Here is a 113,754-nt window from a genome sequence, read left to right as displayed (position 1 = left end):
CTCGGCCCCTTCCAGACCGCCGCCCGGGGTGAACCACCAGTCGTCCGCCGGGTTTCCCGGCTCGAAGCCGTGCAGCAGCAGGATCCGGTCCTCGGGGTCCAGCAGGATCACCCGCGCCACCTTCCGCGGCCCGCCCGAGCCGCCCGGCCCGTCCGCGCCTCCCGGCACCCCCGAGCCGTCCGCAGCCGCCCCGGCGCCGGGCTCCGCCGTCGCGTCAGCGGACATCGGCCCGCTCCCGCCTCCGCCCGCGCCCGAGGACCCGTACGACCGGCCCGTACGCGGCTCCGAGCACCACCAGGGCGGCTCCGGCCACCACCGCGGCCACCTGGAGCAGCAGCGGCCCCGCCGTCGAGGTCCCGCCGGGCAGGGCGGCGTAGGTCCCGGGCCGCTCCAGCATCGACATGGAGGGCCACGCGAGGGCGTCCACGCGGCCCTTCACCGCCGAGCGGGGCACCGTCCCCTGTCCGGCCTCCTCCAGGTGCGCCCGGGAGTCCAGCGAGGCTCCGCGCCGGTCGCCGAGCAGGAAGAGATTGCCCTGCGGCACCGTCACCTCGAACGGCGTCCGGGAGGCGGACCCGCCCGGAGCGTCCACCACGTCGAGCTTCTCCGCCTCGATGTACGGCTCGTCCAGCTCCTTGCCGTTCACGGTGAGCCGGCCGCCTGCACCGCAGCACTTGACCGTGTCCCCGCCGATGCCGACGACCCGCTTCACCATCGGCGAATCGCTCCACTGCTCATCCTTGAAGATCACGACGTCCCCGCGGTGCACCTCGCCGCCGCCGATGCGCTGCGCCAGCACCCGGTCCCCGGGCCGCACCGTCGGCACCATCGAGTCGGTCGGCACCGTGTACGGCTGGTACACGACGGCTCCCCAGACGAACCCGCCCAGGAAGAGCACGAAGCCGATGGCCACGGCGATTCCCGACAGCGTGCTGCCGAGAGCACCGCGGCCATCGCCGTCACCTGCTCGTATTGCTCGTGTTCCGCCCATTGCAAGCGCCCCCACACTCGGAGATCGTCGACCTGGGCGGCACCCTACCTGCCGGTAGGCCCTGCGGTCAGCCTCCGCCTGCGCCACAGGACGACCGGCACCGCGCCGGCGAACCCGAGCGCGGCCGGGCCGAGCCCGACCGGCGCCAGACCGGCGGCGTCCAGACCCAGCGCGGTGGCCTTGGTCTGCGTGCCGATGCCCGGCTGGTCGAAGGTGTCCGGGATCGGCAGCGTGGACCAGCGGGTGACCGGCCAGGCCACGACCACGGCGCGTCCGACGACGTCGCTGACGGGCACGAAGCCCTGGGTCGAGTCCTGCTGGTGGTAGCGGGAGTCCTGCGAGTTCTGCCGGTGGTCGCCCATCACCCAGATCTTGCCCTTGGGCACGGTCAGCGGGCCGAAGGGGAAGTCGTCGCACGGGGTGTTGCCCGGGAAGATGTACGGCTCGTCGAGCTCCTTGCCGTTGACGACGACCGGTCCCCCCTTCTTGCACTCGACCGTGTCACCGCCGATGGCGATCGTCCGCTTGATCAGGTCCTTCTCCTCGGCGGACGGCATGAGGCCGATCCAGCTGAGGGCCTTCTGCGCGATGTTGGGCTCGGGCGTCGCCTCGCCGCTCAGCCAGTTCGAGGGGTCGTGGAAGACCACGACCTCGCCGCGCTCGGGCTCGGATCCGAACCACGGCGTCAGCTTGTCCACGAGCACCCGGTCGCCGCGCTGCAGGGTGTTCTGCATCGAGTCGGAGGGGATCGAGAAGGCCTGCACCAGGAAGGTCTTGATCAGCAGAGCGAGCAGCAGGGCGATACCGACCAGGAGCGGCAGCTCCTTCCAGAACGACCGGTGCGGGCGTGCTCCGGCGCCGTCCTTCGCGTCGCCGTCGTTCTCGACGGCATCGGGCCCTGAAGAGTCGTTCGGCTCCTCGCCGCCCTCGTCGCGTCCGGACCGTGCACCAACCGCCACGTCCCCCACATCCACTCCTCGTTCGGAAATCGACGCCCGGACCTGATGAGGCACGGGCCCTCCCCTCCCCTAACGAGCGGGAGTTCCCGAAGGCGCGGGAGACCAAGGACACACTATGCGAACGAGGAGCCGCCCCGGCGCCTGCGGGGCGCACGGCGACCGCCGCGCGCCTGGTCGGGAACCATGCGGAAGGTGGCGGGCTGTTCCAGCCGGTGCCAGTGCCCGAAGGGCCAGGCGATCACGACGGCCTGGCCGACGACGTCCTTCTCGTCGATCGTGCCGTGGAAGGCCTCGTCGAGGTGGTACCGGGAGTCGGCGGAGTTCGCGCGGTGGTCGCCCATGACGAAGATCCGTCCGGCGGGCACCTGCACCTCGAAGCGGATCTCCGAGGGCGCGTTGCCCGGGTTCACGTACGGCTCGTCGAGCGGCGAGCCGTTGACGCTGACCCGGCCCCGGGCGTCGCAGCACTTCACGGTGTCCCCGCCGACGCCGATGACCCGCTTGATGAGGTCCTGCTCGTTCGCCGAGGGCAGCAGTCCGATGAAGGTGAGGGTCTGCTTGATCTGTTTGACGCCCACCGGGTCCTCGGCGGCCTGGACGCTGTCGGCGCCCAGCCAGCCTCCCGGGTCCTTGAACACGACCACGTCCCCGCGCTCGACCCGGGAGCCGAACCACGGGGTGAGCTTGTCCACCAAGACCCGGTCGCCGATCCGGATCGTCTGCTCCATGGAGCCCGACGGGATGAAGAAGGCCTGGACGAGGAAGGTCTTGAGGATCAGCGCGATGCACAGGGCGACCACCACGAGCAGGGGCAGCTCCCCCGCCCGGCGGGTACGCCGTCTGCGCCGGACCCGGCGTGCCAGACGCCGCCGTTCGGCCCGGCCGCCGGGCTCCGCGGACTCCGCCCCCGGCGCCCGCTCCGGCTCGGACTCGGCGTCCTCGTCCTCGTCCTCGTCCCCGTACCGGTTGTCGTCCCCGTCCCGGTCGTCGAACGGGGCGTCCCGGTAGTCGTCCTGCTCCTCGTACGGGTCGCCGTCCTCGTCCCCGTACCGGTCCCGGCCCTCGAACCGGTCGTCCTCCTCGTACCGGTCGCCCTTCGGGCGCCCGCGGCTACCCACGGCCCCCGCCCGCGGAACCCGCGTCTCCCCAGCGCGACACCGGCCAGCCGATCCAGTCGGCCCGCCCGATCACCTTCTCCACCGGCACCATCCCCCCGCCCGGCTCCCCCAGGTGGTCCCGGGAGTCACGGGACTGGGAACGATGATCACCCATGACCCACAGGCTCCCAAGGGGCACGACGATACGGAAGGGAACTTTCGATCCCGAGTCGCCGGGAAAGAGGTACGGCTCGTCCAGCAGCACCCCGTTGACCTTGATCCGGCCCTTCTCGTCGCACACCACGTCGTCGCCGCCCACGCCCACGACCCGCTTCACGAAGTCGGTGTCCGAGGGCTCGGCCAGCCCGAGCGCCGAGGCCGCCCCGTGCAGGGCTTCGCCGAGGGGATTCGCGTCCGGGCCCTCCCGTACGAAGGAGCCCGTGCCGTCGAAGACCACGACGTCCCCGCGCTCCGGCCGGTCGCCGAAGCGGTACGCCAGCTTGTTGACCAGCACCCGGTCCCCGACCGCGAGCGTGGGCTCCATCGAGCGGCTCGGGATCAGGAAGGGCTGGAGCACGAAGTTGCTGAAGAGCAGCAGGAAGACGGTGCAGACCACGCCGAGCAGCCCGGCGCGCCGCCAGGTCAGCCAGCCGGCCTTGCCGGAGTCCGGCTCCGCGTCCCTGTCCGGGTCCGCGTCCGAGCCCGGCCCCGGACCCGGGTCCGTGCTCGCATCCGGGGCGGAACCGGCCCCGGAAAACACGAAACGCGACCGCCCCTCCCCCTCGTCGGGGGAAGAGTGGCCGCGCTGCGTGTGAGGTGCTTCGGTGTCCATCGGGGGCGAGCCTATCCGGCCCCGCCCCGAACGCCGGGAGCAGATCAGCGGTCGCGCTTCTCCTTGATCTTCGCGGCCTTGCCGCGGAGCTCACGGAGGAAGTACAGCTTGGCGCGACGGACGTCACCGCGGGTGACGAGCTCGATCTTCTCGAAGATCGGGGAGTGGACCGGGAAGGTGCGCTCCACGCCGACGCTGAAGGAAACCTTGCGGACCGTGAAGGTCTCGGAGACGCCGGCGCCCTGGCGGCGGATGACGACACCCTTGAACTGCTGGATACGGGAGCGGCTGCCCTCGATCACGCGGACGTGCACGTTGACGGTGTCACCCGGGCGGAAGGCCGGGAGGTCCGAGCGCAGGGTGGCGGCGTTGACGCCATCGAGCAGGTGAGACATGAGATTCGTCTGCTTTCTTCGCATGACGCCACAGGTCGCCGATGCGGGGTTTCCGGAGAGAATTCGGGAGCTGCGGGGCTCGGCGGACGACGGTCCCCCTGTGGCAGGGGCGTACGCGAGCACACAGCAGCCGCCTATTCTTCCACGGGCCGGGGCCTGCGCCAAAATCCGCCGTCGGGGGACGGCTTCCAGCCGAGGATGCTCAGCAGCTCGCGGTCCTTCTTGTCGAAGGCGGAGGCCTCGCAGCGCTCGATCAGGTCCGGGCGGTTGGCCGCCGTGCGGCGGAAGGCCTCGTCGCGGCGCCACCGGGCGATCTTGCCGTGGTGGCCGCTGACCAGCACGTCCGGGATCCCGTGGCCGCGCCACTCCGGGGGCTTGGTGTAGACGGGCCCCTCCAGCAGGTTGGCCATGTCCCCGGGCGCGAAGGAGTCGTCGCGGTGCGATTCGGCGTTGCCGAGCACCCCGGGCAGCAGCCGGGCCACGGCCTCGGTGACGACCAGGACGGCCGCCTCGCCGCCGGCCAGGACGTAGTCGCCGATGGACACCTCGTAGACCGGGAGGCGCGTGGCGTACTCGTCCATGACCCGGCGGTCGATGCCCTCGTAGCGGGCCGGGGTGAAGATCAGCCAGGGGCGTTCGGAGAGTTCGACGGCCAGTTCCTGGGTGAACGGCCGGCCGCTGGGGGTGGGGACGACGATGACCGGTCCGTGCGCGCCGGCCTCGTAGCCGTCGGCCAGGGCCGCGTCCAGGGCCTCGCCCCACGGCTCGGTCTTCATGACCATGCCGGGACCGCCGCCGTACGGGGTGTCGTCCACCGTGTTGTGCCGGTCGTACGTCCAGTCCCGCAGGTCGTGGACGTGTACGTCGAGCTGGCCGCGCGCCCGCGCCTTGCCCACCAGGGAGACGTTGAGCGGTTCCAGGTACTCGGGGAAGATCGTGACGACGTCGAGACGCATCAGGCGTCGTCCCCGCCCTTGGCTCCGCCCTCGGCCCCGTCCTCGTCCGCGTTCCCGGCCCCCTCCTCGTCCGCGTTCCCGGCCCCCTCCTCGTCCCGGGCGGAGACGACGATCGCCTCGCTCTCGTCGATGAGACCGGGCGGCGGGGTGATGACGCAGCGCTGCTCTTCGAGGTCGATCTCGGCGACGATCTCCTCGACGAAGGGGATCATCACCTCGGTGCCGTCCGGGCGCTCGACGATGAACAGGTCCTGCGAGGGCAGGTGGGAGATCTCGGTGATCCGGCCGATCACGGTGCCGTCCTCGAGGACGACGTCGAGGTCCATCAGCTGGTGGTCGTAGTACTCGTCGTCCTCGGCCGGCAGCTCCGCCGGGTCCACGTCGGCGATGAGCAGGACGTTGCGCAGCGCCTCGGCGCCGGTGCGGTCCTTGACCCCGGCGAAGCGCAGCATGAGCCTGCTGCTGTGCACCCGGCCGGTCTCGACCGTCAGCGGGCCCGCCGACGCGGGGTCGGTCCGGAGCACGGCGCCGGGCCCGAGCCGCAGCTCGGGCTCGTCGGTCCGCACCTCGACGGTGACCTCACCCTTGATCCCGTGGGCGCGGCCGATCCGCGCGACTACCAGCTCCACTGCATATCTCCTGTTCAGACGACGACGGGCCGGGGCGGGCACGTATGCCCTCCCCGGCCCGTGCCGGTGTTTCACGCTTCTAGCAAACCGGGTCTCAGCGGACCTGGTCCACGTCGACGAGGTCGACGCGGATCCCCCGGCCGCCGATGGCGCCCACGACGGTACGCAGGGCACGTGCGGTGCGGCCGTTGCGGCCGATCACCTTGCCGAGGTCTTCGGGGTGGACCCGGACCTCCAGCACCTGCCCGCGGCGCAGGTTGCGCGAGGCGACCTGCACTTCGTCGGGGTTGTCCACGATGCCCTTCACGAGGTGCTCAAGAGCCTCCTCGAGCATGCTCAGGCCTCGGTCGACTCGGCGGTCTCGGCCTCAGCCTCGTCCGCCTTCTTGTCGGCCTTCTTCGCCTTCTGGGTAATGGCTTCGCCCTTGCCCTCGCCGATGCCCTCGAGGGCCTTGGCGAACTCGTCGAAGGAGCGACGCTTGTTCTCCTTCGTCGCCGGCTGCAGCAGCGGCGCGGGGGCCGGAAGGCCCTTGTGCGCCTGCCAGTCACCGGTGAGCTTCAGGATGGCGAGCACAGCCTCGGTGGGCTGGGCGCCGACCGACAGCCAGTACTGCGCACGCTCGGCGTTGACCTCGATGCGCGACGGGTTGTACGTCGGGTGGTAGATACCGATCTCTTCGATCGCGCGACCGTCCCGACGGGTACGGGCGTCGGCGACGACGATGCGGTAGTGCGGCTGGCGAATCTTGCCGAGGCGCTTGAGCTTGATCTTGACTGCCACTGGAGTGGTGTCTCCTGAACTTGACGTGGTTGGGCACATGAGATGCCACGTGGGGTTGCGGTACTCGGGTGCCCGATGGACGCGTCAGCCGGAGGAGAGAGGGGTCCTATGCGACTGTCGAGTACAGCTGTCCATTGTGCCACACGCCCGAGGCGCGCCCGGCCGGGAGGTTGCGGAGCGCATCCGCCGGGTCAGGAGGCCACCGCGATGGCCACGTCCGGGATGCGGAAGGGCTTCATGCAGCCCCCGCACACGATCGGGGCCTGCGCCAGCACGGACGGGACCACGCGCACGTTGCGCCCGCAGTCGCAGACCGCCTTGACGCGGACGCCGCCGCCGGAGGACCCGTGCCGGGCGGCCGGACCGCGGAAGCTGCGCTTGGTGTCGGCGGCCGTGGCGGCCGTATGGGCCTTCAGCGCACGCTGAAGGCGCTCCATGGTGGGGCGGTAGCGCTTCTTCGCCTCGGGATTGAGCGAGACCAGGGAGAAGCCGCTGCTCGCGTGCGGCTCGTCGGTGTGGTCCAGCCCCATCTCCTCGGCGATCGCGAGGAACCTGCGGTTGTGATAGCGGCCGGCCCGCGAAGTGTCACGCACTCCGCGTGCTGCGGCGATGCCGTGGACTGCCTCGTGCAGCAGTCGCTCGAAGGAGAGCTCGGCGCCGCAGGCGGACGAGGACTCTCCGATCAGGGACTCGGGCGCGGCAAGGTCAGGCAGCTCGGGGTGGTACCGCTGAATATCGGCCCACGCCTGCGCCAGCTCTGCGGCGAGAACAGGTGGTGTCGTGCTCACGTCGTGACAACGAGCCGGGGTGCCCCGGTGTTCCGATTCCGGGCCATTCCAAATTTTTTGCACGTACCAGTCAGTTCTGTCTCATGCGTCCCGACGAGGACGGGTGCACATATCTCAGGAGGAGTCGGTACGTAAGGAGGCCGACCGGCGGGCGGCGACGGGCACGGACCCGGCGTGCGGCGGATGCCACACGCCGGGGCGCGAGAGCCGTCGGCCGGGCCCGCTAGTACGAGCGCGCGACGATCGCGAGGTTGCCCGGGGCGTCGTCCGCCTGCGGCACCGACCCGTCCTCGGCGATCAGGCAGCGCACGGAGACGGCCTGCTCGGCGAGCTTCGCCTCGCCCTCGGGGCCGAGATCGGCCCACGGGATCCGCGCCCAGCCACCGGCGATGGCGGCCTCGGCGGCCTCCTCGATGGTCGAGACGTCGGAGGTGCGGGAGATCCGGCGCTCGCGGGACTCGCGCAGCAGCTGCTCCTGGTCCTCCTCCAGCACCTTGGGCAGCAGGGCGGCGAGGTCGGAGATCTGCACGGCCTCCTTGCCGCCCGGGATCCGGCGGGCCAGCATCGCGGTGCCGGCCTCCAGGTCGCGGGGGCCGATCTCGACGCGGACCGGTACGCCCTTGAGCTCCCAGTCCACGGCGCGGCGGCCGAAGGGGGTGTCGACGCGGTCGTCGACGAACACGCGCAGGCCAGCGGCCTTGAGCTGGGCGCCCAGCTCGCGGACCTTGGCCACGGCCTCGTCGCCCTTGATCGCCATGACGACGACCTGGACGTGCGCGAGGCGCGGCGGGACCCGCAGGCCGTTGTCGTCGCCGTGCGACATGATCAGGCCACCGACCATGCGGGTCGAAACGCCCCACGAGGTCTGCCAGACGAGCTCCTGCTTGCCTTCCTTCGACAGGTACTGCGTGTTGAAGGCCTTGGCGAAGTTGGTGCCGAGCTCGTGGCTGGTACCGAGCTGCAGGGCCTTGCCGTCGCCCATCATGCCCTCGAGGGTGAGGGTGTTGATGGCGCCGGCGAAGCGCTCCTTGGCGGTCTTGCGGCCGAGCACGACGTCGATGCCGAGCACGTTGGTCATGAAGTCGCCGTACACGTCCGTGTGGATGCGGGCGGCGTAGTCGCGGGCGTCCTCGTAGGAGAGGTGGGCCGTGTGGCCCTCCTGCCAGAGGAACTCGCTCGTACGGAGGAACACGCGCGGGCGCATCTCCCAGCGGACCACGTTCGCCCACTGGTTGATCAGCAGGGGCAGGTCGCGGTAGCTCTGGACCCACTTGGAGAAGTACTCGTTGACGATCGTCTCGGAGGTGGGGCGGACGACAACCGGCTCGTCGAGCTCCTTGCCGCCGCCGTGCGTGACGACCGCGAGCTCGGGGGCGAAGCCCTCGACGTGCTCGGCTTCCCTCGTCAGGTAGGACTGCGGGATGAACAGCGGGAAGTACGCGTTCTGGGCGCCCGCGTCCTTGATGCGCGCGTCCATCTCCTGCTGCATCCGCTCCCACAGCCCGTAGCCGTACGGTCGGATGACCATGGTGCCGCGTACCGGACCGTTGTCGGCCAGCTCGGCCTTGTTGATCAGATCCTGGTACCAGCGGGGGAAATCCTCCGCCTGGGGGGTGAGAACGGGTGCCTTTGCCATGGCGCGAATGGTACGGCGCCCGGAGTGCGATGCGTGAATCGGGTGCGAATCGGGTGGCGCGCTCCTCTGGACGCGGGGGCGAATCGGGAGTTCTCTGGCAACGGGGGCATGGGGGCGAAACGGAATCAGGAGCGCTCTTTCGATGACACCGACGCCGACGGCGACGCTTGTCGCGCGGGACTGGGCGGAGATCCAGGAACGGATGCTGGTACCGCTGTACGAGGCGGTCTACGACCGGCTGGAGGTCGGGCCGGGAGACCGGCTGCTGGGCCTCGACTGCGGGGCCGGGCTGGCCCTGCTGCTGGCCTCGGGCCGGGGTGCCCTGGCCACGGGTGTGGAGACGGATCCGGCACGCCGCACGCTGGCCCGGGAGCGCCTCCTGGAGGTCCTCGCGGCCCCTCCCGCGCCCGCGGTGCCCTATGACGTGCTGCTGGCCTTCTCGCCCTCCCCGGGCGCCCTGGCCGCGGCCCTGCCGGCACTGCGCCGTCCCGGCGCCGCGGTGGTGCTGGCCGACTGGGGTCCGGCGGAGCGGTGCACGGTGCCCGCCGTCCTGGGCGGCGGACCGGCTCCGCGGGACCTGGACGCGATGGCGGCCGGGGCCGGGCTGGTGCCGGACGGGTCGGGGCGGGTGTTCTGCCCCTTCGGGTACGCCGACGTGGACAGCGCGGTGCGCGGGCTGCTGTCGACCGGGCTGTACGAGTGCTCCGACCCGGTGCAGGTCGAGAAGGAGCTGGCGGAGGCGCTGCACCCGTACGAACGCGGTGACGGGGCCGTCTGGCTGCCGAACATCTTCCGCTACGTCATCGCCCGGACGGCGTAACCCGGGCAACCGGGCCGTGCGGGGCCGCGGACCGGCCCCGCACGGCGTTCAGTTGTGCGGGGCCGACTTGTGGAGGCGGGGGATCCCCGCGGCGGCGTAGGCGGCCGCTTCGTCGAGGGTTTCGTTCGCCATCAGGGCGGCGGCGAGGGCGTCCAGCTTGTCGCGGTTCTCGCGGAGCAGGAGGCAGGCCTTCTCGTAGCACTCGTCGACGATCCGGCGCATCTCGTGGTCCACCGCGTCCAGGGTGGCGGGGGCGGCGGAGAGGCCGTAGGGGCTCTGCCCGTCCGAGGGGATGGCGGTGAGGCGGCCGATGCGTTCGCTCATGCCCCAGCGGCCGACCATGCCGCGGACGATGTTGGTGACCTGTTCGAGGTCGTTCTCCGCGCCGGTGGTGATGACCTCGTAGACCACCTGCTCGGCGGCCATGCCGCCCAGCGCCCCGATGATGCGGCCGCGCAGGTACTCCTCCGTGTAGGCGTACCGGTCCGCCTCGGGGGTCGAGAGGGTGACGCCGAGGGCCCGCCCGCGCGGCACGATGGTGATCTTGCGGACGGGGTCGGCGCCGGGCTGGAGCATGCCCAGCAGGGCGTGTCCGCTCTCGTGGTACGCGGTGCGGCGGCGCTCCTCGTCCGGCATGACCAGCGGCCGTTCCGCACCGAGCTGGACCTTCTCCAGCGCGTCGGAGAGGTCCGACTGGGTGACCTCCTTCTGCTGGCGCTTCACCGCGAGCAGGGCGGCCTCGTTGGCGAGGTTGGCCAGTTCGGCTCCGGTCATGCCCGGGGTCGTACGGGCCATCTGCGCCAGGTCGACGTCGGCGGCGAGCGGGATGTCCCGGGTGTGGATGCGCAGGATGGCCTCGCGGCCGCTCCTGTCGGGCGGGGAGACCATGACGGTGCGGTCGAAGCGGCCGGGCCGGGTCAGTGCCGGGTCCAGGACGTCGGCCCGGTTGGTCGCGGCCAGGACGACCACGCCCTCGGAGCCGGAGAAGCCGTCCATCTCGGTGAGGATCTGGTTCAGGGTCTGCTCGCGCTCGTCGTGGCCGCCCATGGCCGCGCCGCCGCCGCGGGCCCGCCCGATGGTGTCGATCTCGTCGATGAAGATGATGGCGGGGGCCACCTTGCGGGCCTCGGAGAAGAGTTCGCGCACCCGGGAGGCGCCGACGCCGACGATCATCTCGATGAACTCGGAGGCGGAGGCGGAGAAGAAGGGCACCCCGGCCTCGCCGGCCACCGCGCGGGCGAGCAGGGTCTTGCCGGTGCCGGGCGGGCCGGCCAGCAGGACGCCGCCGGGCATGCGGGCGCCCATCTTGCGGTACTCGTCCGGGTTCTTGAGGAAGTCCACGACGTCGTTGAGCTCGCCCTCGACCTCGTCGATGCCGGCCACGTCCTCGAAGGTGGTGCGCTTGGCGCCTTCCAGTTCGACCGGCTTGGGCGGCGTCTTGCGGCCGAGCCCGCCCATGCCGCCGCCGCCCATCGCCGATCCCATCCGGCGGGCGATGACCACCCACAGGACGACCAGCAGCAGCATCGGGGCCAGGGAGAGCAGCAGGTTGGCCAGGAAGCTGCGCTGTTCGACGACCGGGGAGGCCGTGACGACGACGTTCTGCTTGGTGAGGTTGGCCCACAGGTCGTCGTCGGCGAAGGCGGGCCGCTGGGAGACGAACTTCTTGTAGTCGCCCTTGTCCCCGTCCGGCTTGGGCTGCTTCGTCTTCAGCTCGCCCTGGATGGCGTCGCCCTTGGAGTAGATCTTCGAGACGTTGCCGTTCGCCACCTGCTTGCTGAACTCGGTGTACGAGATGGTCGGCTCGTCGCCCTCGTTGAAGAAGGACAGCACCAGGTTGGTGATCAGGTAGACGATCAGGGCGGTGAGGATCAGGCCGCGCCAGCCACCGGGCATCCGCTTCTTGGGCGGCGGGGCGGGGGGTGCGCCTTCGGAGCGCCAGGGCGTGTCGGCCCGGTCGCGGGGCGGTACGGGGGTGGGGCTGGGCACGTGGCGCCTCCTTCTGCCGTCCTCCCGGCCGACCATAAGCGACAAAGCGGACCATCGCCCCTGGCGGCGGGCCACACGGCGAAGCCCCGGCCGGAGTGGTCCGGCCGGGGCTCGCGTGGCTCCGTACTGCTACGTCGCGAACTGCCACGTCGCGAACGGCTCCTTCATGAACTGCTACTTCATGAACTTCTTGAACTCGTCCGGCAGGTCGAAGTCCTGGCCGGGCTGACCGCCTCCGGTGGGCAGACCGAACGGGTTCCCGCCGGCGGCGGGCTCGATCGCCTCCGGGCCCGCCTCGCGACGCGCGGCTGCCGCGGCCTCTTCTTCCTTGCGCTTCATCGGGTTGCCGCTCTTGCGCTTGCCCTTGGCCTGCTTGACCTGCTTCTTCTGCCGGCCGGGGCCGCCGCCCATCCCGGGGATGCCGGGCATGCCCGGCATGCCGCCGCCCTGGGCCATGCGGGACATCATCTTGCGGGCCTCGAAGAACCGCTCGACGAGCGCCTTGACGGCGCTGACCTCGGTGCCGGAGCCCTTGGCGATGCGGGCGCGGCGCGAGCCGTTGATGAGGTGCGGGTCCTGGCGCTCGGCCGGGGTCATCGACTTGATGATCGCGGCGGTGCGGTCCACGTCGCGCTCGTCGATGTTGTTGATCTGGTCCTTGATCTGCCCCATGCCCGGGAGCATGCCGAGCAGCTTGGAGATGGAGCCCATCTTGCGGACCTGCTCCATCTGGGACAGGAAGTCGTCGAGCGTGAACTCCTTCGGCCCCTTCTGGAGCTTGGCCGCCATCTTCTCGGCTTCGGCCTGGCTGAAGGTCTTCTCGGCCTGCTCGATCAGGGTGAGCATGTCACCCATGTCGAGGATCCGGCCCGCCATGCGGTCCGGGTGGAAGGCGTCGAACTCGTCGAGCTTCTCGCCGTTCGAGGCGAAGATGATCTGCTTGCCGGTGACGTGCGCGATGGAGAGCGCGGCACCGCCGCGGGCGTCGCCGTCGAGCTTGGAGAGCACCACGCCGTCGAAGCCGACGCCGTCGCGGAAGGCCTCGGCGGTGTTGACCGCGTCCTGGCCGATCATGGCGTCGACGACGAAGAGGATCTCGTCCGGGCTGACGGCGTCGCGGATGTCCGCGGCCTGCTGCATCAGCTCCTGGTCGATGCCGAGGCGGCCGGCGGTGTCGACGATCACGACGTCGTACTGCTTGGTCCGCGCGTACTCGATGGAGTCCTTGGCGACCTGGACCGGGTCTCCGACGCCGTTGCCGGGCGCGGGGGCGTACACGGCCACGCCGGCCCGCTCGGCCACGACGGAGAGCTGGTTGACGGCGTTGGGGCGCTGGAGGTCACAGGCGACGAGGAGCGGGGCGTGGCCCTGCCCCTTCAGCCACAGGCCGAGCTTTCCGGCGAGGGTGGTCTTACCGGCACCCTGGAGACCGGCGAGCATGATCACCGTGGGCGCGGTCTTGGCGAAGCGCAGCCGCCGGGTCTCGCCGCCGAGGATGGAGACCAGCTCGTCGTTGACGATCTTGAGGACCTGCTGGCCCGGGTTCAGGGCCTTGGAGACCTCTTCGCCGCGGGCGCGCTCCTTGACGTTCGCGATGAAGGAGCGGACGACCGGGAGGGCGACGTCGGCCTCGAGGAGGGCGATACGGATTTCCCGCGCCGCAGCGTCGATGTCCTGCTCGGAGAGGCGGCCTTTGCCCCGGAGGGACTTGAAGGTCGCGCTGAGGCGGTCGGAAAGCGTATCGAACACGGTGGTCGCGATTCCTCGGGTCAGGGGGCGTGTGGTCGTCCCCAGGGTATCGGGCCGCGCCACCCCTCCGGCCCTGCGGGCGGCTTTCCCCCTCCCGGGAGCCCGGCCGGTGCGGGGGCCGCTGCGCGGGGCGGCCCCGCGCAGCGGCGCCCCCGCTACGCCAGGGCCGCCTGGACGGCCCCCGCCAGGGCTGCCGCCGCCGGGCCGGCGAGGGGTTTGCCGTCCGCGTCGACCACGTACACCGTGTCCACCGCGTTCGCGCCCAGCGTGGAGACGTGCGCGCTGCGGACCCGCACCCCGGAGGACTCCAGCGCCCGCCCGATCCGGTGCAGCAGCCCGACCGCGTCGGGGGCGCGCACCTCCAGGACCGTGGCCAGGGAGGAGACCTCGGGCACCACCGTGACCCGGGGCGGCGGCGGGACCACCCCGCGCCGGCGCGGGTACGCCGCCTCGCGGTCCGCCAGCTTCGCCGGGACGTCGAGCGAGCCGTCCAGGGCCCGCACCAGGTCGGAGCGCAGCCGTGCGGCCTGCGGCAGGGCGCCGTACTCCGCCGCCACCCGCCACCGCAGGACCAGGACCTCGCCCAGCTGGTCAGGGAGCTCCATCGAGCGCAGGTCGGCCGCCCGTACGGTGAGCCGGTGCAGGGCCAGTACGCCGGCCACCGCGGGCAGCACGCCCGGCTGGTCGGGGACGGCCACCACCAGTTCGACGCCGACCGCGTCCTCCTCCTGGCGGGCGTGCAGGGCCAGGACCGGCTCCCCGGTGCGCAGCGCCTCCACCGCCAGGCGTTCCTGCTCCGTGGTCGGGATCTCCAGCTCGGTCGCCTCCGGGGCCGCCCCGCGGAGCACGGCGGCGACCCGCGCGACCAGGTCGGCCACGAGCGAGCCGCGCCACGTGCTCCACGCCGCCGGGCCGGTGGCCAGGGCGTCGGCCTCGGTCAGCGCGTGCAGGATCTCCAGGGTGGAGGGCGAGCCGACCGCCTCCGCGACCGCCTTGACCGTCGCCGGGTCGTCCAGGTCCCGCCGCGTGGCGGTGTCGATCAGCAGCAGGTGGTGGCGTACGAGCACGCCCAGCACGGCGACGTCCTCCGCGTCGAAGCCCACCCGCAGCGCCATGTCGCGCGCGATCGTCTCCCCGGCCACCGAGTGGTCGCCGGGCCAGCCCTTGCCGATGTCGTGCAGCAGCGCCGCCATCAGGAGGAGGTCGGGGCGGCCCACCCGGCGGGTCAGCTCGGAGGCCCGGACGGCCGTCTCGACGAGGTGCCGGTCCACGGTCCAGGTGTGCACCGGGTTGCGCTGCGGCCGGCACCGCACCCGCTCCCAGTCGGGCAGCAGCTTCGTGATGATCCCCTCGGCCTCCAGCGCCTCCCACACGGCCACCGTGGGCTCCCCCGCGCCCAGCAGGGTCAGCAGCTGCTCCCGGGCCTCGGCCGGCCACGGCACCGGCAGCGGCTTCGCCTGCGCGGCGAGCCTGCGTACGGCGTGCAGCGAGACGGGCAGTCCGGCCTGGGCGGCGGCCGCGCCGAACCGCAGGGGCAGCACCGGGTCCCGGTCGGGCCGCGCGGCCAGGGCCAGTACGGCCTCCCCGTCGGACTCGACGACGCCTTCGGCGAGCGGCGCCCGCTCGGGCAGGGAGTTGCGGGTGCCGAGCAGCCCGCGCAGCCGGGGGCGGGCCGACCGGGCCCGGAGCACGCGCCCGACCTCGCGCCAGGTCACGTCACCGGCGTACGAGACCACCCGCGCGGCCTCGTACACCTCCCGGAGCAGGGCGTCGGCGTCGAGCAGACCGAGCTGCGCGGCGACCGGTGTCTGCTCCTGGAGGGAGAGCCGATCGGTGGCGCGGCCGGTCACCAGGTGCAGCGCGTCCCGGGCGTCGAGCAGCCGGCGCCGGGCTTCGGCGAGGCCCTCGCGGGGGGCGTCGGCCAGCCAGGACGCGGCGACGGCCCGCAGCGCGGTGACGTCGCGCAGTCCCCCGCGGGCCTCCTTGAGGTCGGGTTCCAGCAGGAAGCGGAGCTCTCCGGCACGCTCGGCCCGCTCTCGGCACAGGGAGTGCAGCTGGGGCAGCCGCTTGGCGGCTTGATTGCGCCAGTCCGCCAGGACGGAGGTGCGCAGTCCCGCGAGGAGCCCGGCGTCGCCCGCGACGGGCCGGGCGTCGAGCAGTCCGAGGTGCACCTTGAGGTCTTCGGCGGCGGTCTTGCGGGCTTCGCCGGGGGTGCGCACCGAGTGGTCGAGGGCGACGCCGAGGTCCCAGACGGGGTACCAGAGCCGGTCGGCCAGGGCGGCCAGGGCGCGCGCTTCGGCCTTCCCGTCGTGGAGCAGGACCAGATCGAGGTCGCTGCGGGGGGAGAGTTCGGCGCGGCCGTAGCCGCCGACGGCGACGAGGGCGGCGCCCCGCACGCCCGTCTCCCGTGCGGCGGCGGCGAACAGCGCCTTCAGCCAGTCGTCGGTCAGGGCGGCCAGGGCGGAACGCCGGGAAGGCCCGGACCGCGACTCCTCCTGGAGGAGTCGCAGCCGGGCCGCGGCGTACCCGCTGGGTCCCTGGTCGGCGGTGCTGCCGCCGTCCGTGGTCTCTTCGACACTCGTCACCCAGAGGTTCCCATCACCTAGAGCGCGTCAGCGCCACGTTCGCCGGTGCGGACCCGGATGACCGAGTCCACGGGGATGCTCCACACCTTGCCGTCGCCGATCTTGCCGGTCTGGGCGGCCTCGACGACGATCCGCATCACGTCGTCCGCGTCACCGTCCTCGACGAGGATCTCTATGCGGATCTTCGGTACGAGGTCCACGGTGTACTCGGCGCCCCGGTAGACCTCGGTGTGTCCGCGCTGGCGGCCGTAGCCGCTGGCCTCGGAGACGGTGAGTCCCTGGACTCCGAAGCGGTGCAGGGCTTCCTTGATCTCGTCAAGCCGGTGCGGCTTCACGATCGCGGTGATGAGCTTCATGCGTCAACCTTCTTGCTCGCGGCGGCAACGGGGGTCGGGACGGCGGTGCTCCGGGAGGAGGAGCCGCCGCCGGCCCCGCTGAAGTCGTAGGCGGTCTCGGCGTGTTCGACCTGGTCGATGCCGGAGACCTCGTCGTCCTCGGGGACCCGCATCCCGATCGTCTTGTCGAGGAGGAAGGCGAGCACCGCGGACGCCACGAGAGAGTAGGCCAGGACGGAGAAGACTCCGACGGCCTGCTTGCCGAGCTGCTCCAGGCCGCCGCCGTAGAAGAGGCCGGCCGCGTCGGACTGGACCCCGCCGGTGGCGAAGAGACCGACGAGCAGGGAGCCGATGACACCGCCGACGAGGTGGACGCCGACCACGTCGAGGGAGTCGTCGTAGCCGAACTTGTACTTCAGGCCGACGGCCATGGCGCACACGACACCGGCGATGGCGCCGATGGCGATCGCGCCGAGCGGGGAGCAGGAGCCGCCGGAGGGGGTGATGGCGACGAGGCCCGCGACCGCGCCGGAGGCGGCGCCGAGGGTGGTGAAGGAGCCGTGGCGCAGCTTCTCGTAGCCGAGCCAGGCGAGCATGGCGGCGGCGGTGGCGACCTGGGTGTTGACGAACATGACCGCGCCGACGCCGTCGTCGTTGCCGAGCCAGGAGCCCGCGTTGAAGCCGAACCAGCCGAACCACAGCAGGCCCGCGCCGAGCATCACGAGCGGGAGGCTGTGCGGGCGCATCGGGTCCTTCTTGAAGCCCACGCGCTTGCCGATGACCAGGATCACGCCGAGGGCCGCGGCGCCCGCGTTGATGTGGACGGCGGTGCCGCCGGCGAAGTCGATGACGCCGAGCTCGAAGAGCCAGCCGCCGGCGCCCCACACCCAGTGGGCGACGGGGAAGTAGACGATCGTGACCCAGAGGGTGATGAAGAGCGCCCACGCGCTGAACTTGACGCGGTCGGCCAGGGCGCCGCTTATCAGCGCCGGGGTGATGATCGCGAACATCAGCTGGAAGACGGCGAAGACGTAGACGGGGATGGTGTAGCCGTCCCACAGCTCGGTGATGCCGATGCCGCTGAGTCCGACGTAGTCGGAGGTCCAGCCGATCAGCGAGCCGGAGTCGGCGCCGAAGGCGAGGCTGAATCCGTAGAGGACCCAGAGGATCGTGACGATCCCGAGGCTGATGAAGCTCATCATCAGCATGTTGAGGCTGCTCTTGACGCGGACCATGCCTCCGTAGAAGAAGGCGAGTCCCGGGGTCATCAGCATGACCAGGGCGGAGCAGATGAGCATGAACCCGGTGTTCGCGGAAGACAGCGTGGGCGCGTCTGCCGCGAGGGTCGTGATGGCTGATGCCATCGGCGTCTCCTCGTCGTCGGTACGTTCGCGTGCGGGCGATCGTGAAAACCTGAGCGGCGCTGGTTCGTGAATCAGGCCTGAGGGTGTTCCGGCGTGGGGGCTGGCCGGTTATTGGCCCTGAGATTCGCGCAGGCCGGTTTCCGGCGGCGCCGCTGGGTGTTTCGCGTCGATGACGAAGAGGTCGTGCGTGTTACGCCTCCATGAACGAGTGGTTCATGAGGGTGACGGGTGGAAACCCGGCCGCGGCGATGACCCGGGGAACCTGGCTGGGGGAGCCTGATCGGGCTTCACGGGGTGACTGCCGCGGCCGGGGGCCTTGGGGCGGCCGGGTGGCCGTCAGACGGCCTCCGCGGCCTCGGGGAGGCGGGAGGCGAGGTGGTCGGTCAGCCGCACCACGTCGGCGACGTCGCCGTACTCACGCGCGGCGGTGTCGACGGTCTTGCGCAGCCGGGTGTTGACCCGTTCGGACCGCACCTTTCCCGCCACGTCGAGGGCGCGGCCGACGAGGACGGTGGCCTGCTCGGGCTCGCGCTGGAGGAGGTGCACGGTGGCCATGCCGATGAGGTTGAGGGCGTAGGAGCGCTGGTGCTCCTCGTCCTTCCCGAAGAGCTCGACGGCGCGCTCCATGACCGGTTCGGCGAGGGAGGCGTACATGGGGCTGCGGCCCGCCACGTAGGCCAGGTCCCGGTAGGAGTGGGAGTTCTCGCCGTTGAGCTCGGCCTCGGAGAAGAAGCGGATCCAGTCGGGCTCGGGCTCGGCGTCGAAGCCGACGTCGGAGAAGGTGTCCTCGGCCATCCGCACGGCCCGCTTGCAGCGGCTGGGCTGGCCCATGTTGGCGTAGGCGCGGGCCTCCATCGCATACAGCATCGCCTGGGTACGGGGCCCTGCGCAGTCGCGGCTGCCGTACTGGGCCAGGTGGATGAGCTCCAGGGCGTCCTCGGGGCGGCCCAGGTGGATCATCTGGCGGCTCATGCTGGAGAGGATGTACGAGCCCAGGGGCTTGTCCCCGCCCTCCTTGGCGGCGTGCAGCGCGAGGACGAAGTACTTCTGCGCGGTGGGGTGCAGGCCGATGTCGTAGCTCATCCAGCCGGCGAGTTCGGCGAGTTCGGCGGCGACCTTGAAGAGCCGCTTCATGACCGGGGCCGGGTGGTTCTCCTGGAGCAGGTCGGTGACCTCGTGGAGCTGGCCCACGACGGCCTTGCGGCGCAGTCCGCCGCCGCACTGGGCGTCCCACTGGCGGAACATCACGGTGGTGGCTTCGAGGAGGTCCACCTCGGGCTCGGAGAGCCGGGGCGGCCGGTGGCCGCTGAGGGCGCCCGCCGGCCCCGCTTCCCGGGGTCCCGGGTCGGCGGCCGGAACCGGTACGAGCCAGCGCTGCATGGGCTCGATGAGGGCGGGGCCGGCGGACAGGGCGAGCGAGGTCCCGAGGAAGCCGCGGCGGGCCAGCATGAGGTCGCTGCGGGAGAACTCGCCGAGCAGCTCGATGGTCTGCGGGCCGGCCCAGGGCAGGTCGACGCCGGAGACGGAGGGGGTCTGGTGGGCGGTGCGCAGGCCCAGGTGCTCGATGGCGACGACGGAGCCGAAGCGCTCGGAGAAGAGCTCGGAGAGGATGCGCGGGACGGGCTCGCGGGGCTGTTCGCCGTCGAGCCAGCGGCGGACCCGCGAGGTGTCGGTGCTGATGTGGTGGGCGCCCATCTGGCGGGCGCGGCGGTTGACCTGGCGGGCGAGCTCGCCCTTGGACCAGCCGCTGCGGACGAACCAGGACGTCAGCTGCTCGTTGCGGACGGTGGCGTCCTGCGACACGTCGGACTCCGACTCCGCGCCCGTTCCGCTTGCGCCGTTGCCGCCCACTGGAACGCCCCCATCCGTCAGTCTCTTCCGCACGAAACCCTGCCCTGCCGGGAAACGGTCTTCACAGGTCCTTCACGCATGCCGGCGGCATACCCGCGAACCCGTCTCCTCTTCGCGCTTCGTGCACCGAAAGTAATCCTACGATCACCCCTTCGGCGAGGTCGATCCCGGAAACGCCACCATTCGCCACCCCTTCGAATGAACTCGCCACCCGCCAGGCGCGATTCACTTGACACGAAGGCGGAACCGATCGGTTGGACAGGAGTGCGCCGGGGCGCGCGCGGCGAGGAGTGCGCCGGGCAGCCGGGGCCGCCAAGGCCGTAACCGGCCGATGTCGTAACCACCGGCACGTCCGACCCGTTGGAGGGGGCATGGGCATGGGCTTCACGATCGGCGGCAGCCGCGGCACCAAGGAGTTCCGTTCCGGCGCTCGGCGCCGCGGCCGGACGTCGGAGTGCACGGCGGTGGCGGAGTACACCGGACTCTGGGGCTGGGACGTGGTCCCCGGCGCCCGGGCCGCGGGCCCCGCCCGCGACTGCTCCTGCGGTCATACGAATTGCGGTGCGCCGGGGGCGCATCCGCTGGCCCTCGCTCCCACGGTCCCGGCCGGCGCCACGCTGGACGAGGTCACCGAGGCCTGGAGCGGATACCCGGGAGCCGCGGTGCTGCTGCCCGCCGGGCGCACCTTCGACGTCATCGAGGTCTCCGAGGAGGCCGGGCGGCGGGCGCTGGTCCGGCTGGAGCGGATGGGGCTGCCGCTCGGTCCGGTGACCGCGACCCCGGACGGCCGGGCCCAGTTCTTCGTCGCCCCCGGGGCGGCGGCCGGGCTGCCCGAGCTGCTGTACCGGATGGGCTGGGACGACGCGGGGCTCGATCTGCGCGCGCTGGGCCAGGGCTCCTACGTCACCGCCCCGCCCTCGGACTTCGCCGGACTCGGCCCGGTGAGCTGGCTGCGCCCGCCGGCGCTGGATTGCGCCGGGGACCCGCCCCAGGCCCGGCTCCTGCTGGGCACCCTCGCCTACCTCTGCCACCGGCTGCGCCGCCCGTAACCGCGCCACCCTTGGCCGCGCCGCCCGGGACCCTGCGCACGGCAGTGCCCCCGGGTCCTGGGGACCTCGGGGGCACTGGCCGGCGTAGGAGCGTCGGGTGCGTTCAGTCGCCGATCAGGGCGTCGACGAAGGCCTCCGGCTCGAAGGGCGCCAGGTCGTCCGCGCCCTCACCGAGGCCGATGAGCTTGACCGGTACGCCGAGCTCGCGCTGGACGGCGATGACGATGCCGCCCTTGGCGGTGCCGTCGAGCTTGGTGAGCACGATGCCGGTGACGTCCACGACCTCGGCGAAGACGCGGGCCTGGGTCAGGCCGTTCTGCCCGGTGGTGGCGTCCAGGACGAGCAGGATCTCGTCGAGCGGGCCGTGCTTCTCCACGACGCGCTTGACCTTGCCGAGCTCGTCCATCAGGCCGGTCTTGGTGTGCAGCCGGCCCGCCGTGTCGATGAGCACCACGTCGGCGCCCTCGGCGATGCCCTCCTTGACCGCGTCGTAGGCGATCGAGGCCGGGTCGCCGCCTTCGGGGCCGCGCACGGTGCGCGCCCCGACCCGGTCGCCCCAGGTCTGGAGCTGGTCGGCGGCGGCGGCGCGGAAGGTGTCCGCCGCACCGAGCACGACGCTGCGGCCGTCGGCGACGAGCACGCGGGCGAGCTTGCCGGTGGTGGTGGTCTTGCCGGTGCCGTTCACGCCGACGACCATGATCACGGCGGGGGTGTCCACGCCGCTCTCGGTCTTCACGGCGCGGTCGAAGTCGGTGCCGAGGAGCGTGACCAGCTCCTCCTTGAGCAGCGCGCGCAGATCGGCGGGGGTGCGGGTGCCGAGCACCTTGACCCGCTCGCGGAGCCGGTCCACCAGCTCCTGGGTCGGCGCGACACCGACGTCGGCGATGAGGAGGGTCTCCTCGATCTCCTCCCAGGTGTCCTCGTCGAGGTGCTCGCGGGAGAGCAGCGTGAGCAGCCCCTTGCCGAGCGTGTTCTGCGACCGGGCGAGGCGGGCGCGCAGTCGGACCAGGCGGCCGGCGGTGGGCTCGGGCACCTCGATCTCGGGGGCGGCCGGCGCCGGGGCGACCGGATCCTCGACCGCGACGGGCGATTCGAGGGGTGTCTGCGCGTCGGGGAGGGCGACCTCTTCGATCGTGCGGCGCGGCTCTTCCGCCGTCGGTGCGGCGTCCTCCCCCACCTGCGGTTCGGCGGGCGGGGCAGTGATGGTCGGCGTGCTCGGCGGAGCCGTGGGGGGCAGCTGCTTCTTCTTGCGGCTGCTGACCACGAGCCCGCTGATCGCACCGACCGCGACCAGGGCGATGACTACGGCAAGGATCAGGATTTCCATAACGCTCCCCAGTATCGGCCACGCGCGCCCCGAGCCGGGGACCCTGGAGGTTCATACCAGGACGTAAGCCTCTGTTTGTACTTTTTGCGGCAAACCTACGATGATGAGCAACCTCCCCCTCGCCCCGCCTCCCCCCACGGAGTAGACCTATGCCTGCCGAGACCGCCGTCGAATCGCGCGGCCTGGAACCCGTCCCGGACTCCGAGCGCCGCGGCCGGGTCCGCGAGCTCGTCCCGACCTGGGTGGCCGCCAACATCAGCGTGCTGCTGCTGACCATGGGCGCCGGTCTCGTCATCTTCAACAAGCTGAACATCTGGCAGGTGCTCGTCGTCGCGGTCGCCGCCCCCGTGGTGTCCTACGGCATCGTCGGGCTCATATCCATCGCGGGCAAGCGCGGCGGATCCCCGGGCATGGCGCTCTCCCGGGCCGTCTTCGGCCAGCGCGGCAACCTGTTCCCCGGCGCCCTGATCTGGGTCGCCCGCTGGGGCTGGGAGACCATCAACGCGGTCAGCGGCGCCTACGCCGTCCTGACCGTCCTCGACCTGGTCTTCGGCATCAAGAAGAACACCGCGCTGATCGTCGTCACCCTGCTCTTCTTCGTCGGCTGCACCTTCCTCGTCTCCGGCCTGGGCATCAACGCGCTGCGCGTCTGCTCCAAGTGGTCCACGTACCTCTTCGGCGCCTTCAGCGTGCTCGTGCTGGGCTACCTGATCGCCGAGACCGACTGGTCCGCCGTGTTCGACAAGCCCGCCGGCTCCACCGCGATGATGATCGCGGGCATCGGCACCATCGCGGCCGGCGGCATCAGCTGGGTCCCGTCCGGCCCGGACTTCACCCGCTACCTGCCCCGCACCGCCTCCGCCAGGGGCATGGTCGGCGCCACCATCGGCGGCGCGGCCGTCGTCGTGATCCCGATGGTGCTCATGGGCGCCGTGATGGCCGTCGCCACCCCCGACCTGGCCACCGCCCAGGACCCGGTGTCCTTCATCGGCGAACTGCTCCCGACCTGGATCGCGGTCCCGTACCTGCTGATCGCCCTCGTCGGCATGCTGCTCATCAACTCGATGTCCATGTACTCGGCGGGCTTCACCGCCCAGACCCTCGGCATCAAGGTCCCGCGCGCGGCGGCGGTCAGCGTCAACGCCGTCATCAGCCTGGTCTTCGGCTTCCTGCTGATGGTGGTCGCGACCAGCTTCTTCGGTTCGTTCATCTCCTTCCTGACCCTGCTCGCCGTGGCCTTCTCCGCGTGGATCGGCGTCTTCGGCGTGGACATGCTGCGCCGCACCTCCTACGACGGGGCCGCGCTGCTGGACACCACCCGCAGCAGTGCCTACTGGTACCGCGGCGGTTTCGCCTGGCAGGCCATGACCGCCTGGGGCCTGGCCCTGGTGATGGGTGCGCTGTTCACGAAGGTCGACTGGTTCAGCGGTCCGCTGGCCACCACCTGGATCGGCCAGAACGGCCTGGGCTGGGCAGCGGGCATCGTCACCTCGGCCGTGCTGTACGCCGCCTTGCCGCGGACCCCGGCGGCCCCGGCCCCGGCCCCGGAGGCACCGGCGGACGAGCGGGTCCCCGCCGGATCCCTGTCCAACTGACGCTGCGTCAGCTAACGTCCCCCTTCGCCCGCCCACCCACCTCCGGCGAAGGGGGACTTCTCCATGCCCATCACCGTGGCCCGGTTCAACCTCATCGACCCGAACGGCACCCCGGAAACCCTCTCCGCCCGCTACAAGGCCGCGCTGGAGATGGCGCAGTATGCAGACGACCGCGGGATCGACACCATCCAGACCGAGGAGCACCACGGCACCGACAACAACTGGCTGCCCTCCCCCTTCGCCTTCGCGGGCGCGGTCTTCGGCGCCACCCGCCGGATCGCCGTCACCGTCTCGGCGATCATCGGCCCGCTGTACGACCCGCTGAAGGTGGCCGAGGACATCGCGGTGCTGGACCTGCTCAGCGGCGGCCGTCTCGTCACGGTGGCGGGCATCGGCTACCGGCCCGAGGAGTACGAGCAGCACGGCGTGGAGTGGGGCCGGCGCGGCAAGCTCCAGGACGAGCTGCTGGAGACCCTGCTGAAGGCGTGGACCGGCGAGCCGTTCGAGTTCCGCGGCCGCACCGTACGGGTCACCCCGCGGCCCTTCACCCAGCCGCACCCGCTGCTCCTGGTCGGCGGCAGCTCGGAGGCGGCGGCCCGCCGGGCGGCCCGTCTGGGGCTGCCGTTCTTCCCGAGCGCGCACCTGCCCGAGCTGGAGGCGTACTACAACGCGAAGCTCGCGGAGTACGGCACGGAGGGCTTCTGCATGATGCCGGCGGCCGAGACCCCGCTGCTGCACATCGCCGAGGACCCCGACCGGGCGTGGGACCAGTACGGCGAGCGGTTCCTGCACGAGGCCGGGATGTACGCCTCCTGGCAGTCCAAGGACATCCGCAGCGCCGTACGGTCGGGCGCGCACACGGTGGCGGAGCTGCGCGCCGAGGGCGTGTACCGCATCCTCACCCCGGACGAGGCGGTCGCGTACGCCCGCGGCGCCGGCGAGGCGGGGAACCTCGTGCTGCACCCGCTGTGCGGCGGGATGCCCCTGGACGAGGGGTGGCGGAGCCTGCAGCTCCTGTGCGAACAGGTACTGCCCCGCCTCAAGGACTGAAGCGGGGCAGTACCTGCCGCGGGGAGGAGAGGGGCTGTCGGCGGGGTGGGTCAGCCCATCTCCTCCAACGCCTTGCCCTTGGTCTCGGGCACCCACTTGAGGATGAACGGGATCGAGAGCACGGCGAAGACCGCGTAGATCACGTACGCACCGGACAGGTTCCAGTCCGAGAGCGTCGGGAACGAGACGGTGATGACCCAGTTGGCGATCCACTGGGCGGCGGCCGCGACACCGAGGGCCGCGGCGCGGATGCGGCCGGGGAACATCTCGCCGAGCAGGACCCAGACCACCACGCCCCAGGACAGGGCGAAGAAGAGCACGAAGCAGTTGGCGGCGATGAGGGCCACGAGCCCCTGGGCGTGCGGCAGGGCGATGTCGCCGCCGCTGGTGTCCTTGTACGAGAAGGCCCAGGCGGCGAGCGCGAGGGAGATCGCCATGCCCACGGACCCGATGAGCGCGAGGGGCTTGCGGCCGATGCGGTCGACGAAGACCATCGCGATCACCGTACCGATGATGTTCACGACCGAGGTCTCGAAGGAGTACAGGAACGAGGAGCTCGGGTCGATGCCGACCGACTGCCACAGCGAGGAGCTGTAGTAGAAGATCACGTTGATGCCGACGAGCTGCTGGAAGACGGAGAGGCCGATGCCGATCCAGACGATCGGCAGGAAGCCGAAACCGCCGCCGAGGAGGTCCTTGAAGGTGGACTTCTGCTCCGAGTGGATGGCGTTGTCGATCTCCCGGACGCGGGCATCGGCGTCGATGCCCTCGCCCTCCACCTCGCGCAGGACCGTCTTGGCCTTCTCCATGCGGCCGACCGAGACGAGGAAGCGCGGGGACTCGGGGATGGCGAAGGAGAGCAGGCCGTAGAGCACGGCCGGGACGACCATGACGCCCAGCATCCACTGCCAGGCTTCCAGGCCGCCGATCTTGCCGCGCTGGTCGCCGTCGGCGAGGTTCAGGATGCCCCAGTTGACCAGCTGCGAGATGGCGATGCCGATGACGATGGCGGCCTGCTGGAAGGAGGCGAGCCGGCCGCGGTAAGCGGGCGGGGAGACCTCCGCGATGTAGGCGGGGCCGATCACCGAGGCCATGCCGATACCGAAGCCGCCGATGACGCGCCAGACGGCCAGGTCCCAGAGGGCGAACGGCAGGGCCGAGCCGATGGCGCTCGCGGTGAAGAGGACGGCTGCGATCTGCATGCAGCGGATCCGGCCGATCCGGTCGGCGATGCGGCCGGCGGTGGCGGCGCCGAGGGCGCAGCCGATCAGAGCGGCGGCGATCACCTGGGCCAGGGTCGCCGAGCCGACGTCGAAGCGGTCGCGGATGGCTTCGACGGCGCCGTTGATGACGGAGCTGTCGTAGCCGAAGAGGAACCCGCCCATCGCGGCGGCCGCGGTGATGAAGATGACGTGCCCGAGGTGGTCGGGCTGCGATACGTGGCCGCCGCCAGGTTCCTGGGGCCGCGTCGTGCTGCTGCTCAAGGTGCGCTCCTGCGTGCCGGCTGCGGTGACGGGCTGAGGGTGTGATCCCTCCCAGTGGCGCACGGGTCAAGACCGGGCACCACCCGGAAGGGCCATCGGTGGCACGCCTGCCCCGGACCGGCCCGGCCACACCCCACCGGGGTCCACTCGATCACCCGGCCCGCCGGGCACCCGGCTACCCCGTTACCGGAGGCGCTGGCTGATCACCTTCGACACCCCGTCACCCTGCATCGAGACCCCGTAGAGCGCGTCGGCGACCTCCATGGTCCGCTTCTGGTGCGTGATCACGATCAGCTGGGAGCTCTCCTGCAGCTCCTCCATGATCCGGATCAGCCGCTGCAGGTTGGTGTCGTCGAGCGCGGCCTCGACCTCGTCCATCACGTAGAACGGACTGGGCCGCGCCTTGAAGATGGAGACCAGCAGGGCCACGGCGGTCAGCGAGCGCTCGCCGCCCGAGAGCAGCGACAGCCGCTTGACCTTCTTGCCCGGCGGCCGGGCCTCGACGTCGATGCCCGTGGTGAGCATGTTGTCGGGATCGGTCAGGATCAGCCGGCCCTCGCCGCCCGGGAACAGCCGCGAGAACACCCCCTCGAACTGCCGGGCCGTATCCCGGTAGGCCTCCGTGAACACCTGCTCGACGCGCTCGTCGACCTCCCTCACGACCTGAAGGAGGTCGGCCCTGGTCTTGCGCAGATCCTCCAGCTGCTCGCTGAGGAACTTGTGCCGTTCCTCCAGCGCCGCGAACTCCTCCAGCGCCAGCGGATTCACCTTGCCGAGCTGCTGGTAGGCCCGCTCGGCCGCCTTCAGCCGCTTCTCCTGCCGGGCCCGTACGAAGGGCTCCGGCCCGGCCTGCGGATCCAGGTCCTCCCCGTCCGCGGACGGGCTCGGCGGCACCGGCTGGTCGGGCCCGTACTCCGCTACGAGGCCCTGCGCCGCCATGCCGAACTCCTCCAGCGCACGGCTCTCCACCTGCTCGATCCGCAGGCGCTTCTCGGCGCCGAGCACCTCGCCGCGGTGCACCGAGTCGGTGAGCTTGTCGAGCTCGCCCTTCAGGCCGCGGCCCAGCCCCCGGGCCCCGTCGAGCTCGCGCTCCCGCACGCCCTTCGCGGACTCGGCGGCGGTCCGCTCCGCCACGGCCCGGGTCAGCGACACCTCGATGTGCGCCAGCAGCTGGCGGGCTCCGTCGGCGACGGCCGCGGCGACCCGCGCCTCGTACCGCAGCCGTTCCCGGCGGCGCTCGGCCCTGGCCCGGGCCTCCCGCTCGGCCCTGGCCCCGCGGTCGAGGGAGTCGGCCCGGCCCGCGAGCCCCTTCACCCGTTCCTCATGGGTCCTGAGCTGCAGCCGGGCCTCCATCTCGGTCTGCCGGGCGTTCGCCCCGTCGGCCGCGAGCCGGTCCCGGTGCGAGGTGTCCGGCTCCTCGTCGGCAGGCATCTCCTCGGCGACGGCGAGCCGTTCCGCACACTCCTCCACGTCGGCCAGCGCCTGCTCCAGCGCATCCTGCGCCGTGGCTGCGGCCGCGGCGGCGCGCTCGGCTTCGCCCAGCGCCCCCTTCGCCTGCCCCGCGAGCCGCCCGAGCTGCTGCGCGACCCCGGCCCGGGCCCGCTCGTCGGCCCGCCGGAGCTCCGCGAGCTCCTCGACCCGGGCCCCGGCCAGCGACCGGCGCTCCTCGGCGGCCTCCTTCTCCCCGGCCAGCGCGAGGCACTCCCCGTCGAGCCGGGCCAGCTCCGCGGCCGCCTCGTCGACGGCGGCCCGCACCTCGATCAGGCTGGGCACCCCGGCGGACCCGCCGTGCGCGAGGTGCGCCCCGAGCACGTCCCCCTCGGCGGTGACAGCCACCAGCTCGGGCCGCGCGACCACAAGCGCCTCGGCCTCGTCGAGCCCCCCGACCACCACGAAGTCCCGCAACACCCAGGCCACGGCCCGGACGACCGCACCCTCCCCCTGCACGAGCCCGGCGGCCCAAACCACCTCCCCCACCCGCCCGGGCACGCCGACACCCGCCGGCACCGGCGCCACGGTGCCCGGCTCACCCGAACCCGCCGACACCGGGCCCCCGGTGCCCGGCACACCCGAACCCGCCGACACCGGCGCCACGGCACCCGCCACACCCGAACCCACCGACACCGGGCCCCCAGTGCCCGGCACACCCGAACCCGCCGACACCGGCGCCACGGCACCCGCCACACCCGAACCCACCGACACCGGGCCCCCGGAACCCGGCACACCCGAACCCGCCGACACCGGCACGACAGCGCCCGGCACACCCGAACCAGCCGGCACCGGGCCCCCGGGGCCGGGCACACTCAGCCTCGCCGGCGTTTGAGGCGCGGGGTCTGGGGCGGAGCCCCAGTTTCGGGAAGGGGCGGGGTGGGGGAAAGTCGCCCCGGCCCCGGCCCCGCCGGCCGAACCGGCCCCGGAAACCTGCTCCCGGCCCGCGGGGACGACACCAGCCCCCAGACCGAATTCCTGGTCCGTGGCCACGACCGAGCCCGAGGCCGAGCCCGGGCCATGGGCCGAGCCCAAATCCGGAGCCGGAGCCGGAGCCGGAGCCGAACCGTAGTCGGGATCCGAATCAGAATCCCGGCCCGGGCCCTCATGCCCCGCAACCGAACCACCAGAGGCCACCGCCTGACCCGGGACCCCGACTCCGGCCGAACCGCCGGAGGCCACCGCCCCCGGAGCGACCAGGAACGCGGCCCTCCCCGCATCCCCCTCCCGCAGGTACCGGATCGCCCCGGCCGCAGCCGCCGTCGACGTGACGGCCACCGCGTCCGCCGCCGCCCCCAGCGCCGCCGCCACGGCGACCTCGTACCCCGGGGTCACGGACAGCCGCTGCGCCGCCGGCCCCAGCAGCCCCTCCAGCCGCGCCGCGAGCAGCTCCGCCGTACCGTCCTTGCGGCGCAGCCCCATCGCCAGGGCGTCCCGCCGCGCCGACACCGCCGCCCGCGCACGCTCCGCCGCGGCCAGCGCGTCCCGGGTCTCCCCGAGTCGGGTCTCCGCCGCCGCCAGCTCGGCCCGCGCCTCCTCGTACTCCCCCTGCGCGGAGCCGGGATCAGAACCGGAACCGGAGCCGCCGGAACCGGCGGAGCCGGGCGCGCCCGGCTCACCCGCTCCCGGCGCCTCCTCCCCGACCTCCTGCGCCAGCGCCTCGTACTCCTCGCGCGCTTCCTCCGCCCGCGCCCGCGCCCCGTCCCGCGCCAGGACCAGCCGGTCGATCTCCGCCTGGGCCGCCCCCGCGCGGGAGCGGGCCGCGCCGAGCCGGCCCGTCAGCCGCGCCAGCGCCTCGCGCCGGTCGGCGATGGCCCGCGCCACGTCCCGTAGCCGCCGTTCCTCGTCGGCCAGCGCGCGTTCCAGCTCGGCCCGGTGGGCGACGGTGTCCTCCAGGGCCCGCGCGGCCGCCTCCAGAGAGGCCGTCAGCTCGGCCTCCTGCTCGCGGATCCGCGCGGCCTCCCGCTCCATCTCCTCCGGGTCCCGGCCGCGCCGGTCCTCCTCGGCCGGCGCCGAGGCGGAGGTGACCCGGGCGTCCGCCAGCGACACCGTGCCGCGGACCCGTTCGGCGAGCTGCGAGAGCTCGTACCAGGTCTGCTGCGCCCGCTGGAGCCGTGGCGCGAGTTCCCGTACGGCCTCCTCCAGTTCGGATTCCCGCCGCACCGCCGCCGCGAGCTGCGCCTCGGCCGCTTCCTTGCGCTCCTTCAGGGCGGCCTCGTCCGCGATCTCCGCGTCGAGCGCGCCCTTGAGCGTGACGAGGTCGTCGGCGAGCAGCCTCAGCCGCGCGTCGCGCAGGTCCGCCTGGATCACCGCGGCCCGCCGGGCCACGGCCGCCTGGCGCCCCAGGGGCTTCAGCTGCCGCTGCAGTTCGCTGCCCAGGTCCTGTACGCGCGCGAGATTGGCCTGCATCGCGTCCAGCTTCCGCAGCGCCTTCTCCTTGCGCTTGCGGTGCTTGAGCACCCCGGCCGCCTCTTCGATGAAGGCGCGGCGGCCCATCGGATCGGCGTGCAGTACGGAGTCCAGCTGGCCCTGTCCGACGATGACGTGCATCTCGCGGCCGATGCCGGAGTCGGAGAGCAGTTCCTGGATGTCGAGGAGGCGGCAGGTGTCGCCGTTGATCTGGTACTCGCTGCTGCCGCCGCGGAACATGATCCGCGTGATGGTGACCTCGGCGTACTCGATGGGCAGCGCGCCGTCGGAGTTGTCGATGGTGAGCGAGACCTCGGCGCGGCCGAGCGGCGGGCGGCCGGTCGTGCCGGCGAAGATGACGTCTTCCATCTTCCCGCCGCGCAGGGACTTGGCCCCTTGTTCGCCCATGACCCAGGAGAGGGCGTCCACCACATTGGACTTGCCGGAGCCGTTGGGGCCCACGACGCAGGTGATGCCCGGCTCGAAGCGCAGGGTGGTTGCGGAGGCGAAGGATTTGAAGCCACGCAGGGTCAGGGACTTGAGGTGCACGCCGCCGGACTCTACCTTTCGCGTTCGGTTTCGCCCATGAAGGTGCAGGGCAGATCAGACGCTAAAGGAAGTGGCCCCCCACCTGGCGCAACGCCGCCCGGCGGCCTTGTGCGAGGTGGGAAAGGCGGAAGAAACACAGAAGGCACGGAACACGGAAAGAAAGAAGGGACGCCGAAGCGTCCCTTGCAGATCATGCAGTTCCGTTGATCGAGCGACGAGGGAGCGCGGATCAGGTGAGCGCAGGCTCCGCCTGGGGTACGTCGAGGTCGATGCTGTCAAGCAGCGAGTCTCCGTGCTGTGCGGCGGCCGCGTTCAGAGCGTCGTTTTCGGACTGGATTCGTCCGAGCTCGGACTCGAGGTCCTGGACGCGCTGCTGAAGCCGTCGCATCTCGGCGAGGAGTCGCGGGTCGGAACCGCCGACGTAACCGAGAAGCGCCTTTGCCATGATGGATGGTCCTCCACACTGAGTGACCGACCGAAGCGGTGTGGGTCGTGAGGGAATCGCACCCGCGGATGTCCGGCAGCGACTGTCAGTCACTGCGTCGATCTTTCGCTGACACTGTGTACTGCCAGCACTGCCAAACAGCTCAGGTGCGCGGGGCTTCCAGCGTCTCACCAAAAAGTTTGACGGTCAACACGATCACGCCCCGTATCGGCGGGCATCCCGGCCCCCGCAAGGGGCGTGGAGATCATCCTCGTCTCCGAGCCTTCCACGGATCCCGCCCGTCGGCAACGCGTCGGCGATGAATGCGCAGTTCCGACCGCATGCGGACCATCCGGCGATGTGTTCAGTACATGATCAGTCGATCGGTCACCGGATCGCGAAGCCGTCGTATCCGCCGCGCGGTGTGCCCCAGATCTCCGTCACACCGTCCACGTTCCCGGGCGTGTCGGCGCTGTGCAGCCACGCCAGGAGCCGGTGGCAATTCTCACGTTGACCTTCGGCCACGACCTGTACTCGCCCGTCGTCCAGGTTGAGCGCGAAGCCGATCAGTCCGCCGATCTCCATGGCGTTGGCCCTGGTGAACCAGCGGAAGCCCACTCCCTGTACACGGCCGCGCACCCAGGCGGTCATCCGCACATCTTCGTTCATGCCTGAACGCTAACGGGGCAAACGATTCGGGGTCACCTCGCCCCCTCCCGCCATGGCGTACAGTCGCGCAGCAATGAGCTCACCCATTTGGGTGAGTAAAGGTTGATCTTGAAACGCTCGGCACTGCCGATGCCGAACGATCCCGAACCCAGGAAGGTGAGCCGCCATGGGACGCCACCGACTCCACGCCGCGCCGCGCCCCGGCGGCAAGCGCCGCGCCGCCCTGCGGGGCGGCCTGCTCGGCGCATCCGTGGCCGTGGTCCTCGGCACGGCGGCCGTCACCACGGGCATCGTCCCGGTCGGCTCCTCCTTCCCCTACGTAGGGGTCACGGCCGCGGGCTCCGACGCGAAGACCGCGGACGCCCGGGCGCAGGCCTCGCCGAGCCCGGGGAGTTCGCCGGAGCAGCAGGGCGGCCTCGCCAACCTCTCCGGCCGGGCCCCCTCGGCGGCGGGCACCCCCTCCTCCCCCGCCCCCTCGGCCTCGCCTTCCCCGTCGGCCAGCCCGTCCCCTTCCCCTTCTCCCTCCACGGAGCCGGCGAAGACCCCGGAGGCGAGCGCGACCCCGGCCCCGGTGAAGCCGAAGCCCGCCGCCCCGAATACGGCGGCGCCGAAGACCGCTGCGCCGAAGCCCTCCGCTCCCGCAGCCCCGCCCGCCTCGGCTGGCCATTCCGCCGAGGAGGCCGCCGTCCTGACCCTGGTGAACCAGGAGCGCGCCCAGGCCGGCTGCGGTCCGGTCCGGGCGAACCCGCCGCTGGCGGCACTGGCCGGAGCCTTCAGCAAGGACATGGCCGTCCGCGGCTTCTTCGACCACACGGACCCCGACGGCAACACCCCGTGGGACCGCGCCACCAAGGCCGGCATATCCGGGATGGGCGGCGAGAACATCGCCCGCGGCCAGGGCGACGCGGTGGCCGTGATGAAGGCCTGGATGAACAGCCCGGGCCACAAGGCCAACATCCTCAACTGCGAGTTCCGCACCCTGGGCGTCGGCGAGTACAACGCCGCCGGCGGCCCCTGGTGGACCCAGGACTTCGGCTTCTAGCAAGCGAAAGCGGGCGGGGGCGCGGGGGGGGGGGGGGGGGGGGGGGGGGGGGGGGGGGGGCGCGGCCCCCCCCCCCCCCCCCCCCCCCCCCCCCCCCGCCCGTTTCTGCGCACCGCACCCGTGCCGGGCGGGCAGCGCCCGGCACCTGGGCGGTACGTCGATCCGTCAGATGCCGGCCAGAGCCGCGCGGCCCGCGAGCAGGACGCGGGTCTGCTGGGTGACGCGGGCACCGAGGTGCTCGGCGGTGGCGATGTCGGCCTTGTGGACGAACTCGGGACCCTGGTCACCGTTGGACTGGGCGGCCGCGCCGTCGAAGAAGCCGAGGCGGTTGATGTCGTTCTCGGAGCCGGTGCTGGAGTTCCAGCCCGGCTTCAGGCCCAGGTTGACCCAGCTCATGCCGTGCTGCGAGGCCAGGGTCTGGAAGTAGTCGAGGGTGTTGCCCTTGTCTCCGGACTTGGAGCCGGAGTTGGTGAAGCCCGCGGCGACCTTGTCCTGCCAGCCGGCCGCGAACCAGATCTTCGAGGTGGCCTCGGCGAAGACGTGGAAGGCGCCGGAGGCGGTGCCCATGTAGGTCGGGGCGCCGAAGACGATCGCGTCGGACGCGGTGAGGAGCTCCCACTGCGCGTCGTCGATCTCGTCGACCTTGATCAGGTGCACGGTCGCACCGGCGTCGATGGCACCGGCCTTGACGGCCTCGGCGATCACGGCGGTGTGGCCGTAGCCGGAGTGGTAGGCGATCGAGACGACGGGGGTGTACGTGGTTCCGGACAAGACGGTCTCCCTCGGAAAACACCGTGGGGTACACGGCGTTGTGCGGCTGTGCGGCGTGGTGGAACGACACCGAGGTAACCACTAACTTTTCGAAAGCGCAACCTGGATGGCTGGCGCTGCGCAGTAGTAGGCTGAAACCATGCAGACTCCAGGGTGTGGCGAAGCCGAGGGCAACGGCGTGCCCGAACAGGCCTCCGAGGCCGCCGAGGCCTTCGACGTGTTCGCTCGCGCGTGCCCGTCCCGCGAGACGCTGGAGCACGTCACGGGCCGCTGGGGCAGTCTCACGGTCGGTGCCCTGTCCAAGGGGCCGTGCCGGTTCAACGAGCTGCGTCGGCGCGTGGACGGTATCAGCGAGAAGATGCTCTCCCAGACCCTGCACGCGCTGGAGCGCGACGGCATCGTCAACCGGGAGGCGCAGCCGACGAACCCGCCGCGCGTCGACTACGAGCTGACCCCGTTCGGCGTGGCGGTCGCGGAGCGCGTGGACGCGCTCATCGGACTGCTGGAGGGCAGCATGCCCTCGGTGCTTTCTTCCAGGTCCGCCTACGACGCCACGCGCGAAGGCCGCTGGCAGCGCGGGCAGAAGTAGCTCGACCGGTTCATCCAGGGGCGGCGCCGCATCGGAGTGCCGCAGCGCCGGCAGGGCTCGTCCTCCCGCCCGTAGGCATCGAGCGAACGGTCGAAGTAGCCGGACTCGCCGTTCACGTTGACGTAGAGGCTGTCGAAGCTCGTACCGCCGACGGCGAGGGCCTCGTTCATGACGTCCCGGACGTGGCCGAGGAGTTCCGTGCTCCGGGGGCGCGTGAGCGTGGCCGTGGGGCGCTCGTAGTGCAGCTTGGCACGCCAGAGCGATTCGTCCGCGTAGATGTTGCCGACCCCGCTGATCAGCGACTGGTCGAGCAGTGCCCGCTTCACGGTGGTGCGCTTGGCGCGCAGCGCCAGGTGGTAGGCCGCCTCGTCGAACAGGGGGTCCAGGGGGTCCCGCGCGATGTGCGCGATGACGTCGGGCAGCCCGTCCTCGCTGCCGGGGACGCTGGAGTGCAGCGACAGCCCGCCGAAGGTCCGCTGGTCGACGAAGCGCAGCTCCGTCCCGGCGTCGTCCCCGAAGCGCACCCGGATGCGCAGGTGCTTCTCGTCGGGGGCTCCCTCGGGCTGCACGAGGAGCTGCCCGCTCATGCCGAGGTGCCCGAGCACGGAGTGCTCCTGCTCTTCCAGCGGCACCCACAGGTACTTGCCGCGCCGCCTCGGGACCCCGAAGGTCCGCCCCGTGAGCCGCGCCGCGAAATCGGCCCCGCCGCCCTCGTGCCGGCGTACGGCGCGCGGGTGCAGGACCTCGACGGCCTCCACGGTCCGCCCGGCCACCCAGCGCTCCAGCCCCCGCCGCACCACTTCGACCTCGGGCAGCTCGGGCACGGTGTTCCTCCGGGGGTTCGGATCGGGCTCTCTCCCGCGAGCGTACCGACTCGCCCTGCGGGGCTCCCCGCCCACCCGTCCTTTACCGGGCCGGCCGGCTTCTCCCCCGTCCCCGGAAACGGAAACGGGTCCGCCCCGCCGCCTGCCGGAGCAGGTGACGGGGCGGGGGGTTCCCGGAAGAACGGGTCAGGCGTCCGGCGCCGGGTCGGCGGGAGGCGGTGTCCCGCCGTTCCCGGCCGGAGCCGCCGCGCCCGCGGCGGTTCCGGCGAGCCGTTCGTCCGCCGCGGTACGGATACCGCGCCACGCGGACTCGGCCGCCTGCTGTTCCGCTTCCTTCTTGCTGCGCCCGACACCGGTGCCGTAAGAGGTCCCACCGACGCGCGCGGCGGCGGTGAAGGTCTTCTCGTGGTCCGGGCCGGTCTCGGTGACCAGGTATTCGGGCACCCCGAGACCTTCGGCGGCCGTGAGTTCCTGGAGACTGGTCTTCCAGTCCAGGCCGGCACCGAGGTTCGAGGACCTGTCGATGAGCGGGTCGAAGAGCCGGTGAACCAGCTCCGAGGCCGCGTCGAGACCCTGGTCGAGGTAGACCGCGCCGATCACCGCTTCAAGGGTGTCGGCGAGGATGGAGGCCTTGTCCCGGCCACCCGTGCCCTCTTCGCCCCGGCCCAGCCGGATGAAGGAGCCGAGCTCGAGCCCGCGGCTGACTTCGGCAAGTGCACGCGAGTTGACTACCGCGGCCCGCAGTTTGGCCAGTTGGCCTTCCGGCAGGTCGGGGTGGGTCGTGTACAGCGTGTCCGTGACCACCAGGCCCAGCACGGAGTCCCCGAGGAACTCCAGGCGTTCGTTGGTGGGCAGACCGCCGTTCTCGTACGCGTACGAGCGGTGGGTCAGCGCACGCACCAGAAGGGCGGACTCGAGTCGATACCCGAGCCGCCCTTCCAGAAGCACGTGGGACGAGGCCGCGTTCTTACTGTCTGCCTGCTTCTCAGCGTTGGACAGCTCAGACATTGCGCCTCTCACCAGCCGCTCAGACCTCGAGGACCTGGCGCTTGTTGTAGGTGCCGCAGCTCGGGCACGCAATGTGCTGGAGCTTCGGCTCCTGGCAACGCTCACACGAAACCAGGGTGGGGACCGCAGCCTTCCACTGCGACCGGCGGTGGCGCGTGTTGCTGCGCGACATCTTCCGCTTCGGAACAGCCACGGCTACTTCTCCTGCTTCTCGGCGGCGCCCTGAACTCCGTCGGAGGCAGTGCCGCTCATATTGTCCTTCTCGACGCCCTGATCGGTGACGAGTCCCTGCAATGCCGCCCAACGGATGTCGACGGCGTCATGATGGTGGTCCGGGTCGTCGTTCAGGCTGAGCCCGCAATCGGGGCACAGTCCGAGACAATCCTCCCGGCACACCGGCTGCAGCGGCAGTGCGAGCACCACCACGTCGCGCAGCACGGATTCGAGGTCGAACAAGCCGTCCTCGAGAAAGAGCGTGTCCTCGTCGTCCTCGGCGTCGTCGGCCGGCTCCGTCTTGGAACGGATCCGGTCGTCGGCGTCAGGGTACGAGAACATCTCCTGGAACTCCGCCTTGAGCTCGCGCTCGACGGCCTCCAGACACCTTACGCATTCCCCGGTCACCCAGCCACGGACGGTGCCTGTGACAAGCACCCCTTCCATGACCGACTCCAGGCGGAGCTTGAGGTTCAGCTTGTTGCCCTGGGGCACTCCGATGACTCCGGCGAGACCGAGGTCCGCCGGCGCCGCGATTTCACGGGACAGCCGCAGCATGGCACCAGGACGCCGACCCAACTCGTGCGTGTCGAACACGAGAGGGTTGCGGTGGTCGAGGTGGGTGTTCAGGGCTGTTCCCGCTTTCACAAAATCACTGGAGACTGCTGAAGATCAAGTTTTCCGCCCCTCGGGGGCAGCATGGATCGCGGTGCATACGCGCGACCGAAGAGCCAGGATACCCGCCGCTTCGCTCTGAGCCCAATCCAGGTCCCGGGCGGGCTCAGCGGCCCTGTTCGTACTGGCGCAGCTGGTCCAGATCGATCATGCCCGTGTCGAAGAAACTGGTCTCGTCGAGCGCCGCCTGCTGGTCCTGCACCGGCTGGGGCTGCGGCTGGTAGCCCGCGTAGGGGTCGGGCTGCTGGTCGTACGGGACCGCGTACGGGTCCGGCTGCTGCTGGACCTGCTGGTAGCCGGAGTACGGGTCCTGGTACGCGTACGCGTCCTGCTGGACGGGCTGCTGGTAGGAGTAGGCGTCGTACGGGGGCTGCGGCTCCGGCTGGGTCTGCGCGGGGATCAGCGGCGCCTGCGGCTCGGCCAGGCCCGCCAGGAAGTCCGCATCGCTCGACGAGCGCGACTGCTGGTGGCCCGCCGCGTCCTGGGCGGCCATGTGCGCGCCGAGGTCGTCGGTGGCCACGCGGCCGAGGAGCTTCTGGCGGCCCCGGCCGACGGCCTCCAGGGTCTTGGAGAGCACCGCTTCGAAGGTCGCCAGCTTGGTGTCCACGTACGCGTCCGCCTGCTGGCGCTGCGTCTCGGGGTCGTGGCTGCGCTCGGGCGCCTCCGCATCGGGGTAGCCCTGCTCGTCGAGCCCGGCGCCCCGGCCCAGCAGCTTCTCGCGGCCCCGGTCCACCGAGCCGATGGTCTTGGTGAGCACGACCTCGAAGTTCGCGAGCTTGCTGTCGACGTAGTCGTCGGCCTCGGCCTTCACCTCGTCCGCCTCGCGGCGGGCCTCCGCCAGGATCCGGTCCGCCTCGTCCTGGGAGCGCCGTGCGACCTCGGTGTCGGAGATCAGCGAACCGCGCTGGGCGTGCGCCGACTCGATGATCCGGTCGGCCTCGCGGCGGGCCTCCTCGACCATCTGCTCCCGGCCGCCGATGAGCTCCTGGGCCTGTGCGAGCGAGCCCGGCAGGGCCTTGCGGACCTCTTCGAGCTGGGCGAGCAGCTCGGCGCGGTTGATCACGCACGAGGCCGACATGGGCATGGACCGGGCGCTGCCGACGGCCGCGACGATCTCGTCGAGCTTCTTCTGCACGTCCATGGGTGCTCGCACTCTCTCGGCCCCGGGCGGTTCCCGAGACGGACGGGACGACTGTAAGGCCACCGGCCCCGGAGCCGACACCGGCTGACTCCCGGTCAGCCGGTGTCCGGCGGCGGGGTTCAGCGCCGGGGCAGGCGCTCCAGCAGCGCGGCGTGCACGTGTGCGGGCAGCAGGTGGGCGACGTCGCCGCCCCAGGCCGCCACTTCCTTGACCAGGGAGGAGGACAGGAAGCTGTAGGTGGGATTGGTCGGGACGAAGAGCGTCTCGACGCCCGACAGCCCCATGTTCATCTGGGCCATCTGCAGCTCGTAGTCGAAGTCGCTGACGGCACGCAGGCCCTTGACGATGGCCGGGATCTCCCGCTGCTTGCAGAAGTCGACGAGGAGCCCGTGGAAGGACTCGACCACGATGTTGCCGTAGCCGGCGGTCGCCTCGCGGATCAGCTCGATCCGCTCGTCGACGGTGAAGAGTCCCTGCTTGGACTGGTTGATCATCACGGCGACGTGGACCACGTCGTAGAGCCGGGAGGCCCGGCCGATGATGTCGAGGTGTCCGTTGGTGATGGGGTCGAACGACCCCGGACAGACGGCGCGGCGCAACTGCATTCCCTCGTTCCCGGGTGCGGGCTTCATGACTCTTCGCTGGTGGAGGCGGCGCGACCGTACCAAAGGGTGCCCTCGCCGTACTTCCTGGAGCGCAGCGGCTCGAAGCCGTCCGGCCACGGGAAGGCCCCGCTGCGGGTCCTGCGCTCCACGGTGACGAGCGCGTCCTCGGTGAGCCAGCCATTGGACCGGAGTGTGAGGAGGATCTCGCACAGGTCGGCGTGCTCCACCTCGTAGGGCGGGTCCAGGAAGACCACGTCGTACGGGTCCCCGTGCGCGGCGCCGGCCGCGACCTGCTCGGCCTTGCCGGACCGGAATTCGGCGCCGGGCAGGCCGACCGAGGTGATGTTGTCCTTGATGGCCTTGGCGGCCTTGGCGTCGGGCTCGACCAGCAGCGCGTGGGCCGCGCCGCGGGAGAGCGCCTCCAGGCCGACGGCGCCGGAACCGGCGTAGAGGTCGAGGACGCGGGCCCCCTCGACTCCGTGCAGCGACTCCCACGTGGAGAAGAGACCTTCGCGCATCCGGTCCGAGGTGGGGCGGGTGCCGGTGCCGGGCGGTACGGCGAGGCGTCGCCCGCCGGCGCTTCCGGCGATCACGCGGGTCATCTGGGGTCCTTCGGTGAGCGGGCGGAGGATGGTGCAGCCCTCCCACGATAGGTCGTGCCCGTCACCCCTTCTCCAGGTACTGCTCCCGCTCGGTGTCCAGCAGGGCGTCCAGAGCGGTCCGCAGGCCCGGCAGCCGCGCGAGCTCGGGGTCGGCGGCGACCACGCGGGTGGCCTCCTCGCGGGCCTGGGTGATGACCTCCTCGTCCTCGATCACCGCGAGCATCCGCAGGCTGGAGCGGACCCCGGACTGGGCCTGGCCGAGCACATCGCCCTCGCGGCGCTGCTCCAGGTCGATGCGGGAGAGCTCGAAGCCGTCCAGGGTGGCGGCGACGGCCGCGAGCCGGGCGCGGGCGGGGCTGGCCTCGTGCATCTCGCTGACCAGCAGGCACAGCCCGGGGGCGGAGCCGCGGCCGACGCGGCCGCGGAGCTGGTGGAGCTGGGAGACGCCGAAGCGGTCGGCGTCCATGATGACCATGACGGTGGAGTTCGGGACGTTCACCCCGACCTCGATGACGGTGGTGGCGACCAGCACCTTGACCTCGCCGGCGGTGAAGCGGCGCATGACGTCGTCCTTGTCGGCGGGGTCCATCCGCCCGTGCAGCACCTCGACGCAGAGCCCGGCGAGGGGGCCCCGGGTGAGCTGCTCGGCGATCTCCAGGACCGCGAGCGGGGGCCGCCGGTCGCCGTCGTCCTCGGCGGCCGCCTTCTTCCTGGCGGCGGCACCCTTGGCGCCCTTCGCCCCCTTCGCCCCCTTGCCGTTCTCGTCCTCGCCGTCGCCGATGCGCGGGCAGACCACGTACGCCTGGTGGCCGTTCTCCACTTCCTCGCGGACCCGCTCCCAGGCCCGGGCGAGGAAGTGCGGCTTGTCCTTGGCGGGCACCACGTGGGTGGCGATCGGGGAACGGCCGGCGGGGAGCTGGTCGAGTACGGAGGTCTCCAGATCGCCGAAGACGGTCATGGCGACCGTGCGCGGGATCGGGGTGGCGGTCATGACGAGCAGGTGCGGGGGCTGCTTGCCCTTGGAGCGCAGGGCGTCGCGCTGTTCCACGCCGAAGCGGTGCTGCTCGTCGACGACGACCAGGCCGAGGTCGTGGAACTGCACCTTGTCCTCGATCAGCGCGTGCGTGCCGATCACGAGCCCGGCCTCGCCGGTGATCAGGTCGAGCAGTGCCTGACGGCGGGCGGGCACCCCCATCGAGCCGGTGAGCAGGACCACCTTGGTCCCCCGGTCGGAGCCGCCGAGCATGCCGCCCTCGGCGAGCTCGCCCATCATCTCGGTGATGGACCGGTGGTGCTGCTGCGCGAGCACCTCGGTGGGCGCGAGCATGGCGGCCTGTCCGCCGGAGTCGACGACGGCGAGCATGGCCCGCAGCGCGACCATCGTTTTGCCCGAGCCGACCTCGCCCTGGAGGAGGCGGTGCATGGGGTGGTCGGTGGCGAGGTCGTCGAAGATCTCCTTGGAGACGCTTCGCTGGCCTTCGGTGAGGGTGAAGGGGAGCTTGGCGTCGAAGGATTCGAGGAGGCCGCCGGGGGTGGGGCGGCGGGGGACGGCCGGGAGCTGGGAGTCGGCGTGCCGGCGGCGGGCCAGGGCGACCTGGAGGACGAAGGCCTCGTCCCACTTGAGGCGTCCGCGGGCGTCCTCGATGTCGGCCTTGGTGACCGGGCGGTGGATCTTCAGCAGGGCTTCGGTGAGCGGGACCAGGCCGCGGTCCTCGCGCAGGGCGGGCGGCAGCGGGTCGACGACCTCCTGGGCCCTGGGGAGCACCGCGTCCACGCACTTGGCGATCTTCCAGGACTCCAGCTTCGCGCAGGCCGGGTAGATCGGGATGAGCTGGCTCGCGAAGGCGGCGGCCGCGTCCCGGTCGGAGGCGTCCGCGCCGAGGGGCTCGTAGGCGGGGTGGGCGAGCTGGAGCTTGTGGTTGAACATCCCGACCTTGCCCGCGAACATCGCGCGGCTGCCGGGCAGCAGGTCCTTGTGCGGTTTGTGGACGCCGGACCCGAAGAAGACGAGCTGGAGCCGTCCGCTGCCGTCGGTGATGGTGACTTCGAGGCGTTTTCCGCCGCCCCGGCTGCCCTGGTACGTCAGCAGCCGCGCGTCGGCGACCTGGGCGACCACCGTGACGTGTTCGTCGATCTGGTCGGCGAGTTCGGCCAGCGAGGTCAGCTCGCCGCGCTCCGCGTACCGGCGGGGGTAGTGGTGGAGCAGGTCCAGGGCCGTGTGCAGGCCGAGCTGCTCGGCCAGCACCTTCGCGGTGGCGGGGCCGAGGGTCTTCTTGAGGTCTTCGTCGAGCGCGGGCACGTGTTCCATTGCACACCATGGCGCCGACAACCCGGCTATTCCACCCCGATGAGCAGCGGTGCGGACCAGCGGCCGCCCTGGTAGGTGACGGTGTCGACGGCGAGGTGGCCGTGCTGGACGTACGCCTCCAGGCGCCCGGCCAGCTCGGCGGGCGCCTCGGGGCCCAGGACGAGGGTGACCAGTTCGCCGCCGGATCCGAGCATGCGGGCCAGGACGGCCTCCGCGGTCTCGGCCAGGCCCGTGCCGATGACGGCCACGTCGCCGTCGATGAGTCCGAGCACGTCGCCGGCCTGGCAGATGCCGGCCGAGGTGAAGGACTGCCGTTCGGCGACGGCGAGTTCGCCGTAGCGGGTGGCTCCGGCGGCCGCCGTCATGGCGACCACGTCCTCGTCGAAGCTGCCGTCCGGGTCGTGCACGGCGAGTGCGGCCAGGCCCTGGACCTCGGAGCGGGTGGGGATCACGGCGACGCGCACCCCTTCGGCGCGCGCCTGCTGGGCGGCGGCGGCCGCGACCGTGCGCAGTTCGGCGCCGTTCGGGAGCAGGACGACCTCGCGGGCGTGCGCCTCGCGGATGGCGTCGGCCAGTTCGGCGACGGCCGGCGGTTCTCCGGGGCGGGCGAGCAGGGTGGTGGCGCCCGCCTCTCCGCAGAGCCCGGCCAGGCCTTCGCCCTGGACCACGGCGACGACCGCGCGCTGGGAGCGCTCGCCGCGGGCCCGGCGGCGTTCGTCGCCGAAGTGCGTGATGCGGATCCGGTAGGGCCGTCCGGCGACCACCGCGGCTTCCACGGCCGCGCCGGGGTCGTCGACGTGGACGTGGACGTTCCACAGCCCGTCGCCGCCGACCACGACGAGGGAGTCCCCGAGGGCGTCGAGCCGGGTGCGCAGCCGGTCGACCTCCGGCTCGGGGGCCTCCAGCAGGTAGATCACCTCGTAGGCGGGTCCGCCGTGCTCCTCGGCGCAGGGCTCCTGCGGGCGCGGTACGGGCACGGCCCGGCCGCGTACGGGTTCGGGCGCCGGCTCCCGCCCGGACAGGGCCTGCCACAGGGCCCCGAGTACGGCGACCAGTCCGCAGCCCCCGGCGTCGACCACTCCGGCCCGCCCGAGCGCGGCCAGCTGGCCCGGGGTTTCGGCGAGGGCCGCGCGGGCTCCGTCGTAGGCGGCCCCGGCCACGTCGGCGGCGGTCCCGGTGAGTCCGGCGGCGGCTTCGGCGGCCCGGGCGGCGGCGGTGGCGACGGTGAGCATGGTGCCCTCGACCGGGTGTGCGACGGCCCGGTACGCCTCTTCGGCGGCCCGGGTCAGCGCCTGCGCGAGCAGCCGAGCGGGATCGCGTCCGGCGGGCTCGTCGCCGAGCACGTCGGCCACCCCGCGCAGCAGCTGCGCGAGGATCGTGCCGGAGTTGCCCCGGGCGCCTATCAGGGCGCCGTGCGCGAAGGCCCGTACGGCTTCGGGGAGGGTGGCGCCGGCTGTGCCGTCGGTCACTCCGGCGAGGAGGTCCCCGAGCTCGCGGTCGGCCGATTCGGCGGTCAGGTAGAGGTTGGTGCCGGTGTCCGCGTCGGCGACGGGATAGACGTTGATCGCGTCGATGTCCTCACGGGCCCGGCCCAGTGCGGCCAGGGACAGCGAGCTCCAGGTGCGTACCGCTTCGGCGTTCAGGGGGTACGGCTGAGGCTGGTGCGCCACCGGGCGTTCCTCCTTGTGCGGGCCAGGGTTCACCGCAGGGTAACGAAGGACTGCCGGGCGGGCGGGACCCCGGGGCGGGGGCCGCCGTGGACATGGTAGTTTTCTTGGACCGAGGCAGTCGTTGTATGCTGCTCCGGTTGCCCGATGAGAGTCGGGCCATTCCCCCCGGCAAACCACTTCAGATCCCTGATACCGGTGCGCCGGGATTCACTGTAAGTGCATCTGAAGTCTTTGGAGTGACCTGTGGCTGCCAACTGCGACGTTTGCGCCAAGGGGCCGAGCTTCGGCAACAGCATTTCCCACTCGCACCGCCGCACCTCGCGTCGCTGGAACCCGAACATCCAGCGTGTCCGTGCCGTGGTCAATGGGACGCCGAAGCGCCTCAACGCCTGCACCTCGTGCATCAAGGCCGGCAAGGTCTCGCGCTGACGCCTTCCGTCGTAGCGCAGCCCTTTCCGGTTGCTGAGAAGGCCGGTCCACCTGGTGGACCGGCCTCTTGCTTTGCCTGATCGAACATGATCAAACCTGTAGGGCCTGCTCCACCCCGTACCCGTACGGGGTGGAGCAGGCCCTACAGGCGTTCCGGACGTCTCAGGCGGTCCGGACGTTTTAGGCGGTCCAGGTGGTCCGGCGCCACTGCCACGCGTGGTCCACCGGTCCGATGCCCGCGCCCAGGGCGAACCCGGCGGCGATGGCTCCGGTGACGTACGCCTTGGCCCCGGTGACGGCCTCCGGGACGGCGAGGCCCTTGGCCAGGCCCGCGGCGATCGCGCTGGCGAGGGTGCAGCCGGTTCCGTGGGTGTGCCGGTTGCCGTGGCGGGGGGCCCGCAGCCAGCGCTCGTCGGCGCCGTCCGTCAGGAGGTCCACGGCCTCGTGCCCGTGGTCGGCGAGGTGGCCGCCCTTGATCAGCGCCCAGGCGGGCCCGTACGCCAGGACGGCGTCGGCGGCCCGGCGCATGTCGTCCTCGCTCTCCACGACGACTCCGGTGAGCTGGGTCACCTCGTCCAGGTTCGGGGTGGCGACGGTGGCACGGGGCAGCAGTTCTCCCCGTACGGCGTCCAGCGCGCTCGCGGCGAGGAGCGCGTCCCCGTGCTTGGAGACGCCGACCGGGTCCACGACGGCCGGGGCGGCGGTCGCGGCGAGCAGCTCGGCGACGGTCTCCACGAGGGCGGCGGAAGACAGCATTCCCGTCTTCACGGCCTGGACGCCGATATCGTCCACCACGGCCCTGTACTGGCCCTTCACGGCTTCCACGGGCAGTTCCCAGACGCCTTTGACGCCCAGCGAGTTCTGCGCGGTCACGGCGGTCACCACGCTCATCCCGTGGACCCCGAGCGCCAGCATGGTCTTGAGGTCGGCCTGGAGGCCCGCGCCGCCGCCGGAGTCGGATCCGGCGACCGTCAGGCACAGCGGCGGGTGCGGGCGGGACGGGGCGGTGCCGGCCGGACGGGGGGCGCCGGGGGCGTCAGGGGAACCGGGGGAACCGCTCATCGCGCGGTGTCCTCCGCGGCGGTGTCCGCGCCGAAGTGGTCCCATCCGCCGGTGGAGGCCCAGGGCGCGCCGTCGACGGTCACCTGGGGCAGTGCGGAGCGGTTCTGGACCTCGCCGATGACCTTCCAGCGGGCCGGGAGCTTCACGTCCGGCGGGAAGGTGGCGACGATCGCGTGGTCCTCTCCCCCGGTGAGGACCCACTGGAGCGGGTCCACGCCGACGGCCTGCCCGATGTCGTGCATCTGCGTCGGGATGTCGACGGCCGCCGAGCGCAGGTCGATCCGTACCTTGCTGGCCTCGGCGATGTGCCCGAGGTCCGCGATCAGGCCGTCGCTGACGTCGGTCATGGCGGTGGCGCCGAGTCCGGCGGCCGCGGGACCCGCGTGGTAGGGCGGCTCGGGGCGCCGGTGGGCCTCGACGAAGGCGCGCGGCGAGCGGAAGCCACGCGAGAGCACGGCGAAGCCGGCCGCGGACCAGCCGAGCCAGCCGGTCACGGCGACGACGTCGCCGGGCTGGGCGCCGGAGCGGAGCACGGGTTCGTGGTTGCGCAGGTCGCCCAGCGCCGTGATGGCCACGGTGATGACGTCGCCGCGCACCACGTCACCGCCGACCACGGCCGCCCCGGCGACCTGGCATTCGTCGCGGATGCCGTCCATCAGCTCGGTGGGCCAGGTGGCCGGCAGCTCGGCCGGGACGACGAGGCCGAGCAGCAGTGCGGTCGGCACCGCGCCCATGGCGGCGATGTCGGCGAGGTTCTGCGCGGCGGCCTTGCGGCCCACGTCGTAGGCCGTGGACCAGTCGCGCCGGAAGTGCCTGCCCTCCAGCAGGATGTCCGTGCTCGCCACGACCCGGCGGTCGGGGGCCGACACCACCGCGGCGTCGTCGCCCGGGCCGACCCGGACCGCCGGGGTGGTGGTGAGCCGTGAGGTGAGCTCCCGAATGAGCCCGAACTCCCCCAGCTCGCCCACAGTGCCCTTCATCGCTGTGCCCCTTCTTGCCCAGTCCGCTTGCGGTCGCGAGCCGTCACAGCTCTGGGTACCGTCAACAGATACGTCAACTTCTGCTCTCCGTACGCCCCGCTCCGCGCACCACCGGCCCCGCGGGTCTCCCCGCGGCACTCGGCGACGCGGTACCGTGGCGTCCCTTCACCGGGCCCACCCGTCATCCCCGGGCCCACCCGAAGGGTAGGGGAAATGATCCTCGTGGCCGCCCTGGAGGTTCCGTGGTACAGGCGTACATCCTCATCCAGACCGAGGTGGGCAAGGCGTCGTTCGTCGCCGAGTCCATCGCGCAGATCGCGGGGGTGATCCAGGCCGAGGACGTGACCGGCCCATACGACGTGATCGTGCGCGCCCAGGCCGACACCGTGGACGAGCTCGGCCGCATGGTCGTGGCCAAGGTCCAGCAGGTGGAGGGCATCACCCGCACCCTGACCTGTCCGGTCGTCCATCTGTAGCCCCCGTCTACTCTTGGCCGGTGATGTCACGACACCGCCGGCCCTTCTCTCTGCTCGCCGCACTGACCGCGCTGGCCGCCTCGGCGGCCCTCGCGGGCTGTTCCCCGGGTGAATCCGAGGCACGGGTGGATCCGCCGTCCGCTCCGCCCGCCGATGTCGCGGGTCTCTGTGCGGCGCTGCACAAAGAGCTCCCGGGAACGGTCGCCTCGCTGGCCCGGACCCCGGCACTGCCGGAGTCGGACCTGACCGCCGCGTGGGGTGGCTCGGCGATCGTACTGCGGTGCGGCATCCCCAGGCCCGCGAAGATGCTGGACGAGAAGGCGGACGGCGTCGACGTGAACGGTGTCGGCTGGCTCCTGGAGAAGCTGGACGACGGCGGCTTCCGGTTCACCACCGGGAGTCGGCTGGCGTACACGGAGGTCCGGGTCGACAAGGAGCATGCCACGGATGCGGGCATGCTGGTGGGCCTGTCGGCCGCGATCGCGAAGACCGTGCCGGTGGGCGTCGCCTCGTACTGACCCGCGTACCGGGCCTCGTACTGCCTCTCGGGCCGCCTCTCGGACCCGTCCCCGCACCGGCCCTCCCGTACCCGCCCGAGAGGACAGCGGACCGCCCGCCGCGATCCTCTTGCGAGGGGCGGCGGGCGGTCCTCGTCCGCGTACGGAGCTTCGTGCGGGCCTGCTCCGGGGGCTAGCGCAGTCCGGTGGAGCGGCGCAGGGCGGCCTGGATCAGTCGGTCCACCAGCTCCGGGTACTCGATACCCGACTCCTGCCACATGCGCGGGTACATGGAGATCGGGGTGAAGCCCGGCATGGTGTTGATCTCGTTGATGACGAAGGTGCCGTCTTCGGTGAGGAAGAAGTCGGCGCGCACCAGGCCCTCGCAGGACGCGGCGTCGAAGGCCTCCACCGCGAGCCTGCGGACCTCGGCGGTCTGCTCCTCGGTGAGCGGGGCGGGCACGAGTCCGGAGGCGGAGTCGATGTACTTGGCCTCGAAGTCGTAGAAGTCGTGGCTGGAGACCGGCGGGATCTCGGCGGGCACGCTCGCGCGCGGACCGTCCTCGAACTCCAGGACTCCGACCTCGATCTCGCGGCCGCGCAGCAGCGCCTCCACGATGATCTTCGGGTCGTGGCGGCGGGCCTCGCGGATCGCGGCGTCCAGTGCGGAGGGCTCGTCGACCTTGGTGATGCCGATCGAGGATCCGGCGCGGGCGGGCTTGATGAACAGCGGCCAGCCGTGCTCGCCGGCGAACTCCGCGATGCGGGCCAGGGCGCCCTCGCGGTCGTTCTCCCACTCGCGGGGACGGATGGTCACGTACGGGCCCACGCGCAGCCCGAAGGACGTGAAGACCCGCTTCATGTAGTCCTTGTCCTGGCCGACGGCGGAGGCGAGGACGCCCGAGCCGACGTACGGGATGCCGGAGAGCTCCAGGAGGCCCTGGAGGGTGCCGTCCTCGCCGTACGGGCCGTGCAGGACGGGGAAGACCACGTCGACCTCGCCCAGCGCCTTGGGGACGGCGCCCGGCTCGGTGTAGACGACCTCGCGGCTGGCCGGGTCGACGGACAGTACGACGGCGCCGTCCTCGGAGTCGGCGAGCTCCCCGACGTTGGGGAGCTTGCCGCCGGAGATGGCCATCCGGGCCGGCTCGTCGGCGGTCAGCGCCCATCGGCCGTCCGTGGTGATGCCGATGGGCAGCACCTCGTACTTGGAGCGGTCGATGGAGCGCAGGACGGCGCCCGCGGTGACGACCGAGATGGCGTGTTCCGAGCTGCGGCCGCCGAACACGACGGCCACGCGGGGCTTGCGGCCCTGCTGCTCAGGGGTCTGGGGGAGGTTCTCGCTGCTCATATCGCCACGAGGGTACCCGCTCAAGCGTCCGGAAAGCAGTCAGCGCCGTTCCGGTTTGGCGCTGCGTCCCATGAGTTCCTTGAGCGCGACCAGGGTGGGCTTGCCGTGGTGGACGATGTCGACGACCGTGTCGGTGATCGGCATGTCCACTCCGTGGCGGCGGGCCAGATCGGCCACGGACTGGCAGGACTTGACCCCCTCGGCGGTCTGCTTGGTGACCGCGATGGTCTCCTCCAGGGTCATCCCGCGGCCGAGGTTGGTACCGAAGGTGTGGTTCCGGGAGAGCGGCGAGGAGCAGGTGGCGACGAGGTCGCCGAGGCCCGCGAGACCCGAGAAGGTCAGCGGGTCGGCGCCCATCGCCAGGCCCAGGCGGGTGGCTTCGGCGAGGCCGCGGGTGATGAGCGAGCCCTTGGTGTTGTCGCCGAGGCCCATGCCGTCCGCGATGCCGACGGCGAGGCCGATGACGTTCTTGACGGCGCCGCCGAGCTCGCAGCCGATGACGTCGGTGCTCGTGTACGGGCGGAAGTACGGGGTGTGGCAGGCGGCCTGGAGGCGCTGGGCGACGGCTTCGTCGATGCAGGCGACCACGGAGGCGGCGGGCTGCCGGGCGGCGATCTCCCGGGCCAGGTTGGGGCCGGTGACGACGGCGACGCGGTCGGCGGGGACCTTGGCCACCTCCTCGATGACCTCGCTCATCCGCTTGGCGGTGCCGAGTTCGACGCCCTTCATGAGGGAGACGAGCACGGTCTCGGGGGCCAGCAGCGGGACCCAGGCGGCGAGGTTGCCGCGCAGGGTCTGCGAGGGGACGGCGAGGACCGTGAAGTCGGCGCCGGCCGCGGCCTCGGCCGGGTCGTCGGTGGCGCGGATGTTCGCGGGGAGTTCGATGTCGGGGAAGTAGTCCGGGTTGGTCCGGCCGCTGTTGATGGCGTCGACGAGCTCGCGCCGGCGGCCCCACAGGACCACCTCGCAGCCCGCGTCGGCGAGGACCATGGCGAAGGCCGTGCCCCAGGAGCCGGTTCCGAATACGGCTGCCTTCACGGGACGTGTCACTTGTTGCCCTCCCCTGCGGCCTTGCGCCGCTGCTGCGCCCTGGCCTTGCGATGGTCGTACGGCTGCGCGGGCGCACTCTCGCCCCGCAGTTCCTCCAGCAGCCCGGTGATGGCCGCCATGATGACCTCGGTGGCCTCCCTGAGCACGTCCGGGGTGGGTTCCCGGTCGTAGTACGCGGAGAGGTCCACGGGCGGCCCGGCGAGGACCTGGAGGGTCTTGCGCGGGAACAGGTTGACCTTGTTCTCCTTGGCGTAGGGCGGCATCGCGAGATTCGCGCCCCATTGGGCCACCGGAATGACGGGGGCCCTGGTCATCAGCGCCACGCGGGCGGCGCCGGTCTTGCCGGCCATCGGCCACATGTCGGGGTCCCGGGTGAGGGTGCCTTCCGGGTAAAAGGCCACGCATTCGCCGCTCTCGATCGCGGCCACGGCGGCCCGGAATGCGTCCAGGGCGTTGGTGGACTCCCGGTAGACGGGGATCTGGCCGGAGCCGCGCAGGATCGCTCCGACAATGGGGACGTCGAAGAGGGCCGCCTTGCCGAGCAATCGGGGCACCCTGCCGGTGTTGTACTGGAAGTGCGCGTAGGACAGCGGGTCCAGATACGAGTTGTGATTGACGGCGGTGATAAATCCGCCCTCGGCCGGAATGTGTTCCATTCCCCGCCAGTCCCGCCTGAAGAGCACTGTCAGCGGCGGTTTCGCGATGGCCGCCGCAAGGCGGTACCAGAAGCCGATTCTGCGGCGGGACACTCGGACACCTTCCTCTAGGACCGGTGCGCGGCTTGGGCACCCCGGGGCCGGACAAGTGTGGCCCCGGGTCCGGTCTCTGTCGAGAACACCGTACGCCCCGGACACCCGGACCAGGCCCCGGGTCGCCCGGCATGAGGTGACAATGGGGCTCCGCATGACCTGGCCATGACCCGCACATGGCCTGAGCGGCGCGCGAGCGTGCCGGAGGGAAGGGGTCCGTCACGAACGCCGTCTGGAGTCTGGTCGTCCCGCTGAAGCCGCTCTCGGTGGCCAAGAGCCGCCTCGCGGCGGCCGTCGGGGCGTCCCGGCCGGGGCTGGCCCTGGCGTTCGCGCTGGACACCGTGGCGGGGGCGCTGGCCTGTACGGCGGTCGCGGATGTGGTGGTCGTCACGGACGATCCGGCGGCCGGTGCGGAACTGGCGCGGCTGGGGGCCCGGATCGTGCCGGACTCCCCGGCGGCCGGGCTCAACGCGGCGCTGGCCCACGGGGCGCGGGAGATACGGGCGGGCAGGCCCGGGGTGGCGGTGGCCGCGATGAACGCCGATCTGCCGGCGTTGCGGCCACCCGAATTGCAACGCGTGCTCGAAACCGCATCGGCATTTCCCCGGGCATTTCTGGCGGATGCGGCGGGAATCGGGACGACCTTGCTTTCCGCTGCTCCGGACGTGGAATTGGCGCCCTCGTTCGGCGGTCCCTCACGGGCCCGGCATTCGGCCTCGGGCGCGGTGGAAATGACCCTCTCCGGCGTCGAGAGCATCCGCCGGGACGTGGACACCGGGGCGGATCTGCGCACGGCCCTGGCCCTCGGCGTGGGGCGCCATACGGCCCGCTACAGTGCCCGTATGCAGGCGACCGCGTACACGTACGACTCCCAGACCCGCAGCGGCAGCGTGCTGCTGGACGACGGCACTCCGGTGCCCTTCGAGGCCCCGGCGTTCGACGCGGGCGGCCTGCGGCTGCTGCGTCCCGGGCAGCGGGTCCGGATCGAGACGGACGGCGAGGGCGCGGGCCTGCGGATCACGCTGGTCACCCTGCAGACCTTCTGACCCGGGGGCGTTGCCGCCCGCCGGCGGCGCCCGGACGCACCGCGGGCCGGCTTCCCCGCCATGGGGAAACCGGCCCGGCGTGTGTGACTCGTTGCCCTACTTGGTCTTGCGGGCCGTGGTCTTCTTCGCGGTGGCCTTGCGCGTCGCCGTCTTCTTGGCGGGCGCCTTCGTCGCAGCGGTGGCCTTCTTGGCCGCCGGGGCGGTCTTCTTCGCGGTGGCGGTGGTCTTCTTCGCCGTCGCGGCGGCCTTCTTGACCGTGGCCTTCTTGGCCGCGGGGGCGGCCTTCTTCGCCACGGCGGTCTTCGCGACCGTCTTCTTGGCGGTGGCGGTGACCTTCTTGGCCGTGGTCTTCTTCGCGACCGTGGTCTTGGCCGCGGCAGCCGCCTTCTTGGCGGGGGCGGCCTTCTTCGCGGCGGCCTTCTTGACCGTCGCCGAAGCACCACCGGTGAGGCTGCCCTTGGGCGCCTTCTTCACCGATACCTCGCCGCCCTTGGGCAGCTTCTTGGTGCCGCTGACCAGGTCCTTGAAGCCCTGGCCCGCACGGAAGCGGGGAACAGAGGTCTTCTTGACCCGGACGCGCTCACCCGTCTGGGGGTTGCGGGCGTAGCGGGCCGGGCGGTCCACCTTCTCGAACGAGCCGAAGCCCGTGACCGAGACCCGGTCGCCACCGACGGTCGCGCGGACGATGGCGTCCAGTACCGCGTCGACGGCGTCCGCGGCCTGCTGACGGCCGCCCAGCTTGTCGGCAATCGCTTCTACGAGCTGCGCCTTGTTCAACGTCTTCCCCTTCGGAGACTTCGCCAGAACGAATGTGTTCAAGCTTATTTCGCACGTTAGGCGGATATATACCGCAAATCAAACACGAAACGGGCTTATCACCCTAGTGCCGCAACGTTGTAGGCCGTTACGGAGTTCCTTCGCATCAGTCGCCTTCAGGGAATCGACCCTCGTCGAGGTCCTTCATCAACCTGTCCAGGCGCCTTGCCGCGTCGGCGAGATCATGCTTCGCCACGGCGGTGACGACCAACAGCTTCCGGGACAGCGCCATCCTTACGCCCTCCGGGACTTGCAGTGTGCGCACCCTTGTGTGTGCTTCTTTCAATCGGTCGGCGACAAGTCCGTAGAGCTCAAGTTGACTGTCGCGTTCCATGCACAGATTGTGCCATCTGGGGCGAGTTGTCGCCTCACGGGGCCTCAACACACGACTGTGCCCCCTGCCGGACGGCAGGGGGCACAGTGTTGCCTATGTGATCACCCTAAGGCGAATAAGCGCTGATCAGGCTGGAATCACGCCTGAATCGTGCGGGGCTTGTAGGCCGGGCGACCGCATTCGTAGGTGGCGATGTCCGCTTCGTTCTGAAGGGTGAGGGAGATGTCGTCCAGCCCCTCCAGCAGCCGCCAGCGGGCGTTGTCGTCGAGTTCGAACTCGGCTACGACGCCTTCGGCTCGGACCTGGCGGTCGACCAGGTCGACCGTGATCTCGGCGGTGGGGTCGGCCTCGGTCAGCTTCCACAGCTGCTCGACGGTCTCCTGCGGCAGGACCACGGTCAGCAGACCGTTCTTCAGCGAGTTGCCGCGGAAGATGTCGGCGAAGCGGGAGGAGATGACCGTCTTGAAGCCGAAGTTCTGCAGGGCCCAGACGGCGTGCTCGCGGGAGGAACCGGTGCCGAAGTCGGGACCTGCGACCAGGACGGTCGCCCCGGCCCGCTCGGGACGGTTGGTGACGAACTCCGGGTCCTTGCGCCAGGCCTCGAAGAGCCCGTCCTCGAAACCGTCGCGCGTGATCTTCTTCAGCCAGTGGGCCGGGATGATCTGGTCGGTGTCGACGTTGCTGCGGCGCAGCGGGACGGCCCGGCCGGTGTGGGTGGTGAAGGCTTCCATTGCTCTCAGACTCCTGCAGGCGCGGTAGCGGCGGACGACCCAGCCAGGTCGGCGGGCGAGGCCAGATGGCCCAGCACCGCGGTGGCGGCGGCCACCTGCGGGGACACCAGGTGGGTGCGCCCGCCCTTGCCCTGCCGGCCCTCGAAGTTGCGGTTGGAGGTGGAAGCGGAGCGCTCACCGGGGGCCAGTTGGTCGGGGTTCATGCCCAGACACATCGAGCAGCCCGCGTGCCGCCATTCGGCGCCGGCCTCCTTGAAGACCTTGTCCAGGCCCTCCGACACCGCCTGCAGGGCGACGCGGACCGAGCCCGGGACGACCAGCATCCGTACGCCCTCGGCGACTTTGCGGCCCTCGATGATCCCGGCGACGGCGCGCAGGTCCTCGATGCGGCCGTTGGTGCAGGAACCTACGAAGACGGTGTCGACCTCGATGTCGCGCAGCGGCTGTCCGGCGGTCAACCCCATGTACTCCAGGGCCTTTTCGGCGGCGTTGCGCTCCGAGGCGTCCTCGTACGAAGCCGGGTCGGGGACGTTCGCCGACAGGGGCGCGCCCTGGCCGGGGTTGGTGCCCCAGGTGACGAACGGCGACAGCGAGGCTCCGTCGATGACGACCTCGGCGTCGAAGACGGCGTCGTCGTCGGTGCGCAGGGTCTTCCAGTACGCGACCGCCGCGTCCCAGTCCCCGCCCGTCGGGGCGTGGTCGCGGCCCTCGAGGTAGTCGAAGGTGGTCTGGTCGGGGGCGATCATGCCCGCGCGGGCGCCGGCCTCGATCGACATGTTGCAGATGGTCATGCGGGCTTCCATCGACAGCTGCTCGACGGCCTCGCCGCGGTACTCCAGGATGTATCCCTGGCCGCCGCCGGTGCCGATCTTGGCGATGATCGCCAGGATCAGGTCCTTGGCGGTGACGCCGTCGGCCAGCGCTCCGGTGACGGTGATCGCCATCGTCTTGGGGCGGGCCAGCGGCAGCGTCTGGGTCGCCAGCACGTGCTCGACCTGGCTGGTGCCGATGCCGAACGCCAGCGCGCCGAAGGCGCCGTGCGTGGAGGTGTGCGAGTCACCGCAGACCACCGTGGTGCCCGGCTGGGTCAGGCCCAGCTGCGGTCCCACGACGTGGACGACACCCTGCTCGACGTCGCCCAGCGAGTGCAGGCGCACACCGAACTCGGCGCAGTTCGACCGCAGCGTCTCCAGCTGGGCCCGGGAGACCGGGTCCGCGATCGGCTTGTCGATGTCGATGGTGGGGGTGTTGTGGTCCTCGGTGGCGATGGTGAGGTCGAGGCGCCGGACCTTGCGGCCGGCCTGGCGCAGCCCTTCGAAGGCCTGCGGGCTGGTCACCTCGTGCAGCAGGTGCAGATCGATGAAGAGGAGATCGGGCTCGCCTTCGGCGCGCCGGACGACATGGTCGTCCCAGACCTTCTCCGCGAGTGTCCTACCCATCGCTTTCCCTCCGGCCGGCCGGTTGTGCCGGCGCTTGATAGAGATCTTGTGCGCCTGATCGTCCGTACCCCACGTCCCGGACGACGGCTCGGACCCAGTGGTTCGTGGACCCGCACATACAGACTCGCTGGTTCTTGGAAAAATTGAACTTGCGTTTCACAGTGTGAGACGCGAATATCGTTTCATGGACAACTCTAGCGGCGTCGGCGTTCTCGACAAGGCAGCTCTGGTATTGAGCGCACTGGAGTCCGGTCCGGCCACCCTCGCCGGGCTGGTCGCGGCGACAGGGCTCGCACGACCCACGGCACATCGCCTTGCCGTGGCACTGGAACACCACCGGATGGTGGCGAGGGACATGCAGGGCCGGTTCATCCTCGGACCGCGGCTGGCGGAGCTCGCCGCCGCGGCCGGCGAGGACCGCCTGCTGGCCACGGCCGGACCGGTGCTCACCCACCTCCGGGACGTGACGGGAGAGAGCGCGCAGCTCTACCGGCGTCAGGGCGACATGCGCATCTGCGTGGCGGCCGCCGAGCGGCTGTCGGGCCTGCGGGACACCGTCCCGGTGGGCTCCACGCTCCCGATGAAGGCCGGCTCGGCAGCGCAGATCCTGATGGCCTGGGAGGAGCCCGAGCGGCTCCACCGGGGCCTGCAGGGCGCACGCTTCACGGCGACGGCGCTCTCGGGCGTACGGCGTCGCGGCTGGGCGCAGTCGATCGGCGAGCGGGAGCCCGGCGTGGCCTCCGTCTCGGCACCGGTGCGCGGCCCCTCGAACCGCGTGGTGGCCTCCGTATCGGTCTCCGGGCCGATCGAGCGCCTGACCCGCCACCCGGGGCGCATGCACGCCCAGGCCGTCATCGACGCGGCCGCCCGCCTGACCGAGGCCCTGCGCCGCTCCAGCTGAACACCCTTGCCGTCACTTGCCCCACTTACCCCCGGGCCCGGGGGCGCGTGAGACGCCGCACACGTCCACACACGCGCCGCCGGGCCCGTACTCATCGGGCCGACGGCTCCAGCTGTCCGGAAACGACGAAGAGGCCCTCCGCGATGAACGCGGAGGGCCTCTTCTGTGCGTACCCCCGACCGGATTCGAACCGGCGCTACCGCCTTGAGAGGGCGGCGTGCTAGGCCGCTACACAACGGGGGCTAGCTGTTACTGCGGTACTGCGCTGGGCTACCAGGACTCGAACCTAGAATAAGAGAACCAGAAACTCTCGTGTTGCCAATTACACTATAGCCCAAAGGTCTAGACCAGCTAGACACCGTACCCCCGACCGGATTCGAACCGGCGCTACCGCCTTGAGAGGGCGGCGTGCTAGGCCGCTACACAACGGGGGCCCTAGCGATCCTGCATCAAAAAATCCGGGTGCGACCCTGGAAATCTCACGGGAAGGATCTGTACCCCCGACCGGATTCGAACCGGCGCTACCGCCTTGAGAGGGCGGCGTGCTAGGCCGCTACACAACGGGGGCAAGCACTGCGTCACTACGGAACTGCGCTGGGCTACCAGGACTCGAACCTAGAATAAGGGAACCAGAAACCCTCGTGTTGCCAATTACACTATAGCCCACCAAAACTCAAGACCCTGAGGGGCTTTCGTTCGGTTAGCGCCTCCGGCCCGGCCTTTCGGCCCGCTCGGGCGGCGCAGAAAGAACATTACCGGATGCCTGACCGTGCTCCAAAACGGGTATCCCCGGCCAGCACCTGCGGGAGCCGGTCCAGTCCGGTGATCCGGTGCACGCCCTCGGGTCCGGAGCCGCGCGATCCGTCGCGGTCGAGCCACACGGCCGTCAGCCCCGCGTCACGGGCGCCGCGCGCGTCGATCTCGGGCTGGTCCCCCACGTAGACCACCTCCCCCGGCTCCAGTCCCATCTCGGCGCACGCGGCGAGGAAGGCACCGGCCTCGGGCTTGCTGACGCCCAGCTCGACGGCGCAGACCAGCACCTCGAAGCGGTCGCGCAGGCCGAGCCGGCGCAGCTTGGGGTCCTGGTTGGCCACGGAGGAGTTGGAGAGCACCCCGTGGCGGTAGCCCGCGGCCAGGGCGTCCAGGGCGGGCACCACGTCGGGGAACAGCTCCCAGGCGGCCGTGTAGTGCTCCACGTACCGCCCGAACCAGTCGTCGGCCTGCGCGTCCGACAGCGCGGGCTGCCCGAGGTACTCCCGCACCCGGTCCCGGCGCTGCCCCTGGAAGGTCCCCACCCCGGCCGCGAACCGTTCCCAGTGCCGGTCGGTGATCCGCCGCCACAGCGCGAGCGCCTCGGCCGGGGTCCCGTACCGCTCGGCGAGCCCCTCGGCGGCCAGGTGCGCCGCGAGCCCGGCCCGGTCGGCCCGGGTGTAGTCGAAAAGGGTGTCGTCGATGTCCCAGAGCACCGCACGGATCGCCATGCGGCCGACCCTACGCGCAACGCCGCGGGGGCGGCGGCCGTTCGCTGATGCAGCGGCCGGCCGCCGCCCCTGGGGGCGGTGCGGGTGGTGCTTACGCGGCGGCGAGCTTGGCCAGGGTCGCGTCGATGCGGGACAGGGAACGGTCCTTGCCCAGGATCTCGAGCGACTCGAAGAGCGGCAGGCCGATCGTGCGGCCGGTGACGGCCACCCGGACCGGGGCCTGGGCCTTGCCGAGCTTGAGGCCGTGGGCCTCGCCGGCGGTCAGAACGGCCTGCTTGAGGGACTCGGGGTCCGACCAGTCGGCGGCGGCGAGGTTCTCGCGGGCCGTCGTCAGCAGGGCCGCCGGGTCGCCCTTCATCGCCTTGTCCCACGAGGCCTGGTCCTCGACCGGCTCCTTCAGGAACAGGAAGTCGACGTTGGCCGTGATGTCGGAGAGGACCGTGAGACGGGTCTGGGCGTACGGCGCGATGCGCTCCCAGGCGGCGGTGTCGAAGTCCTCGGGCGCCCAGTTGGCGTGCGGGGCCTGGAGCCACGGGGCGCAGCGGTCCGCGAAGACCTTCGGGTCGAGCAGCCGGATGTGGTCGGCGTTGATCGACTCGGCCTTCTTGAGGTCGAAGCGCGCCGGGTTGGCGTTGACGTCCGGGATGTCGAACTTCTCCACCATCTCCTCGATCGAGAAGATGTCCTGGTCCTTGGAGAAGGACCAGCCCAGCAGCGAGAGGTAGTTCAGCAGGCCCTCGGGGAGGAAGCCCCGCTCGCGGTACAGGTTGAGCGAGGCCTCGGGGTCGCGCTTGGAGAGCTTCTTGTTGCCCTCGCCCATCACGTACGGCAGGTGGCCGAAGGCCGGCACCGCCTTGGCGATGCCGAGCTCGATCAGGGCCCCGTAGAGCGCGATCTGGCGCGGGGTGGAGGAGAGCAGGTCCTCGCCGCGCAGGACGTGGGTGATCTCCATCAGCGCGTCGTCGACCGGGTTGACGAGCGTGTAGAGCGGGGCGCCGTTGGCCCGGACGATGCCGAAGTCCGGCACGTTGTCGGGGGTGAAGGTCAGCTCGCCGCGGACCAGGTCCGTGAAGGTGATCGGCTCGTCGGGCATCCGGAAGCGGACGATCGAGGTGCGGCCCTCGGCCTCGTACGCGGCCTTCTGCTCGTCCGAGAGCTCGCGGCAGGTGCCGTCGTAGCCCGACGGCCTGCCGGCGGCGCGGGCCGCGTCGCGGCGGGCGTCCAGCTCCTCGGTGGTGCAGTAGCAGTGGTAGGCGTAGCCGCCGCCCTGGAGCTTCTGCGCGACGTCCTTGTAGATGTCCATGCGCTCGGACTGGCGGTACGGGGCGTGCGGGCCGCCGACCTCGGGACCCTCGTCCCAGGTGAAGCCGAGCCAGCGCAGCGAGTCGAGCAGCTGGCCGTAGGACTCCTCGGAGTCGCGGGCCGCGTCGGTGTCCTCGATGCGGAAGACGAACGTACCGCCGTGGTGGCGGGCGAACGCCCAGTTGAAGAGGGCCGTGCGGACCAGACCCACGTGGGGGTTGCCGGTCGGGGACGGACAGAAACGTACGCGGGGGGTCGCGTTAGCCACGCTTGATCACCTTGTTGGTGAGAGTGCCGATGCCTTCGATGGTGACGGCGACCTCGTCGCCGACGTTCAGGGGGCCGACTCCGGCCGGGGTCCCCGTGAGGATGACGTCGCCCGGGAGCAGCGTCATGGCCTCGGTGATGTGCACGATGAGGTCCTCGATGGAGCGGACCATCTCGCTGGTGCGGCCGAGCTGGCGCTGTTCGCCGTTGACGGTGCACTGGATGGTCAGGTCGCTCGGGTCCAGATCGGTCTCGATCCACGGGCCGAGGGGGCAGGAGCTGTCGAAGCCCTTGGCGCGCGCCCACTGCTTCTCGCGCTGCTGGACGTCGCGCGCGGTGACGTCGTTGGCGCAGGTGTAGCCGAGGATGACGTCCTTGACGCGCTCGCGCGGGACCTCGCGGCACATGCGGCCGATGACCACGGCGAGCTCCGCCTCGTGGTGCAGGTCCTGGGAGAAGGACGGGTACGCGATCGGGTCGCCCGGGCCGACCACCGAGGTGGAGGGCTTGAAGAAGGTGATGGGGGCGTCCGGGACCTCGTTTCCGAGCTCCGCCGCGTGCTCCGCGTAGTTGCGGCCGATGGCCACGACCTTGTTCGGGAGCACGGGCGGCAGCAGCCGGACCTTGCTCAGCGGGACCTTCGTGCCCGAGAGCTCGAAGTCCGCGAACGGGATGCCCTTGATGATGTCGAGGACGAGCTCACCTTCGGACGCTCCGAGGGCAGTGCTGCCCTCGACCGCGCCGAACGCGACATTGCCGTCGATCGAGAACCTGGCGATGCGCACGTGTTGCGTCTGCCCCTCTGTATTTCCGCTGGCTGGAGTCTGCGGACTCCAGGCTAACGCGGTGGGGGCCGACGCTTCGCGCGGCTTTCGCCGGACACTCCCGCTTACTGGGCGGCGGTGACCGGTGCGTCCATGAGGATGGTGCGGCGCGGGTTCGCGGTCTGGCCCGGCAGCTCGACGGTGTGCTCCGGGACCGGCGCGGTCTGCAGCTCCTCGGCGTCCTTGAGGTGCGCGAGGGTGGTGCGGCGCGGGTTGGCTATGTTGCGGAACATCATCGTCGTCTTCATCGGAGTGCGAAGCCCTCGGCTCACTAGGTCGGATGGTGGCGGCGGGCGCCGCCGGGATGCCTTCGGAGTGCCGCTTGTCGCTCGCGGCAAGCCTGTAAAGCTCAAGGCTAAACATCTGAATCCCCCGTCGAACCGGGAAGTAATGGCCATGGCTATGTGAGTTTGCTCACCACTGACCAGGCATTACGGGCATTACGGTCAGTCAATTCCGCCCCACAAAGCGGACATTGTGCCACTGAATGCGTTATTCCGCTCCCGATCATCGCGACTGGGACAGCTGGCCAGGCGCGAGGTTTGGGCGGCGTAAGTCCGATTCCGTACGAATTGGCCCGCACGTCGGGTAGTGCCCGCGTCACCGGAAGTGACCGACAGTCCGGGCCGGGACTCGCACCTTGTTGGAGATCCGCCTCTGTGCTGGAATTCGCGGGACCGCCGCGGGAATCAGCCGGCGCGCAGGTGGCGCGAGACAGCGCCGAGCGCGGCGGCAACGGAGAGGGAGACGCGCCGGTCACCGACGACCACCATGGGGCGCATTGCCCCACGACTCGACACCGTCCCACCGGTCGCCCGGCGGGACGCCTGGTCCAGAGGTTGCGACGCTAGTGCAGGGACGATTCAAGAGGGATGACAAGGGGTCTCCCCAGGCCCGTCAGGGCCGTGGGGACGCCGCGCCGGAGCAGGACCCGCGCGGCGGGACCGACCGTGGCTCCTCGCCCCAGCACGCCCAGAACCGCGGGCCGGCTGTCGAGAGCGGGGGCCCCGACGGCTCCGCCGCGGCGAAGTCCAAGGGCCGTGCCAAGCCCAAGGGCGGGACCAAGGCCGACGAGGAGTCGGGCAGCCGCGACGTGGCGATACCCCAGACCCCCCGTGGGTCCGGTTCCCGTCTGGCCATGCAGAACTGGCGCATCAGCACGCGACTGGTGTCGCTGCTGACCCTGCCGGTCGTCGCCGCCACCACTCTCGGTGGCTTCCGCATCAACGACTCGCTCAACGACATCGCGCAGCTGGAGCACATGCAGCTGCTGACGACGATGACGCGTCAGGCCACCAACCTGGCCGCCATGCTCCAGGCCGAGCGTGACAACTCCGCCGGTCCGCTGTCCGTCGACAAGTCGGGCAAGCCCAGCACCCTCGTCCAGGGCGTCCGGGACTCGACCGACTCCGCCGTCCGGGCCTTCGCCGCCGCGACCGACAAGGTCGACGTCGCGGAGGGCAACGACGAGACGCTCCGCTCGATCCGCAACAACATCCTGCAGATCGCACACGGGCTCAACAACCTCGAAGAGATCCGCAAGAACGCGTACCAGAACGGTGCCCAGCAGACGGTCACCGAGTACAACGCGCTGGTCGTCTCGCTGCTCTCGCTCTCGCAGGACATGGCCCAGGCCACCTCGAACCCCGAGATGATCAAGCGCACCCGTGCGCTGGCCGCGTTCTCCTCCGCCAAGGAGTACGCCTCCATCCAGCGCGCGATCATCGCGGCCGCGCTCCCCGCGGACCCGGCGCTGGCCGGCAACCTCACCGAGAACGACCGGCTCTACGCCCGCTCCGCCCAGAGCAGCGAGGAGCAGGCGCGCAAGACCTTCGAGCTCGTCTACCAGGGCAAGCCCGAGGAGCTCCTCGCGGCGCTCGGCGACGGCAACCAGGAAATCGCCACCGCCGACCACTACGCCCGCCGCGTCCTGGGCAACAAGGACCAGTTCGCCAAGGAGAAGAACCGCTCCTGGATGGACTGGTACGACGCGGACGACACCAAGCTCCAGGCCATGAAGGTCATCGAGCTCACCCTGCTCGAGGACATGGAGCAGAAGGCCCGCGAGCTCAAGAACGAGTCGCAGCGCGACGCCCTCATCAACGGTGCGCTGATCCTCCTCGTCCTCGGTGTCTCCCTCGTCGGCGCCTTCGTCATGGCCCGCTCGATGATCCGCTCGCTGCGCCGCCTCCAGGACACCGCGACCCGCGTCGCCCAGGACCGGCTGCCCGAGCTCGTCAAGCAGCTGTCGGAGTCCGACCCGCAGGACGTGGACACGACGGTGGAGTCCGTCGGTCTGCACACCCGTGACGAGATCGGCCAGGTGGCCGCGGCCTTCGACGACGTGCACCGCGAGGCCGTCCGCCTCGCCGCCGAGCAGGCCCTCCTGCGAGGCAACGTCAACGCGATGTTCACCAACCTCTCGCGCCGTTCGCAGGGCCTCATCCAGCGCCAGCTCTCGCTCATCTCCGAGCTGGAGTCGCGCGAGGCCGACCCGGACCAGCTGTCCTCGCTCTTCAAGCTCGACCACCTCGCGACCCGCATGCGCCGTAACGGCGAAAACCTCCTCGTCCTCGCGGGCGAGGAGCCGGGCCGCCGGTGGACCCGCCCCGTCCCGCTCGTCGACGTGCTCCGCGCCGCCGCGTCCGAGGTGGAGCAGTACGAGCGCATCGAACTCTCGTCGGTGCCCGGCACCGACGTGGCCGGCCGCGTCGTCAACGACCTCGTGCACCTGCTCGCCGAGCTGCTGGAGAACGCCACCTCGTTCTCCTCCCCGCAGACCAAGGTCAAGGTCACCGGTCACGCGCTGCCCGACGGCCGCGTGCTCGTCGAGATCCACGACACCGGCATCGGCCTCTCTCCCGAGGACCTCGCCGCGATCAACGAGCGACTCGCCTCGCCGCCCACCGTGGACGTCTCCGTCTCCCGCCGCATGGGTCTGTTCGTGGTCGGCCGCCTGTCCCTGCGACACGGCATCCGCATCCAGCTGCGCCCCTCCGACTCGGGCGGTACGACGGCACTCGTCATGCTCCCGGTGGACGTCGCCCAGGGCGGCAAGAAGCCGGCCCCGATGCCCGGCCAGGGCGGTCCCGGCGGCCAGGGTGCCCCCGGCGCCCCCGGTCAGGGCGGTCCCGGTACTCAGGCGCAGGGCTCGATCCCCGCTCCCGGTGCGCGTCCCCCCGCGGGCGCCGCCCCGCAGCGCGGCCAGGTTTCCGCGGGCAACCAGCGCGCGGCCCTGCCGGGCCGCGACGGCGGCCCCGGCGGCGCAGGCGGCCCCGGCGGCGCAGGCGGCCCCGGTGGCGCAGGCGGCCCCGGCGGCCCCGGCGGTCAGCCCCAGGGCCCCGGCCCGCAGGGCGGACGGCCGCAGCAGGGCCCGGGCGGCCAGACGCAGAGCGCCTTCGGTTCGGGCGCTCCGCTGCCGGGCCGCGGCCCGGTCCCGAGTTCCGGCGGTCCGGGCGGCTTCGGCGGTCCGGGCGGCTTCGGCGGCCCGCAGGCCCGTCCGGTCGGCGCCCCCACGGCGTCCGGTCCCGGCGGCTTCCCGCAGGGCAACGGCTTCGAGCGTCCGCAGCAGCCGCAGTCCCCGCAGCCGCACCAGCCCCAGCAGCAGGCACCGCAGCAGTCCCCGCAGCAGGAGGGTCAGCAGCAGGCCGGCGGCCCGGCCGCGCGCGGTCCCCGGCCGCAGCTTCCGCCGCGCGGCGGCGCGCCCCGTCCGGAGCTTCCGGGTGCGGGCGGCGGACCCTCCGCGATGCCCCAGACCACCACGTGGGGCGCCGGCCAGCGCGGGCACGACGTACCGCGCGGCCACGACGAGCTGTCGGGCCCCGGTTCCACGTCCGAGTTCCCCCGGCCCGACTTCAACGCCCCGGCCCCGCAGGCGGGCGGCGGCGGCCAGGCCGGCCATGACAGCGCCGCCACGGGCCAGTTCGCCCGTCCCGAGTTCGGCGACCCGGCCTCCACCGGCCAGTTCGCCCGCCAGGACTTCGGCAACCCGGCCTCGACGGGCCAGTTCGCCCGTCCCGAGTTCGGCGACCCGGCCTCCACGGGGCAGTTCGCCCGCCCGGACTTCCAGGCCCAGCGGCCCGGCGGCCCCGGTGTCGGCGGCTTCGCCCAGCCCGGACAGGCTCCGCAGCCGCAGGGCGGCTACGCCCCCGTACCGACTCCGCGTGCGGAGGCTCCGCGGCTGCCGCAGGCGCCCCGTCCGGAGGCGCTGCCCCCGGCGGGCGCGGGTACCGGCGAGGGCCGCAGCCCGATCTTCGACACGCTGGAGTCGAACTGGTTCCGCCAGGAGGGCGGCCAGCCCGCGGCTCCGGCCCCGGCGGTGCCCCAGCAGGCGCAGCCGGCGGCTCCGGCTCCCGTCGCCCCGCAGCGCCCGCAGCAGCACCAGCTGCCGCAGCGCGGCCAGGAGCAGGCTCCGGCCGAGCCGGCGCAGGCGGCCACCGGCGCCGTGCCGACCGTGAGCTGGCGCTCCTCTCCGAACGACGAGCTGATGCGGCAGGCCGAGCGCGTGCGCCAGCCCGCCGCCGGCGGCATCACCACGTCGGGTCTGCCCCGCCGGGTCCCTCGGGCGAACCTCGTGGCCGGCACCGCGCAGCAGCAGGCCGAAGCACAGGCCGGCCCCCAGGTTTCGCGGTCCCCGGACGACGTCCGCGGCCGTCTCACCAACCTCCGACGCGGTATCCAGCAGGGTCGGCAGGCCGGCACCACCGGCCCGGCCACCGGCAGTTACCACATCGACCCCACTTACCAGCAGGAGCGATAGTTGAGTTCGATGAGCCAGGCGGCACAGAACCTGAACTGGTTGATCACCAACTTCGTGGACAACACCCCCGGGGTGTCCCACACCGTGGTGGTCTCCGCCGACGGCCTCCTTCTGGCCATGTCCGAGGGTTTCCCCCGCGACCGGGCCGACCAGCTCGCCGCGGTGGCCTCCGGGCTGACCTCCCTCACCGCGGGCGCGTCCCGCATCTTCGAGGGCGGCGCCGTCAACCAGACGGTGGTGGAGATGGACCGCGGATTCCTCTTCCTGATGTCCGTCTCCGACGGATCCTCGCTGGCCGTACTGGCGCACCCCGAGTGCGACATCGGCCTCGTGGGCTACGAGATGGCCCTCCTCGTGGACCGCGCCGGCAGCGTCCTCACCCCGGACCTCCGCGCGGAACTGCAGGGAAGCCTGCTCATCTGACTGCCGCTCTCCCGGCCGGACGGTACTGCCGGCCGGGGGACCGGGGCCCCGGCCCCGGAACCCAGTACCACCGCCAGGCCGTCATACCGTCCCCCCACCGGCCGCCCCGTCAGACGGCACGCTGACCATTGCTGTCCAGCCCGGAGGATCAATGACCCCGCCCCCCGCCTATTCCGATCAGTACGGAGACTCGTACTCGGAAGGCGACCAGCCGCTGGTTCGTCCGTACGCGATGACCGGTGGCCGGACCCGGCCGCGCTACCAGCTCGCCATCGAGGCGCTGGTCAGCACCACGGCCGATCCGATGCACCTGTCCGGGCTGCTCCCGGAGCACCAGCGCATCTGCACCCTCTGCCGTGAGGTCAAGTCGGTCGCGGAGGTCTCCGCGCTGCTGAACATGCCGCTCGGTGTCGCACGGATCCTCGTCGCCGACCTGGCGGAGGCCGGCATGGTGGCCATCCACCAGCCGGGCAATGGAGAGGCCGGCGGAACGCCGGATGTAACGCTGCTCGAGAGGGTTCTCAGTGGACTTCGCAAGCTCTAACGGCGGAGCGGCTCCTCGCTCCACCACCTCCGCGAAGATCGTGGTGGCGGGTGGCTTCGGCGTGGGCAAGACCACGTTCGTGGGCGCCGTCTCCGAGATCAACCCGCTGCGCACCGAGGCCGTGATGACGTCCGCGAGCGCGGGCATCGACGACCTGACCCACACCGGGGACAAGACGACCACCACGGTCGCCATGGACTTCGGCCGCATCACCCTGGACCAGGACCTGATCCTGTACCTCTTCGGTACCCCCGGACAGGACCGCTTCTGGTTCATGTGGGACGACCTCGTGCGCGGTGCGATCGGGGCGATCGTCCTGGTCGACACGCGGCGCCTGGCCGACTGCTTCCCGGCCGTGGACTACTTCGAGAACAGCGGTCTGCCGTTCGTCGTGGCCCTCAACGGCTTCGAGGGGCACCAGCCGTACACCCCGGAGGAAGTCCGCGAGGCGCTGCAGATCGGCCCGGACGCCCCCATCATCACCACCGACGCCCGCCACCGCGCGGACGCCAAGAGCGCGCTCATCACGCTCGTCGAGCACGCCCTCATGGCGCGGCTCAAGTAGCGGCCCGGGCAGGGGCGCCGCGCAACGAGTGCTTCGCCGACCGGTTTTGGGGGGCGGGCTGTGTCATGCGACACGGCCCGCCCCCTTCGTTCATAACGTTTCGACAGAGAATTGCCGGTAGTTGGCGACACGGTGCGTTCGTCCGGTGCCGCTGCGCTCACATCTGGCCCCGTTTTTGCCGCAGGACGCTCTTTATGTCCGATTTATGTGGGGCATAAGGCTCTAGGAATGGCCGATTTCAACTGTTTGGAACACGGCCGTTAACCGTGCTGGAATTCAACGAACTAGCTAGTAGCACCGCCGAGAGGTTGTTGGTCGAGTGAGGCGAAGCAACTCGAGCCCCGCGGATGAACCCGCGCGCGGCAACTTCACCCCGCCGCCGCGCGCGGCCGCGTCTGCCCTTGACGTACCCGTGGAACCATCCGTGAGCAGCGGCAGCACCAGCAGGTTCTCGCCCCGCAACTGGCGCGTGCCGACCCGTCTGAACGCCATCCTCCTCGTCCCGGTCCTCGTCGGACTCGTCATGGGCGGCTTCCAGGTCAAGGGCTCGATCGACACCTGGAACGAAGCCAAGGACGCCGAGAAGACCGCCGTCATCGTCCAGGCCGCGGCCGAATACGGCCAGGCGCTGCTGAACGAGCGCGACCTCACGGCCGATCCCCTGCTCAGGGGCCAGCGCGAGTCCGAGCCCGTTCTGAAGGCCTACTCGGCCACCGACGCCGCCAAGGCGAAGTTCGCCGAGGCCGCGAAGGACCTGCCCGCGGGCCAGGGTCTGGAACGCCGCCTGGAACTCTTCCGCCAGGAGGAGCCCAAGCTGGAGCAGGTCCGCAAGACGGCCTACCTGCCGCAGCTGGAGACGCCGAAGAAGGCCCTCCCCAAGGCACTGGGCCCGATCCCGACCGAAGAGGGGTACGTGCTGGTCCAGCACTACCTCATGCAGTTCTCCAACGAGCTGGGCCTCGGCACCGGCAACGTGACCTCGTACGGCCGCATGGTCTATGCGCTCGAACTCTCCAAGGCCGCGAACTCCCTGCAGCGCTCGGTGGGCACGCACCTGCTGGTCCGGCCGAGTGCGAACGAGGACATCCGCAAGGCCCAGCTCGTCGCCTTCTCCTCGTACGCCTACCTCGAAGAGATCGCCATCGGCGAGTACGTCGCCGCCGGCACCGACGAGGACGTCGCGCGGCTGCGCGAGATCATGGGCAAGAAGTCCGAGGAGGGCGCCCAGAAGCTCGTCGCCGCCAAGCAGGCGGCCGAGCAGGCCGGCACCGTCTTCCACGCCCCGCCCGTGGTCAACGACTCCGCGCTCACCGGTATGACCGAGGCGATAGCCAGCGGCGAGAAGCCCGCCAAGCTCGCCGCCGACGGCACCACCCCGCAGGCCTGGCAGGCCGCGGCCACCGCCAAGTTCGACGGTTACGCCGAGCTCGAGAAGGAACTCCTCGACAAGGCCCTCAAGGACTCCGTCGCGGTCTCCGACGAGGCCCGCAACGACGCGATCCTGACCGGTGTCATCGTGGTCGTGGCCCTGCTCGCCGCCTTCATCCTGGCCGGCATGATGGCCCGCCAGATGGGCAAGGCCATGCGCCGCCTGCGCAGCGCGGCCTTCGACATCGCCGAGCAGCGCCTGCCGATGCTCGTCGACCAGCTCTCGCGCACCGACCCGGGCAAGGTCGACACCCGCGTGGTGCCGATCCCGATCGACTCCCAGGACGAGATCGGCGAGGTCGCCCGCGCCTTCGACCAGGTCCACCGCGAGGCCGTCCGGCTCGCCGCCGAGCAGGCCCTCCTCCGGGGCAACGTCAACGCGATCTTCACGAACCTCTCCATGCGCAACCAGTCGCTGATCGAGGGCCAGCTGACCCTCATCACCGAGCTGGAGAACAACGAGGCCGACCCGGACCAGCTGGAGAACCTCTTCCGCCTGGACCACCTGGCCACCCGCATGCGCCGCAACGGCGAGAACCTCCTCATCCTCGCCGGTGAGGAGCCGGGCCGCCGCTGGGACCAGCCGGTCCCCCTCGTCGACGTCCTGCGCGCCGCCTCCTCCGAGGTGGAGCAGTACGAGCGCGTCGAGCTGTCGGGCGTCTCCGAGGCGGAGATCCACGGCCAGGCCGTGACCGACCTCGTGCACCTGCTCGCCGAGCTGCTGGAGAACGCCACCACCTTCTCCTCCCCCCAGACCAAGGTCCGGGTCAACGCGACGCGTCTGCCCGACGGCCGGGTGATGGTCGAGATCCACGACAAGGGAATCGGCCTGACGGCCGAGGACTTCGCGGACATCAACCACAAGCTGGCCAACCCGCCGACCGTGGACGCCGCGATCTCGCAGCGCATGGGTCTGTTCGTGGTCGGCCGGCTGGCCGACCGGCACGGCATCCGCGTCCAGCTGCGGCCCTCGGGCGAAGCGGCCGGCACCACCTCGCTGGTCATGCTCCCCGACCCCATCACCCACGGTGGCGGTGGCGAGGAGATCCCGGCGGACGACTTCACGGTCTCCCAGATCATCCCGCGCCAGCAGTCCCAGCAGCCGGCCGCGCTGCGCACGGCGGCCGAGCTCGGCTTCGACGACTCCCGCTACGAGGTCCACCGGGCCGACCAGCCGGGATTCGACGAGCCCGCCGCCGACCCGGTCGGCCGGTCCCTGGGCCGCGAGGACCGCCGGGCCGCGCTGGAGGCGCAGGTCGGCTACCCGCAGCCGGAGACCCGGCCGCAGCCGCCGTACGAGGAGCCCGCGGCGGAGTATCCGGAACCGCAGCCGGAGCACGCGTACCAGCCGTACCAGGGCTACGAGCAGCAGCCCGCGCAGGGCTACGACCTCGGTTACGAATCCGCTCAGGCCGGGCAGGGATACGACGCGTACACCCAGCAGGAGTACGCCTATCCGGAACCCGATTACACGGATCAGCGACAAGAACTCCCGGCCTACGACGGTGGGTACGATGCCCCTTCCACCGCGGCGGAGTGGCCCCAGCAGAACACCTACCCGGGCTCCTACCAGCAGGATTACGGGACCGAATCGGAATCACCGGCCGCTCCCGAACCTGCCCGGGAGCGCGTAGGCTTCGACCGTCCGGGCTCCACTGCAGACGCCGGTCACCAGGTGACCGGGGCGGGCCTGCCGCGACGCGGCAGCCAGCCGCAGCAGCGGCCGGGACAGCAGGAAACGGAGTCCTCCGGATCCCTCTTCGAGCAGCGGCCGCAGCGTCAGCAGCAGCCCGCGGCTCCGGAGAAGGCCCCCGGGGAAACGGAAGGCCCTGCCGACTGGCGCTCGAACAACGACGAGCGCTGGCAGCAGGCCGCCAAGCTCCGTGAGCCGAAGGCCGGCGGGGTCACCCCGTCCGGTCTCCCCCGGCGCGTGCCCAAGGCCAACCTGGTCGAGGGCGCTGCGGAGACGACGCCGCAGGGAGGCCCCGAGGTCTCCCGGGCCCCGGAGGACATCCGTGGCAGGTTGAGCAACCTGCGACGCGGTGTCCAGCAGGGCCGCAACGCGGGATCCGAGCAGTCAAGTAACAGCTATGACCAGGAGCGTTAGTGTGAGCGCGATGAGCCAGGCGGCGCAGAACCTGAACTGGTTGATCACCAACTTCGTGGACAACACCCCAGGGGTGTCCCACACGGTGGTGGTCTCCGCCGACGGCCTCCTTCTGGCCATGTCCGAGGGTTTCCCCCGTGACCGGGCCGACCAGCTCGCCGCGGTGGCCTCCGGGCTGACCTCCCTCACGGCAGGTGCCTCGCGCATCTTCGAGGGCGGCGCCGTCAACCAGACGGTGGTGGAGATGGACCGCGGATTCCTCTTCCTGATGTCCGTCTCCGACGGATCCTCGCTGGCCGTACTGGCGCACCCCGAGTGCGACATCGGCCTCGTGGGCTACGAGATGGCCCTCCTCGTGGACCGCGCCGGCAGCGTCCTCACCCCGGACCTCCGCGCGGAACTGCAGGGCGGACTTCTCAACTAGCAGACAGGCAGTGCGTTTCGCGTCACTGGACCATAGGGTGCGGTGGCGCGGTTCCACAGGGAGTACTGCGTACTTGGAGTCGGAGGAGGAAACGTGACAACACCCGGAGGACATCCCTATGGCGGCGCGCAGCAGCCGCAGGGTGGGCACGACCAGAACCGCTTCAACTTCCCTTCCGCTCCCAGCAACCGGCCTTCGCCGGAGCACGACCCCGCTTCCGGGCAGCCGTACCAGCGGCAGCCCTACCAGCAGCCGCAGCAGCCGTACGGACGCCCGCAGCAGCAACCGCAGCAGCAGCAGCCCGGACACTCCTACCGGTCCCCGCAGCAGCCTCCGCGCGGCGGGCGCCCGCAGGCTCCGCAGGCGCACAACCCGCTGGTGCGTCCGTACGCGATGACCGGCGGCCGGACCCGGCCGCGCTACCAGCTCGCCATCGAGGCGCTGGTCAGCACCACGGCCGATCCCGCGCGTCTGCAAGGGCAGTTGCCCGAGCACCAGCGCATCTGCCTCCTGTGCCAGGAGATCAAATCCGTCGCGGAGATCTCGGCACTTCTTTCCATTCCTCTTGGCGTAGCCCGGATCCTCGTCGCCGACCTGGCGGAGGCCGGCCTCGTAGCCATCCACCAGCCCGGCGGCGACGAGTCCGCCGGCGGTCAGCCAGATGTGACACTGCTCGAAAGGGTGCTCAGTGGACTTCGCAAGCTCTAACGGCGGAGCGGCTCCTCGCTCCACCACCTCCGCGAAGATCGTGGTGGCGGGTGGCTTCGGCGTGGGCAAGACCACGTTCGTGGGCGCCGTCTCCGAGATCAACCCCCTGCGCACCGAGGCCGTCATGACGAGCGCCTCCGCCGGCATCGACGACCTGACCCACACCGGGGACAAGACGACCACCACGGTCGCCATGGACTTCGGCCGCATCACCCTGGACCAGGACCTGATCCTGTACCTCTTCGGTACCCCCGGACAGGACCGCTTCTGGTTCATGTGGGACGACCTCGTGCGCGGCGCCATCGGCGCCGTGGTCCTCGTCGACACCCGCCGTCTCGCCGACTGCTTCCCCGCCGTCGACTACTTCGAGAACAGCGGCCTGCCCTTCGTCATCGCCCTCAACGGCTTCGACGGGCACCAGCCGTACACCCCGGAGGAAGTCCGCGAGGCCCTGCAGATCGGCCCGGACGCCCCCATCATCACCACCGACGCCCGCCACCGCGCGGACGCCAAGAGCGCGCTCATCACCCTGGTCGAGCACGCCCTCATGGCCCGCCTGCGGTAGCCGTCCCGGCCGTACGCGAAAGCCCCCCGCGCTCCGAGGAGTGCGGGGGGCTTTCGCGTGGTGCCTGCGGGGCTTCGCGTACTAGCCCTGCCAGCTGCGCGGGCCGCGGAAGCCGGGGGTGCGCTCCAGGCGGCGCCAGCCGGCCTGGGAGCGGGCGGTGGCGGTGGAGGTGTCCTCGGGGGTGGCCGCGGCGCGGGCGAGCAGGATCGCGGTGATCGCGGCCAGCTCCTCGGGCTCGGCGTTGCCCTTCTCGACCTTCAGCAGGGTTCCGGTGGCGTTGCTCATCGGTGGCAGTTCTCCTTCTACGTCTACTGGGGCGGGTTGCCGTGCTTGCGCGACGGCAGGTCCGCGTGCTTGTTGCGGAGCATCGCGAGGGCGGCGACGAGGACTTCGCGGGTTTCCGCGGGGTCGATCACGTCGTCCACGAGGCCTCGCTCGGCCGCGTAGTACGGGTGCATCAGCTCGGCCTTGTACTCCTTGACCATGCGCGCACGCATTGCCTCGGGGTCTTCGGCGTCGGCGATCTGCTTGCGGAAGATGACGTTGGCGGCGCCCTCGGCGCCCATCACGGCGATCTCGTTGGTCGGCCAGGCGTAGGTGAGGTCGGCGCCGATGGACTGGGAGTCCATGACGATGTAGGCACCGCCGTAGGCCTTGCGCAGGATCAGCGAGATCCGCGGGACCGTCGCGTTGCAGTACGCGTACAGCAGCTTCGCGCCGTGGCGGATGATGCCGCCGTGCTCCTGGTCGACGCCCGGCAGGAAGCCGGGGACGTCCAGGAGGGTGATGATCGGGATGTTGAAGGCGTCGCAGAGCTGGACGAAGCGCGCCGCCTTCTCGGAGGCGTGGATGTCCAGGACTCCGGCGAGGTGCCCGGGCTGGTTGGCGACGATGCCGACGACCTGGCCGTCCATCCGCGCCAGGGCGCAGATGATGTTGCGGGCCCAGCGCTCGTGGATCTCCAGGACGTCGCCCTCGTCGACGAGCTCCTCGATGACCTTGAGCATGTCGTACGGGCGGTTGCCGTCGGCGGGCACGAGGTCCAGCAGGACCTCGGACCGGCGGTCGGCCGGGTCGCTGGTCTCGTGGACCGGGGGGTTCTCGCGGTTGTTGGAGGGCAGCATCGTGATGAGGTAGCGGACCTCGGAGATGCAGGTCTCCTCGTCGTCGTACGCGAAGTGCGCCACGCCCGAGGTCTCGGCGTGCACGTCCGCGCCGCCGAGGCCGTTCTGGGTGATCTCCTCGCCGGTCACCGCACGGACCACGTCCGGACCGGTGATGAACATCTGCGAGGTCTCCCGGACCATGAACACGAAGTCCGTCAGGGCCGGGGAGTAGGCCGCGCCGCCCGCACAGGGGCCCAGCATCACCGAGATCTGCGGGATGACACCCGAGGCCTTGGTGTTGCGCTGGAAGATGCCGCCGTACCCGGCGAGCGCGGAGACGCCCTCCTGGATGCGGGCGCCGGCGCCGTCGTTCAGGGAGACCAGCGGGGCACCCGCCGCGATCGCCATGTCCATGATCTTGTGGATCTTCGTGGCGTGGGCCTCGCCCAGGGCGCCGCCGAAGATGCGGAAGTCGTGCGCGTAGACGAAGACCGTACGGCCCTCGACCGTGCCCCAGCCGGTAATGACACCGTCGGTGTAGGGCTTCTTGGCCTCCAGGCCGAACCCGGTCGCCCGGTGGCGACGCAGCTGCTCGACCTCCTTGAAGGAACCCTCGTCCAGCAGCAACGCGATCCGCTCACGGGCGGTGAGCTTGCCCTTGGCGTGCTGCGCTTCGGTCGCCCGGTCACTCGGGCCGCGGCGCGCCTGCTCGCGCAGGTCGTGCAGCTCGGCCACGCGCCCGCGGGCGTCCGTCGGCTCGCTCGGAATCTGGTCCACAACGGTCATGTAATGACCTTACGAAGCCGGACCGGAAAAACCCTCCGTCGAATCCACACAGTGTCGGGTGTCTTCCGCTGTCCGGGCCGGACAGAACCACTGCGGGAGCAGTGCGTCCCACCAGGCAGGACCTTGGTCCTTTGTCGAGTCTCCACAAAACAATCGCCCAAGTGGCCGCCAAGGCGTCACCAAGATGCCGTCAAGCCATCCAAGCCGCCCACAAGAGCGTGGGAGGTTGAAATTTGAACGGAATGGGTCTAGCGTCGTTCTTGTTGAAAGTTCAACGATTCATCGAGTGCCGGACATCTGGCGGCACGCTCACCAAGGAGTAGCCATGGGTCTCTTCACCCGCCGCACGCAGGACACCGCCACGACCGCCGTCGCCACCCTCGACGTGGACCCGGCCCTCGCCGCGCTCACCGGCGACTACGTCATCGACGCCTCCCACAGCAGCATCGGCTTCACCGTCCGCCACGCGATGGTCACCAACGTGCGCGGCACCTTCGCCGAGCACGAGGGCTCCCTGCACCTGGACGGCACCGACCCGGCCCGCTCCACGGCCTCCATCGACGTGAAGATCGCCTCCGTCGACACCGGCATCGGCGACCGCGACGGCCACCTGCGCTCGGGTGACTTCTTCGACGCCGAGACCTTCCCGCTGATGACCTTCCGCTCCACCGAGGCCCGGCAGCTCGGCGGCGACAAGTACCGCATCACCGGTGAGCTGACCATCAAGGACGTCACGCGCCCGCTCTCCATCGACCTGGAGTTCGGCGGCTCGGCCACCGACGTCTACGGCAACGAGCGCGTCGGGTTCGAGGGCTCCGCCGAGATCCTGCGCTCCGACTGGGGCCTGACCTGGAACGCGGCGCTGGAGACCGGCGGCGTGATGGTCAGCGACAAGGTGAAGCTGACCTTCGACATCTCGGCGATCAAGCAGGCGTGAGGCCGGTGACGGGCCGCGGGTCCGGGGGCGGCTAGAAGTCGCCCCCGCCGAACCCGCCTCCGTCGAAACCGCCGCCGCCGCCGAAGTCCCCGCCGCCGAAGCCTCCCCCGCCGAAGTCGGACGGGTTGAAGTCGGCCCCGGAGACGTCGCCCCCGTCGAAACCGCCGCCCCCTCCGTCGAAGCCGTTGCCGCCGCCGAAGTCGGAGGCGTAGGCCGGGCTGGACATCATCGAGCCGAGCATCGTGCCCATCAGCAGGCCGGGCAGGATGCCGCCCCCGAAGTAGCCGCCCGCCCAGGGGCCGTACGCCGGGCCGGCGTCGTAGTAGGGGCGCGGACCGTGCTCGGTGTCGACCGTGCGGACCGCCGGGTCCCGGCCGTCGCGCAGCCGGACGGCGTCCGCCGCGCAGACCGGGACGGTACGGGCGGCCCCGCCCGCCGGGGCCCAGGTGGCGTCCTCGGTGCTCGGCCCGTGGCGCGGGTCGAAGAAGCAGGGGGCTCGGCGCTCGGGCAGCGGCCGGCCCTGCCGGCGCGCGTCGAGGCGGGCCAGGGCGTACCGGCCGTCCTCCAGTGCCTGCGTGACCCCCTTGACCTCCTCCGGGTACTGCACGGAGGCCATGATCTGCTTGGCCTTCTCGTACGAGTCGAGGCCCTGCTCGTAGTCCGCGCGCATGGCGTCGTCGGCGCCGGGCTCACCGGGGTGGAAGTCGAGGCGCTCCAGCTCCTCGCCGAAGGCCGTGATGTCCTCGTCGACCACCACGCTCAGCCGCGCGATGGACTCGCGCCGGAGCTCTTCCTTCTTCCTGCGGTTGCGCTTGACCAGCGCGTACGCCCCGCCACCACCGACGGCGGCCACCACACCGAGCCCGATCAGGGCGCCCACGGGGGCCCCGTCGTCGGTGCTCGCGGTGCCCCAGGAGGCGGGGGCCTTGCCCTTGGCCTGGGTGAGGGCCTGGTCCACGAAGGCGTTGAGCTCGGTGTTCGCGTCGACCGCTCCGCCCGCCTTGACGGCGTCGACCAGATTGCGGACCGCGTTGTTCGGCATGACGGCCCGGTCGGCGCCGGCGTTGAAGCCGTCCCCGAGCCGGATCGCGTAGAGCCCGGTGACGCCGGTCTCGGTACGGATCGTCCTGAGCACGCTGTCCGCGGGGAACGCGGCGGTGGCCGGGAGCACGGCCACGAACACGGGCTTCCCGGCATCCTTGATCTTCTTCGCGAGCGCGTCCGCCTGCGCGGGCGACAGCTGCGCGGCGGCGCCGGGATCCACGTAGACCGGCCCCTTCTTGAGGGCCTCCGCCACGGCCGTGGTCCCGTCGGCGGCGGACGCCCCCGGGGCGGCCAGCAGCGCGGTCGCGGACAGCGCCAGCAGCAGAGCGGCCAGCAGCGATCCCATACGTACGGACATAAGCCTGGTCCTCATAGTCACGACGCTACCCGAACGGGTTCAATCCCGTGTGAGCTGGACATAAGGACCATCGCCCTGCCGGCCGCCTCCGCCGTCTCATCCTGCCGGAGCACGACGAGACGGCGTACGCGGACTACTCCGCCGGCTCCACGCCCGCGTGCAGGAGGCCGTAGGTGAAGGCGTCTTCCAGGGCCTGCCAGGAGGCGGCGATGACGTTCGGGGCGACGCCGACGGTGTTCCACTCGCGGGTGCCGTCGGTGGTGGTGACCAGGACCCGGGTCGTGGAGGCCGTGCCGTGGGCGCCCTCCAGGATGCGGACCTTGTAGTCGATCAGCTCGAACTTCGCGAGCTGGGGGTAGAAGCGTTCCAGCGCCACCCGCAGCGCCCGGTCCAGTGCGTTGACCGGGCCGTTGCCCTCCGCCGTGGCGACGATGCGCTCGCCCTTGGCCCACAGCTTCACCGTGGCCTCGTTGGCGTGCGTGCCGTCGGGGCGGTCCTCGACGATGGCCCGCCAGGACTCGATGCGGAAGTACTTGCGTGCCCGGCCCTCGGCCTCGGCGCGCAGCAGCAGCTCGAAGGAGGCGTCGGCGGCCTCGTACGTGTAGCCCTGGAGCTCCCGCTCCTTGACCCGCTCCACCACCCGGGAGACCAGCGCGCGGTCCCCGCCGAGGTCGACGCCGAGCTCCTTGCCCTTGAGCTCGATGGAGGCCCGGCCGGCCATGTCGGAGACGAGCATCCGCATGGTGTTGCCGACCCGCGCGGGGTCGATGTGCTGGTACAGGTCCGGGTCGACCTTGATGGCCGAGGCGTGCAGGCCCGCCTTGTGCGCGAAGGCGGAGACCCCGACGTAGGGCTGGTGCGTGGAGGGGGTGAGGTTGACGACCTCGGCGATGGCGTGGGAGATGCGGGTCATCTCGGCCAGGGCGCCCGCGGGCAGGACCGTACGGCCGTACTTGATCTCCAGCGCGGCGACGACCGGGAAGAGGTTGGCGTTGCCGACCCGCTCGCCGTAGCCGTTCGCGGTGCACTGCACGTGGGTGGCGCCGGCGTCCACGGCGGCCAGCGTGTTGGCGACGGCGCAGCCGGTGTCGTCCTGCGCGTGGATGCCGAGGCGGGCGCCGGTGTCGGCCAGTACGGTCGCCACGGTGGCGGTGATCTGCGCGGGCAGCATCCCGCCGTTGGTGTCGCAGAGGACCACGACGTCGGCGCCGGCCTCGTGGGCGGCGCGCACGACGGACTTCGCGTACTCGGCGTTGGCCCGGTAGCCGTCGAAGAAGTGCTCGCAGTCGACGAAGACCCGGCGGCCCTGGGAGACCAGGTGGGCGACGGTGTCGCGGACCATCTCCAGGTTCTCGTCCAGGGTGGTGCGCAGGGCGAGCTCGACGTGCCGGTCGTGGGACTTGGCGACCAGGGTGATCACCGGGGCGCCGGATTCCAGCAGGGCGCGCACCTGCGGGTCGGTGGCGGCCGAACCGCCCGCCCGGCGGGTCGCGCCGAAGGCGACGAGCTGGGCGTGCTTGAAGTCGATCTCCGCGCGGGCACGCGAGAAGAACTCGGTGTCGCGCGGGTTGGCGCCGGGCCAGCCGCCCTCGATGAACCCCACCCCGAAGTCGTCCAGGTGCCGGGCGATCGTCAGCTTGTCCGCGACCGTGAGGTTGATTCCCTCACGCTGGGCGCCGTCGCGCAGGGTCGTGTCGAAGACGTGGAACCCGTCGTCGGGGCCGGGGCCCGAAGCCGGCGCAGTCGGCTCGCTCGCCTCTGTCGTCGTCATGCTGATCTGACTCCTGTCGGATGGGTGGTTCCGGATGCCCGCCCGCGGGCAGGCCGACGCCACTGCCCCCATCATCGCGCGCTGCCCGGTCCCGGCATGTTCGGGCCGGAAAACGAAAAAACCTCTCGCGGGTGCGAGAGGTCTGCGCGCGGGTCTGAGGCACGGTGGCCGCCTCCGCGAAGTTCTTCCGCGGCTCAGCGGCCACTGGGGACCGGCGCGCTGCTGTCCATAATCATGAGCTGAGCAGGCACGTCGGCAGTCTGCCATACCGCATGCCGCGCATGGACGAGGATCTCAGCATGCGGGCACACTTGTCCGAGGGCCGGAGCGGCGGGGGTGGAGCGGCGGGACCCCGGGCTCAGGGCCTCGGGTTTGGTGCCTCGGGTTCAGTGCCTCGGGTTCAGGGCCTCGGGTTCAGGGCCTCGCTGAGGAACTCGCCGACGTGCTCCAGGATGTCGTCCCGCCCTATCCCGGGCAGGCCGACGGCGACCTGGATGCTGAACCCGTCGAGCAGGGCCCGCAGCCGGGCCGCGAAGCGGTCCGGGTCGACCGGCCGGAACTCTCCGCGCGAGATGCCCTCGGCGAGCAGGGCCACCAGGTCGCGGTGCCAGGCGCCCTCGATGGCCCCCTGCCGCTCCCGCTCCCCCGGTCCCGCGTTCTGCGAGCGGTTCCAGACCTCCAGCCACAGCGTCCAATGCGGATCGCGGGCGCCCTCGGGCACGTACAGGTCCACGTACGCCTGCAGGCGCTCGCGCACCGGGCCGCGGCGGGACAGCAGGGCGCGGCGCCGGGTGCCGAGGGCCGCCTCGCTCCACTCCAGGGTCTGGAGCAGGAGCTCGTCCTTGGTACCGAAGTAGTAGAGGAGGTGGCCGCTGCTCATGCCGACCTCGCGGCCGAGGCCGGCCATGGTCAGTCCGTCCAGGCCGCGTTCGGCGATGGTGGCCATGGCGGCGACCAGTACGTCCTCGCGCGGCGGCGCGTTCTTGCGCGCGGCACGTACCTCACCCGCCACCATGGCCCACTCCTCGTCCCGGCCGCCCCGCTCGGGGTCAGACCTTCGGCTGCTGCTGGGTGATGCAGTGGATACCGCCACCCCCGGCGAAAATCGTACGTGCGTCGACGAGCGTCACGGTCCGCTCGGGGAAGAGACCGCGGAAGATCTCCGCCGCCTCCTCGTCGCGCGGGTCGTCGAAGGCGCACAGGACCACGCCGCCGTTGCACAGGTAGTGGTTGATGTAGGAGTAGTCGACCCACTCCCCGTCCTCTTCCAGCACGGTCGGCGCCGGGATCTCCACGACCTCCAGCTGCCGGCCCTGCGCGTCGGTGGAGGCGCGCAGGATGGCGGCGATGGTCTTGCCGCGCTCGTGGTCCGGGTGGGCCGGGTCGGGCTGGCTGTGGACCATGACCACGCCGGGGCGGGCGAAGGCGGCGACGATGTCCACGTGGCCCTGGGTGCCGTAGGTGCCGTAGTCGCCGGCCAGGCCGTACGGGAGCCAGATCGCCTTGGTGGTGCCCAGGTGGGCGTGGATCTCGGCCTCGACCTGCTCGCGGGTCCAGTCGGGGTTGCGGCCCTTGCCGAGCTGCACGGTGTCGGTGAGGAGCACGGTGCCCTCGCCGTCGACGTGGATGGCGCCGCCCTCGTTGACCAGCGCCGTGCTGTAGGTGCGGGTCCCGACCAAGCCGGAGATCTCCCGGGCGATCTTCGAGTCGTGGTCCCAGCGGGCCCACTCCTGGGCTCCCCAGCCGTTGAAGGTCCAGTCGACGGCGGCCAGTTCGCCCGCGTCGTTGGTGACGAAGGTCGGGCCGATGTCGCGCATCCAGGCGTCGTCGAGCTCGCGCTCGACCAGCTCCAGTTCATGGCCGGCGGCCTCGCCGACGATGGCCCGGGCGCTGTCGGCGTCACCGGGCGAGACCACCAGGGTCACGGGCTCGTACGTGCGCACCGCGCGGGCGACGGCGCCCCAGGCCTCGCGGGCCTCCGCGAGCTCCTGCTCGTTCGTGAAGGTGGGGTTGGGGCTGGGCCAGGCCATCCAGGTGCGCTCGTGGGGAGTCCACTCGGCGGGCATCCGGAATCCGGCGTTCACGGGCGTGGTGTCGGTCATGGCAGGGAGGTCCTTACTGAATCAAAGGAAGTACAGGCGGTTGAGGGAGACCGATTCGGCGGCTTCGGAGCGCAGCGGTTCTCCGTCGAGGGAGACGAGTCCGCTGCGCGCGTCCACATCGACCGCGCCCACCCGGGAGTTGCGGAGCAGGTTCCCGGGGCCGATGCCGCGGGTGCCGCGGACGGCGACCCGGCGCCTGCGGGTCGGCATCTCGTCGCTGCCGAGGGCCGCCGCGGCGGCCGAGACGAAGGCGACGGAGATATCGGCCGCGGTGGCCCCGTACGAACCGAACTGCGGCCCGAGGACGAGCGGTTCGCACGTGTCCGTGGCGGCGTTGGGGTCACCGGTGACTCCGTAGGCCGGGAAGCCGGACTTGAGGACCAGCTGCGGCTTGGCGCCGAAGAACTGGGGGCGCCACAGCACGATGTCGGCGAGCTTGCCGACCTCGAGGGACCCGATCTCGTGGGCCAGGCCGTGGGCGATGGCCGGGTTGATGGTCAGCTTGGCCATGTAGCGCAGGACGCGGGCGTTGTCGTCGCCCTCGCCGTCGCCCGCCTCCCCGTCCCGGGGAAGAAGGGGTCCCAGCTCGCCCTTCATCTTGGCGGCCATCGCGAAGGTGCGGCGGATGGTCTCGCCGGCCCGGCCCATGCCCTGGGCGTCGGAGGAGGTGATGCCGATCGCGCCGAGGTCGTGCAGGACGTCCTCGGCCCCCATCGTGCCCGCGCGGATCCGGTCGCGGGCCATGGCGGCGTCGCCCGGCAGGTCCGGCTTGAGGTCGTGGACGGAGACGATCATGCCGTAGTGCTCGGCGACCGCGTCCCGGCCGAAGGGCAGGGTCGGGTTGGTGGAGGAGCCGATGACGTTCGGTACGCCCGCCATCTTCAGGACGTTGGGGACGTGACCGCCGCCGCAGCCCTCGATGTGGAAGGCGTGGATGGTCCGGCCGTCGAGCACCCGCAGGGTGTCCTCCACGGAGAGGCACTCGTTGAGGCCGTCGCTGTGCAGGGCGACCTGGACGTCGTGCTCCTCGGCGACGCGCAGGGCGGTGTCCAGGGCGCGGGTGTGCGCGCCCATGTCCTCGTGGACCTTGAACCCGGACGCCCCTCCTTCGGCGAGCGCCTCGACCAGCGGGGCCGGGTCCGAGGAGGACCCCCGGGCCAGGAAGCCGATGTTGACGGGCCAGGCGTCGAAGGCGTTGAAGGCGTGCTTCAGCGCCCACGGGGAGTTGACCCCGACACCCCAGACCGGGCCGAACTCCTGCCCGATGACCGTGGTGACGCCCGCGGCGAGCGAGGCCTCCATGATGCGCGGGGAGAGCAGGTGCACGTGGGTGTCGACGGCGCCGGCGGTGGCGATCATGCCCTCGCCGGAGACGATGCTCGTGCCCGTGCCGACCACGACGTCGACGCCGTCGAGGGTGTCGGGGTTGCCGGCCCGGCCGATCGCGTGGATGCGGCCCTCACGGATGCCGAGGGAGACCTTGCGGATGCCGAGGACGGCGTCGATGACCAGCACGTTGCTGATCACCACGTCGCAGGTGTCGCGGACGGCGGCGGCCTTCAGGTGCAGCCCGTCGCGGGCGGTCTTGCCGAAGCCGGCCAGGAACTCGTCCCCGGGCTTCTGAGAGTCGGACTCGACGCGGACGGTCAGCCCGGAGTCGCCGAGGCGGACCCGGTCGCCGGCGCGGGGGCCGAAGACGGAGGCGTACTCCTGCGGGTCGATGTGCCGGCTGCCGGGTGCGCAGTGGTCGCCGTGCCTGGTCTGCTTGCTCACGCCGGCTCTCCGTCCGTGGCGTCGGTGGGCTCCGGGGCGCCGACGGGCTCCGGGGCGCCGACGGGCTCCGGGGCGTCGGCATCCGCGGCCTCCGCGCCGAGGTAGCCGCAGGCGGCCGCGCGGCGCAGGGCTTCGGCCTTGGCGCCCGGGGCGTCCAGCGGGCCGTCGACCAGCCCGGCGAAGCCGATCGCGATGCGGTCCCCGCCGATGGGGACGAGGCCGACGTCGCCCTCGCCGTGCGGGTCGAACCGTACGGACGAGCCCGCCGGTACGCACAGGCGCATGCCGTACGCGGCCGCCCGGTCGAAGTCGAGGCGCGGGTTGGCCTCGAAGAAGTGGAAGTGGGAGGTGACGCTCACCGGCACCGGGGCGGTGTTGCGCACCCGCAGGTGGACCGTGGGCTCCGGCTGGGGGGCTCCGGGGCCGGGGAGGACCGCGCCCGGGGCGTGCTCGCCGAGGCCGACGGCGCCGCGGATCGGGGACGGGACCACAGCGAGGCGGGAGCCGTCGTCGAAGACGGCCTCCACGTGCACCTCGGTGACCACGTCGCTGACGCCGGGCAGGACATCGTCCGGGCCCAGCACGGAGCGGGCCTCCTCGATGGCCGCGGCCAGCCGCTTCCCGTCTCGTGCGGCTTCGCAGACCGCGTCCGCGATGAGCGCGGTGGCCTCCGGGACGTTGAGTTTCAGCCCGCGGGCCCGTCGGGCCCTGGCCAGTTCCGCAGCGCTGCGGAGGAGCAGCCGGTCGCGCTCCGTAGGTGTCAGCCGCACGCCGATCCACCACCCTTTGAGTCGATGGGTTAGAGCATCACTCTAACTCTTCATTTCTCGGCAATGAAGCATTGACCTGAGACCAGGGCTTAGGTCACATTGAGTGTCGCTCAAACATTCAGAACACCGTATTGCCACCCCCCGCCCTGCCAAGGGAGTCCCCCCATGCCCATCGAACAGCGCGGAGTCGACACCATCCCGGAGGAGGAGCGGACGAGCGGTCCTCGTGACCTGATCTCGATCCTGCTCGGCTCCAATCTCTGCCTCGGTGTGATCGTCTTCGGCTGGCTGCCCCCGTCCTTCGGACTGGGACTGTGGCCGTCGGTCACCGCCATCGTGACCGGCACCGTCGTCGGCATCGCCGTCACCGCGCCGCTGGCGCTGGTCTCCCTGCGGACGGCGACCAACCTCTCCACCTCCAGCGGCGCCCAGTTCGGCGTCCGCGGCCGGCTCGTCGGCTCGATCGTGGGCCTGCTGCTCTCGCTCGGCTACACCGCACTGACCCTGTGGATCGGCGGCGACGTCATGGTCGGCGTCCTGTCCCGCCTCACCGGACTGCCGGACACCGGCATCTCGCGGGCCGCGATGTACGGGGTGCTCGCCGCGTGTACCGTCGTCGGGGCCGTCTTCGGCTACCGGCTGCTGCTGCGCATGAGCAAGGTGCTCTCCATCGGCATGGTGGTCCTGCTGGCCGTCGGCGTCTTCGCGTACGCCCCGGACTTCACCGCCACCGCCACGGAGACCTCGTACCTCCTCGGCTCCTTCTGGCCGACCTGGCTGCTCGCAGCCGTCGCCGCCGGGCTCAGTGGCCCCGTCGCCTTCATCACCCTGCTCGGCGACTACACCCGCTACGTCTCCCCCAGCAAGCACAGCCCCCGCAAGGTGCTCTGGGCCACCGGCTTCGGCCTGCTGATCGGCCTGCTGATACCGCAGCTGTTCGGCACCTACACCGCGCTCGCGGCCGGGGCCGGCGCCGACGACTACGCCGGGCCGCTCGTGGCCGCGTCGCCGTTCTGGTACCTGGTCCCGCTGCTCGCCGCGGCCGCGGCCGGATCGGTGGGCAACGCGGGGCTGATGCTGTACTCCATGGGCCTGGACCTCGACGCGATCGTCCCCAAGGCCACCCGCACCAAGGCCACCGTGATCGCCGCCACCGTGGCCACCGCCTTCGTCTTCGTCGGTTCCTTCGAGTGGAACGTGCAGTCCGCGATGACCTCGTTCGTGCTGCTGCTGACCGCGATCGGCACCCCGTGGGCCGTGATCACCCTGATCGGCTTCGTCCGCTGCCGGGGACGGTACGACGCCGACGCGCTCCAGGTGTTCAACCGTCGCTCGGTGGGCGGGATCTACTGGTACCGCGGCGGCTGGAACCTGCGCGCCACCGCTTCCTGGGTGATCGGCGCGGGCGTCGGCCTGCTCGCCGTGAGCACCCCCTTCTACGAGGGCCCCCTGCTGGCCGTGACCGGCGGCGTGGACTGCTCCTTCATCTTCTCCGGCCTGGCCGGCGGCCTGGTCTACACCGCCCTGACCGCCCGTACGGCCGCGGCCGCGGCCCCCGCCGGAGCCGTGGCCGGAGCCGCTGCCGCCGCCGAGGAGCCGGTGTCCGCGTAGGACTCCCCCGTACGCACGAAGGCCCGCGCCCCCCGGAGGGGCGCGGGCCTTCGTGCGTACGGGCCGCGGGACTAGCCCAGCGGGTGCATCCAGCCGTGGGTGTCGGCCTGGTGGCCGGTCTGGAGGTCCAGGAGGGCCTTGCGGAGCTTCATGGTGACCTCGCCGGGCTCGCCGGTGCCCTGGGTCCAGTTCGCGCGCTCCGACTTGACGGAGCCGACCGGGGTGATCACGGCGGCGGTGCCGCAGGCGAAGACCTCGGTGAGGGTGCCGTTCTCGTTGTCGCGCTTCCAGTCCTCGGTGGTGATCCGGCCCTCCTCGGCGGTGTAGCCGAGGTCGCGGGCGATGGTGAGGAGGGAGTCGCGGGTGATGCCCGGGAGGAGCGAGCCGGTGAGCTCGGGGGTGACGATCCGGTCCCCGTACACGAAGTACAGGTTCATCCCGCCCATCTCCTCGATCCAGCGGTGCTCGACGGCGTCGAGCCAGACCACCTGGTCGCAGCCGTGCTCGGCGGCCTGCGCCTGCGCGACGAGGGACGCGGCGTAGTTGCCGCCGGTCTTCGCGGCGCCGGTGCCGCCCTTGGCGGCGCGCACGTACTCCTCGGAGAGCCAGACGGAGACGGGCTTGACCCCGCCGGGGAAGTAGGCGCCGGCGGGCGAGGCGATCACGATGAAGAGGAACTCGTTCGCCGGGCGGACACCGAGGCCGACCTCGGTGGCGAACATGAAGGGCCGCAGGTAGAGCGAGGCCTCGCCGGAGTCCGGCACCCAGGCGCGGTCCTGCTTGATCAGCGCGTCACAGGCGTCGATGAACAGGTCGGTCGGCAGCTCGGGCATCGCCATGCGGCGGGCGGAGGCCTGGAAGCGCTCGGCGTTGGCCTGCGGACGGAAGGTGGCGACGGTGCCGTCGGGCTGCTTGTAGGCCTTCAGCCCCTCGAAGATCGTCTGCGCGTAGTGCAGCGTCATGTTCGCGGGGTCCATCGACAGCGGCGCGTACGGGACCAGCTCGGCGTCGTGCCAGCCGCGGCCCTCGGTCCACTTGACCGTGACCATGTGGTCGGTGAAGTGGCGGCCGAAGCCGGGGCTGGCCAGGATCGCCTCGCGCTCCGCGTCGGACAGGGGGGTCGAGGAGGGCTTCAGCTCGATCGTGGGCGTCGTCATGAGTGCTTGTCCTTCACCGGTTTTGTAGGGCGGACCGCGCTCACGGCGTACTAGGACGTCCGAGCTTCCCCGTATTCCGCGGCCTCGCGTTCGATTATCGCCCGGGAGGAGGGTTCGGTGAAACGGGGTGAAATGCGGCCCAGGAGAGATGGTGGCACCCGGGGCCGCACAGGAAAAGCCGCCGGGTGCGGTGGTCGCGACCCGGCGGCTTCCTGGAGGTGGGGCTACCGGGTCAGCCGGCTACTCGCGCGGCGAGGGCGTCGCCGATGGCCTCGGTCGAGCGGAAGGTGCCGTCGCGCTCGGCCAGGTCCGCGGAGACCGCGTCCTCGATGCGGGCGGCCTGCTCCTCGTAGCCGAGGTGGCGCAGCAGGAGGGCGACCGAGAGGATCGTCGCGGTCGGATCGGCCTTGCCGGTGCCGGCGATGTCCGGGGCCGAGCCGTGGACGGGCTCGAACATCGACGGGAAGGCGCCGGTCGGGTTGATGTTGCCCGAGGCGGCCAGGCCGATTCCGCCGGTCACGGCGGCGGCCAGGTCAGTGAGGATGTCACCGAAGAGGTTGTCCGTGACGATGACGTCGAAGCGCTCCGGCTGGGTGACGAAGAAGATCGTCGCGGCGTCGACGTGCAGGTAGTCGGTGGTGACCTCGGGGTACTCCTGGCCGACCTTGTCGAAGATGTTCTTCCACAGGTGACCGGCGTACACGAGGACGTTGTTCTTGTGGACCAGCGTCAGCTTCTTGCGCGGGCGGCCGTTGGCGCGCTCGTACGCGTCACGGACCACGCGCTCGACGCCGTAGGCCGTGTTCAGGCTGACCTCGGTGGCCACCTCGGCCGGGGTACCGGTGCGCAGGCTGCCGCCGTTGCCGGTGTACGGGCCTTCGGTGCCCTCGCGGACCACGACGAAGTCGATCTCCGGGCGGCCGGCGAGCGGGGTGGCCGTGTTGGGGAAGAGCTTCGAGGGGCGCAGGTTGATGAAGTGGTCGAAGGCGAAGCGGAGCTTCAGCAGCAGACCGCGCTCCAGGACGCCCGACGGGACCGAGGGGTCGCCGATGGCGCCCAGCAGGATCGCGTCGTGGTGCTTGAGGGCCTCGAGCTCCGCGTCCGGGAGGGTTTCACCGGTGCGGTGCCAGCGCTGGGCGCCGAGGTCGTATTCCTTGGTCTCCAGCTTCACATCCTGGGGCAGGACCGCGGTAAGGACCTTGAGGCCCTGAGCCACGACTTCCTGGCCGATGCCATCACCGGGGATCACTGCGAGATTGATGCTGGTCGACATGGTGGAACCGTACTCCTTGTCCCATCCCTCAGACATATTGCGTCCACGATGTGGACGCAATATGTACGGGTCCGGGGGTACTCGGCGGCGGGCCGGGGACCTGATTGCGGCAGGTCCCGGGGCGGCCCGAAGCTGCCCGCAGGCCGCCGGCCAGCCGCCCGCAGGCGCCCTGCGGGCGGGCGGCGGCGGGCGGGTGGCGTTGGGCGGCGACCGGGTCGGTCAGTGGCCGGTCGAGCCGCCGTTGTCGCGGCGGTCCAGCGCGCGCTGGAGGGCGGCGGCGGCGTTCTTCCGGTCCGCCTCGGCGGAGGCGGACCGGCGGACGCGGCGGGCAGTGGTGGAGGGGGTGTGCGTCATGGTGATCGACTCCTTGAGATCACGGCGTGGCGGGGCCACGGATGAGGGGTTCCTTCAAGGCGCCGGAAGAGGCGGGGAGCGGTGCGCGGCAGGGGTTGCCTGTCATGGGGCGCGCGCTCTCGACCGCCATTCGCCGGATCGGCGAGACGTTCGGCTTCTACAACGTAGGGCAGCTCCCGCTGTATGTCTCCGCAATTACTCGGACTTCCTACTATCTGAGACGACGGACGGCCCGGAAGGCCCTTTCCGTAGCTCCGTTTTCAGCCGCCGTGAGCGCGAAGTTCCCTGTTCAGAGCCCATACGGTGAGATTCGCTGCGGATTCCGGTGCAGTGACGTACCCCACGCACCTCACCGGCCCCTGCGGACCCAAACCGGTGACCTCCACGGCTCCGGCGGCCTCCCGCGGGGACGACTCGGGCATGAGGCGTCCCGCCGGGTGCATCAGGGCGTACCCCTCCTCCACGAGCACCTCGCCCAGCAGCCCGGCGGCAGGCCCTGGGCGCCGCCGGGCCGGCCGCCGCCCGCCCGGTCCGCGCCGCGCACCCTCTTCGAGGTCGTACACAAGCCGCCGCGCCCGGACGGGGTATTGGTTCGCAATCACACCAATCTGCGGGAGGAGCCGGAGGACCACCCCGTACCCCGTCCGCGCAGTGGCCGGATCGGCAGCGACACCACCGTTGTCCAGGGGTTTGATCACCCGGCGGACGCCTTCCGGGGCATGCTCCGAGAGGACGATCCGGGCAAGATGCCCGTACGGGTCGACGGCTGATTCAGGCCACCCGGATGTTCACCGAGTTCTTACCGCACGGATGTAGACCTTTGGCGCGGCTGCCGCCACTCTTGCCGTCAATGTGCCAGCGGGGCACTTGAGTTGGAGGCGAGTAGCCAGTGACACCGATCAGCCGCAGAGGGTTCGTGGGAATCGGCGCCGGGCTGATGGCAGGGGCCGCCCTGCCCGCGATCGCGCCGACCTCGGCGGCCGCGGCCGCCGCGTCGGGCACGATCACCGACGTGAAGCACGTGGTGATCCTGATGCAGGAGAACCGCAGCTTCGACCACTACTTCGGCAGGCTGAAGGGTGTCCGCGGCTTCAGTGACCGCGCCGCAGGCAACATCCCGGGCGGCTGGGGCATGTTCAACCAGCCCAACTGGGGCGGCCGCCAGTACCCGTGGAAGCTCAGCTCCACCCCGGCGGTGGGCGGGGTCGACGGCGAGACCCTCGCCCAGTGCAACGGCGACCTCCCGCACAGCTGGACCTCGCAGCACGCGGCCTGGAACAAGGGCCGCATGGACAACTTCGTCACCGGCGTCGGCAACACCCGCACCCTCGGCTACCTCGACCGCGGCGACATACCGTTCCACTACGGCCTCGCCGACAACTACACGATCTGCGACGCCTACTTCTGCTCCACCCTGAGCGCGACCGGCCCCAACCGCACCTTCCTGTGGAGCGGCAAGGTCGACGCGAGCAGCAAGGACGGCGGCGACGAGTCCGGGCTGACCTGGGAGACGTACGCCGAGGCCCTCCAGCGCGCCGGGATGAGCTGGAAGGTCTACCAGAACGCCCAGGACAACTACGGGGACAACGGGCTCGCCTACTTCAAGAAGTTCACGGACGCCGCCCCCGGCAACCCCCTGTGGGACCGCGGCATGGGCTCCGTCCCCAAGGTCACCGGCTCCACCCCCGACGACATCGCCGCCGCCATCCGCGCGGACGTGGTCGCCGGCACCCTCCCCCAGGTCTCCTGGGTCGTGGCGAACGAGGCCTTCTCCGAGCACCCGTACGCCCCGCCCGGCGACGGCGCGCACTTCGTGGACCTGGTCTACCGCGCACTCTCGGCCAACCCGGAGGTCTTCGACTCCACCGTCCTCTTCCTCAACTACGACGAGAACGACGGCTTCTTCGACCACGTCCCGCCGCCGATCGCCCCGCCCGGCACCGCCGGCGAGTACATCGACGGCGTCCCGATCGGGCTCGGCTTCCGCGTCCCCATGATCGTGATGTCCCCGTGGACCCGCGGCGGCTGGGTGAGCTCCGAGGTCTTCGACCACACCTCGGTCCTGCGCTTCATGGAGAAGTGGACGGCGGCCCTCGGCACCCCCGCCACCTGTCCGAACATCAGCGCCTGGCGCCGCAAGGTCACCGGCGACCTGACGGGCGTCTTCGACTTCGCGCACCCGGTCTACGGGGTTCCCGCGGGCCTGCCCTCCACGGCCAAGGTCATCGGCCAGGCGACCTGCGGCCCGCTCTCCAACCCGGTGCCGCAGGACAACGCGCAGCCGGTGCAGGAGGCCGGGACCCGGCCCGCGCGGGCCGTCCCGTACCAGGTGAACGGGAACCTGGACCGCTTCGAGTTCGGGGCGTCCGGCAAGATCCTGGCCTGGTTCTCGATGACCAACGCGGGCGCCGAGGCGAAACAGGCGGCGCACTTCTCGATCCACCCGCACCAGTACCGGGACACGGCCGCCTGGCAGTACACGGTGGACGCGGGCGCCACGTCGACGGACTACTTCAACATCGGCAGCGGCAGCGGCTCCGGCAAGTACGACATCTCGATGTACGGGCCGAACCGCTTCCTGCGGCGCTTCATCGGCGACGCGTCGAAGGCGGGGAAGTCCATCGAGGTCGCCTCCCGCTTCGCGGTGGAGCCGGGCACCGGCAAGACGGCGCTCTACCTCAAGATGACGAACGCCTCGGCCTCGCCGGTCACCTTCACGATCCGCGCGAACGCCTACCGCACCGACGGCCCGTGGACCTACACCGTGCCCGCGAACTCCTCGCGCGAGGACTACTTCAACGCGGTGGCCTACAACAACGGCTGGTACGACTTCACGGTCCTCGCCGACTCCGACGGCACCTGGTCGCGCCGCTACACGGGGCACATCGAGACGGGCGCCCCGAGCATCAGCGGCAGCTAGAGGACGTCCCCGTCGCGCCAGTCGAAGTCGAGCCGCCCGGCCGGGTCCAGCAGGACCCCGCCGGGCGGCTCCCACACGTACGTCGACCCCTCCTCCTCGGGCAGCCGCTCGGGCCCGCCGGGTCCGAGCACCCCGATTTCCCCGCCCCACACCCGCCAGCCGCGGCCCGCGTACAGCCGGGCCCCGTCGGCGGAGGCGCTGAGCGCCCCGAGCACGTAGGCCCGCCCGACGATCCCCTCGGCCGCCTCCATCACGGCGCCGCCGAGCCCGCGCCGGCGCCGGTCGGCCCGTACGGCCACGGCCTCGACGTACCCGGTGCGCAGCGCCCGCCCGCGGTGCAGCACCCGGCGTTGCACGACGCTCCCGTGCGCGACGAGCTCGCCGCCCTCGTGCACCAGCACGTGCATCCCACCGAGTGCGTGCTCGAAGTCCTCGTCCCCGAAGTCCCCCTCGAAGGCCGCGGCGAGCAGCTCCCGCACCCGCCGCAGCTCCCCCTCGGCGAGCTGCGCGGTGTGCCGCAGCGAGATCCCGTTCACGTCGGAGCCGCTCATGGCGCGACCGTACCAAGCGGCCTCTCCCACCGCCCGTATCCGTTATGCGGACATCAAATATCGCCCACCGGCCGAATGGGGCCGACCTGACTCTGGCGGTCTGGACCATTGGCTCGGCAGACTCGCCCCATGTCTCCCGATACCCAGCAGTGGACCCCGATCCACGGCCAGCCGTACCGCCCCGCCCCCTACCGCCCCGAGCGGATGCCGGCGCCCGAATCCCTCGCCCGGGCCGCGGAGCTCCGTACGCGGATGGACGAGCGCAGGACCGTACGCCACTTCTCCTCCGACCCGGTGCCCGAGCAGGTGGTCCGGGACGCCATCGCCTGCGCCGCGACCGCGCCGTCCGGGGCGCACCAGCAGCCGTGGACCTTCGTCCTCGTCAAGGACCCCGCCGTGCGGGAGCAGATCCGCGCGGCCGCCGAGCAGGAGGAGCAGCTCTCCTACGACGGCCGCCTCGGCGACGAGTGGCTCGCGGCCCTGCGCCCCATCGGCACGGACGCCGTGAAGACGCACCTCACCGACGCCCCGGCCCTGATCGTGGTGTTCCAGCAGCGCTACTGGCTGGGCGAGGACGGCACGAAGCACAAGCACTACTACGTGGACGAGTCGGTCGGCATCGCGGTCGGCATGCTCCTGTCCGCCCTTCACCTCTCCGGCCTGGCCGCCCTGATCCACACCCCGAGCCCGATGCGCTTCCTCTCCCACGTCCTGAACCGCCCCGAGAACGAGAAGGCCTTCGCGGTCATCCCGGTCGGCTACCCGTCCCCCGACTGCGAGGTCCCGGACCTGATCCGCAAGTCCCTGGACCAGGTCATCGTCGAGGTCTAACCTCCACCATCGGCGGGCGCGGCGGGCTCCTCGGCCCCCCGCCCGCCGAGCGCCCCGGCCAGCCGCATCCCGATCCGCACCCGGTCCTCCGGGGACCCCGCGTCCATGGCGGCCCGCACCTGCCGCAGGATCAGCCAGTCCCGCAGGACCTTGGTTACGCCGAGTACCGCAGCCGTCAGCACTGCCGCGGTCAGCATCCGTAGATCCTCGGCAGCCGCTTCACCAGCCCGCAGGGGCCCTTCCGTACGATGAGCGCCGCCTCACCGAACGTCAGCCGACCACCACCCCGGCCAGGGCTGTCCTGACCAGCGGTGAGTCCGCTGCGGCACAGCCGCCGGGCCAGGTCGTCCACCTCGACGGAGCAGCACCACTCGATGGACAGCTCCTGGGCGTTGCGGGCGTAGGTATTCGCGCAGCCGTGGGCCGACCCCGGCTCGTTGACGAGCCGAGGTCGCCGGATGAGCCGGCTCAGCAGACGGTCGCGGTCGGCTCCCGCATCCGCCGCCCTTGCGGGCCCGCCCGATTCCCACGGATGGAGGCGGTCCCGGTTGTGCCACCAGATGTGCTCAGCACAGGCAGGTTCGTCGAGATAGGAGGCCCACTCCGGATCCGGGTGTGCCAGCACGACCGAGGCATCTCGCAGGAGACTCCGCAGCCGTACCCGGCCGCCCTCCCGTACCGGCCTCAGACCGGGAACCCCGTACCGCAGGTGCCGGGCCCAGTCGACGCGGGGAAGGAGCACGGACAGCACCCGGGCACCCATCTCCGGGTGTACCCAGAGTTCCACGCCCTTGGGATCCGGTACGGATCGGACCAGTCCGAGGACGGCTCCGTCAACCTGATCGCGGCGCAGCCCGTTGGCGAGTCCCATCAGCAGCTCCGCCTCCAGAGCCTGCTGATCGGCCCCTGCGGCGTCGGGCACGGGCTGCGAGCGGCTGATGAGGCCATCAGCGGCCCACCGCATGCAGGTGTGGTGCGGGAGCCCCGTCGCCTCACGGCAGATCGTGGCGACGCGGTGGCGGTTGTCGGTGCGCTTGGACATACGTCTCCCCGGGCTGCGCCCCGGCACGGCAGCGTAGAGGTGTGCGTATCTCCGATTCGTGGAACCCACCCCGCACGGGAACTCGTGAGAGCCCTCTGCTCCCTCGGGTAGCCGGGCCCGAGTAATGGAGCGTGTCGCCGTACGCGACAACTCCCTTCAGGCTAGCACCGGTTGCCGCGCCGGGACATGGAAACCGCCCCCGCTCCGGACTTGGGGGTACCGGAACGGGGGCGGGGTTCAGCGGGGCGGAGGTCAGCCCATGTGGGGGTAGCCGTAGTCGGTCGGCGGGACCAGGGTCTCCTTGATGGAGCGGGTCGACGTCCAGCGCATCAGGTTCGACGCCGCGCCGGCCTTGTCGTTGGTGCCCGAGGCGCGGCCGCCGCCGAAGGGCTGCTGGCCGACGACGGCGCCGGTCGACTTGTCGTTGATGTAGAAGTTGCCCGCGGCGAAGCGGAGCTTCTCCATCGCGTCGGCCGCCGCGTAGCGGTCCTGGGCGATGACGGCGCCGGTCAGGGCGTACGCCGAGACGGACTCCATCTGGGCCAGCATCGCGTCGAACTCGGCGTCCTCGTAGACGTGGATCGCCAGGATCGGGCCGAAGTACTCCGTCGTGAAGACCTCGTTGGCCGGGTCCGTGCACGCGATGACGGTCGGGCGGACGAAGTAGCCCTCGGAGTCGTCGTACGTGCCGCCGGCGACGATCTCGCAGGTCGGGTCGGCCTTCGCGCGGTCGATCGCGGCCTTGTTCTTCGCGAAGGAACGCTCGTCGATGACGGCGCCGATGAAGTTCGTCAGGTCGCGGACGTCGCCCATGGTGATGCCGTCGACCTCGGCCGCGAAGGCCTCCTTGAAGCCGTCATTCCAGATCGAGGCCGGGACGTAGGCGCGCGAGGACGCCGAGCACTTCTGGCCCTGGTACTCGAAGGAGCCGCGGGTCAGGGCGGTCTTCAGGATCGCGCGGTCCGCGGACGGGTGCGCGACGACGAAGTCCTTGCCGCCGGTCTCGCCGACCAGGCGCGGGTAGGACTTGTAGTTCTCGATGTTGTTGCCGACGGTCTTCCACAGGTACTGGAAGGTCTTGGTCGAACCGGTGAAGTGGATGCCCGCGAGCTCCGGGTGGGTCAGCGCCACGTCGGAGACGGCGATGCCGTCGCCCGTCACCAGGTTGATGACGCCCTTCGGCAGGCCGGCCTCCTCCAGCAGCTCCATCAGGAGGACCGCGGAGTGGGTCTGCGTCGGGGACGGCTTCCACACGACGACGTTGCCCATCAGGGCCGGGGCGGTCGGCAGGTTGCCGGCGATGGCCGTGAAGTTGAAGGGGGTGATCGCGTAGACGAAGCCCTCGAGCGGGCGGTGGTCGCTGCGGTTCCACACGCCGGCGGAGTTCGCGACCGGCTGCTCGGCCAGGATCTGGCGGGCGAAGTGGACGTTGAAGCGCCAGAAGTCGACGAGCTCGCACGGGGTGTCGATCTCGGCCTGCTGCGCGGTCTTCGACTGGCCCAGCATGGTGGACGCGGCCAGCTTCTCGCGCCACGGGCCGGACAGCAGCTCGGCGGCGCGCAGGATGATCGCGGCGCGGTCGTCGAAGGCCATCGCGCGCCAGGCCGGGGCGGCGGCCAGGGCGGCGGCGACGGCCTCCTGGGCGTCGGCCTTCGTGGCGTTCGCGTAGGTGCCGATGACCGACTTGTGGTCGTGCGGCTGCACGACGTCGAAGCGCTCGCCGCCGCCCATCCGCTTGACGCCGTTGATCGTCATCGGGAGCTCGATCGGGTTCTCGGACAACTGCTTCAGCTGCATTTCGAGGCGCGCGCGCTCCGGGGTGCCGGGGGCGTACGAGTGGACCGGCTCGTTGACCGGCACGGGGACCCGGGTGACAGCGTCCATGATGCGGGGTGCTCCTTGAGCTAGTGGGAGGGCTAGTTCTTGGTGATCATCGAGCGGAGGAAGAAGAGCAGGTTGGCCGGCTTCTCCGCGAGGCGGCGCATGAAGTAGCCGTACCAGTCGGTCCCGTACGCCGTGTAGACGCGCATGCGGTGGCCCTCGGCGGCCAGCCGCAGGTGCTCCTCGCCGCGAATGCCGTACAGCATCTGGAACTCGTACTCGTCGAGCTTGCGGCCCGCCTGGCGGGCCAGCTCCTGGCCGATGGCGATCAGGCGCGGGTCGTGGGACCCGATCATCGGGTAGCCCTCGCCCTCCATCAGGATCTTCAGGATGCGGACGTAGGCCTTGTCGATCTCGGCCTTGTCCAGGTAGGCGACCTCGGCGGGCTCCTTGTAGGCGCCCTTCACGATGCGTACGCGGCTGCCGGCCGCGGCCAGCCGGCGGGCGTCGGCCTCGGTGCGGAACAGGTACGCCTGGATCACGCAGCCGGTCTGCGGGAAGTCGCGGCGCAGCTCCTCGTGGATGGCGAACATCGAGTCGAGGGTGGTGTGGTCCTCGGCGTCCAGGGTCACGGTGGTGCCGATGGCGGCGGCGGCCTCGACGACCGGGCGGACGTTGGCGAGGGCGAGCTCGTGGCCGCCCTCCAGCGCCTGGCCGAACATGGACAGCTTCACCGACATCTCGACGGTCTCGCCGAGGCCCAGGGGGGCGAGCTGCTCGATGAGCTCCAGGTACGCGTCGCGCGCGGCGTGGGACTGCTCCACGGTGGTGATGTCCTCGCCGACGACGTCGAGGGTCACCTCCAGGCCCTTGCCCGTCAGGTCCTCGACGATCGGGATGACCTGGTCGACCGTCTCACCGGGGATGAACCGGTTCACCACGGGCTTGGTCACCGGGGCGGCAGAGACGATTCGGCGCATCTTGTCGCTGCGCGAGGCGGCGAGGATCGCGGGACCCAGCACGGGGTACCTCCAACGGGGGCGGGCAGAAGCAGACATTCAGCCCGCGCCGGGACGACGGAGGCCATAAGGAAAACGCAAGTAAAACCACCGTGAAACCTAGGGATCTCCCCGATCCTCTGCCATCGACAGCTGTCACGCATCCGTGGCCCGGATCTCATACATCTGTCTGAAGGGCAGCCTCGGGGGTGGGAGAATGTGCGGGTGAAGGGCGATTACCAGGACCTGGTGGACGAGATTTCGGCGCTGCTCGGCGCTCCGGCGACGCTGGAGAACCGGGACTTCCGCCTCATCGCCTTCGGCGCGCACGACAGCGACGACGATCTGGCGATGGACCCGGTACGGACCCGCTCGATCCTGACCCGCCAGTCGACGGCGGCCGTCCGGTCCTGGTTCGAGGGCTTCGGCATCGCCCGCGCCACCGGCCCGGTCAGGATCCCGGCCGCCCCGGACGCCGGGGTCTTCCGGGGGCGGATCTGCCTGCCGGTGCGCCACCGCGGGATCGTCCAGGGCTACGTATGGCTCCTCGACCAGGAGCCGGGCCCCGACCCGGGGTCGCTGGCCGCCGCCATGGAGGTGGCCCAGCGGATCGGGCTGCTGCTCGCGGAGGAGGCCCGGGCCGGGGCCGACCTGTCCCGGGAGTTCCTCGCGGTGCTCACGGCCGGGCGCGGCTGGCAGCAGGACATGGCGGTGGCCGCGCTACGGGTGGCACTCGGTCCGGGCGGCGACGGACCGCACGCCGCGGTCTGCGTGAGCCCGTGGTCCGGCGAGGCCCCGGCTTCGGTCCCGGGAGCGGCGGCCGTCTGCGTGGTGCCCTGGCGGGGCGCCGGCGGACAGGAGCCCCACCCGGGCGGCGGCGGCCCGGCGGGGCATTCCCTCGCGGTCCTGATCCGGCTGCGCGGCGCGGACCCGCTGGCTCCGGCGCTCACGGCGATCTCCCGCCTGATGCCGCACACGACGGGCGGGCCGGCGGGTGCGACGGCCGGCGCCGGCACCCGCTCCACCCCCGCCCCCGCCCCCCAGAAGGCCGCCGCCCCCGGCGCGGCCACCGGAGTGACCGCCGGGGTGTCCGACCCCGTACGGGCGCTCACCGGACTGCCCGCCGCCTGGCAGCAGGCCACCGGCGCCGCCCGGGCCGCGGCGGCCGGGCCGCGGCTCGGGCCGGTCGCGCAGTGGTCCGCGATCGGGCCCTACCGGATGCTGGCCTCCGTCGCCGACGAGGCCCTGGACGACCCGGTGGCCCGCACCCTGCTCGGCCCGGCCCATCCCGAACTGGCCCGGACGGCCGAGGTGTTCCTGGACTGCGCCGGCCAGGCGGGCCGCGCGGCGGCGGCCCTGGGCATCCACCGCCAGACCCTGTACTACCGGCTGTCCCGGGTGGAGCAGCTGACCGGGCTCGACCTCGACGAGGGCGAGGACCGCCTGCTCCTGCACATGGCCCTCAAGGCCGCCCGCCTGCACGGCTGACGTACTCGGCGTCAGGCCGGACCGGCTTTCGCCGCCGTCATCGCCGCCGCCGCCCGCCGCATTCCCTCCGTCAGTTCCGCCGGGGTGGCGGCCGATTCGGGGTCGAAGAGCCACTGGAGCATGAAGCCGTTGAGCAGGGCCTGGTAGAAGGTGCCGGAGGTCCGTACGTCCTCCTCCGTCAGGTCCTCCTCGGGCACTCCGGTGAACATGGAGACCAGCCCCTTGCGCCCCTCCCCCTGCGAGGCGGCGAGCAGGGCCCGCAGTTCCGGGAGCCGGTCGCGGTCCCGGGTGACCGCGACCTCCATGCTGGCCGCCCAGATCGGGCCGGACTTCTCGTGTCCGGCGTGCACCCCGTCCCAGACCGAGCGGAAGCGTTCCAGCGAGCCGCCCTCGCCCTGCACCGCACCCGTGAACCGGTCGCCCCACTCCTGGACGACGGCGATGAACGCCTCCGTCATGAGGGCGTCCTTGGAGCCGTAGTGGTAGCCGATCGAGGCCAGGTTCGCACCCGAGGCCTTGACGATGTCGCGGGCGGTCGTGCCCACGAAACCCTTCTCGACCAGGCACTTCTTGGCGCCTTCGAGCAGATCTTCGCGATGTCCCATGCCTTCACGGTAGCCAAGACGACCGTTCTACACAAACGTCCTACACGCACGTCCTACACGAACGTTCTAGACGTCCGTACTAGACAGACGTTTATGACGCTTGTACATTGCTGCTCATGACGAACCCCCAGAACCCCGCAGCACCTCTCGCCGGTCGCCGGGAATGGATCGCATTCACCGTTCTCGTGCTTCCGCTGCTCCTGGTCTCGATGGACGTCTCCGTCCTCTACTTCGCCATCCCGGCCATCACCCGGGAGCTGGACCCCAGCGCCACCCAGCAGCTCTGGATCTTCGACAGCTACGCCTTCGCCCTCTCCGGCCTGCTCATCACGATGGGCTCGCTGGGCGACCGGATCGGCCGCCGCAAGCTCCTGCTGGCCGGTGCGGCCGCCTTCGGGCTCGCCTCCGTCGCCGCCGCCTACGCCTCCAGCGCCGAGATGCTCATCGCGGCCCGGGTGCTCCTCGGGATCGGCGGCGCGACCCTGATGCCGTCCACGCTCGCCCTCGTCCGCAACCTCTTCCAGGACGACAGGCAGCGCGGCAAGGCCATCGCGATCTGGTCCGGAGCCATGACCGGCGGCATCGCCCTCGGCTCCGTGATGAGCGGGGTGATGCTGAACCACTTCTGGTGGGGCTCCGTCTTCCTGATCAACGTGCCCGCGATGCTGCTCCTGCTGCTCCTCGTCCCCGTGCTCGTCCCCGAGTTCAAGGACCCGGCGCCCGGCCGCTTCGACCTGCTGAGCGTGCCGCTGTCGATGGCCGCCGTGCTGCCGGTGGTCTACGGCCTCAAGGAGATCGCCGCCGAGGGCCTCACCCCGCTCCACGGCGGCTGCCTCGCCGCCGGCCTGGCCTTCGGGTGGCTCTTCGTCCGCCGCCAGCGCACCCGTGACGACGCCATGGTCTCCCGCTCCCTCTTCCGGGAGCGCGGCTTCGGCGCCGGCATCGGCCTGAACACCATCGCCGCCTTCGCCATGATGGGCTCGGCCTACTTCACCACCCAGTACCTGCAGTCGGTGCTCGGCATGGGCACCCTGGAAGCCGCCCTCTGGAGCCTGGCCCCCTCGGTCTTCATCGGCGCCGCCGCCCCCGTCAGCGCGGCCCTGGCCCAGAAGACCGACCGCGCCTACGTCATCTCGGGCGGCTTCGTCCTCGCAGCCGCCGGGTTCGCCCTGATCAGCCTGGTGGACACCGACGCGCTGTGGCTGCTGCTGACCGGATCCGGGGTCCTGGCCTGCGGCATCGTCAGCGTGATGTCCCTGGTCTCCGACATGGCCCTCGGCTCCGCCCCCGCCGAGAAGGCCGGCTCGGCCGCCTCCCTGCTGGAGACGGGCCAGGAGTTCGGCGGCGCCCTCGGGATGGCCCTCCTGGGCAGCCTGGGCACGGCCGTCTACCGCTCCGACCTGGCCGGCTCCGAGCCCGCCGTCCGGGAGACCCTCGGCGGGGCCGTGGCCACCGCCCACGAGCTCGGCGGCGCGGCCGGCGGGCAGGTCCTGACGGCGGCCCGGGAGGCCTTCGTGCACGGGATGCAGTACGCGGCCTGGGGCGGTACGGTCCTGCTGCTCGCGGCGGCGGTACTCGCCGCGGCCCTGCTCCGGGGCCGCGGAGCCGAGGCCCACGCTCCGGCGGAGCCGGCCCCGGCCGCCGGGGCGCTCGCGCACTGAGCTTCGTAGCGGGGCAGGACACACGAAAGGGCCCGGGGTCTCCCCCGGGCCCTTCGCGTCTGTCTGCTATCTGCTATCTGCTGCCGCAGCGTCAGCCGAGGCTGACCGTACGGGCCGAGACGGCGCCGATCTCGGTCGCGATGTCCGCGAGGACGTTCACCGGGGCCTCGGCGTCGACGGTGAGGACCGCGAGGGCCTCGCCGCCCTCTTCGGCGCGGGCGACCTGCATGCCCGCGATGTTGAGGCCGGCCTCTCCGAGGATGCGGCCGACGGCGCCGACCACGCCCGGGCGGTCGGCGTAGCGCAGGACGACCATGTGGTCGGCGAGCGCCAGGTCCACGTCGTACTCGCCGATGCCGACGATCTTCTGAAGGTGCTTCGGGCCCACGAGCGTGCCGGAGACCGACACCTCCTGGCCGTCCGACAGGGTGCCGCGGACGGTCACGACGTTGCGGTGGTCCGGGGACTCCGAGGAGGTGGTCAGGCGGACCTCGACCCCGCGCTCCTGCGCGAACAGCGGGGCGTTGACGTAGGAGACCGTCTCGTCGACGACGTCCTCGAAGACACCCTTGAGAGCGGAGAGTTCGAGCACCTTGACGTCGTGCTGGGTGATCTCGCCGCAGACCTCGACGTCGAGGCGGACCGCGACCTCGCCCGCGAGGGCGGTGAAGATGCGGCCGAGCTTCTCGGCGAGGGGCAGGCCGGGACGGACGTCCTCGGCGATGACGCCGCCCTGGACGTTGACCGCGTCGGGCACGAGCTCACCGGCGAGCGCGAGGCGCACCGACTTGGCGACCGAGACACCGGCCTTCTCCTGGGCCTCGTCCGTGGACGCGCCGAGGTGCGGGGTGCAGACGACCTGGTCGAGCTCGAACAGCGGGGAGTCCGTGCAGGGCTCCTTCGCGTACACGTCGAGGCCGGCGCCGGCGACGCGGCCCTCCTTGATGGCCGAGTACAGCGCGGCCTCGTCCACGATCCCGCCGCGGGCGGCGTTGACGATGCGGACGGACGGCTTGACCTTGTGCAGGGCCTCGTCCCCGATGAGACCGAGGGTCTCGGGGGTCTTGGGCAGGTGCACGGTGATGAAGTCGGCGACCTCGAGCAGCTCGTCGAGCGTCAGCATCTTGACGCCCATCTGGGCGGCGCGCGCGGGCTGCACGTAGGGGTCGTACGCGACGATCTTCATGCCGAAGGCCGACATGCGCTGGGCGACCAGGACGCCGATGCGGCCGAGGCCGACGACACCGAGGGTCTTCTCGCTGAGCTCGACGCCCGTGTACTTGTTCCGCTTCCACTCGCCGTTCTTCAGGGCGGTGTTGGCCTGCGGAATGTTGCGGGCCGTCGCGACGAGCAGGCCGCAGGCCAGCTCGGCGGCGGTGACGATGTTCGAGGTCGGAGCGTTCACGACCATCACGCCGGCCTTGGTGGCGGACGAGACGTCGACGTTGTCCAGACCGACGCCCGCGCGGGCGACGACCCTCAGCTTCTTGGCGGCGGCGATGGCCTCGGCGTCGACCTTGGTCGCGGAGCGGACCAGGATCGCGTCGACGTCCACGATCGCGGGCAGCAGCTCCGCACGGTCGGCACCGTTGCAGTGCCGGATCTCGAAGTCCGGGCCGAGCGCCTCGACAGTGGCGGGCGACAGCTCTTCGGCAATGAGTACGACAGGTTTCGAGCTCACGTGGGTCATCCTCACAAGTCCAGTGCGGACGGCCGTCCCGACGGCCGCAGGCGGTGGAGGGGGTAGCCGCGTGGAAGACGCACGACACTGTGGGCCTGACGCGTTGTGTTGAGCAGTGTAGTGGCGGAACGGGGAGGTAATTCCGCCTGTACGGAAGGATCACCCGCACGAGATTGGCCGGGGTGGACAAGCGGGCCTCCGTGAGGCCCGCCGTACGGGTGCCCGTCCATGTGCCGCGGGGCCGGGACGCACCGTCCCGGCCCCGCGGCGACGCGGATCAGCTCTCGTCGTTGTCGACCCAGCTCATCAGCTTGCGGAGCTTCTTGCCGGTGGTCTCCAGCAGGTGCGCCTCGTCGGCGCTCTTGTACGCGTTGTACTTCGGCAGACCGGCCTTGTACTCGGCCATCCAGGTGTTGGCGAACTCGCCGCTCTGGATCTCCGCGAGGACCTTCTTCATCTCGGCCTTGGTGGCGTCCGTGATGATGCGGGGACCGGTGATGTAGTCGCCCCACTCGGCGGTCTCGGAGACCGACCAGCGCATCTTCTCCAGGCCGCCCTCGTACATGAGGTCGACGATGAGCTTCAGCTCGTGCAGGCACTCGAAGTACGCGATCTCGGGCTGGTAACCGGCCTCGGTCAGCGTCTCGAAACCGGCCTTGACCAGCGCGGAGGCGCCACCGCAGAGAACGGCCTGCTCACCGAACAGGTCGGTCTCGGTCTCCTCGGTGAAGGTGGTCTTGATGACGCCGGCGCGGGTGCCGCCGATGCCGGCCGCGTAGGACAGCGCCAGGTCGAAGGCCTTGCCGGTGAAGTCCTGCTCGACGGCGGCGATGCAGGGCACGCCGCGGCCTTCCTCGTACTGGCGGCGGACCAGGTGGCCCGGACCCTTCGGGGCGACCAGAGCCACGTCCACGTTGGCCGGGGGCTTGATGAAGCCGTAGCGGACGTTGAAGCCGTGGCCGAAGAAGAGCGCGTCGCCCTCCTGCAGGTGCTTCTCGATCGACGCGGCGTAGATCTCGGCCTGGAGCGGGTCCGGGGTCAGGATCATGATGACGTTCGCCCAGGCCGCGGCCTCGGCGACGGGGAGGACCTTCAGGCCCTGCTCCTCGGCCTTGGCCTTGGACTTCGAGCCCTCGTGCAGGCCGACGACGACGTCGACGCCGGAGTCACGGAGCGACAGCGCGTGGGCGTGGCCCTGGCTGCCGTAACCGATGACCGCGACCTTGCGGCCCTGGATGATGGACAGGTCGGCGTCGTTCTCGTAGAACAGCTCGGCCACTGGGATATCTCCTTGGTGCGCTGGTGTTGCTCCCACCGTACGGCGGGGAACGGAATACGTGGTTCTCGGTCTCGCCATACGAGCGAGCGAGAAACGAACGGGCGGGGCACGACCGGGCCGGTGTCACCGACCCGGCCGGGCTCAGGCGCTGCGGTCGAGCGCGCGCAGGCTGCGGTCCGTGATGGACCGGCCGCCGCGCCCTATGGCGATCGTGCCGGACTGGACGAGCTCCTTGATGCCGAAGGGCTCCAGCATCTTGAGCATCGCGCCCAGCTTGTCGGTGCCGCCGGTGGCCTCGATGGTGACGGCCTCCGGGGAGACATCGACGGTCTTGGCGCGGAACAGCTGGACGATCTCGACGATCTGCGAGCGCGTCTCGTTGTCGGCGCGGACCTTCACCAGAACGAGTTCGCGCTCGATGGCGTTGGTGTGCTCCAGCTCGACGATCTTGAGCACGTTGACCAGCTTGTTGAGCTGCTTGGTCACCTGCTCCAGCGGGAGGTCCTCGACGTTCACGACGATGGTGATGCGCGAGATGTCGGGGTGCTCGGTGACACCGACCGCGAGGGAGTCGATGTTGAACCCGCGGCGGGAGAACAGCGCGGCGATCCGGGCGAGGATGCCGGGCGTGTTCTCGACCAGGACGGAGAGCGTGTGCTTGGACATGTGAGTCGTTCTCTCTCTCGGCTCTCTCGGCTCAGTCGTCTTCGTTGTCGCCGAAGTCGGGGCGGACGCCCCGGGCGGCCATGACCTCGTCGTTCGAGGTGCCGGCGGCGACCATCGGCCACACCATGGCGTCCTCGTGGACGATGAAGTCGACGACGACCGGGCGGTCGTTGATCGCGTTGGCCTCGGCGATGACCTTGTCCAGGTCGTCCGGGTGCTCGCAGCGCAGCGCCACGCAGCCCATGGCCTCGGACAGCTTGACGAAGTCCGGGACGCGGGTGCCCTGGCGGGGGGCGCTGGACTCGCCGAGCTGGGAGCCGACCGCCGTGTCCTGGCCGGTCTCGTCCGCGTGCAGCACGGTGTTGGAGTACCGCTGGTTGTAGAACAGGGTCTGCCACTGGCGGACCATGCCCAGCGCGCCGTTGTTGATGATCGCGACCTTGATCGGGATGTTGTTCAGCGCGCAGGTGGCCAGTTCCTGGTTGGTCATCTGGAAGCAGCCGTCGCCGTCGATCGCCCAGACCGTGCGGTCCGGCATGCCGACCTTGGCGCCCATCGCGGCGGGGACCGCGTAGCCCATGGTTCCGGCGCCGCCGGAGTTCAGCCAGGTACGGGGCTCTTCGTAGTCGACGAAGTGCGAGGCCCACATCTGGTGCTGGCCGACGCCGGCCGCGTAGATGGTGTGCGCGGGTGCCATCTGGCCGATGCGCTGGATGACCTGCTGCGGCGACAGCGTGTCCTCGGAGGGCTTCTCGTAGCCCAGGGGGTAGGTCTCGCGCCAGCGGCTGAGGTCCTTCCACCAGGCGGAGTAGTCGCCGGCGTTGCCCTCGGTGTGCTCGGCCTGGACGGCCTGGATCAGGTCGGCGATGACCTCGCGGGCGTCACCGACGATCGGGACGTCCACGGCGCGGTTCTTGCCGATCTCGGCCGGGTCGATGTCCGCGTGGATGATCTTCGCGAAGGGGGCGAAGCTGTCCAGCTTGCCGGTGACGCGGTCGTCGAAGCGGGTGCCCAGCGCGATCAGCAGGTCCGACTTCTGCAGCGCGGTGACGGCCGTGACCGCACCGTGCATGCCGGGCATGCCCACGTGCAGCGGGTGGCTGTCGGGGAAGGAGCCCAGCGCCATCAGCGTGGTGGTGACCGGGGCGCCGGTCAGCTCGGCGAGGACCTTCAGCTCGGCGGTCGCGCCGGACTTCATCACGCCGCCGCCGACGTACAGGACCGGGCGCTTGGCCTGGCAGATGAGCTTGGCGGCCTCGCGGATCTGCTTGGCGTGCGGCTTGGTGACCGGCCGGTAGCCGGGGAGGTCCTGGCTGGGCGGCCACGAGAACGTGGTCTTCGCCTGCAGGGCGTCCTTGGCGATGTCGACCAGGACCGGGCCGGGACGGCCGGTGGCGGCGATGTGGAAGGCCTCGGCGATGGTCCGGGCGATGTCCTCGGCCTTGGTGACCAGGAAGTTGTGCTTGGTGATCGGCATCGTGATGCCGACGATGTCCGCTTCCTGGAAGGCGTCGGTGCCGATCGCCTTGGAGGAGACCTGACCGGTGATCGCGACGAGCGGCACGGAGTCCATGTGCGCGTCGGCGATCGGGGTGACCAGGTTGGTGGCGCCCGGGCCGGAGGTCGCCATACAGACGCCGACCTTGCCGGTGGCCTGCGCGTAGCCGGTGGCGGCGTGGCCGGCACCCTGCTCGTGGCGGACCAGGATGTGCCGGACCTTCTTGGAGTCCATCAGCGGGTCGTACGCCGGGAGGATGCAGCCGCCCGGAATGCCGAACACGGTGTCGCACCCCACCTCTTCGAGAGAGCGGATGAGGGACTGCGCACCCGTGACGTGCTCAACTGCGGCGGTCTGGTGTCCGCCGGAACGGGGCCGCGGCTGCGGATGGTGGGCCCCGGTGGCCTGCTCGGTCATCGGCATTCTCTTCTCGAAGCTGAGGGTTTTACGAGGAGGGTTTTACGAGATTCAGCGTTGCCAGTGCAACAAAAAACCCCTCGTGCCGGGAGGCAAGCGAGGGGAGCGCGTCGGGTGCGTTGAGCGGGGACATGCTGGTCCCAGCTTCAGCCGACGCGCTTTCCAAGTACGAGAATTCGGGTGCGCATGGCATTGACCCTCCCTCCGGCGGGAGGGTGATGTCAAGCGGGTGGGACGGGCGTCTCATTATGTGAGCCTCTGTGGATAACCATCGAGCCCCCCGGGGAACCACCGGCCAACGCGGGTTGGGCCGCGCCGCCCGGTACTGGGAACGTACCGCGCACGAGCGCTCGCCGCAGCCTGTACTCGTCCAGAGGGCCGGAGAAGGCCATTCCCTGCCCGTGGGTACAGCCCATCGCGCGCAGTGCCATGACCTGCTCGGGGAGGTCCACCCCCTCCGCCACGGACTGCATGCCGAGGTCGTTTGCGATCCGCAACAGACCTGCGGTGATCTTGTGGAGCCGCGGGGATTCCACGACCCCCTCGACCAGGCCTCGGTCCAGCTTGAGCATGTCCACGGGGAGCCGCCGCAGCGCGCTGATGGCCGCGTAACCGCTGCCGAAGCCGTCGAGGGCGATCAGGACCCCGAGCCGGCGCAGCGCCGCCAGGCGGCGCTCCAGGTCGTCGAAGGGCACCCTGGGGTCTGAGACGGCGAGCTCCAGGACGAGCGCGCCCGACGGCAGCCCGTTGCGGGTCAGCAGGGCCTCCACGGAGCCCAGCGGCATCGACCGGTCGAGCAGCCGCTGCGCGGTCATCCGTACGGCCACGGGAACGTCGTGCCCGGCCCGGTGCCGCTCGGCGGCCTGCCCGACGGCCTCCTCCAGCAGCCAGCGCCCCAGCTCGGCGGTGCGCGAGGCGTCCGGCACCACCGCCCGGGCAGTGGACCCGCCCTCCGCGGCCGGTCCCCCGGCGCCCCCCGCGCCGCCGCTTTCGGCGACCCGCAGGAACTCGGCGGGGGTGAAAAGGATCCCCTGCGCGGAACGCCACCGTGCCTGCGCCACCACGGCCGAGATCTCCCCCGAGGCCAGGGAGACCACGGGCTGGTGCAGCAGGGCGAACTCTCCGTCGTGCAGGGCGGTGCGCAGGCGGCCCGCCAGCTCCGCCTTGCGGACGACCTCGGCCTGCATCTGGGGGGCGTACATCTCGACCCGGTCCTTGCCTCCCGCCTTGGCTCGGTACATCGCGAGGTCGGCGTTGCGCATCAGGTCCGAAGGGGTGATGCCGGGATCCGCGAAGGCCACGCCGATGCTGGCGGCGACCCGGACCTCGCTCCCGGCGATCCGGTAGGGCTGGGAGAGGGTGGTGCGCAGCCGGTCGGCGATCTCGTGGACCTGGTACTCGCGGGCACTGCGGTCGCGGCCGCCGTCGCCCAGGATCAGGGCGGCGAACTCGTCGCCGCCGAGGCGGGCCGCGGTGTCCCCGGCCCGGACGGAGTCCTGGAGCCGGCGGGCGGCCTCGATGAGCAGTTCGTCGCCGGCCTGGTGGCCGATGGTGTCGTTGACCGCTTTGAAGCCGTCGAGGTCGATGAAGAGCACGGCGGTGCTGTGGTCCCCGGCCCGCCGTCCGGTGAGGGCCTGGCGGACCCGGCGGGTGAACAGGGCCCGGTTGGGCAGGTCGGTGAGGGGGTCGTGCTCGGCGCTGTGCTGGAGCTGGGCCTGGAGCCGGACCCGCTCGGTGACGTCGCGGCTGTTCAGGATGAGGCCGCCCTGGTGGCGGTTGACGGTGGACTCCACATTGAGCCACTCGCCGGCGCCCGATCTGAACCGGCACTCGATGCGGGTGGTCGGCTCCTCGGCGGGCGGCGCGGCCAGGAAGCGGCGCACCTCGTGGACCACGCGGCCCAGGTCCTCCGGGTGGATCAGGGTGGCCAGCTCGGTGCCGACCAGCTCTTCCGCCTCGCGGCCGTAGACCCCGGCGGCGGCGGGGCTGACGTAGCGCAGGGTCCCGGTGGGTGCGGCGATCATGATGACGTCGCTGGAGCCCTGGACCAGGGAGCGGAAGTGGTTCTCCTTCTGGGCCAGTTCCTGGGTCAGTGCGATGTTGTCGAGCAGCATGATGCCCTGGCGGATGACCAGGGCGAGCACGACGGTGCAGCCCGTGAAGACGACGACCCGGTCGACCTTCCGGCCGTCCACCACGTTGTAGAGGATCCCGAGGGTGCAGACGGCCGCGGCGAGGTACGGGGTGAGGGCGGGCAGGGAGCCGGTGATGGGGCGGCTGTGCGGCCGCTCGGCCCGCGCGTGGGCGACCGGGTCGGGGGCGGGGTTCAGGCGGCGGGCGCCCCAGGGTGCGTACGCGAGGAGGAGCGAGCCGGCGAACCAGCCCGCGTCGAGGAGCTGGCCCGACTGGTACTCGGCGCTGAGCAGCGGCGAGGTGAACAGCGCGTCGCTCAGCACGGTCAGGGCGAGGGCGGCGATGGCGGTGTTCACGGCGGAGCGGTTGGTCTCGGAGCGGCGGAAGTGCAGCACCAGCACCATCGAGACGAGCGCGATGTCCAGGAGCGGGTAGGCCAGCGAGAGGGCGGCGCGCGGGACGCTGCCGGGGGCTCCGGACTGGGCGGTGCGCGCGGCGTGCGCGAGGGCCAGGCTCCAGGAGAGGGTGAGCAGCGAGCCGCCGATGAGCCAGGAGTCGAGTCCGAGGCAGACCCAGCCGGCGCGGGTGACCGGGCGCTTCGCGAGGACGAGCAGGCCCACGATGGCGGGCGGCGCGAAGCAGAGGAAGGCGAAGTCGGCGATCGAGGGCTTCGGCACGGCTTCGCCGAGGACGACCTCGTACCAGCCCCAGACGGCGTTGCCGCAACCGCCCATGAGCGAGGAGAACGCGAACAGCAGCCAGGCCGGGCGCTCCCGGCTGTCAATGGACCGGGCGTACGTGAAACAGGAGACGGCGGCCAGCAGGCCGGCGGAGCTGAGCCCGAAGTCGCCCATGATCTCGGCGAGTTCCTCGGAGCCCCAGCCGAGGGCGGCGCCCACGGCATACCCGCTGCTGACCACCGCGAGGAGGAGCTGCATCGCCAACCCCTTCGAGCCGCGACCGCTTCCGGCGAGGGGCTGGCGGGTCAGCAGCGCCGCCCCCGGGGAGGTCACCGGTCCCCCTCGCTGGCTGGTTCCGGCGCGGCCCAGTCCCGGCACCTTCGCCTCCGGCGGCTTCGCCGCATCGGATCCTTCGTCCATTGGCAGTGCATCGCCCGTCGCCCCCCAAAGTGTCCGATCACTCCCCAGCGCCAGACGTTCGTGGCGCAGCCCCTTGTTCCGGACGATACACCACTTTCGTCACTCAGGGACATAGTTTCTCTACGCTCCGTCACCAACAGGGGAGTTGTGTCCACCGAGCGCATCCGGGCGAACGCGGAGCGTGCGCGACGCACGTCATTCCGTGATCAACACCGTGTTCTCCACGGGCTCTCCGGCGGCGAACCGGCGGAGCTGACGGGCCACCAGGCGCTTGGCCCGCGGCTCGAACGCGGAGCTGCTGCCGCCCACATGGGGAGTGATCAGGACACCCGGAGCATGCCAGAGCGGGTGGCCTGAAGGCAGCGGTTCCGGATCGGTGACGTCCAGTGCGGCGCGCAGCCGGCCCGACTCCACCTCCGCCAGAAGGGACTTGGTGTCCACGACGGGTCCGCGGGCCACGTTCACGAGCAGCGCGCCGTCCTTCATGCGGCCGAGGAACGCGGCGCCCGCGAGCCCCCTCGTCTCCTCGGTGAGCGGTGTGGAAAGGATCACCACGTCTGCCCCGGGGAGGAGTTGGGGCAGTTGGGCGAGGGCGTGCACCGGCCCGCGCGCCGTCGTGCGCGCCGTCCGCGCGACCCGGACGATCCGCTCGCACTCGAAGGGCGCGAGCCGGTCCTCGATGGCCGCGCCGACCGCCCCGTAGCCGATGATCAGTACGGACTTGTCCGCCAGGGCCTCGTAGAACCCGAAGCGCCACTCCTCGCGGTCCTGGCCGCGCACCATGCCGGGGATCCCGCGCAGGGAGGCCAGGACCAGGGTGAGGGCGAGCTCGGCGGTGCTCGCGTCGTGGACGCCCTTGGCATTGCACAGCCGTACGCCCGGGGCCAGGCCGCCGAGGCCGCCCAGGACGTGGTCGACGCCGGCGGTCAGGGTCTGGACGACCCGCAGGCGGGGCATCGCGGGCAGCGGGCGCAGGGTGACGGCCGGGGACTTCATGTACGGGGTGACGTAGAAGACGCAGGCGGCCGGATCGGCCGGGAAGCTCTCCTCGCCGTCCCAGTGGCGGTACCGGAAGGAGTCGGGCAGGCCCTCGATCTCCTCGGCGGGGAAGGGGAGCCATACGTCGAGGGTCTCGCGCGTCTCTGCAGTCATGATCAGGAGGCTATGCCAGGGGATCCGGATCGAGCCGTTAGTTTGTGTGCCGGAACCGGGAGGACCAGGCGGGACCAAGGGGGAACACGCGGTGGAGCGCAGGTCGATCGGGGCGGGGGCGCTGACGGTGGGTGCCGTCGGCCTCGGCTGCATGCCGATGAGCGGGGCCTACGCGCCTTCGCACAGGCGGCGCGAGGACTCGCTGCGCACCGTCCACACGGCCCTCGACCTGGGGGCGAACCTGCTCGACACCGCCGACCTGTACGGCCCCTACACCAACGAGCTGCTGCTCGGCCGGGTGCTGCGCGAGCGCCGGGCCGACGCCTTCGTGTCCGCGAAGGCGGGACTGCGGGCCGACGGGGTGCACGTGGTGGCCGACGGCCGCCCGGGGTACCTGCGGCGGGCCTGCGACGCCTCGCTGCGGCGGCTGCGCACCGACGTCATAGACCTGTACCAGCTGCACCGGGTGGACCCGGACGTGCCGGTCGAGGAGTCCTGGGGCGCGCTGGCGGAGCTGGTGGGCGCGGGGAAGGTGCGGGCGCTGGGCTTCTGCGCGCTGGGGGCGGGCACCGGTCCGGGTGCGGGGCCGCGCGGGGACCGGGCGTACGAGGCGACCGTGCGGCACCTGGAGCGGGCGCAGCAGGTGTTCCCGGTGAGCGCGGTGCAGGCGGAGCTGTCGGTGTGGTCGCCGCAGGCGGCGTGGCGGCTGCTGCCGTGGTGCGCGGCGCGGGGGGTGGGGTTCCTGGCGGCGATGCCGCTGGGGAGCGGGTTCCTGAGCGGGACCCTGGTCCCGGGCGAGGGGTTCGAGCCCGGGGACGTACGGGCCAGGCATCCGCGGTTCACGGCGTACGCGATGGCGGCGAACCAGGTGCTCGTGGCGGGGTTGCGGCGGGTCGCCCGGCGGCACGGGGACGGGGTCACGGCGGCGCAGGTGGCGCTGGCGTGGGTGCTGGCGCAGGGTCCGCAGGTGGTTCCGGTGCCCGGGGCCGGGCAGGCGCGCTGGGCCGCGGAGAACGCGCGGGCGGCGCAGGTGCGGCTGACCGCCGAGGACCTGGTGGAGCTGTCGGAGCTGCCGGTGCCGATCGGGGCCTGAACCACTCGATCGAGTGTACGAGTGGTGGAACTTGGGGCATGGTCGGCGCGGTTGAATCGTGTGAGGGCACGATCGGAGGACCGGAGGGGAGTACGGCGATGCGATACGGACACGGGCGAGGACCCTGGCAGGGACGGGGACCCGGGCGGGGACAGGGCTACGGGCAGGAGCCGGCGCAGGGCCGGGTGGGCGCGCCGGTGCGGTCGTACGGCGGCCCGCGCGCCCGGGCCCGCGGGGTGCTGGCGGCGTTCGCCCTGGCCGGATGCGGGGCGCTGCTCGCGGCGGGGTGCTCGCCGCCGGCCGGCACCGGACCGCGGGCGGGTGATGCCCCACCGCGCACGGCGGCCGGCTCCGCACCGCCGGGCGCCTCGGACGGGCCGTCCGCATCCGTCTCGGCGTCCGCCTCGGCCCCGTCCTCCGCGCCGCCGGCCAAGGGCCGGGTGACGGTGACCGGCGTGGCCGCCCAGGGCCTGGAATCCCCGTGGGGCGTGGCTCCGCTGCCCGACGGGAACCTGCTGGTCGCCTCGCGGGACAAGGGCACGATCAGCCGGGTCGACGTGAGCACCGGGGCGGTCACCCCGGTCGGCAAGGTGCCCGGTGTGGCCCCGGGCGGCGAGGGCGGGCTGCTGGGGCTGGCCGTGTCCCCTTCCTTCGCCTCGGACCTCATGGTGTACGCCTACTTCACCACCGAGTCCGACAACCGCATCGCCAGGCTGCGCTATGACGAGAAGAGGCCGCCGGGCGATCAACTGGGCGCGCCCGACACCGTGTTCAGGGGGATCCCCAAGGGGCTCATCCACAACGGCGGGCGGATCGCCTTCGGCCCGGACAAGATGCTCTACGCCGGGACGGGCGAGACCGGGGAGAGCGGGCTGGCCCAGGACAAGAAGTCGCTGGGCGGGAAGATCCTGCGGATGACCCCGGACGGCGAGCCGGTGCACGGCAATCCGGAGGCCGACTCGGTCGTCTACTCGTACGGGCACCGCAATGTGCAGGGCCTCGCCTGGGACAAGGACAAGCGGCTGTGGGCGGCCGAGTTCGGGCAGAGCACCTGGGACGAGCTGAATCTGATCGAGCCCGGCGCGAACTACGGCTGGCCCGAGGCCGAGGGCAAGGCCGGCAAGCCGGGGATGCGCGATCCGGTGGCGGTGTGGAAGACCGACGAGGCCTCGCCGAGCGGGATCGCCTGGGCACAGGGCTCGATCTGGATGGCCGGGCTGAAGGGGCAGCGGCTCTGGCGGATCCCGCTGGCCGGGGCGGAGCCGGTGGCGGAGCCCGAGGCGTTCCTGACGGGCCAGTACGGCCGGCTGCGCACGGTGGTGGCCCTCGGCGGGGACAGATTGCTGCTGGTCACGAGCGAGACGGACGGGCGCGGGTCGCCGGAAGCCGGAGACGACAGGATCCTGACACTGACGGTGGAATGACCGTCGGGCCCCGGCGGGGGACGAGAGGCAGGGTGGACGCGATGTTCAACATGATCGAGGAGCTGTTCAGTCCGGGGCGCAAACACACGGACGAGGAGAAGAAGCGGCTGGAGCTTTCCCGGACCGACGTCAACGACGGCGACCCGGGAAAGGGTCCGATAGACCTGGACTCCGGCAAGGTGCTCATACGCGCCAAGGAACACCCGGCGGCCTAGGGGGCGCCCCTCACCGCATCCGGGCCGGCTGCCGGGGCGACTGCTGGGCCGGCTGCTGGGCCGGCTGCTGGGCCACGGGGCCGAAGAGCCGGAGCCGGTGGGCCAGGGCCGCTGCTTCACCGCGGCCCGCGACGCCGAGCTTCGCCAGGATGTTCGAGACGTGCACGCTGGCCGTCTTCGGGGAGATGAAGAGCTCCTCGGCGATCTGGCGGTTGGTGTGGCCCACCGCGACCAGGCGCAGCACGTCCCGTTCGCGGCTGGTCAGGCCGAGCGCCTCGACCGGGTCGGCGTCCGGAGCGAGCAGGGCCCCGTCGGCGTCCACGGGGGTGAGCGGAAGCCTGGCGCGCTGCGCGAGCAGGGCCAGGTCCTCGCGGAGCCGGCGGGCGCCCAGCTGCTCGGCGGTGGCGTAGGCCTCCCGGAACAGCCCGGCGGCCGTCTCCCGGTCCCCGCCGGCCGCCAGCAGGGCTTCCACGAGCCGGTACCGCACCCTGGCCAGCAGGTAGGGGCGCTCCAGGGAGCGTACGGCCGCTTCCACGGCCGTCCAGTCCCCGACGGTGTCCCGGGCCTCGGCGCGCAGCAGCTCGGCCCTGAGGTACTCGGAGTGGGCGTTCCACACCGGCACCGGGGTGGCCAGGGTCCGGGCCGCGGCGCGCAGCACGGCCAGCGCCTCCTCCCGGCCGGCCTCCGCGGCCGGCAGGCCGCGGGCCTCCGCTTCGGCCGAGGCGGCGGCGAGCAGCAGCGGCCAGGCGTAGCGGTGGTTGCCGAGCGGGAAGCCGTGCCCGATGACGGCGGCCACCTCGCTGCGGACGTCGGCTATCCGGCCCTCCCCCGCGGCCACCCCGATCGAGAGGCGGGACAGCGGGATCTGGTGCTGGGGCTGGCCGTCGTGGGATCCGAAGTGGGCGCGGGCGGCGCCGAGCTGGGCGGCGGCCTCGGCGAGTTCACCGCGGGCCAGGGCCAGGTAGGCCAGCCGTGCGGCCGCGGCGGCGCGCGGGGCGGCTCCACTGCTGACGAGGGCCAGGGTGCGCCGGGCCTCCGCCGCGGCCTCCTCCCAGCGGCCGAGGCTGTACAGGCTCTCCGCCATGTTCCCGCGGACCCAGGCCTCGGAGTCCATCAGCTGGGACTTCTTGGCCAGTGCGACGCCTTGTTCGGCCAGTTCCACCGCTTCGCGGGACCGGCCCAGGCCCTCCAGATGAGAGGTGAGGTTGATGTGTGCACGCCCCGCCAGCATGCCGAGTCCGAGTTCGGCGGCCCGGTCCTTGACCGCGTACATCTCGGCGAGTCCGCGCTCGGGTGCCCCCGTGTCGACGAGCAGGCTCCCGACGGTGATCCGGGCGTTGAGCTCGGTGTCCTCGGCGCCGACCATCCGCGCGTACTCCACGGCGCGTTCGGCGGCGACCAGGTTGTCGGGTCCCGGTGTGTGGAGCATGCCCCAGCTCGCGGCCCGGACCAGGACGTCGGCGTGCACCTGGGACGGGGGCAGCCCGCGGACGAGCTCCTGGGCCTTGGCGAGCTCTTCCCAGCCGTCGCCGCGGCCGAGGCCCGTGATCAGCCGGGAGCGCTCGGTCCAGAACCAGGCGGCGCGCAGCGGGTCGTGGCCGTCGTCCAGCGACCGCAGGGCCGTTTTGGTGAGCTTCAGCGCCCGCTCGCGTTCGCCGCCGAAGCGGGCCGCGACGGTGGCTTCGGCGAGCAGGTCGAGGCGTTGCAGCGGGGTGGTGGCCGGATCGCAGCCGCAGGGCGGGTAGACCTCGGTGTAGTCCGCCGGGCGCAGTGCGGCGCGTACGTCCTGCGGTACGGCCTCCCACAGCTCCATGGCCCGCTCCAGCAGGCGCAGCTGCTCGGAGTAGGCGTGCCGGCGCCGGGCGGCCACCGAGGCCGCGAGCACGGCGGGCAGGGCCTTGGCCGCGTCGTTGGCGTAGTACCAGTAGGTCGCGAGGCGGATGACCCGCTCCTCCGCGCGGATCAGCGTGCCGTCCTGTTCGAGCTCCTCGGCGTAGCGGCGGTTGACGCGGGCGCGCTCCCCGGGCAGCAGGTCGTCGGAGACGGCCTCGCGGACCAGGGAGTGGCGGAAGCGGTAGCCGTCGCCGTCGGAGGTGGCCAGGAGGATGTTGGCGCCGACCGCCGAGCGCAGGGCCTCGATCAGTTCGTCCTCGGTGAGCCGGGTGACGGCGCGCAGCAGGGCGTACTCCACCGTGGAGCCGCCCTCGGCGACGATGCGCACGACGCGCTGCGCGGCGTCCGGGAGGACTTCGACGCGGACGAGGAGCAGGTCGCGCAGGGATTCGGTGAGGCCGGTGCGGCAGCCGCTGGCGCGGGAGGCGACGAGTTCCTCGACGAAGAAGGCGTTGCCGTCGGAGCGGTCGAAGACCGATTCGACGAACTCCTCGTCGGGCTGCGAGGCGAGGATCCCGGCGAGCTGGCGGCGCACTTCGGCCCGGTTGAAGCGGGACAGCTCGATGCGCTGGACGGTGCGCAGCCGGTCGAGTTCCGCGAGGAGCGGGCGCAGCGGGTGGCGGCGGTGGACGTCGTCGGCGCGGTAGGTGGCGACCACGACGAGCCGGCCGCTGCCGAGCGCGCGGAAGAGGTAGGAGAGCAGGTGCCGGGTGGAGGTGTCCGCCCAGTGCAGGTCTTCCAGGACGAGGACGACGGTGCGGTCGGCGGCGAGGCGTTCCAGCATCCGGGCCGTCAGCTCGAAGAGCCGGGCGGTGCTTTCCTCGTCGTGCGGTCCGCGCGGGGTCTCGCCGAGTTCGGGCAGGATGCGGGCGAGTTCGTCCTCCTGGCCGACGGCGGCTGCGGCCAACTCGTCGGGGAGGAGGCGGTGCAGGGTGCGCAGGGCCGTCGAAAACGGGGCGAAGGGAAGTCCCTCCGCCCCGATCTCCACACAGCCTCCGACGGCCACGACCGCGCCGCGGCGGTCGGCCTCGCAGAGGAACTCCTCGGTGAGGCGGGTCTTACCGACCCCGGCCTCGCCGCCTATGAGCAGTGCCTGCGGCTCCTGGCCGGCGGCGCGCGTCAGGGCGTCGGTGAGTACGGCCAGTTCGTCGGCTCGGCCGACGAACACCGGGCTGACAGATCGGGTCTCCACGCCGCCGAGCATCGCACAGGGTCCCTGCTCATCGGCACTGGATATCGGTGCGCCTCTCATCACGTGCCGGTTCGCACGGTGTCGCGACGCGGGTTACGCGGCGCGGGCGAACCGGCCGCGGTGCCCTCTCACCGACCCCTCCGGTTCCTGGCTGCGGGAGAAGAGGCGGCGGGCCTTCTTCGCTTCCCGGACCAGACGGTAGGCGTCGGCCTCGCGGATGAGGTCGTCGCGGCGGGCGGTGGCGATCTCGTACTCGAACATCTCGTGCTCCCTGGTCTGCGTTTCCCGGACACCTCGTTCGGTGTGATCCAAGATTCGCGCCCCAGGGGGTGCCGGCACATCGGGAGCATGCCGCATCTGCACGGGCCGGGGTGCCTTAGGCCGGGACTCAGGGTCCCTGAGGCGGCCTAAGGCAGTGCCTAGGCGGGCCCGCCGGGCACCGGCGGACGGCCTAGGGGGTGTCCGCAAAGTGGCGCCGGGCGCCCGGAGGGCGCCCTCGCGGCGTTCGGTGCGTGCTCTCGGTGTGCCGGGCGGAAGCCCGTGTAC

At 71.4% G+C, this 113,754-nt stretch carries 99 protein-coding genes, 5 tRNA genes and 1 pseudogene (1 of these 105 only partly in view); 29 read left to right on the top strand and 76 right to left on the bottom strand.

Annotated features, from left to right (window positions below):
- From ACIA8F_RS18435 to proS, 12 genes are all read right to left on the bottom strand, one after another.
- A protein-coding gene (locus tag ACIA8F_RS18435) for an NUDIX hydrolase (protein ID WP_399379916.1) crosses the window boundary here: on the bottom strand, positions 1 to 225 show its 5' portion. Its footprint begins 348 nt before the window's first position; only the first 225 of its 573 coding nucleotides appear in the window; its start codon is at positions 223 to 225; the stop codon falls past the left edge of the window.
- Positions 215 to 991 carry a signal peptidase I gene (lepB, locus tag ACIA8F_RS18430; RefSeq protein WP_399379915.1) on the bottom strand — a complete coding sequence of 259 codons (777 nt, stop codon included), beginning with the start codon at positions 989 to 991 and terminating at the stop codon, positions 215 to 217. The genes ACIA8F_RS18435 and lepB (ACIA8F_RS18430) overlap by 11 nt, the downstream gene beginning before the upstream one ends.
- 44 nt (positions 992 to 1,035) lie before the next feature.
- On the bottom strand, positions 1,036 to 1,950 hold the full coding sequence (lepB, locus tag ACIA8F_RS18425) for a signal peptidase I (RefSeq protein WP_399379913.1): 915 nt from the start codon (positions 1,948 to 1,950) through the stop codon (positions 1,036 to 1,038).
- 113 nt (positions 1,951 to 2,063) lie between these two features.
- Positions 2,064 to 3,068, bottom strand: coding sequence for a signal peptidase I (gene lepB, locus ACIA8F_RS18420; protein WP_399379912.1), 1,005 nt, complete (start codon positions 3,066 to 3,068; stop codon positions 2,064 to 2,066).
- The gene (gene lepB, locus ACIA8F_RS18415; protein WP_399379910.1) at positions 3,061 to 3,879 is read right to left on the bottom strand and encodes a signal peptidase I; all 819 of its coding nucleotides are present in this window, start codon (positions 3,877 to 3,879) and stop codon (positions 3,061 to 3,063) included. Before lepB (ACIA8F_RS18415) ends, lepB (ACIA8F_RS18420) begins: the two co-directional genes overlap by 8 nt.
- Positions 3,880 to 3,923: 44 nt before the next feature.
- Complete coding sequence (rplS, locus tag ACIA8F_RS18410; RefSeq protein WP_382980500.1) at positions 3,924 to 4,274, bottom strand: 50S ribosomal protein L19; 351 nt, start codon at positions 4,272 to 4,274, stop codon at positions 3,924 to 3,926.
- Between the two features lie 134 nt (positions 4,275 to 4,408).
- On the bottom strand, positions 4,409 to 5,230 hold the full coding sequence (gene trmD, locus ACIA8F_RS18405; RefSeq protein WP_399379908.1) for a tRNA (guanosine(37)-N1)-methyltransferase TrmD: 822 nt from the start codon (positions 5,228 to 5,230) through the stop codon (positions 4,409 to 4,411).
- Positions 5,230 to 5,859, bottom strand: a complete 630-nt coding sequence (gene rimM / locus ACIA8F_RS18400) for a ribosome maturation factor RimM (RefSeq protein ID WP_399379906.1) — start codon at positions 5,857 to 5,859, stop codon at positions 5,230 to 5,232. Before rimM ends, trmD begins: the two co-directional genes overlap by 1 nt.
- Before the next feature lie 94 nt (positions 5,860 to 5,953).
- Positions 5,954 to 6,193, bottom strand: a complete 240-nt coding sequence (locus ACIA8F_RS18395) for an RNA-binding protein (RefSeq protein ID WP_399379904.1) — start codon at positions 6,191 to 6,193, stop codon at positions 5,954 to 5,956.
- Positions 6,194 to 6,195: 2 nt separating this feature from the next.
- Complete coding sequence (gene rpsP / locus ACIA8F_RS18390; protein WP_243337676.1) at positions 6,196 to 6,639, bottom strand: 30S ribosomal protein S16; 444 nt, start codon at positions 6,637 to 6,639, stop codon at positions 6,196 to 6,198.
- A gap of 191 nt (positions 6,640 to 6,830) precedes the next feature.
- Entirely contained in the window at positions 6,831 to 7,427 is a 597-nt protein-coding gene (locus ACIA8F_RS18385) for a hypothetical protein (protein ID WP_399379902.1), read from the bottom strand.
- A 223-nt stretch (positions 7,428 to 7,650) separates the two neighbouring features.
- Entirely contained in the window at positions 7,651 to 9,063 is a 1,413-nt protein-coding gene (gene proS / locus ACIA8F_RS18380; protein WP_385433993.1) for a proline--tRNA ligase, read from the bottom strand.
- A gap of 142 nt (positions 9,064 to 9,205) precedes the next feature.
- On the opposite strand from proS, the gene ACIA8F_RS18375 reads away from it, so the two are divergent.
- Positions 9,206 to 9,883 carry a methyltransferase type 11 gene (locus tag ACIA8F_RS18375; protein ID WP_399379900.1) on the top strand — a complete coding sequence of 226 codons (678 nt, stop codon included), beginning with the start codon at positions 9,206 to 9,208 and terminating at the stop codon, positions 9,881 to 9,883.
- Positions 9,884 to 9,931: 48 nt separating this feature from the next.
- Here ACIA8F_RS18375 and ftsH read toward each other — a convergent pair whose 3' ends face one another.
- The 6 genes from ftsH to ACIA8F_RS18345 form a co-directional block, all read right to left on the bottom strand.
- On the bottom strand, positions 9,932 to 11,779 hold the full coding sequence (gene ftsH / locus ACIA8F_RS18370; protein WP_399380040.1) for an ATP-dependent zinc metalloprotease FtsH: 1,848 nt from the start codon (positions 11,777 to 11,779) through the stop codon (positions 9,932 to 9,934).
- 267 nt (positions 11,780 to 12,046) lie between these two features.
- Complete coding sequence (ffh, locus tag ACIA8F_RS18365; RefSeq protein ID WP_399379899.1) at positions 12,047 to 13,621, bottom strand: signal recognition particle protein; 1,575 nt, start codon at positions 13,619 to 13,621, stop codon at positions 12,047 to 12,049.
- Between the two features lie 155 nt (positions 13,622 to 13,776).
- Complete coding sequence (locus tag ACIA8F_RS18360) at positions 13,777 to 16,206, bottom strand: [protein-PII] uridylyltransferase (protein ID WP_399379897.1); 2,430 nt, start codon at positions 16,204 to 16,206, stop codon at positions 13,777 to 13,779.
- A 17-nt stretch (positions 16,207 to 16,223) separates the two neighbouring features.
- Entirely contained in the window at positions 16,224 to 16,562 is a 339-nt protein-coding gene (locus ACIA8F_RS18355) for a P-II family nitrogen regulator (protein ID WP_399379895.1), read from the bottom strand.
- Positions 16,559 to 17,905: an ammonium transporter gene (locus tag ACIA8F_RS18350; RefSeq protein ID WP_399379893.1), complete on the bottom strand. Its 1,347-nt coding sequence runs from the start codon at positions 17,903 to 17,905 to the stop codon at positions 16,559 to 16,561. Before ACIA8F_RS18350 ends, ACIA8F_RS18355 begins: the two co-directional genes overlap by 4 nt.
- Positions 17,906 to 18,241: 336 nt before the next feature.
- Positions 18,242 to 19,756 carry a hypothetical protein gene (locus ACIA8F_RS18345; protein ID WP_399379892.1) on the bottom strand — a complete coding sequence of 505 codons (1,515 nt, stop codon included), beginning with the start codon at positions 19,754 to 19,756 and terminating at the stop codon, positions 18,242 to 18,244.
- A 377-nt stretch (positions 19,757 to 20,133) separates the two neighbouring features.
- On the opposite strand from ACIA8F_RS18345, the gene ACIA8F_RS18340 reads away from it, so the two are divergent.
- Positions 20,134 to 20,805 carry a bifunctional DNA primase/polymerase gene (locus tag ACIA8F_RS18340; RefSeq protein ID WP_399379891.1) on the top strand — a complete coding sequence of 224 codons (672 nt, stop codon included), beginning with the start codon at positions 20,134 to 20,136 and terminating at the stop codon, positions 20,803 to 20,805.
- A gap of 103 nt (positions 20,806 to 20,908) precedes the next feature.
- Here the strand turns inward: ACIA8F_RS18340 and ftsY are convergent, their stop codons facing one another.
- Entirely contained in the window at positions 20,909 to 22,132 is a 1,224-nt protein-coding gene (gene ftsY / locus ACIA8F_RS18335) for a signal recognition particle-docking protein FtsY (protein ID WP_399379889.1), read from the bottom strand.
- Between the two features lie 149 nt (positions 22,133 to 22,281).
- Between ftsY and ACIA8F_RS18330 the strand changes: the two genes are divergently transcribed.
- Both ACIA8F_RS18330 and ACIA8F_RS18325 read left to right on the top strand, forming a co-directional pair.
- Positions 22,282 to 23,727: a cytosine permease gene (locus ACIA8F_RS18330; RefSeq protein WP_399379888.1), complete on the top strand. Its 1,446-nt coding sequence runs from the start codon at positions 22,282 to 22,284 to the stop codon at positions 23,725 to 23,727.
- A gap of 63 nt (positions 23,728 to 23,790) precedes the next feature.
- Positions 23,791 to 24,777, top strand: a complete 987-nt coding sequence (locus ACIA8F_RS18325; RefSeq protein ID WP_399379887.1) for an LLM class flavin-dependent oxidoreductase — start codon at positions 23,791 to 23,793, stop codon at positions 24,775 to 24,777.
- A 50-nt stretch (positions 24,778 to 24,827) separates the two neighbouring features.
- Here ACIA8F_RS18325 and ACIA8F_RS18320 read toward each other — a convergent pair whose 3' ends face one another.
- From ACIA8F_RS18320 to ACIA8F_RS18305, 4 genes are all read right to left on the bottom strand, one after another.
- Positions 24,828 to 26,261, bottom strand: coding sequence for a sugar porter family MFS transporter (locus ACIA8F_RS18320; RefSeq protein ID WP_399379885.1), 1,434 nt, complete (start codon positions 26,259 to 26,261; stop codon positions 24,828 to 24,830).
- 183 nt (positions 26,262 to 26,444) lie between these two features.
- The gene (locus ACIA8F_RS18315; protein WP_399379883.1) at positions 26,445 to 30,707 is read right to left on the bottom strand and encodes an AAA family ATPase; all 4,263 of its coding nucleotides are present in this window, start codon (positions 30,705 to 30,707) and stop codon (positions 26,445 to 26,447) included.
- A 229-nt stretch (positions 30,708 to 30,936) separates the two neighbouring features.
- On the bottom strand, positions 30,937 to 31,152 hold the full coding sequence (locus tag ACIA8F_RS18310; protein ID WP_030227372.1) for a hypothetical protein: 216 nt from the start codon (positions 31,150 to 31,152) through the stop codon (positions 30,937 to 30,939).
- A 366-nt stretch (positions 31,153 to 31,518) separates the two neighbouring features.
- Entirely contained in the window at positions 31,519 to 31,800 is a 282-nt protein-coding gene (locus tag ACIA8F_RS18305; RefSeq protein WP_399379881.1) for an acylphosphatase, read from the bottom strand.
- A gap of 166 nt (positions 31,801 to 31,966) precedes the next feature.
- Between ACIA8F_RS18305 and ACIA8F_RS18300 the strand changes: the two genes are divergently transcribed.
- The gene (locus ACIA8F_RS18300) at positions 31,967 to 32,842 is read left to right on the top strand and encodes a CAP domain-containing protein (RefSeq protein WP_399379879.1); all 876 of its coding nucleotides are present in this window, start codon (positions 31,967 to 31,969) and stop codon (positions 32,840 to 32,842) included.
- A 165-nt stretch (positions 32,843 to 33,007) separates the two neighbouring features.
- Here the strand turns inward: ACIA8F_RS18300 and ACIA8F_RS18295 are convergent, their stop codons facing one another.
- Positions 33,008 to 33,613: a flavodoxin family protein gene (locus ACIA8F_RS18295; RefSeq protein WP_399379877.1), complete on the bottom strand. Its 606-nt coding sequence runs from the start codon at positions 33,611 to 33,613 to the stop codon at positions 33,008 to 33,010.
- A 139-nt stretch (positions 33,614 to 33,752) separates the two neighbouring features.
- Between ACIA8F_RS18295 and ACIA8F_RS18290 the strand changes: the two genes are divergently transcribed.
- The gene (locus ACIA8F_RS18290) at positions 33,753 to 34,202 is read left to right on the top strand and encodes a winged helix-turn-helix transcriptional regulator (RefSeq protein WP_399379875.1); all 450 of its coding nucleotides are present in this window, start codon (positions 33,753 to 33,755) and stop codon (positions 34,200 to 34,202) included.
- Here the strand turns inward: ACIA8F_RS18290 and mutM are convergent.
- From mutM to ACIA8F_RS18245, 9 genes are all read right to left on the bottom strand, one after another.
- Complete coding sequence (gene mutM, locus ACIA8F_RS18285) at positions 34,157 to 35,026, bottom strand: bifunctional DNA-formamidopyrimidine glycosylase/DNA-(apurinic or apyrimidinic site) lyase (protein WP_399379873.1); 870 nt, start codon at positions 35,024 to 35,026, stop codon at positions 34,157 to 34,159. The genes ACIA8F_RS18290 and mutM overlap by 46 nt on opposite strands.
- Before the next feature lie 186 nt (positions 35,027 to 35,212).
- Positions 35,213 to 36,034, bottom strand: coding sequence for a ribonuclease III (gene rnc, locus ACIA8F_RS18280; RefSeq protein WP_399379871.1), 822 nt, complete (start codon positions 36,032 to 36,034; stop codon positions 35,213 to 35,215).
- A 19-nt stretch (positions 36,035 to 36,053) separates the two neighbouring features.
- Positions 36,054 to 36,227 carry a 50S ribosomal protein L32 gene (gene rpmF, locus ACIA8F_RS18275; protein WP_003965982.1) on the bottom strand — a complete coding sequence of 58 codons (174 nt, stop codon included), beginning with the start codon at positions 36,225 to 36,227 and terminating at the stop codon, positions 36,054 to 36,056.
- Between the two features lie 2 nt (positions 36,228 to 36,229).
- A complete protein-coding gene (locus tag ACIA8F_RS18270) occupies positions 36,230 to 36,877 on the bottom strand; it encodes a YceD family protein (protein ID WP_399380039.1) in 648 nt (215 codons plus the stop codon).
- Between the two features lie 151 nt (positions 36,878 to 37,028).
- Entirely contained in the window at positions 37,029 to 38,063 is a 1,035-nt protein-coding gene (locus tag ACIA8F_RS18265) for a cell division initiation protein (RefSeq protein ID WP_399379869.1), read from the bottom strand.
- A 119-nt stretch (positions 38,064 to 38,182) separates the two neighbouring features.
- Positions 38,183 to 38,662 (bottom strand): pantetheine-phosphate adenylyltransferase, encoded by a 480-nt coding sequence (coaD, locus tag ACIA8F_RS18260; RefSeq protein WP_399380038.1) that lies wholly within the window; start codon positions 38,660 to 38,662, stop codon positions 38,183 to 38,185.
- A 29-nt stretch (positions 38,663 to 38,691) separates the two neighbouring features.
- A complete protein-coding gene (gene rsmD, locus ACIA8F_RS18255; RefSeq protein ID WP_399380036.1) occupies positions 38,692 to 39,300 on the bottom strand; it encodes a 16S rRNA (guanine(966)-N(2))-methyltransferase RsmD in 609 nt (202 codons plus the stop codon).
- Positions 39,301 to 39,331: 31 nt separating this feature from the next.
- Positions 39,332 to 41,578: an ATP-dependent DNA helicase RecG gene (gene recG / locus ACIA8F_RS18250; protein WP_399379867.1), complete on the bottom strand. Its 2,247-nt coding sequence runs from the start codon at positions 41,576 to 41,578 to the stop codon at positions 39,332 to 39,334.
- A gap of 26 nt (positions 41,579 to 41,604) precedes the next feature.
- The gene (locus ACIA8F_RS18245; RefSeq protein WP_399379865.1) at positions 41,605 to 43,248 is read right to left on the bottom strand and encodes a DAK2 domain-containing protein; all 1,644 of its coding nucleotides are present in this window, start codon (positions 43,246 to 43,248) and stop codon (positions 41,605 to 41,607) included.
- A gap of 243 nt (positions 43,249 to 43,491) precedes the next feature.
- Here ACIA8F_RS18245 and rpmB point away from each other — a divergent pair, with 243 nt between their 5' ends.
- A complete protein-coding gene (gene rpmB, locus ACIA8F_RS18240) occupies positions 43,492 to 43,677 on the top strand; it encodes a 50S ribosomal protein L28 (protein ID WP_073911113.1) in 186 nt (61 codons plus the stop codon).
- A gap of 180 nt (positions 43,678 to 43,857) precedes the next feature.
- Here the strand turns inward: rpmB and thiD are convergent, their stop codons facing one another.
- Entirely contained in the window at positions 43,858 to 44,739 is an 882-nt protein-coding gene (gene thiD / locus ACIA8F_RS18235) for a bifunctional hydroxymethylpyrimidine kinase/phosphomethylpyrimidine kinase (protein WP_399379864.1), read from the bottom strand.
- Complete coding sequence (locus ACIA8F_RS18230) at positions 44,736 to 45,719, bottom strand: thiamine-phosphate kinase (RefSeq protein WP_399379862.1); 984 nt, start codon at positions 45,717 to 45,719, stop codon at positions 44,736 to 44,738. Before ACIA8F_RS18230 ends, thiD begins: the two co-directional genes overlap by 4 nt.
- A gap of 242 nt (positions 45,720 to 45,961) precedes the next feature.
- Between ACIA8F_RS18230 and ACIA8F_RS18225 the strand changes: the two genes are divergently transcribed.
- Positions 45,962 to 46,195, top strand: coding sequence for an Lrp/AsnC ligand binding domain-containing protein (locus tag ACIA8F_RS18225; protein ID WP_214947835.1), 234 nt, complete (start codon positions 45,962 to 45,964; stop codon positions 46,193 to 46,195).
- Between the two features lie 23 nt (positions 46,196 to 46,218).
- On the top strand, positions 46,219 to 46,713 hold the full coding sequence (locus tag ACIA8F_RS18220; RefSeq protein WP_399379861.1) for a DUF3515 domain-containing protein: 495 nt from the start codon (positions 46,219 to 46,221) through the stop codon (positions 46,711 to 46,713).
- 172 nt (positions 46,714 to 46,885) lie between these two features.
- Here the strand turns inward: ACIA8F_RS18220 and ACIA8F_RS18215 are convergent, their stop codons facing one another.
- From ACIA8F_RS18215 to ACIA8F_RS18205, 3 genes are read right to left on the bottom strand one after another with little or no spacing between them, the layout of a single operon-like run.
- Positions 46,886 to 48,043 (bottom strand): D-alanine--D-alanine ligase family protein, encoded by a 1,158-nt coding sequence (locus ACIA8F_RS18215; protein WP_399379860.1) that lies wholly within the window; start codon positions 48,041 to 48,043, stop codon positions 46,886 to 46,888.
- Positions 48,044 to 48,082: 39 nt separating this feature from the next.
- Positions 48,083 to 49,093, bottom strand: a complete 1,011-nt coding sequence (locus ACIA8F_RS18210; RefSeq protein WP_399379858.1) for an NAD(P)H-dependent glycerol-3-phosphate dehydrogenase — start codon at positions 49,091 to 49,093, stop codon at positions 48,083 to 48,085.
- Complete coding sequence (locus tag ACIA8F_RS18205) at positions 49,090 to 49,842, bottom strand: lysophospholipid acyltransferase family protein (protein ID WP_399379856.1); 753 nt, start codon at positions 49,840 to 49,842, stop codon at positions 49,090 to 49,092. Before ACIA8F_RS18205 ends, ACIA8F_RS18210 begins: the two co-directional genes overlap by 4 nt.
- Before the next feature lie 239 nt (positions 49,843 to 50,081).
- On the opposite strand from ACIA8F_RS18205, the pseudogene cofC reads away from it, so the two are divergent.
- Positions 50,082 to 50,681 (top strand): annotated as a pseudogene (gene cofC / locus ACIA8F_RS18200) (2-phospho-L-lactate guanylyltransferase); the annotation flags it as partial.
- A gap of 303 nt (positions 50,682 to 50,984) precedes the next feature.
- Here cofC and ACIA8F_RS18195 read toward each other — a convergent pair.
- The 4 genes from ACIA8F_RS18195 to leuC all read right to left on the bottom strand — a co-directional run bounded on the left by ACIA8F_RS18195 (position 50,985) and on the right by leuC (position 54,208).
- A complete protein-coding gene (locus ACIA8F_RS18195) occupies positions 50,985 to 51,665 on the bottom strand; it encodes an HU family DNA-binding protein (RefSeq protein ID WP_266881319.1) in 681 nt (226 codons plus the stop codon).
- Positions 51,666 to 51,810: 145 nt separating this feature from the next.
- The gene (locus ACIA8F_RS18190) at positions 51,811 to 52,038 is read right to left on the bottom strand and encodes a hypothetical protein (protein WP_243337737.1); all 228 of its coding nucleotides are present in this window, start codon (positions 52,036 to 52,038) and stop codon (positions 51,811 to 51,813) included.
- Positions 52,039 to 52,175: 137 nt separating this feature from the next.
- Complete coding sequence (gene leuD / locus ACIA8F_RS18185) at positions 52,176 to 52,769, bottom strand: 3-isopropylmalate dehydratase small subunit (RefSeq protein WP_399379852.1); 594 nt, start codon at positions 52,767 to 52,769, stop codon at positions 52,176 to 52,178.
- A gap of 5 nt (positions 52,770 to 52,774) precedes the next feature.
- Complete coding sequence (gene leuC / locus ACIA8F_RS18180; RefSeq protein WP_399379849.1) at positions 52,775 to 54,208, bottom strand: 3-isopropylmalate dehydratase large subunit; 1,434 nt, start codon at positions 54,206 to 54,208, stop codon at positions 52,775 to 52,777.
- A gap of 184 nt (positions 54,209 to 54,392) precedes the next feature.
- Here leuC and ndgR point away from each other — a divergent pair, with 184 nt between their 5' ends.
- Positions 54,393 to 55,109 (top strand): IclR family transcriptional regulator NdgR, encoded by a 717-nt coding sequence (gene ndgR, locus ACIA8F_RS18175; RefSeq protein ID WP_112450208.1) that lies wholly within the window; start codon positions 54,393 to 54,395, stop codon positions 55,107 to 55,109.
- 170 nt (positions 55,110 to 55,279) lie between these two features.
- Here the strand turns inward: ndgR and ACIA8F_RS18170 are convergent.
- The 9 genes from ACIA8F_RS18170 to ACIA8F_RS18130 form a co-directional block, all read right to left on the bottom strand.
- Positions 55,280 to 55,352 (bottom strand) — tRNA-Glu (locus ACIA8F_RS18170).
- A gap of 22 nt (positions 55,353 to 55,374) precedes the next feature.
- Positions 55,375 to 55,446, bottom strand: a tRNA-Gln gene (locus ACIA8F_RS18165).
- 24 nt (positions 55,447 to 55,470) lie between these two features.
- A tRNA-Glu gene (locus ACIA8F_RS18160) sits at positions 55,471 to 55,543 on the bottom strand.
- 61 nt (positions 55,544 to 55,604) lie between these two features.
- Positions 55,605 to 55,677: transfer RNA gene (locus ACIA8F_RS18155), tRNA-Glu, on the bottom strand.
- 26 nt (positions 55,678 to 55,703) lie between these two features.
- Positions 55,704 to 55,775: transfer RNA gene (locus ACIA8F_RS18150), tRNA-Gln, on the bottom strand.
- Between the two features lie 86 nt (positions 55,776 to 55,861).
- On the bottom strand, positions 55,862 to 56,590 hold the full coding sequence (locus ACIA8F_RS18145) for an HAD family hydrolase (RefSeq protein ID WP_399379847.1): 729 nt from the start codon (positions 56,588 to 56,590) through the stop codon (positions 55,862 to 55,864).
- A gap of 91 nt (positions 56,591 to 56,681) precedes the next feature.
- Entirely contained in the window at positions 56,682 to 58,160 is a 1,479-nt protein-coding gene (gene gltX, locus ACIA8F_RS18140) for a glutamate--tRNA ligase (RefSeq protein WP_399379844.1), read from the bottom strand.
- Complete coding sequence (locus ACIA8F_RS18135; protein WP_399379843.1) at positions 58,153 to 58,944, bottom strand: fumarylacetoacetate hydrolase family protein; 792 nt, start codon at positions 58,942 to 58,944, stop codon at positions 58,153 to 58,155. The genes gltX and ACIA8F_RS18135 overlap by 8 nt, the downstream gene beginning before the upstream one ends.
- Before the next feature lie 104 nt (positions 58,945 to 59,048).
- A complete protein-coding gene (locus ACIA8F_RS18130; RefSeq protein WP_399379842.1) occupies positions 59,049 to 59,231 on the bottom strand; it encodes a hypothetical protein in 183 nt (60 codons plus the stop codon).
- Between the two features lie 602 nt (positions 59,232 to 59,833).
- On the opposite strand from ACIA8F_RS18130, the gene ACIA8F_RS18125 reads away from it, so the two are divergent.
- From ACIA8F_RS18125 to ACIA8F_RS18090, 8 genes are all read left to right on the top strand, one after another.
- The gene (locus ACIA8F_RS18125; RefSeq protein WP_399379840.1) at positions 59,834 to 63,742 is read left to right on the top strand and encodes a nitrate- and nitrite sensing domain-containing protein; all 3,909 of its coding nucleotides are present in this window, start codon (positions 59,834 to 59,836) and stop codon (positions 63,740 to 63,742) included.
- A 9-nt stretch (positions 63,743 to 63,751) separates the two neighbouring features.
- Complete coding sequence (locus ACIA8F_RS18120; RefSeq protein ID WP_008739864.1) at positions 63,752 to 64,165, top strand: roadblock/LC7 domain-containing protein; 414 nt, start codon at positions 63,752 to 63,754, stop codon at positions 64,163 to 64,165.
- 151 nt (positions 64,166 to 64,316) lie between these two features.
- A complete protein-coding gene (locus tag ACIA8F_RS18115; protein WP_243337752.1) occupies positions 64,317 to 64,709 on the top strand; it encodes a DUF742 domain-containing protein in 393 nt (130 codons plus the stop codon).
- A complete protein-coding gene (locus ACIA8F_RS18110) occupies positions 64,690 to 65,274 on the top strand; it encodes an ATP/GTP-binding protein (protein ID WP_243337754.1) in 585 nt (194 codons plus the stop codon). Before ACIA8F_RS18115 ends, ACIA8F_RS18110 begins: the two co-directional genes overlap by 20 nt.
- A gap of 319 nt (positions 65,275 to 65,593) precedes the next feature.
- Positions 65,594 to 68,809, top strand: a complete 3,216-nt coding sequence (locus tag ACIA8F_RS18105) for a nitrate- and nitrite sensing domain-containing protein (RefSeq protein ID WP_399379837.1) — start codon at positions 65,594 to 65,596, stop codon at positions 68,807 to 68,809.
- A 10-nt stretch (positions 68,810 to 68,819) separates the two neighbouring features.
- The gene (locus tag ACIA8F_RS18100; RefSeq protein WP_243337850.1) at positions 68,820 to 69,233 is read left to right on the top strand and encodes a roadblock/LC7 domain-containing protein; all 414 of its coding nucleotides are present in this window, start codon (positions 68,820 to 68,822) and stop codon (positions 69,231 to 69,233) included.
- A 93-nt stretch (positions 69,234 to 69,326) separates the two neighbouring features.
- Positions 69,327 to 69,941, top strand: a complete 615-nt coding sequence (locus ACIA8F_RS18095) for a DUF742 domain-containing protein (protein WP_399379836.1) — start codon at positions 69,327 to 69,329, stop codon at positions 69,939 to 69,941.
- A complete protein-coding gene (locus tag ACIA8F_RS18090; RefSeq protein ID WP_007266770.1) occupies positions 69,922 to 70,506 on the top strand; it encodes an ATP/GTP-binding protein in 585 nt (194 codons plus the stop codon). Before ACIA8F_RS18095 ends, ACIA8F_RS18090 begins: the two co-directional genes overlap by 20 nt.
- An 81-nt stretch (positions 70,507 to 70,587) precedes the next feature.
- Here the strand turns inward: ACIA8F_RS18090 and ACIA8F_RS18085 are convergent, their stop codons facing one another.
- Entirely contained in the window at positions 70,588 to 70,791 is a 204-nt protein-coding gene (locus ACIA8F_RS18085) for an acyl-CoA carboxylase subunit epsilon (RefSeq protein ID WP_399379835.1), read from the bottom strand.
- A gap of 23 nt (positions 70,792 to 70,814) precedes the next feature.
- Positions 70,815 to 72,398, bottom strand: coding sequence for an acyl-CoA carboxylase subunit beta (locus ACIA8F_RS18080; RefSeq protein WP_385380693.1), 1,584 nt, complete (start codon positions 72,396 to 72,398; stop codon positions 70,815 to 70,817).
- A gap of 325 nt (positions 72,399 to 72,723) precedes the next feature.
- Between ACIA8F_RS18080 and ACIA8F_RS18075 the strand changes: the two genes are divergently transcribed.
- A complete protein-coding gene (locus tag ACIA8F_RS18075; RefSeq protein ID WP_399379834.1) occupies positions 72,724 to 73,335 on the top strand; it encodes a YceI family protein in 612 nt (203 codons plus the stop codon).
- Between the two features lie 31 nt (positions 73,336 to 73,366).
- On the opposite strand, the gene ACIA8F_RS18070 is transcribed toward ACIA8F_RS18075, so the two are convergent.
- From ACIA8F_RS18070 to ureA, 6 genes are all read right to left on the bottom strand, one after another.
- Positions 73,367 to 74,752: a hypothetical protein gene (locus ACIA8F_RS18070; RefSeq protein WP_399379832.1), complete on the bottom strand. Its 1,386-nt coding sequence runs from the start codon at positions 74,750 to 74,752 to the stop codon at positions 73,367 to 73,369.
- A gap of 118 nt (positions 74,753 to 74,870) precedes the next feature.
- Complete coding sequence (gene cimA, locus ACIA8F_RS18065; RefSeq protein ID WP_399379831.1) at positions 74,871 to 76,508, bottom strand: citramalate synthase; 1,638 nt, start codon at positions 76,506 to 76,508, stop codon at positions 74,871 to 74,873.
- A gap of 400 nt (positions 76,509 to 76,908) precedes the next feature.
- Positions 76,909 to 77,523 carry a TetR/AcrR family transcriptional regulator gene (locus ACIA8F_RS18060; RefSeq protein ID WP_399379829.1) on the bottom strand — a complete coding sequence of 205 codons (615 nt, stop codon included), beginning with the start codon at positions 77,521 to 77,523 and terminating at the stop codon, positions 76,909 to 76,911.
- A gap of 34 nt (positions 77,524 to 77,557) precedes the next feature.
- A complete protein-coding gene (locus ACIA8F_RS18055; protein ID WP_399379827.1) occupies positions 77,558 to 78,610 on the bottom strand; it encodes an agmatine/peptidylarginine deiminase in 1,053 nt (350 codons plus the stop codon).
- Positions 78,611 to 78,631: 21 nt separating this feature from the next.
- Positions 78,632 to 80,332: an urease subunit alpha gene (locus ACIA8F_RS18050; RefSeq protein WP_399380034.1), complete on the bottom strand. Its 1,701-nt coding sequence runs from the start codon at positions 80,330 to 80,332 to the stop codon at positions 78,632 to 78,634.
- Positions 80,333 to 80,379: 47 nt separating this feature from the next.
- Positions 80,380 to 81,153, bottom strand: coding sequence for an urease subunit gamma (gene ureA / locus ACIA8F_RS18045; protein ID WP_399379826.1), 774 nt, complete (start codon positions 81,151 to 81,153; stop codon positions 80,380 to 80,382).
- A gap of 165 nt (positions 81,154 to 81,318) precedes the next feature.
- Here ureA and ACIA8F_RS18040 point away from each other — a divergent pair, with 165 nt between their 5' ends.
- Positions 81,319 to 82,764 (top strand): cytosine permease, encoded by a 1,446-nt coding sequence (locus tag ACIA8F_RS18040; RefSeq protein ID WP_399379825.1) that lies wholly within the window; start codon positions 81,319 to 81,321, stop codon positions 82,762 to 82,764.
- Between the two features lie 71 nt (positions 82,765 to 82,835).
- Here the strand turns inward: ACIA8F_RS18040 and ACIA8F_RS18035 are convergent, their stop codons facing one another.
- The 3 genes from ACIA8F_RS18035 to ACIA8F_RS18025 form a co-directional block, all read right to left on the bottom strand.
- Positions 82,836 to 83,921 carry a branched-chain amino acid aminotransferase gene (locus ACIA8F_RS18035; protein ID WP_399379823.1) on the bottom strand — a complete coding sequence of 362 codons (1,086 nt, stop codon included), beginning with the start codon at positions 83,919 to 83,921 and terminating at the stop codon, positions 82,836 to 82,838.
- 232 nt (positions 83,922 to 84,153) lie between these two features.
- A complete protein-coding gene (locus ACIA8F_RS18030; RefSeq protein WP_399379822.1) occupies positions 84,154 to 85,194 on the bottom strand; it encodes a 3-isopropylmalate dehydrogenase in 1,041 nt (346 codons plus the stop codon).
- 219 nt (positions 85,195 to 85,413) lie between these two features.
- A complete protein-coding gene (locus ACIA8F_RS18025) occupies positions 85,414 to 85,548 on the bottom strand; it encodes a hypothetical protein (protein ID WP_274549718.1) in 135 nt (44 codons plus the stop codon).
- Between the two features lie 437 nt (positions 85,549 to 85,985).
- Here ACIA8F_RS18025 and ACIA8F_RS18020 point away from each other — a divergent pair, with 437 nt between their 5' ends.
- Both ACIA8F_RS18020 and ACIA8F_RS18015 read left to right on the top strand, forming a co-directional pair.
- The gene (locus ACIA8F_RS18020) at positions 85,986 to 86,318 is read left to right on the top strand and encodes a hypothetical protein (protein WP_399379821.1); all 333 of its coding nucleotides are present in this window, start codon (positions 85,986 to 85,988) and stop codon (positions 86,316 to 86,318) included.
- Positions 86,319 to 86,437: 119 nt separating this feature from the next.
- Complete coding sequence (locus ACIA8F_RS18015; protein WP_399379819.1) at positions 86,438 to 88,468, top strand: phosphocholine-specific phospholipase C; 2,031 nt, start codon at positions 86,438 to 86,440, stop codon at positions 88,466 to 88,468.
- On the opposite strand, the gene ACIA8F_RS18010 is transcribed toward ACIA8F_RS18015, so the two are convergent.
- Positions 88,465 to 89,019, bottom strand: coding sequence for a GNAT family N-acetyltransferase (locus tag ACIA8F_RS18010; RefSeq protein ID WP_399379818.1), 555 nt, complete (start codon positions 89,017 to 89,019; stop codon positions 88,465 to 88,467). The two genes, ACIA8F_RS18015 and ACIA8F_RS18010, sit on opposite strands and share 4 nt — an antisense overlap.
- A gap of 129 nt (positions 89,020 to 89,148) precedes the next feature.
- Between ACIA8F_RS18010 and ACIA8F_RS18005 the strand changes: the two genes are divergently transcribed.
- Complete coding sequence (locus ACIA8F_RS18005; RefSeq protein ID WP_399379816.1) at positions 89,149 to 89,850, top strand: nitroreductase family protein; 702 nt, start codon at positions 89,149 to 89,151, stop codon at positions 89,848 to 89,850.
- Here the strand turns inward: ACIA8F_RS18005 and ACIA8F_RS18000 are convergent.
- The 4 genes from ACIA8F_RS18000 to ACIA8F_RS17985 all read right to left on the bottom strand — a co-directional run bounded on the left by ACIA8F_RS18000 (position 89,847) and on the right by ACIA8F_RS17985 (position 93,735).
- Positions 89,847 to 90,047: a hypothetical protein gene (locus ACIA8F_RS18000; protein WP_399379815.1), complete on the bottom strand. Its 201-nt coding sequence runs from the start codon at positions 90,045 to 90,047 to the stop codon at positions 89,847 to 89,849. The genes ACIA8F_RS18005 and ACIA8F_RS18000 overlap by 4 nt on opposite strands.
- Complete coding sequence (locus tag ACIA8F_RS17995) at positions 90,041 to 90,892, bottom strand: hypothetical protein (RefSeq protein WP_399379813.1); 852 nt, start codon at positions 90,890 to 90,892, stop codon at positions 90,041 to 90,043. Before ACIA8F_RS17995 ends, ACIA8F_RS18000 begins: the two co-directional genes overlap by 7 nt.
- A gap of 252 nt (positions 90,893 to 91,144) precedes the next feature.
- The gene (gene pruA / locus ACIA8F_RS17990) at positions 91,145 to 92,776 is read right to left on the bottom strand and encodes an L-glutamate gamma-semialdehyde dehydrogenase (protein ID WP_399379811.1); all 1,632 of its coding nucleotides are present in this window, start codon (positions 92,774 to 92,776) and stop codon (positions 91,145 to 91,147) included.
- A gap of 32 nt (positions 92,777 to 92,808) precedes the next feature.
- The gene (locus ACIA8F_RS17985; protein ID WP_399379810.1) at positions 92,809 to 93,735 is read right to left on the bottom strand and encodes a proline dehydrogenase family protein; all 927 of its coding nucleotides are present in this window, start codon (positions 93,733 to 93,735) and stop codon (positions 92,809 to 92,811) included.
- A 201-nt stretch (positions 93,736 to 93,936) separates the two neighbouring features.
- Here ACIA8F_RS17985 and ACIA8F_RS17980 point away from each other — a divergent pair, with 201 nt between their 5' ends.
- Positions 93,937 to 95,199 carry a PucR family transcriptional regulator gene (locus ACIA8F_RS17980; protein WP_399379808.1) on the top strand — a complete coding sequence of 421 codons (1,263 nt, stop codon included), beginning with the start codon at positions 93,937 to 93,939 and terminating at the stop codon, positions 95,197 to 95,199.
- A gap of 11 nt (positions 95,200 to 95,210) precedes the next feature.
- On the opposite strand, the gene ACIA8F_RS17975 is transcribed toward ACIA8F_RS17980, so the two are convergent.
- The gene (locus ACIA8F_RS17975; protein ID WP_399379806.1) at positions 95,211 to 95,804 is read right to left on the bottom strand and encodes a TetR/AcrR family transcriptional regulator; all 594 of its coding nucleotides are present in this window, start codon (positions 95,802 to 95,804) and stop codon (positions 95,211 to 95,213) included.
- Between the two features lie 116 nt (positions 95,805 to 95,920).
- Between ACIA8F_RS17975 and ACIA8F_RS17970 the strand changes: the two genes are divergently transcribed.
- The gene (locus tag ACIA8F_RS17970; protein WP_399379804.1) at positions 95,921 to 97,465 is read left to right on the top strand and encodes an MFS transporter; all 1,545 of its coding nucleotides are present in this window, start codon (positions 95,921 to 95,923) and stop codon (positions 97,463 to 97,465) included.
- A 91-nt stretch (positions 97,466 to 97,556) separates the two neighbouring features.
- On the opposite strand, the gene serA is transcribed toward ACIA8F_RS17970, so the two are convergent.
- The 6 genes from serA to ACIA8F_RS17940 form a co-directional block, all read right to left on the bottom strand.
- The gene (serA, locus tag ACIA8F_RS17965; RefSeq protein WP_383954778.1) at positions 97,557 to 99,146 is read right to left on the bottom strand and encodes a phosphoglycerate dehydrogenase; all 1,590 of its coding nucleotides are present in this window, start codon (positions 99,144 to 99,146) and stop codon (positions 97,557 to 97,559) included.
- 277 nt (positions 99,147 to 99,423) lie between these two features.
- Positions 99,424 to 100,425, bottom strand: coding sequence for a ketol-acid reductoisomerase (gene ilvC, locus ACIA8F_RS17960; protein ID WP_399379803.1), 1,002 nt, complete (start codon positions 100,423 to 100,425; stop codon positions 99,424 to 99,426).
- A gap of 141 nt (positions 100,426 to 100,566) precedes the next feature.
- Positions 100,567 to 101,091, bottom strand: coding sequence for an acetolactate synthase small subunit (gene ilvN, locus ACIA8F_RS17955; protein ID WP_243337813.1), 525 nt, complete (start codon positions 101,089 to 101,091; stop codon positions 100,567 to 100,569).
- A gap of 31 nt (positions 101,092 to 101,122) precedes the next feature.
- A complete protein-coding gene (locus ACIA8F_RS17950) occupies positions 101,123 to 103,012 on the bottom strand; it encodes an acetolactate synthase large subunit (RefSeq protein WP_399379800.1) in 1,890 nt (629 codons plus the stop codon).
- Between the two features lie 215 nt (positions 103,013 to 103,227).
- A complete protein-coding gene (locus ACIA8F_RS17945) occupies positions 103,228 to 106,077 on the bottom strand; it encodes a putative bifunctional diguanylate cyclase/phosphodiesterase (RefSeq protein ID WP_399380033.1) in 2,850 nt (949 codons plus the stop codon).
- Between the two features lie 357 nt (positions 106,078 to 106,434).
- Positions 106,435 to 107,391 carry a 2-hydroxyacid dehydrogenase gene (locus ACIA8F_RS17940; protein ID WP_399379798.1) on the bottom strand — a complete coding sequence of 319 codons (957 nt, stop codon included), beginning with the start codon at positions 107,389 to 107,391 and terminating at the stop codon, positions 106,435 to 106,437.
- Positions 107,392 to 107,482: 91 nt separating this feature from the next.
- Here ACIA8F_RS17940 and ACIA8F_RS17935 point away from each other — a divergent pair, with 91 nt between their 5' ends.
- The 3 genes from ACIA8F_RS17935 (at position 107,483) to ACIA8F_RS17925 (ending at position 110,123) form a co-directional block, all read left to right on the top strand.
- On the top strand, positions 107,483 to 108,484 hold the full coding sequence (locus tag ACIA8F_RS17935) for an aldo/keto reductase (protein ID WP_399379796.1): 1,002 nt from the start codon (positions 107,483 to 107,485) through the stop codon (positions 108,482 to 108,484).
- 98 nt (positions 108,485 to 108,582) lie between these two features.
- Positions 108,583 to 109,908 carry a PQQ-dependent sugar dehydrogenase gene (locus ACIA8F_RS17930; protein WP_399379794.1) on the top strand — a complete coding sequence of 442 codons (1,326 nt, stop codon included), beginning with the start codon at positions 108,583 to 108,585 and terminating at the stop codon, positions 109,906 to 109,908.
- A gap of 41 nt (positions 109,909 to 109,949) precedes the next feature.
- Entirely contained in the window at positions 109,950 to 110,123 is a 174-nt protein-coding gene (locus ACIA8F_RS17925; RefSeq protein ID WP_399379792.1) for a DUF6191 domain-containing protein, read from the top strand.
- Between the two features lie 10 nt (positions 110,124 to 110,133).
- On the opposite strand, the gene ACIA8F_RS17920 is transcribed toward ACIA8F_RS17925, so the two are convergent.
- Both ACIA8F_RS17920 and ACIA8F_RS17915 read right to left on the bottom strand, forming a co-directional pair.
- Complete coding sequence (locus tag ACIA8F_RS17920; protein ID WP_399379790.1) at positions 110,134 to 113,220, bottom strand: AAA family ATPase; 3,087 nt, start codon at positions 113,218 to 113,220, stop codon at positions 110,134 to 110,136.
- A gap of 81 nt (positions 113,221 to 113,301) precedes the next feature.
- Positions 113,302 to 113,469: a hypothetical protein gene (locus ACIA8F_RS17915; protein WP_399379789.1), complete on the bottom strand. Its 168-nt coding sequence runs from the start codon at positions 113,467 to 113,469 to the stop codon at positions 113,302 to 113,304.
- Between the last annotated feature and the right edge of the window lie 285 nt (positions 113,470 to 113,754).

It is taken from the genome of Streptomyces sp. NPDC051563 (assembly GCF_044454225.1).
Lineage (GTDB): Bacteria > Actinomycetota > Actinomycetes > Streptomycetales > Streptomycetaceae > Streptomyces.
The sequence above is the reverse complement of the archived record's forward strand: the minus strand, read 5'-3'. Positions and strand labels throughout refer to the sequence as shown.

Excerpts from the sequence above, each read along its gene's own strand:
- lepB (WP_399379915.1), bottom strand. The coding sequence starts at position 991 with ATGGGCGGAACACGAGCAATACGAGCAGGTGACGGCGATGGCCGCGGT.
- lepB (WP_399379910.1), bottom strand. The coding sequence starts at position 3,879 with ATGGACACCGAAGCACCTCACACGCAGCGCGGCCACTCTTCCCCCGAC.
- rplS (WP_382980500.1), bottom strand. The coding sequence starts at position 4,274 with ATGTCTCACCTGCTCGATGGCGTCAACGCCGCCACCCTGCGCTCGGAC.
- trmD (WP_399379908.1), bottom strand. The coding sequence starts at position 5,230 with ATGCGTCTCGACGTCGTCACGATCTTCCCCGAGTACCTGGAACCGCTC.
- ACIA8F_RS18395 (WP_399379904.1), bottom strand. The coding sequence starts at position 6,193 with ATGCTCGAGGAGGCTCTTGAGCACCTCGTGAAGGGCATCGTGGACAAC.
- proS (WP_385433993.1), bottom strand. The coding sequence starts at position 9,063 with ATGGCAAAGGCACCCGTTCTCACCCCCCAGGCGGAGGATTTCCCCCGC.
- ACIA8F_RS18375 (WP_399379900.1), top strand. The coding sequence starts at position 9,206 with ATGACACCGACGCCGACGGCGACGCTTGTCGCGCGGGACTGGGCGGAG.
- ftsH (WP_399380040.1), bottom strand. The coding sequence starts at position 11,779 with ATGCCCGGTGGCTGGCGCGGCCTGATCCTCACCGCCCTGATCGTCTAC.
- ACIA8F_RS18355 (WP_399379895.1), bottom strand. The coding sequence starts at position 16,562 with ATGAAGCTCATCACCGCGATCGTGAAGCCGCACCGGCTTGACGAGATC.
- ACIA8F_RS18350 (WP_399379893.1), bottom strand. The coding sequence starts at position 17,905 with ATGGCATCAGCCATCACGACCCTCGCGGCAGACGCGCCCACGCTGTCT.
- ACIA8F_RS18340 (WP_399379891.1), top strand. The coding sequence starts at position 20,134 with ATGGGCTTCACGATCGGCGGCAGCCGCGGCACCAAGGAGTTCCGTTCC.
- ftsY (WP_399379889.1), bottom strand. The coding sequence starts at position 22,132 with ATGGAAATCCTGATCCTTGCCGTAGTCATCGCCCTGGTCGCGGTCGGT.
- ACIA8F_RS18330 (WP_399379888.1), top strand. The coding sequence starts at position 22,282 with ATGCCTGCCGAGACCGCCGTCGAATCGCGCGGCCTGGAACCCGTCCCG.
- ACIA8F_RS18325 (WP_399379887.1), top strand. The coding sequence starts at position 23,791 with ATGCCCATCACCGTGGCCCGGTTCAACCTCATCGACCCGAACGGCACC.
- ACIA8F_RS18310 (WP_030227372.1), bottom strand. The coding sequence starts at position 31,152 with ATGGCAAAGGCGCTTCTCGGTTACGTCGGCGGTTCCGACCCGCGACTC.
- ACIA8F_RS18305 (WP_399379881.1), bottom strand. The coding sequence starts at position 31,800 with ATGAACGAAGATGTGCGGATGACCGCCTGGGTGCGCGGCCGTGTACAG.
- ACIA8F_RS18300 (WP_399379879.1), top strand. The coding sequence starts at position 31,967 with ATGGGACGCCACCGACTCCACGCCGCGCCGCGCCCCGGCGGCAAGCGC.
- ACIA8F_RS18290 (WP_399379875.1), top strand. The coding sequence starts at position 33,753 with ATGCAGACTCCAGGGTGTGGCGAAGCCGAGGGCAACGGCGTGCCCGAA.
- rnc (WP_399379871.1), bottom strand. The coding sequence starts at position 36,034 with ATGTCTGAGCTGTCCAACGCTGAGAAGCAGGCAGACAGTAAGAACGCG.
- ACIA8F_RS18265 (WP_399379869.1), bottom strand. The coding sequence starts at position 38,063 with ATGGACGTGCAGAAGAAGCTCGACGAGATCGTCGCGGCCGTCGGCAGC.
- recG (WP_399379867.1), bottom strand. The coding sequence starts at position 41,578 with ATGGAACACGTGCCCGCGCTCGACGAAGACCTCAAGAAGACCCTCGGC.
- thiD (WP_399379864.1), bottom strand. The coding sequence starts at position 44,739 with ATGAGCGGTTCCCCCGGTTCCCCTGACGCCCCCGGCGCCCCCCGTCCG.
- ACIA8F_RS18230 (WP_399379862.1), bottom strand. The coding sequence starts at position 45,719 with ATGAAGGGCACTGTGGGCGAGCTGGGGGAGTTCGGGCTCATTCGGGAG.
- ACIA8F_RS18220 (WP_399379861.1), top strand. The coding sequence starts at position 46,219 with ATGTCACGACACCGCCGGCCCTTCTCTCTGCTCGCCGCACTGACCGCG.
- ACIA8F_RS18215 (WP_399379860.1), bottom strand. The coding sequence starts at position 48,043 with ATGAGCAGCGAGAACCTCCCCCAGACCCCTGAGCAGCAGGGCCGCAAG.
- ACIA8F_RS18190 (WP_243337737.1), bottom strand. The coding sequence starts at position 52,038 with ATGGAACGCGACAGTCAACTTGAGCTCTACGGACTTGTCGCCGACCGA.
- leuD (WP_399379852.1), bottom strand. The coding sequence starts at position 52,769 with ATGGAAGCCTTCACCACCCACACCGGCCGGGCCGTCCCGCTGCGCCGC.
- leuC (WP_399379849.1), bottom strand. The coding sequence starts at position 54,208 with ATGGGTAGGACACTCGCGGAGAAGGTCTGGGACGACCATGTCGTCCGG.
- ndgR (WP_112450208.1), top strand. The coding sequence starts at position 54,393 with ATGGACAACTCTAGCGGCGTCGGCGTTCTCGACAAGGCAGCTCTGGTA.
- ACIA8F_RS18145 (WP_399379847.1), bottom strand. The coding sequence starts at position 56,590 with ATGGCGATCCGTGCGGTGCTCTGGGACATCGACGACACCCTTTTCGAC.
- ACIA8F_RS18130 (WP_399379842.1), bottom strand. The coding sequence starts at position 59,231 with ATGAAGACGACGATGATGTTCCGCAACATAGCCAACCCGCGCCGCACC.
- ACIA8F_RS18120 (WP_008739864.1), top strand. The coding sequence starts at position 63,752 with ATGAGCCAGGCGGCACAGAACCTGAACTGGTTGATCACCAACTTCGTG.
- ACIA8F_RS18115 (WP_243337752.1), top strand. The coding sequence starts at position 64,317 with ATGACCCCGCCCCCCGCCTATTCCGATCAGTACGGAGACTCGTACTCG.
- ACIA8F_RS18100 (WP_243337850.1), top strand. The coding sequence starts at position 68,820 with ATGAGCCAGGCGGCGCAGAACCTGAACTGGTTGATCACCAACTTCGTG.
- ACIA8F_RS18085 (WP_399379835.1), bottom strand. The coding sequence starts at position 70,791 with ATGAGCAACGCCACCGGAACCCTGCTGAAGGTCGAGAAGGGCAACGCC.
- ACIA8F_RS18080 (WP_385380693.1), bottom strand. The coding sequence starts at position 72,398 with ATGACCGTTGTGGACCAGATTCCGAGCGAGCCGACGGACGCCCGCGGG.
- ACIA8F_RS18075 (WP_399379834.1), top strand. The coding sequence starts at position 72,724 with ATGGGTCTCTTCACCCGCCGCACGCAGGACACCGCCACGACCGCCGTC.
- ACIA8F_RS18070 (WP_399379832.1), bottom strand. The coding sequence starts at position 74,752 with ATGAGGACCAGGCTTATGTCCGTACGTATGGGATCGCTGCTGGCCGCT.
- cimA (WP_399379831.1), bottom strand. The coding sequence starts at position 76,508 with ATGACGACGACAGAGGCGAGCGAGCCGACTGCGCCGGCTTCGGGCCCC.
- ACIA8F_RS18060 (WP_399379829.1), bottom strand. The coding sequence starts at position 77,523 with ATGGTGGCGGGTGAGGTACGTGCCGCGCGCAAGAACGCGCCGCCGCGC.
- ACIA8F_RS18055 (WP_399379827.1), bottom strand. The coding sequence starts at position 78,610 with ATGACCGACACCACGCCCGTGAACGCCGGATTCCGGATGCCCGCCGAG.
- ACIA8F_RS18040 (WP_399379825.1), top strand. The coding sequence starts at position 81,319 with ATGCCCATCGAACAGCGCGGAGTCGACACCATCCCGGAGGAGGAGCGG.
- ACIA8F_RS18035 (WP_399379823.1), bottom strand. The coding sequence starts at position 83,921 with ATGACGACGCCCACGATCGAGCTGAAGCCCTCCTCGACCCCCCTGTCC.
- ACIA8F_RS18030 (WP_399379822.1), bottom strand. The coding sequence starts at position 85,194 with ATGTCGACCAGCATCAATCTCGCAGTGATCCCCGGTGATGGCATCGGC.
- ACIA8F_RS18025 (WP_274549718.1), bottom strand. The coding sequence starts at position 85,548 with ATGACGCACACCCCCTCCACCACTGCCCGCCGCGTCCGCCGGTCCGCC.
- ACIA8F_RS18010 (WP_399379818.1), bottom strand. The coding sequence starts at position 89,019 with ATGAGCGGCTCCGACGTGAACGGGATCTCGCTGCGGCACACCGCGCAG.
- ACIA8F_RS18005 (WP_399379816.1), top strand. The coding sequence starts at position 89,149 with ATGTCTCCCGATACCCAGCAGTGGACCCCGATCCACGGCCAGCCGTAC.
- ACIA8F_RS18000 (WP_399379815.1), bottom strand. The coding sequence starts at position 90,047 with ATGCTGACCGCGGCAGTGCTGACGGCTGCGGTACTCGGCGTAACCAAG.
- ACIA8F_RS17995 (WP_399379813.1), bottom strand. The coding sequence starts at position 90,892 with ATGTCCAAGCGCACCGACAACCGCCACCGCGTCGCCACGATCTGCCGT.
- pruA (WP_399379811.1), bottom strand. The coding sequence starts at position 92,776 with ATGGACGCTGTCACCCGGGTCCCCGTGCCGGTCAACGAGCCGGTCCAC.
- ACIA8F_RS17975 (WP_399379806.1), bottom strand. The coding sequence starts at position 95,804 with ATGGGACATCGCGAAGATCTGCTCGAAGGCGCCAAGAAGTGCCTGGTC.
- ACIA8F_RS17970 (WP_399379804.1), top strand. The coding sequence starts at position 95,921 with ATGACGAACCCCCAGAACCCCGCAGCACCTCTCGCCGGTCGCCGGGAA.
- ilvN (WP_243337813.1), bottom strand. The coding sequence starts at position 101,091 with ATGTCCAAGCACACGCTCTCCGTCCTGGTCGAGAACACGCCCGGCATC.
- ACIA8F_RS17950 (WP_399379800.1), bottom strand. The coding sequence starts at position 103,012 with ATGCCGATGACCGAGCAGGCCACCGGGGCCCACCATCCGCAGCCGCGG.
- ACIA8F_RS17945 (WP_399380033.1), bottom strand. The coding sequence starts at position 106,077 with ATGCAGCTCCTCCTCGCGGTGGTCAGCAGCGGGTATGCCGTGGGCGCC.
- ACIA8F_RS17940 (WP_399379798.1), bottom strand. The coding sequence starts at position 107,391 with ATGACTGCAGAGACGCGCGAGACCCTCGACGTATGGCTCCCCTTCCCC.
- ACIA8F_RS17930 (WP_399379794.1), top strand. The coding sequence starts at position 108,583 with ATGCGATACGGACACGGGCGAGGACCCTGGCAGGGACGGGGACCCGGG.
- ACIA8F_RS17925 (WP_399379792.1), top strand. The coding sequence starts at position 109,950 with ATGTTCAACATGATCGAGGAGCTGTTCAGTCCGGGGCGCAAACACACG.
- ACIA8F_RS17920 (WP_399379790.1), bottom strand. The coding sequence starts at position 113,220 with ATGCTCGGCGGCGTGGAGACCCGATCTGTCAGCCCGGTGTTCGTCGGC.
- ACIA8F_RS17915 (WP_399379789.1), bottom strand. The coding sequence starts at position 113,469 with ATGTTCGAGTACGAGATCGCCACCGCCCGCCGCGACGACCTCATCCGC.